A 115343-nucleotide genomic window follows, 5' to 3' on the forward strand; every position below is an offset into this window, starting at 1 on the left:
GCCACTCGGTCACCGTCACGGTGAACACCACGTAGCAAACCAGCGCCGCGCCGGTGATCCAGGCAAAGCCGGCGTCGAACTTCACGGCCAGGATCGACAGCACCATCGCCACCTCGATGATCGTGGGCACGATGGAATACAGCGAGAACGACACCAGAGATTCGATGCCGCGCACGCCGCGCTCGATGTCGCGCGTCATGCCGCCGGTCTGGCGCTCCAGGTGAAAGCGCAGGCTCAGGCTGTGCAGGTGCTCGAAGGTCTGCAGCGCGATCTGCCGGCTGGCGCCCTGCGTGGCCTTGGCGAACACCAGTTCGCGCAGCTCGGTGAAGGCGCTGGTCATCAGCCGCAGCGCGCCGTAGGCCAGCAGCAGGCCGACCGGCACCACCAGCAGTGCCGCCGGGTCGCCGGGCTTGAGCGTCATGCGGTCGATCAGCTCCTTCAGCAGCAGCGGCACGCTGACGTTGGCCACCTTGGCGCCGATGACGAACAGCAGCGCCGCCGCCACGCGCCACTTGTATTGCCACAGGTAGGGCAGCAGGCGCCCCAGCGTGCGCCAGTCGGAGCGCGGCCCGCTGGGCGCCTCGGCAACAGGAAGGGAACGGGACAAATCGCGGCCACCGCGCATCGTGGACAATCTCTTTCTTGTTCAAAAGCTCAGACGTGCAGCGGCCGAAAAAGCCGCTGCACGCCCAGGCGACGGGCCTGCGAGCAGGCCACGCCAGTGAACGCCCTGGAGCGGGCTTGGCCCGGCCAGTGGCGTTGTCCCCCTCCCGCAGGAGAGGGGAAGGCGCGCCAGCGCCTCAGGGGTGTTTACCGGATTTTGCCCATGTCGCACCTCTCCAACTCCGTCACCACCCACCTGCGCGCGCCGAACACGGCGCCGGTCGATGCACCCGAGGCCCAGGTGCCGGCCGATCATGAACTGGTACTCAAGGTGATTCCGCTGCCGGGCGATGCGAATGCCAACGGCGACATCTTCGGCGGCTGGGTGATGGCGCAGGTGGATCTGGCCGGCTCGGTGCTGCCGGCGCGCTATGCGCAGGGGCGCATGGCCACGGTGGCGGTGAACCAGTTCATCTTCAGGGCGCCGGTGCGCGTGGGCGACATCCTGTCGTTCTACGCCAAGATGGAGCGCATCGGCCGCACCTCGATGACGGTGAACGTGGGCGTGTACGCCGAGCGCTTCAACAACCAGGGGCGCTACATCAAGGTGACCGAGGCGCAGCTGACCTACGTCGCCATCGACGACGAGGGCAAGCCGCGGCCGGTGCCGCGCACGGACGACTGATATCTCTCAGGCAGCGTTGTGGGAGCGGGCTTGCCCGCGATGAGGCGCCTCGTCGCCACCAACGCTTGATCGCGGGCAAGCCCGCTCCCACACAGCGGATGCGATCCGCGCCTCATCGGAGACTTCTGGATGGTCAAGCTTTTCTGAAAGCAAATTCGCATGTGGGCGCTGTGGCACCTTGCCACGGAAGCTGGAAGGCCGCCGCACTGGGGGACCTTCCAGATTTTTTGATGGTCAAAAAGTCTTTGGCGCCCAATTAACGGGCGCAAGCAGCTATTTTCTTATGAGTGCCATGTGGCTCCAAATGGCTATCGCTTGTTTTCAGCCGTCAAGCCCATGGTGAAGCGCGGCTGCGCTGCTGACGCAGCGGCCGATTTCAGCACTTGCTGAAATCGGGCTTGCGCTTTATCGAAAGCTGCTGCGCGCCGCACTGCGGCTCCGTTGCTGACGCAACGGCCGATTTCAGCACTTGCTGAAATCGGGCTTGCGCTTTATCGAAAGCTGCTGCGCGCCGCACTGCGGCTCCGTTGCTGACGCAACGGCCGATTTCAGCACTTGCTGAAATCGGGCTTGCGCTTTTCCATGAAGGCGGTCATGGCTTCGCGGGCGGCGGGTTCGCCCAGCATGCGGGCAAAGTGCGCGCCTTCCTGGTCCATGCGGTGCAGGATTTCGCCCAGGTAGCCGCCCTTCATCAGCGCCTTGGTGGTGATCAGGCTGGGCAGGGGCTTGGCGGCCAGCTTGCGGGCCTGTTGCTGTGCGTAGGCGTTCGCCTCGGTGGGCGGCAGCACGCGGTTGACCAGGCCGACTTCGAGCGCCGCCTCGGCCATGAAGGGTTCGCCCAGCAGCAGCGCCTCGGCCGCACGGTGGTGGCCGAACATGCGCGGCGCCAGCAGGCTGCTGGCCGCCTCGGGCACCAGGCCGAGATTGACGAAGGGCATCGAAAACGCCGCGTTGTCGCCGGCATACACCAGGTCGCAGTGGAACAGCATGGTGGTGCCGATGCCCACCGCCGGGCCGCACACGGCGGCGATCAGCGGCTTGGGAAAGGCGGCGATGCCGCGCAGGAAGCGGAACACCGGCGAATCGTCGCCCGCCGGCTTGTTCTTGAGGAAGTCCTCGATGTCGTTGCCGGCCGAGAACACCGTCTCGTGTCCCTGGATGACGACCACGCGCGTGGCCGCGTCGTCGGTCGCCTGCGCAATGGCGGTGGCCAGCGCGTCGTACATGGCGACGTTGATGGAGTTCTTGCGCTCCACGCGGTTGAAGGTGAGCGTGAGGACGCCGGCGTCTTGGTGTTGGAGGATTTCGGACATGGTTCTTGGTGGGTGTTGGGTGAGGATGCGTTTCAAACAGCCGGACGCAGAGGACGCAGAGGTTTCGCAGAGGACGCAGAAAAGAAATACCAAACAAGGCTCTGAACGTTTCCCGAGGCGCCGGCCCGCTGCGATGCAAAACAAAGTATTTCTGTCGTCTTTTGCGTCCTCTGCGAAACCTCTGCGTCCTCTGCGTCCGGTATTCGGTTTCGGTATTCCGGGCTTCACTCCTTGTAATACACGATCTGGTGCGTGGTCGCCAGCAGGTGCCCGGCCTCGTTCCACAGCTCGGCGCTCTGGTCGAAGTAGCCGTTGAAGAACGACTGCGCACGGGCCTGGCCCAGCAGGTAGCCCTCGCCGGTGGCGGCCAGCTCGGCGGCGCTGGCGTGGAAGTAGACCGTCATCGACACGGTGCCGATGGGCGTCATGCGCGCGCGGCGGCGCCAGATGCGCGGGAAGAAGGCGTCGGCCAGCGCCGTCAGGCTCAGAAAGTCGAGCGGGCGCGGCGGGTCGTCGCGCAGCCACAGCTGGGTCAGGCTGTCGGCCTCGGTGCCGTCCCAGTGCTGCGGGATGGCGCCGGCCACGGGGCGCATGTCGTAGCGGCCGACCCAGCTCACCCGGTCGGTGAAGGGCGCGCGCGGCACGTCGGTGGCCGCGGCGACGGCGGGCATGGGTGCGTCGACCGCGTTCCAGGTGTCGCGCCGCAGCGCGGTGACGGCGCTGGCGGTGAGCATGACCGCATCGACGCCGTCGGCGCCGGTCTGCGTCATCGTCACCGTCCAGTGCTGGGTCGAGCGGTTGGTGCGCGCGGGCCGCGCCTCGACGCGGAAGGGCGCATCGGCCAGCGCGGCCGCAAAGTTGACGGTGAGCGCCACCGGCTCGCCCAGCCGCTCGGGGTGGGCCAGCACGGCAGCCAGCGCCTGCGCCGCCGTGACGCCGCCGAACGGCCCCACCATGTTGGCGTAGGCCGGGTGCGGGCGGCCTTCGAACTGGCGCGCCGATGCGCGGCCGTGCTCGTCCACGCTGGCCACCAGCGCGTCGAGGGCGACGGCTTCGTCGAACGGATGGGTGATGAGCAGCTTGGGGCGGGTCATGGGCGCGAAGTTAGCACGCGGCACGGCACGCTGTTGTCACGCGGGCGCCTGCGCCACGCGCTGCGGCAGCGCACGCAGGGCCTGCAGCGTGTGGGGCCACAGGTCGGCCTGGTGGCGGCGGTGGAACCAGCCCAGGTGGCCGATGCGCGCCAGGGCATGGTCTTGCGGCGTCACGCGCTCGATGGCGTGCGGCGCGTTGGCGTACAGCGCCAGCAGGCTTTGCGTGCCGGGCAGGGTCATCATCTCGTCGTCGCTGATCGACAGCGCCAGGATGGGAAAGCACACCGCCGCGTAGCGCTGGCGCGCGGCCGGCCCCTCGCTGCCGCTGTAGTCGGGGTGCAGGCACCAGCGGCGCCACTGGCGGATCACGCCGGCTGGCAAGTCGCCCACCGCGCCGATGCGCTTGCCGGGAAGTAGCCGAACAGCGGCGTGAGCACCGGCACCAGGCCGTGCCACATGAACAGCACCCGCCGCCGCAGTTGCGGCGCGTTCTGGCGCCAGTAGCCGCTGCCGGCGGCCACGGCCAGCAGACCGTCGATGTGGTCGGTGCGCTCGAACAGGCCGGGCAACTGCGCGCCCAGGCTGTGGCCGATCAGCCGCAGCGGCAGTTCAGGCGCCAGCGCGTGCAGGTACTGCGTGGCGGCTTCGTAATCGGCGCGCCAGTCGTGCAGCGTGGCATCGACATGGCGCACGCGCCGGTGCTGCAGCAAGGCCAGCGAATCGGCATGGCCGCGGTAGTCGAAGGTGAGCACGCGCACGCCCTGCGTGGCCAGCCAGGCGGCGAAGTCGGCGTAGTAACGCTGCGGCACGCCCATGGCCGCGCCGATGACGGCCTGCAGCGTGGTGGGCGTGCCGGCTGGTGGCTCGAACACGCGCGCCGCCACGTGGCCGCCGCGCGGGGTGTGGAGGTGCAGGGTGTTCATCGACGGTGGTGCTCAGTGGCGGGATCGGGCTGCGGGCTGTGTGGGAGCGGGCTTGCCCGCGATGGCGGCTTGTGGCACGGCGATGCGCCGATCGCGGCCAAGGCCGCTCCCACATGCAAGCATTAAGGAAAAATCAGGGGTATGCGCTCCTTGCGCCCACTGGACGAGCGCTGTCGGCATGCATGCATGGGAGTATGCGAAATGCCATCCCCAGCGCTCCGGGGATGGCAGTGCCCCTGCGCTCACACCCGCTCGAAGATGCCCGCCGCGCCCTGCCCCATGCCCACGCACATGGTGACCATGCCGTATTTCTTGTTGTGGCGGCGCAGCGCGTGAACCACGGTGGCCGAGCGGATGGCGCCGGTGGCGCCCAGCGGGTGGCCCAGCGCGATGGCGCCGCCCATCGGGTTGACCTTGGCGGGGTCGAGCCCGAGCGTGTTGACCACCGCCAGCGACTGCGCGGCGAAAGCTTCGTTCAGCTCGTACCAGTCGATCTGGTCGTGCGTCAGGCCGGCGGACTTCAGCGCGGCCGGAATCGCCTCGATGGGGCCAATGCCCATGATGTGCGGCGGCACGCCACGCGACGCGTAGCTGACGAAACGCGCCAGCGGCGTCAGGCCAAAGCGCTTGACAGCGGCCTCGCTGGCCACGATCAGCGCACCCGCGCCGTCGCTGGTCTGCGAGCTGTTGCCCGCCGTCACCGAGCCGCGCGCGGCGAACACGGTGCGCAGCCTGGCCAGGCCTTCGAGCGACGTGTCGGGGCGAGGGCCTTCGTCGATGTCCACGGTGCGTTCGCTCGTCGTGACCTCGGCGGTCTTCAGGTTGACGCTGCGTTCGGTCACGGTGACGGGCGTGATCTCGTCCTTGAACTCGCCTTGTTGAATAGCCTTCAGCGCGCGCTGGTGCGATTCGAGGGCGAAGGCGTCCTGCGCCTGGCGCGACACCTTCCACTGCTGCGCCACCTTCTCGGCCGTCAGGCCCATGCCGTAGGCGATGCCGTAGTCGTCGACGTTGCTGGTGTTCTTGAAGATCTCGGGCGAGAGCGAGGGCGCGTTGCCCATCATGGGCACCATGCTCATGCTTTCGACACCGGCGGCGACCATGACCTCGGCCTCGCCCACGCGGATGCGGTCGGCCGCCATGGCCACGGCCGACAGGCCCGAGGCGCAGAAACGGTTGACGGTGATGCCGCCCACGCTCTTGGGGTAGCCCGCCAGCACGTTGGCCACGCGCGCCACGTTCAGGCCCTGCTGGGCCTCGGGGATGGCGCAGCCGGCGATCACGTCCTCAATGGCGGCCGGGTCGAGGCCGGGGCCTGCTTGAGCACCTCGCGCAGCGCGTGTGCCAGCAGGTCGTCGGGGCGGGTGTGCTTGAAGTAGCCCCGGTGCGAGCGCCCGATGGGCGTGCGGGTGGCGGCGACGATGTAGGCGTCCTGGATTTGTTTGCTCATGGCGAAACTCCGTGGGTGTTCAAGGCCCTCGTGCGGGGTGAGGGTTGGGGTAATGGCGCGGCGGTCGAAGGGCGGGCTTGGGTAGCCCCTTCCCAGCCTTCCCCAGCGGGGAAGGAGTTCGTGGCAAGCCGCTGTGCAGTCACGGCGTGCCCTTTCGTTTCTCTCTCCCCTCTGGGGGAGGGTTGGGGTGGGGGCCGCGCCCGCCAATGATTCGAGTCGATCGAGGATGCTCACCAGCACTCCCTCCATATTCACGAACGGCGCATCGGTAGCGACGCGCAGCACCGTGAAGCCTTGCGACCGGAAAAAGGCATCCCGTCTGTCGTCATACGCTTGCTGGTTCGCATGCTGCGAGCCATCCAGTTCGACGATCAGCCGGGGCGCCAGGCAGGCGAAGTCGGCGACGTAGCCGCCCAAGGGGTGCTGGCGGCGGAACTTCACACCCAGTTGCTCGCCGCGCAGGCGCGACCACAGCGCGCGCTCGGCGTCGGTCATCGCCCGGCGCAATGCCGGCGCGTTTCGACGAGCGGAAAGCGTAGTCTGGTGTTGCATGTGGGGTGGCCCCCATCCCAGCCTTCCCCAGAGGGGAAGGAGCGGGACGGGCAGATCAGTTACGCACCGGCTTGCCCGTCGCCAGCATCCCCATGATCCGCTCATGCGTCTTGGGATGGCCCAGCAGCGAGGTGAAGGCCTGGCGCTCCAGCGTCATCAGGTATTCCTCGCTCACCAGCGTGCCGGGGTCGACGTCGCCGCCAGTCACCACGTGGGCGATCTTCAGCGCGATGTCGAAGTCGTGCTGGCTAATGAAGCCGCCGTCGCGCATGTTCACCAGCTGGCCGGTAATGGTGGCCTTGCCGTCGCGCCCGGCCACGGGGAACAGGCGCTTGAGCGGCGGGCGGTAGCCGCCTTCGTACATCGCCCTGGCCTGCTGGATGGCCACGTACAGCAGCTCGTCCTTGTGCGGCACGATGGTGTCGCTCCACAGCAGGTAGCCGAGCTTGCGCGAATCCAGCGCGCTCATGCCGACCTTGGCCATGGCGGCGGCCGTGAAGCCTTCGGTCAGAAAGGGCAGCAGGTCCTTGCCGGTGCTGGCCTGCGCGTTCTCGGCCGCGCGGCGGGCGATGTAGGCCAGGCCGCCGGCGCCCGGCACCAGGCCCACGCCGACTTCGACCAGGCCGATGTAGCTCTCCATGATGGCCACGCGCTTCGCGCAATGCACCGCCATCTCGCAGCCTCCCCCAGCGCCATGCCGCGGATGGCGGCCACGGTGGGCACGTTGGCGTAGCGCAGGCGCAGCATCAGCTCCTGCAGTTCCTTTTCCATCGAATCGACCAGGCCCGCGCCGCCGGCCACGTAGCCGGGCAGCATGGCCTGCAGGTCGGCACCGACGCTGAACGGGTCGTCGCCCGGCCAGACAACTAAGCCCTTGTAGTCGGCCTCGGCCAGGTTGATGGCTTCCATCAGGCCCTCGCCCGCGTCAGGGCTGATGGCGCGCATCTTGGTCTTGAGCGTGGCGATCACCACCTCGTCGTCCAGCGTCCAGACGCGGATGGCGTCGGTCTCCAGCAGCGTCTTGCCGGCCGTGTCGGGGCGCGGACCGGCCTCGCCCCGCAGCAGTTCGGGAAACAGCTGGCGCTCATACACCGGCAGCTGGCGGCGCGGCTCGAACTGGCCCGTGGTCGGGTTCCACGAACCCTGCTCGGTGTGCACGCCGCCGGCCTCGGCCACCGGGCCCTTGAACACCCACTCGGGCAGCGGCTGCTTGCTCAGCGCCTTGCCGGCGTCGATGTCTTCCTGAACCATCTTCGCCACGTCGAGCCAACCGGCCTCCTGCCACAGCTCGAACGGACCCTGCTTCATGCCGAAGCCCCAGCGCATGGCCTGGTCGACGTCGCGTGCGGTCTCGGCGATGTCCTTCAGGTGCACGGCGGCGTAGTGGAAGCCGTTGCGCAGGATGGCCCACAGGAACTGGCCCTGCGGGCCTTCGCTGTCACGCAGCAGCCTCAGGCGCTCGCCCGCGGGCTTGCGCAGCATGCGGCCGTAGACCTCGTTGGCCTTCTCCCCGCTGGGCACGTACTCGCCCTGTTCCAGGTCGAAGCGCAGGATGTCGCGGCCCTGCTTCTTGTAGAAGCCGGCCTTCGCCTTCTGGCCCAGGTGGCCGGATTCGATCAGCTTCTGCAGCACCGGCGGCGTGCCGAAGCTGCCGTAGAACGAATCCATTTTCTCGTCCAGGTTGTCCTGCAGCGTCCTGATGACGTGGCCCACGGTGTCCAGGCCCACCACGTCGATGGTGCGGAAGGTGCCGCTTGAGGCGCGGCCCAGGCGCTTGCCGGTCAGGTCGTCGACGACGTCGAAGGTCAGGCCGTATTTCTCGACCTCCTTCATCGTCGTCAGCATGCCGGCGATGCCGATGCGGTTGGCGATGAAGTTGGGCGTGTCCTTGGCGCGCACCACGCCCTTGCCGAGCGCGGTGGTGACGAAGGCCTCGAGCTGGTCCAGCACTTCCGGCCGCGTCGTCGGCGTGGCGATCAGCTCCACCAGCACCATGTAGCGCGGCGGGTTGAAGAAGTGGATGCCGCAGAAGCGCGGACGCAGCGCCTCGGGCAGGGCTTCGCTCAAGCGGGTGATCGACAAGCCCGAGGTGTTGCTGGCCACGATGGCGTGCTTGGCCACGTGCGGGGCAATCCTGGCGTACAGATCGCTCTTCCAGTCCATGCGCTCGGCGATGGCCTCGATGATCAGGTCGCAACCCTTCAGCTTCTTCAGGTCGTCGTCGTAGTTGGCGACCTCGATCAGCTCGGCGTCTTCGGCCACGCCCAGCGGCGCGGGCTTGAGCTTCTTCAGGTTGTCGATGGCCTTGAGCGCGATGGCGTTCTTGGGGCCTTCCTTGGCGGCCAGGTCGAACAGGATGACCGGCACCTTGCAGTTGACGAGATGGGCGGCGATCTGCGCGCCCATCACGCCGGCGCCGAGCACGGCGACTTTCTTGACGTTGAATCGGGACATGGTGGATTCCTTCACTGGACGCGCGTCCAGGTTTGCGTGCGGCCAAAGGGGCCGATGCTGCCGCGCACTTCGAGTCGTTGGCCGCCGTCGATGGGCGTCAGGCGCAGGCGGTAGTCGCTGCCCTTCTCGGGGTCGAGCACGCGGCCGCCTTCCCACACGTCCTTGCCTTCGGCCTTCTTCGCGCCACGGATGATTTCGAGGCCCTCCATGGGCTTGTCCTTGCGGTCGCCTTCGCACTTGTCGCACACGGCGCCGGGCTGGGCATCCTTCTTCAGCACCTTCTCGATGCGGCCGGTAAGCACGCCGTTGGCCTCGGTGATGACCACCTGCGCCTTCGGCTCCTTGGTGGCGTCGTCGATGCTGCGCCAGGTGCCCACCGGGGTCATCTGGGCGTGCGCCGCACCGCCGAAAACTATCAATACAATAGCTGCCAGCGCTTTATGGTCGGGCGCTGAAGCCCGATTTGGCTTGAAATCCATCATGTCAGCGCCGCGTCGGTGTCGAGCAGGTTGGCCACGCCCGAGCGCGCGGTGCGCATCAGGCTCGCGGTCTCGGGGAACAGGCGCGCGAAGTAGAAGCGCGCGGTCTGCAGCTTGGCGGTGTAGAACGGGTCGGTGCTGCCTTCGCCGATCTTCTTCAGCGCCACGCTGGCCATGCGCGCGAAGAAGTAGCCGAACACCAGGTGGCCCGCCACGCGCAGGTAGTCGACACTGGCGCCGCCCACCTCGTCGGCGTTGACGAAGCCCTTGAAGCCGATCTCGGTGGTGAACTTCGTCATCTGGTCGGCCAGGGTGGCCAGCGGGTTGATGAACTCGGCCATCTTCTCGTTCACGCCTTCCTCGGCGATCAGGGCCTCGATCTGCTTGCCGAACTTCTTCAGCGTGGCGCCCTGGTTCTGCAGGATCTTGCGGCCCAGCAGGTCGAGCGACTGCACGGTGTTGGTGCCTTCGTAGATCATGTTGATGCGCGCGTCGCGCACGAACTGCTCGGCGCCCGTCTCGTGGATGTAGCCGTGGCCGCCGAACACCTGCATGCAGTGGTTGGTGGCGGCAAAGCCGTTGTCGGTCAGGAAGGCCTTCACGATGGGCGTGAGCAGGCCCAGGATTTCCTCGCTGTCCTTGCGCACCTTGTCGTCGGGGTGGTGGTGCGCCTTCTCGGCGATCATGGCGCCGTACATGGCCATGGCGCGGCCGCCCTCGGCGTAGGCCTTGGCCGTCAGCAGCATCTTGCGCACGTCGGGGTGCACGATGATCGGGTCGGCCGGTTTGTCCTTGGCCTTGGTGCCCGACAGGCTGCGCATCTGCAGGCGCTCCTTGGCGTAGGCCAGCGCGTTCTGGTAGGCCACTTCGGTCAGGCCGAGCGACTGGTTGCCGACCCCCAGGCGCGCGGTGTTCATCATCACGAACATGGCCTGCAGGCCCTTGTTGGGCTCGCCCACCAGGGTGCCGATGGCGCCGTCCAGGCTGAGCTGCGCGGTGGCGTTGGCGTGGATGCCCATCTTGTGCTCCAGGCCGGTGCAGAAGATGGGGTTGCGCTCGCCCAGGCTGCCGTCCGGCTTGACGTGGTACTTGGGCACCAGGAACAGGCTGATGCCCTTGCTGCCCTTGGGCGCATCGGGCAGGCGGGCCAGCACCAGGTGGATGATGTTGGGCGCCAGGTCGTGCTCGCCGGCGCTGATGAAGATCTTGTTGCCGGTGACACGATAGGTGCCGTCGCCCTGCGGCTCGGCGCGGGTGGTGAGCAGGCCGAGGTCGGTGCCGCAGTGCGGCTCGGTCAGGCACATGGTGCCGGTCCATTCGCCGCTGACGAGCTTGGGCAGGAAGGTCTTCTTCTGCTCGTCGGTGCCGTGCGCGTGCAGCGCCTCGTAGGCGCCGTGCGACAGGCCTGGGTACATGGTCCAGGCCTGGCTGGCGCTGTTCAGCATCTCGTAGAAGCACTGGTTGATCAGCAGCGGCAGGCCCTGGCCGCCGTACTCGGGGTCGCACGACAGCGCGGCCCAGCCGCCTTCGACGAACTGGGCGTAGGCGTCCTTGAAGCCGGTGGGGGTGGTCACTTCGTGCGTGGCCTTGTCGAGCGTGCAGCCCTCGGCATCGCCGCGCAGGTTGAGCGGCTGCACCACCTCGGCGGCGAACTTGCCGCCTTCTTCCAGCACGGCATTCAGCGTGTCGGCGTCGAGGTCGGCGTGCTTGGGCAGGGCCTTGAATTCGTCAACGACGTTGAGCACCTCGTGCATCACGAATTGCATGTCGCGCAGCGGGGGTGTAGATGGGCATGGCGAAATCGCTCCAGAAGAAAGGCGAGAGGTTGAAGGGGCATCAGGCACGGTAGCGCGCCAGGATGTTGTGAAAGCCCTGGACGGCGCGCTCGAGCGCGCCCGGGCGTTGCAGGAAACGGGCTTCGTAATGCAGCACCAGGATCAGGCCGTGGATCTCGAAGGCGACCTGGTGTTCGTCGACATCGGCCGCCAGGTGGCCCTGCTCGCGCGCCTGGGCAATGGCGCGGGTGAAGGCGGCCATCCAGGTTTCGACCGCCTCGATCAGCGCATCGCGCACCGGCCCGGGCCGGTCGTCGAACTCGATCGCGCCGCTGATGAAGATGCAGCCCGAATCCAGCTCGGCGCTGGTGAAGCGCATCCAGTGCTTGAACAGCGCCTGCAGGCGCGGCAGGCCGCGCGGCTGCTCCATCGCGGGCTGGAAAACCTCGCGCTCGAAGCGGGCGTAGTATTCGCGCACCACCGAGATCTGCAGTTCGTCGCGCGAGCCGAAGTGCGCGAACACGCCCGACTTGCTCATCTCCATGGCCTCGGCCAGCGCGCCGATGGACAGGCCCTCCAGCCCCACCTGCGCGGCCATGCGCAGCGCCGTGTCGACGATGGCGGCCTTGGTCTGCTGGCCCTTCGGCAAGGCACGGGCCCTGGCCTGCGGCGCAGGCGCGATGGTGAGCGGCGGGGTACGGGACACGGCTTGAAATAAAACGAACGGTCGTTCTATTCTGCCCTATCCCCTGGAGGGCGCCAAGCGCTTCATTCCCCGCGAACATGGGTGTTTACCCTGAATTAATACCTGCACCCGTATAGGCGCGCAGTTCTGACTTGCCTATGCCTTGAACGCCACCACGCGCTGGCGCTGCTGGCCCAGGCCGTCGATGCCGAGCGTCATCACATCGCCCTTCTTCAGGTAGCGCGGTGCCGGCTGGCCCTGCGCATCGCGCAGCCCCATGCCCACACCCGGCGGCGTGCCGGTGGTCAGCACGTCGCCCGCCTCCAGCGTGATGAAGCGGCTGACGTAGCTGATCAGCCGCGCCACGCCGAACACCATGGTGCACGTGTCGCCGGTCTGCATGCGCTGGCCGTTCAGGTCGAGCCACAGGCCCAGGCGCTGCGGGTTGGGCACCTCGTCGCGCGTCACCAGCCAGGGGCCGATGGGGCCGAAAGTGTCGCAGCCCTTGCCCTTGTCCCAGGTGCCCCCGCGCTCGATCTGGAATGCGCGCTCGCTCACGTCGTTGACCACGCAGTAGCCGGCCACGTGCGCCAGCGCGTCCTTCAGCGCCACGTGGCGCGCGGTGCGGCCGATGACGACGCCCAGTTCCACCTCCCAGTCGCTCTTCTTCGAGCCCTTGGGCAGCATCACGTCGTCATCCGGCCCCTGGATACAGGAGATGGCCTTGGTGAAGACCACCGGCTCCTTGGGCACGGGCAGGCCCGACTCGGCGGCGTGGTCGGCGTAGTTCAGGCCGATGGCGATGAACTTGCCGATGCCGGCCACCGGGCAGCCGAGGCGCGGCGTGCCCTTGACCAGCGGCAGCTTGTCGACGTTCAGGCGCTGCAATCTGGCCAGCGCCGCATCGCCCAGCTGCGCCGGGCCGATGTCGGGCACCACGGCGGAGAGGTCGCGCAGGCGGCCATCGGCGTCCAGCAGTCCGGGCTTTTCCTTGCCCGGCGGGCCGTAGCGAAGCAGTTTCATGCGCAGACCCTTTCAGGCATCGAATCAGCCTTCAGGGCCCGTCCATCGGGCGCTGGCAGCTTCCCGGCTTATAGCATCCGGGCGATGCAGGCGTCCAGCTGTTCGGACGGCAGGCGCCGGAAGCCCGAGCGCGCAAAGCGCTGCAGGCGCCCGGCCACGAAGGCGGTGAGCACCGAGGCCGTCAGCTGCGCATCGGCGTCGGGCGTCAGCGTGCCGGCATCGGCCGCGGGCGCGCCGTCACGCAGGCACTGGCGCAGCGCCGCCTCGAGCTTGTCGAACAGCTGGTTCATGCGCTGCTGCAGGCGCTCGTGCTCGAACACCAGCGCGTCGCCCACCATCACGCGGGTCATGCCGGGGTTCTTCTCGCCGAACTGCAGCACCATGGCCACGATGCGGGCGGCGCGGGCGCGGCCATCGGCCTCGCGCTCGCTGATCTGGTTGATCAGGCCGAACACCGTGCTTTCGATGAAGTCGATCAGCCCCTCGAACATCTGCGCCTTGCTGGCGAAGTGGCGGTACAGCGCGGCCTCGCTCACCTCCAGCCGGGCGGCCAGCGCGGCGGTGGTCACGCGCTCGGCGCCGGGCTGCTCCAGCATCTGCGCCAGCACCTGCAGGATCTGCACGCGCCGCTCGCCCGGCTTGGGGCGCTTGCGCGTTGCCGCGCCCGGCGCGGCTTCGTCCAGGGCAGGTGCGGCGGAAGGGTCGGTGGCAGGCTGCATGGCGGGCTCAAATGTTTCCAAATGATTCTGCCACAGGATGGACCAATGACAAGTGCGGCCCTGTCGCGCCCGCGCCGCATGCAAGTGAGCGCTTGCCCGACGGCCACGCGCCAGCGCGGGACGCGCTGCATCGGTATATTTTTATAGTGGCTTGCGCTTGCCCTGCAACGTTTTCAAGAGAAATCGACATGAAAACCTTTATCAGCGGGCGTCAGCAGCTATCTTTTTGATTCATCATCAAGATATCTCATTCCATTCCCAGATCGAAACGACATGAATCTCATCATTCCAGCGAAAGCCGGAATCCAGACGACGCGCGTGAGCAGCGCATGGATCCCGGCTTTCGCCGGGATGACGATGGTTGACGTCTCGAGGCGGAAACGGAAATCAGATGATGCGCCGACCGCATCCCGCTGTGTGGGAGCGGGCGTGCCCGCGATCAAGCGGTGGTTGCGACGAGGCGCCTCATCGCGGGCAAGCCCGCTCCTACAACGCTGTGTGAGACTTGTTGCTGATCAAGCTTTTTCCGCCCGTCGAGCGGCTGCCCTCGTCAGTGCGAGCGGATCATGGTGCCGAACGGCTCGTTGCCCAGCACTTCCAGCAGCAGCGCGTGCGGCACCCGGCCGTCGATGATGTGCACCGCGTTCACGCCGCTCTTGGCGGCGTCCAGCGCGCCGGCGATCTTGGGCAGCATGCCGCCGGAGATGGTGCCGTCGGCCACCAGCTCGTCGATGCGGCGCGGCGTCAGCTCGGGCAGCAGCTGGCTTTGTTTGTCGAGCACGCCGGGGATGTTGGTCAGCATCAGCAGCTTCTCGGCCTGCAGCACGGTGGCCAGCTTGGCGGCCACCACGTCGGCGTTGATGTTGTAGCTCTCGTTCTGTGCACCGTAGCCGATGGGGCTGACCACGGGGATGAACTGGTCGTCCTGCAGCGCCTTCACCACCGACGGGTCGATCTGCTCGATGTCGCCCACCTGGCCGACGTCGTGCTCGACGCTCGGGTCCTTCTGGTCCAGCATCTTGAGCTTGCGGGCATGGATCAGCCCGCCGTCGCGCCCCGTCAGGCCCACCGCCTTGCCGCCGGCCTGGTTGATCAGGCCGACGATGTCCTGCTGCACCTCGCCGCCCAGCACCCACTCGACCACTTCCATGGTCTCGGCGTCGGTCACGCGCATGCCCTGGATGAACTTGCCCTCCTTGCCCAGGCGCTTGAGCGCGGTCTCGATCTGCGGCCCGCCGCCGTGCACCACCACCGGGTTGATGCCCACCAGCTTGAGCAGCACCACGTCCTCGGCAAAGGCGGCCTGCAGCGCCGGGTCGGTCATGGCGTTGCCGCCATATTTGATGACCATGGTCTTGCCGTGGAACTTGCGGATGTACGGCAGCGCCTGGGCCAGGATCTGGGCCTTGTCGCGCGGGGCCAGGGCGGAGAGATCAGTGCTCATGTCGGATGGGCCGGTTGGAGGTTGAGACGATGGCAATGATAGTGAAGCGGCCGCGTCACTCGCACGGGCGCTGCAGTCACTCGCGCGGGCGCTGCAGGATGCGCGGCACCTTGAAGCGCACCAGCATCACGTAGGCCGCCACGTAGCTGATGGCGAACAGCACGCAAAAGCCCAGCAGCACGCCGCTGTAGCGCCAGAACAGCACCGCCGGCACCACCGTCAGCACGATGAAGCTCCACAGATAGGGCGCCGTGCGGTTGTTGCGCGCCAGCATGTTCCTGGCCTCGTCCTCGTGCAGCACGCTGCGCACCAGGCGCCGGTACACCAGCTGGTGCAGGTGCAGCGCGTCGGCCATGCCGGGCGAATCGCCGCGCCACAGCTTGCGGTAGATCGAGAACACCGTCTCCCACACCGGGTAGATGAGCAGCAGCAGCGGGAACCACGGCGATACCACCGGGTGGCGCTGCACCAGCAGCAGGCTGATGACGGCGATCAGCAGGCCCCACAAGTAGGCACCCGCATCGCCGGCAAAGATCAGCCCGCGCGGGTAGTTCCACACCAGAAAGCCGGCCGTGGCCGCCGCCAGGGCGATCGCCACCGCCGCCAGTTCGCGGTCGCCCACCTGCAGCGCCACGTGCGCCAGCGCCAGGCACACCACCAGCGCCACCGCGCCCGCCAGCCCGTTGTAGCCGTCGATGATGTTGAAGGCGTGCGGCAGCCCCGTCACCGCCAGCACCGCCACGCCCACGCCCAGCCAGGGCCAGGCACCCCAGTACGGGTCGATCCAGCCGAAGCCCAGGTGCGGCACCGACACGCCCAGCACGCCCCAGGCCAGCAGGCCCGAGGTCAGCGTCAGCAGCAGGCGCCAGCTCACCCGCAGGCGCTGGGTCATGTCCTCCAGCACGCCGCCCACGAAGGCTGGCAGCAGCATCAGCAGCCAGGTGCCCAGGTGCAGCTTCACGCTGTCGATGTTGCCCGCCATGTGGGCGCGCTGCAGCAGCGGCAGCGCGGCCAGGGCGATGGCCCAGCCCGCCAGCAGGCCCAGCCCGCCCAGGCGCGGCGTCTCGCCCCAGTGAAAGCGCTGCGGCGCGTCGTCGGCATAGCGCGCCGCGCGGCGGAACAGCCGGCGCACCCACAGTGTCGCCACCAGGGACACCACAAAGGCAAGCAGCGCCAGCGAGATCATTCGTGCAAGAAAAGGCGGTCCGCCCAGGCTCCCGGAACGGATGCCCCGAAAGCGTGCGAAAAGCCCCGCATGGTAGCATCCGCTCACCTGCCAGGCCCGCTGGGCGCTTGGCTACCGGCCTCCACGCTCTGTCCGATTTCATGGTCGATTCTTCCTCCGCGCTGCACATCTACGACCGCGAGATCGACAGCAGCGAACGCACCTCCCTTTCCGTGCTCACCAGCCACATCGCGCCCGGCGCACGGGTGCTCGACCTGGGCTGCGGCAGCGGTGCCATCGGGCGCTACCTGGCCCAGCGCGACGGCGCCGGCACCACCGTCATCGACGGCCTCACCATCAGCGCCGACGAGGCCCGCCTGGCCTCCCCGCATTACCGCCGCGTCGAGGTGGCCGACCTCGACAACGCCCGCCTGAGCGACCTGTTCCCCGCCCAGAGCTACGACGCCATCGTCTGCGCCGACGTGCTGGAGCACATCCGCCAGTCGCCCCGCGTGCTGGCCGAATGCCGCCAGCTGCTGGCGCCCGAAGGCCGCCTGCTGCTGTCCATCCCGAACGCCGGCTATGCCGGCCTGGTGGCCGAGCTGATGGCCGGCGAGTTCCGCTACCGCCAGGAAGGCCTGCTGGACGAAACGCATGTGCGCTTCTTCACCCGGCGCACGCTGATGCGCTTTCTGCGCGAGCACGGCTGGATCGATGTGCAGGCCGATGTCATCACGCGGCAGCTGCCGGATTCCGAGTTCAACGTCGCGTTCGACGCCCTGCCCCCGGCCGTGGCGCGCCATCTGCTGGCCCTGCCGGACGCGCTGACCTACCAGTTCATCGTCGTCGCGCGCCCCGCTTCGGCCAAAGAGGCTGTCACAGCGGCACCGGCCGCAGAAGCTGCCGCCAGTGCCCTGCCGGCGCAGGCGCTGTTCACCGCCGAGTTATATCTGGGCTTCAACGGGCAGTTCGACGAAGCGCGCAAGTTCACTGCCGCCGGCACCATCGGTCAGGTACGCCAGACATTGGCCTTCACGCTGCCGGAGCCGGCGCCCGACGCGCTCAAGCTTGACCCGGCCGACCGCCCCGGCTTCCTCCACCTCCACGGCATCGCATTGCTTGGCGCAGACGGCAAGACCGTTTGGCAATGGTCACCCGCCGATGCGGCGCTGCTGCTGGGCGCACCGAACAGCGGCATCGTCGCCCATCCGCCGGCCTGGCCGGGTGCGCCGTTTTCGCTGCTGCTCCACGGCAGCGATCCGTGGATCGAACTGCCGATTCCCCTGCGGCTCTGGCGCAGGCTGGGGGCGGGCAACTGGAAATCGATCTCGGCTGGCCCATGTCGGCGGATTACCTGGCGCTGGCCGGTCTGGCGCAGCAGCGCATCGCCCAGGCGGAGATGGCCTTGCACGCCGAACGCGCAAAGCAACAGGATTTCAATCGCTCACGCGAGGAAATGCTGCGAACCATCGACACGCTCACCCAGCAGTCACACGGCCTCAGTGAGCAGAACGATCACCTGCGCCAGCAGAACGATCACCTGCGCCAGCAGAAGCAGGCGCTGCTGAGCACCACCCGCAGCCTGGCCCAGGAGCGCGACGAGGCCCGCCAGCTGGTGCACGACATCGAGAACTCCACCGTGTTCCGCGCCACCCGCCCCATCGTGCACGCCAAGATGCGCCTCGACCGCCTGCTCGGCACCGGCTCCGCCCGCCCCGCCGCGGCCGAACGGCCCGCGCCGCAGCCGCTGACCCCGCCGCCGCAGCCGGTGGACATCATCGTGCCCGTCTACAAGGGCCTGGCCGACACGCGCCGCTGCCTCGAATCGGTGCTGGCCGCCCGCTGCGCCACGCCCTGGCGCCTGATCGTCATCAACGACGCCAGCCCCGAGCCCGAAGTCACCGACTGGCTGCGCGCCTTCGCCCCCGGCGACGAGCGCATCACCCTGCTCGAAAACCCCGAGAACCTGGGCTTCGTCGGCACCGTCAACCGCGGCATGGCGCTGTCGGGCGAGCACGACGTGCTGCTGCTCAACAGCGACACCGAGGTGGCCAACGACTGGCTCGACCGCATCCGCGCCGCCGCCTACGGCGACCAGAAGGTGGCCAGCGTCACCCCGTTTTCCAACAACGCCACCATCTGCAGCTACCCGCGCTTCTGCCACGACAACGACCTGCCCGACGGCTGGGACACCGCCCGGCTCGACGCCCTGTTCGCCCGCACCAACCCCGGCCAGGTGGTCGACGTGCCCACCGGCGTCGGTTTCTGCATGTACATCCGCCGCGCCGCGCTGGCCGACGTCGGCCTGTTCGACGTCGAGAACTTCGGCAAGGGCTACGGCGAGGAGAACGACTTCTGCATCCGCGCCGCCAAGGCCGGCTGGCGCAACCTGCACCTGCTCGACGCCTTCGTGCGCCACTTCGGCGGCGTCAGCTTTGGCGACAGCAAAAGCCCGCGCGAGCGCGCCGCCATGGAAACCCTGCGCCGCCTGCACCCCGCTACGAAAGCGAGGTGCTCGCCTTCGTGCAGGCCGACCCGGCACGGCTCGCCCGCACCATGGTCGACATCGCCCGCGTGCAAGCCGGCAGCGGCCCCTCATCCTGGCCGTGCTGCACGACCGCCAGGGCGGCACCGAACGCCACGTGCAGGAACTCGCCGCCACCCTGCGCCAGCGCGCCCGGTTCCTGGTGCTGCGCCCCTGCCCGGCCAGCGTGTCAGCCTGCGCCTGCCCGATGCCGGCGACAGCTTCGAGCTGGTCTTCTCTCTGGCCGACGAATACGAGCAGCTCATCACCCTGCTGCGCCAGCTGGGCGTCGTCCACATCCACTACCACCACCTGCTCGGCCACGGCGAGCACATCGCCCGCCTGCCCGCGCGCCTGGGCGTCGGCTACGACTTCACCGCGCACGACTACTTCACCATCTGCCCGCAGATCTCGCTCACCCAGCGCGACAGCCGCTACTGCGGCGAGCTCGGCGTGCAGCAATGCACCGACTGCCTGGCCAAATCGCCGGCGCCCGAAGGGCTCGACATCCTCACCTGGCGCACCCGCCACGCCGAGTTCCTGAACGGCGCCCGCTTCGTCATGGGCCCGGCGCGCGACGTGCTGCTGCGCCTGGCCAGCCACGTGCCCGGCGCCGCGCTGCGGCTGGTGCCCCACACCGACATCGACCCGGCCGCGCCCCTGCCCGCGCCCAACCCGCCGCCGCTGGCCGGTGATCGCCCGCTCAAGATCGTCGTCATCGGCGCGCTCAGCACCATCAAGGGCGCCGACCTGCTGGAAGACGTCGCCATCGCCGCCCGCAGGCAGGGCGCGCCGGTCGAATTCCACCTCATCGGCTACGGCTACCGCGCGCTCAAGACCCAGCCGCACGCGCACCTCACCGTGCACGGCCGCTACGACGAAAAAGACCTGCCCGACCTGCTGCACTGGCTGCAGCCCGACGTGGTGTGGTTCCCCGCCCTGTGGCCCGAAACCTACAGCTACACCCTCAGCGCCTGCCTGCTGGGCGGCTGGCCGGTGGTGGCGCCCGACATCGGCGCCTTCGCCGAACGCCTGCAGGGCCGCCGCTGGACCTGGGTCCAGCCCTGGGACACCCCCGCCGCCGACTGGCTGGCCTTCTTCACCGACATCCGCCAGCGCCATTTCGCCGCTGGGCAGTCGCCCGCCCCGGTCTTCACCATCGTGCCCACCGACGGCCACGTGCCGCCGGCGGTGGTTTCACACGACTGGTACCGCAGCGACTACCTGCGGCAACTGCCGTCAGCGGGCGCCAGCGCCACCCTGCCCGACCGCGCCACGCTGGCCGCGCATCTGCCCGGCCCGGGCGAAGGCACCCTTGCCGCAGCAGGGGGTGGGCCGCTGGTGGCAGCGCTGGCGCGCCTGCGTTCGCTGCCCGTCCTCTCTGGCGTGGCCAGGGCCATCCCGGCGCATTGGCAGCGGCGCGTCAAGAACTGGCTGCAACGCTGACGCTGCCGATTCGCTATTACACTAATAGCTGTCAGCGCTTGCCAGACAAGCGCCGCGGCCGTTTTTCATTGATAATCAGCGACGCCGCACCACCCAAGCATCCTGATGGTGCCAGAACCACATGGGCGCCCAGCGCAGCACCTCGACCGGCCCAGCCAGCTCGGCCATGCGCGCCTGCACGAAACGCTCGTCGGTGAACGCCGTGCCGTACTCCTGCGCGTCGATCGCCGTCGATTCGCTCGATGGCGCGAAGAAGTAGCCCTCGGCATCCAGCGTCACCCGGGCGCGCCGCGCCGCCTCGGTGCCGTGCGTGGTGAACACCAGCAGCCCGCCAGGCTCCACCGCATCGACCAGGCGCGCCAGCCAGCGGCCCCAGCTGGAGCGCGGCAGGTGGCTGAACAGCGACAGCACGAACACCACGCCATAGCGCCGGGGCCAAGCCACGTCCTCGGGCCGGGCGGCCGACAGGAAGCCCGGCACGCCCAGCGTGTCGCGGGCGAAGGCCACCGCGTCCGGCACCACATCCGACACCGTGACCCGCTCGGCGCCCAGCGCCTTCACCAAGTGCCGCGTGAAGCGCCCGTGGCCGCTGGCAAACTCCAGAAAGCTCCCGGCGCCCAGCAACGGCCGCTGCACCGATTCCAGCAACAGCATCAGTTCCGACAGCGTGCGCCAGCCATCGGCGAAGTAGTCGCGCAGCGGGTTCACAGACGTCGGATGCCCCGCAAAGAAGCGAAAGATGTCATCCTGCGGCGACACCTCGCAGTTCACCCCTACCCACTCGCTGAACGCTCCCGGCAGCTGGTGGCGCTCCATCAGGTTGTGCGCTTCCAACCGGGTGACGGGGTGACCGCGCGCCGCCGTCAGCGCCGCGGTCGCCGCCGGCGCATCGCCGGCCTGCAATGCCGCCTGCCCCTGCGCCAGATAAAGCGCTGCCTGCCGGTCATCGAAATCCGCTGTCAGACCGCCCATGCCCCCGCTCCTTCGGCGTCCGGCCGTTGCAGCACGAAGGCATCCTGGTGCGCCCAGAACCATGCCGGCTCCACCGACCAGCGCGCAGGCACCGGCACCAGCGCCTCGATCTGCGCCTGCACGAACCCCGGCGACGTGAACGCCGTGCCGTACTCCTGCACATCGATCGCCGTCGACTCGCTCGCCGCCACGAATTGAAAGCCCTGCTCGTCCAGCGTCACCCCGGCCCGCTGTGCGGCAAAGTCGCCGTGCGTGGTGAACACCAGCACACCGCCCGGCGCCACCGCGTCCCACAGCCTGCGCAGCCATGCGGCCCAGGTGGCGCGTGGCAGGTGGCTGAACAGCGACAGCACGAACACAAGGTCGTAACGCCCCGGCCACGCCAACGCTGCAGGCTCCGATGTCGACACAAAGCCCCGCACCCCGAACTGCGCCGTCGAAAACGCCACCGCCCCCGGCACCACGTCCGACACCGTCACCCGCTCGTGCCCCAGCGCCTTCACCAGATGGCGGGTGAAGCGGCCGTGCCCGCTGGCGAACTCCAGCACCTGCCTGCACCCCGACAGGCGGTGGCCGGCCCCCTCCAGCAGCAGCAGCAGTTCGGACAGCGTGCGCCAGCCGTCGGCCAGGTAGTCGCGCAGCGGGCTCGACCAGGTGCCATGCCCGGTGAAGAAGCCGAACACGTCATCGGCCGGGTCGATGTGGGCATCCAGCCCCATCCAGGGCGCAAACGCACCCGGCAGGCCATGCGTTTCGATCAGGTTGTGCGCCGCCAGCTGGGTGCCCGGCACCATCGCCGCCACGCGCAGCGCCACGGCCGCGCCGTCGCGGTCGCCCGCCGCCAGCAGCGCCTGGCCGCGGGCCAGCGCCTCCCGCGCATCGGCCTCGGGCACCGGCCCCGCCGCCGTCGCCGCCAGCAATTGCTGCAACACCATGCTCACGATTCAACTCCAGGTATGGGGCAGGCGCACCAGCCCCGGCATCAAGGTCGGCGACACGAAGCGGAAGGTCATGAACTTGAACCACAGGTCGTAGGTCACCAGGCCGCTCTCGTCGAACAGGAACACGCTGATCACGTAGTCGCCCGTGTGCAACGGCAGGTCCGGAAACGTCAGCACCGAGCGCCACGTCCTATCGCCCAGCGGCGTGGGCGCCGCGCCCTCCTCGTGCGTCGCCAGCGACGTGATGCCCACCCCGCGATCCTGCTCGATCATGAAGCCGATGTTGGGCCGCTCCTCGCCCTGGCCACGCACCACGATGGTCGCCACCAGGTCACGCGCCTGCAGCACGCGCGGCGCGCCGGGCGCATCGTCCGCATCCGGCTCGGTCAGCCCGGCCAGTTCACACGACAGGATCATGGCCGACTCGGGGCCGCGCTCGTACGGCAGCGGCGGCACGGCTGGTGAGGGCGTGGCAGACGCTGCCGCCGGCGCCGCGCTGCCGGCCGTGTCCAGCAGGCGCGAATGCTTCTCGTACGCCCCCAGCACCGACTCGGTCGGCCCGAACTCCATCACCCGCCCCGCGTCCAGCCACAGCGCCACGTCGCACAGATGGCGAATGTGGTACGGGCTGTGCGAGCAGAACAGGATCGTGCAGCCATTGCGCCGGAACTGCTCGATCCGCTCCACGCACTTCTTCTGGAAATGCTGGTCGCCCACGGCCAGCGCCTCGTCGATGATCAGCAGGTCGGGCTCCACCGCCGTCACCAGCGCGAACGCCAGCCGCACCGTCATGCCCGACGAATAGGTCTTCACCGGCCGGTCGATCGCCTCGCCGATCTCGGCGAAGGCCAGCACCTCGGGCTCCAGCGCGCGCATCTGCTCGGCCGGGATGCCGATCAGGCTGCCGCCGAAGTACAGGTTCTGCCGCCCCGTGAACTCGGGGTGAAAGCCCGCCCCCAGCTCCAGAATCGCCGTCACCCGCCCGCTGCGCGCCAGTTGCCCGCAGCTCGGCTGCAGCGTGCCGGTGATCAGCTTCAGCAGCGTGCTCTTGCCGGCGCCGTTGCTGCCCACCACGCCCAGGCACTGGCCGCGCGCCAGCTCCAGCGACACGCCTTGCAGCGCCCAGTGGCTGCGGTGCAGCGCGCGGCCCGTCAGCAGCGACTTCAGGCGCGCGCGCGGCGAGTCGTACAGCTTGTACTCCTTGCCCACGCCGGCCAGGCGCAGCGGCAGCGGGTGGGTGTGATGGGGGCGGCTTCGGTCACCGCGCCGACCGTCCTGGTGCGCTTTGCGCCACGCAATCAAGACCGCTTGTGCCGCGCAACGTATTCATCGAGCAGTTGCCGGATCATCTTCTGATACTGCATGTGGTGCTTGCGCGCGGCTTCCTTGAAAAAATCGACGCTCTCCGAACTCAGGGCGATCGTCACCTTCGTCTGCTCGTTCTTGAGCGCCAGTTCCTCGGGCGACGGCAGGAAGTCCGGCACCAGCCGGATCGGGCCCAGCGGCTCGTCACGGTATTGAATTCGCTTGTTCATAGACAGCTTTTCCCTTGCGCCAGTAGCCCGCACCGATGATCCGGATGCGGCCCGAGCGATAAGTGAACCGGACGGTGAGGACACCTGTTCCATCGCTATTGACGCCAAAACAGTAGTAGCGCTGCTCCAGCTGGCTGTGCGCCAAGTCTTCGGCAATGACGCGCCGCGGGTCCAGAAACGCATGCTGCGCTTCGTGGAACGACACGCCATGCGTTCGCTGGTTCGCAGTATTCTTGGCCTCGTCCCACTCAAAGCTCGGTTCACGCACGCTCAGCATATCACGGGTATGGCTATAAAGCCATACACAGCCATCGCGATGCCCCGGTGCATCATCGTCGAAACCGGGCCGCGCCCTCACAACCAGTCCGCCAGCTGGTCGCGGCTGCGCGCCAGCGCCAGCGACAACAGGCCGGCCAGCAAGACCAGCCACACGGCCAGGGCCAGCCACACTTCGCGGCCCGGCCAGGCGCCCTGCAGCAGCGCCGACTGGTAGCCCAGGATCGGCCCCGTCATCGGGTTCAGCCACAGCAGCCAGCGCCAGCCGGCCGGAAACAGCTCGACCGGAAACAGCACCGGCGACAAGAACACCCCAGCGACAGCAGCACCGCCACCAGCTGCAGCACGTCGCGCAGCGCCGCCGCCAGAATCGCCAGCAGGTAGCCGGCCAACAGCGCCAGCACGCCCTGCAGCGCCAGCAGCGGCAGCAGCGCCCACACGCCGGGCCTGAAGTGGTGCACGCCGGCGTACAGCGGGATCAGCGCCAGCATCAGCGGCGCAAACACCGCACCGCTGGCCAGCACCGCGCGCGCCGGGAACAGCCCGGCCGGCAGCGGGTTCTTCTGCAGCATGCCGCCGGCCTCCAGCAGGCTGCCCATGCCGCGCTGCACGGCGTCGGCAAAGGCCATCCAGGCCAGCATGCCGACGATCAGGTAGGTGCCCACGCGCGCCGTCGGCGCCGCCGCGCCCAGGCGCATGCCGAACACCAGGTCGAACACCAGGTAATACGCCGCCACCGTCAGCAGCGGCGGCAGCCACACCCACAGCAGGCCGCCGGCCGAGCCGGCCACGCGCGCGGCGATCTCGCGCCGCGTCAGCACCGCCAGCAGGCCGCGCAGGCGCCACAGCTGGCGGCATTCGGCGCGCAGGGGCGACAGCAGCATCTATGTCCGGGGGCGGGTGGCACGCCGGCCGCAGGCGGCGACGGTTCAAGGCCTGGGCAGGGTCGGCGTGATCGGGGTGAAGTGATCGGCCATCAGGTTCTTCAGCGCCGCCTCGTCCAGCTGCGCGTCGGCCTCGGCCTGCTCCCACAGGCCGCGGCGCACGCGCTGGTTGATCTGCGCCGCGATCTCCTGGCGCAGCTCGGGCAGCGCCTGCTCGAAGGACTTCTGCTCGGCCGGCTTGCGCCCCAGCAGCTCGATGACGTGGTAGCCGTAGGGCGTCTTCACGGGCGCGCTCACGTCGCCCGGCTGCTTCAGCTCGAAAGCCGCGGCCTCGAAGGGCGGCACCATGCGGCCGCGGGCGAACCAGTCCAGCTCGCCGCCGCGCTGGGCGCTGCCCGGGTCGGCCGAATGCGCGCGCGCCAGGGCGGCAAAATCGGCGCCGCCGCGCAGCTGCCCGACCAGGCGCTCGGCCTCGGCCTTCACCGCCGCGTCGTCGCTGCCGCCACTCTCCACCGTCAGCAGAATGTGGCGCACCCGCACCTCCTCGGGCACGACAAAACGCTGCGGCTGCGCGCGGTAGGCCGAGCGGGCATAGGCCTCCTGCGCCTGCGCGTCGGGCATCTCGGCGGCCACGCGCTGCTGCATGTAGTGCTCGACCAACGCGCGCTCGCGCGCCAGTGCGGGCTCGGCCGCCGCCGACGCGTCCAGCGCCAGGCCGGCCTGGCGGGCCTGCGCGGCCAGGGCGCGCTGCACGTACTGGCCGCGCGCAAAGCGGCGCACCTCGTCGGGCGAGACCCAGAACATGGCGCGGTTCTCGGCCGGCACCAGCTGCTCCACCAGCTGCTCCATCTCGGCGCGCGTCACGGCGCCGGCCGGGCCGGAGGCCAGCACGTCGGCGGGCGCGCCGAAGCGCGGCGCCGGCTGGGCAGCGGCCGCGGGGGCGGGGGCGGCCGACTGCGCGGCGGCGGCCAGCGGGCCGCTCAGCAGGGCCGCGCCGAGCGCCAGCGCCGCCAGGCGCGAAAAGCGGGGGCCAGACATCGAATCATTCATGGGGTGTGCGGGGCCGCGCGTCGGCGGCCGGAAAAAGCGCCCATCATACCGGCATGAAACACAGCGCGCCGACCCCTGGTGGGAGCGGGCTTGCCCGCGATCGGCCTGGTCGGCGAGCGAGGCGCCCCATCGCGGCCAAGGCCGCTCCCACGGGTTGGGCCATCGCGGCCAAGGCCGCTCCCACGGGTTGGCGTGGCCCGGGGCGCCAACCCCTGGTGGGAGCGGGCTTGCCCGCGATCGGCCTGACCGGCGAGCGAGGCGCCCCATCGCGGCCAAGGCCGCTCCCACGGGTTGGGCCATCGCGGCCAAGGCCGCTCCCACGGGTTTTATTCAGGAGCAAATGTCGGATGGGCATGCAGCGCAAGCGAGAGCGAACGCGAGGGCCAAAAAACGGCGACGGAAGCAAGGACGAAAAACGCGGGCGAAAAAAAGGGCGGGTTCGAAAACCCGCCCTTGGCGAAGGACCTGGTGCATCGGGCCAGCGCCTGTACCAGCGCGCCGGCCCGGCCCGCAGGCCGGCTTCGATCAGTCGACCCAGCGGTGCGGCAGGGTCAGACCGTAGTTGCCGTTGGTCGCCGTGTTGACGATCGAGGTGGCGGCGAAGCCGACCATCGGCAGACGGCCAGCGCCCAGGGCCAGGCGCGCCCAGCCTTCGGTGGACACCGGGTTGACGCGGGTGTTGGTGACCGCGCCCTGCAGCACCGAGGTGGCGCCGAAGCTGACGGTGAACACTTCGCCGCAGTTCGGCAGGCTCACGCCGGGCGAGAAGCCACCACCGGCGACCTGGAACTGCTCTTCACGGCCAGCGGACGAGAAGTTGAGCATGATGCAGGCCTGCGGGCCCATGGCCAGCGTCTTGTTCAGCGACAGCGGCGCGTACATGTTCTGCGCCAGGGTAGGCGCCGTGGTCGTCGTCGGCGTGGCGTTGTTGGCCATGTCGGCGTTCCACACCAGGGCCGAGGCGGAGGCGGAGGCACCGTAGTTGACGGCGGCGTGGTAGCGGCGGGTCGGCTGCGACACCACCCAGTCGGTCGACATCGGCACCGCAGCGCCGGCGGCCGTGGCCACGTAGTCGTTGTACACGGCGGAGCGCCACAGGGCGGTCGACAGGTTCCGGGCCTGGTCGATCGCGCCGGCGACGGCCTGGTCCAGCGGGGTCGACATGTCGGGCAGGTCGAACCACAGCGGCTGGATGAGCGGCGCGGCGCCGCGCAGCAGCGGGTCGGCCGTCACGCCGTCCACCACGACACCGACCGGCGAGCCGACCTGAGGCGCGAAGATAATGCGGCCACGGGCGCTCAGCGGGGTCTGGGCGTTATCCTGGCCCCAGCCAGCGTGGGCCACGACAGCGGTCTGGTTGCCGCTGTAGACGGCCAGCTCGGACTGGTTGAACACGGCCCAGCTGCCCATCAGGCCACCGGTGGGTTCGAACAGGCCAGCGGCTTCGGCGCCAGCGGCGTCGACGATGTCGGTGCTCAGCACGGTCTGGAAGGCCAGGTTGTCGCAGGGGGCGACGCCGGCCTTGTGCTTGATGTTGGTGAACAGCGGGTTGGCCTTGGTGCCGCCCTCGCCGGCCACCATGTCGAGGAACGGCGGGATGTCGGCCATGTTCAGGACTTCGATGTAGCCCTCGTTGACGTTGGCGTTCTTGACGTCGGCAGCCAGGTAGGAAGCCAGGCGGTCGGTCTTGAACACGCCGGGGAAGGCGGTGGCGTCAGGGATGGTGCAGGACTTGTCGCTGGTGCTGATGGCGGCGCGGCCGGTGGCGGCGTCCTTGGCCACGGAGCCGGTCCACACGTCGCCGGGCGACAGGAAGACGGTGAAGTCCAGCACGTCGTCGGAGTTGGCGGCGCCGCGGAAACGCACCTTCACGGCCTTGCCGCGCACCAGGTCGGTGTTGGTGATGTTGAACAGCGTGCCCATGTTGCCCTGCGCCGTGAAGTAGGGCGTGAACAGCATGTGGCCGGTGGCGCCGGGGTTCAGGCTCAGGGCGGTGCTGGCCGCCAGCGTGGTGTGGCCGACGGTGTTACCGGCACCGAAGTAGGCCACGGCGTGCGCCGAGCCGGCAACGCCAAGACCGCCCAGGGCGACTGCTGCACCCAGCGCCAGAATGCTCTTTTTCATAGCTATGACTCCATTGATAGAAAAGATTGCAAGACCCAAGCGAATCTTGGAAATGCGTGTAGATGCTACCACGGCGCCCCGCGGAAACTCAATGCGCCACGGGGGCACCGATTTTTGCGCAGTCGTTTGTTGTATTTTTAAACAGGGCGCCCGGCTGGCCTGGCGCACCGGGGTTTACAGGGCCTGGTAGAACCACCACTGGCCGTCTTCGCGCACCCACTGCTCGTCGATGGCGCCCACGATGTCCTGCCCGGCAAAGGGCGGGACGATCACCCGGGTGGTGAGGCGGATGCGCACGGTGCAGCGCTCGGCCTCGCAAGTGGCCTGGTGGATTTGCGCGCCGCGCCACTGGCCGGCGCTGTTGAAGCGCTTGCGGTAGTCCTTTGCTGGACGATGGCGCGGTAGCCGGGCTGGGTGTAGGTCCAGGCCTTGTCGAAGTCGCCGGCGACCAGCGCGGCCCAGCGCGCTTCGGCGCGCTGCTGCACTTGCTGCTCGGGTGTCTTGGGCTGCAGCGCGGCGCAGCCGGCCAGCGCCAGCGCGGCGGCGCCCAGCAGGGCGGCCAGCGCGGCGCGGCGGGGGTGGGCGACGGAAGGGGTGGGTCATGGGGAAGGCTTCCTTTCAGGTTGATTCAAAAACGGAGTCGGCAAGCTGGCTCGGGCTGTTGCCCCCTGCCCCTCTGGTGAGAGGGCTGGGGTGAGGGGCTGGCGGCGCTGGCCAAGGCCGGCGGATGGTGATGCGCTGCCGGCCCCCACCCCAACCCTCCCCCAGCGGGGAGGGAGCGAGTCACCCTCAGCCCTGCCCTCTCCCGCAGGCGGGAGAGAGGGCCTCTGCGCAGCGCAGGCGGCTGTTGCTCCCTCGCCCCTCTGGGGAGAGGGCTGGGGTGAGGGGCTGGCGGCGCTTGACCAGGCGGCGGATGGTGATGCGCCGCCGGCCCCACCCCAACCCTCCCCAGCGGGGAGGGAGCGAGTCACCACCCCTGCCCTCTCCCGCAGGCGGGAGAGGGGGCTCTGCGCAGCGCAGGCGGCTGTTGCTCCCTCGCCCCTCTGGGGAGAGGGCTGGGGTGAGGGGCTGGCGGCGCTGGACAAGGCCGGCGAGCGGGATGCGCTGCAGGCCCCCACCCCGGCCCTCCCCAGCGGGGAGGGAGTGAGAGCGGTGTGCTGAGGCAGGCGGTTGATCATGCAAAAACAATAGCGCCTGCCGCAGGCTGGGCGGGCGCTGGAGGCTGATTACGGCACCAAACGCTGACCCGGCACGGTGGCGGGCTCGACCAGGCCCTTCATGCGGTCGCGCAGTTCGCGGCTGATGGCGCGCACGTCGTCGTCGGCGCGCAGCACGCGCGGGGTGAGGATGACCAGCAGCTCGGTGCGGCTGGCGCTGCTTCTGTGGGTGCCGAACAGGGCGCCGACCACCGGGATGGCCGAAAGAACGGGCACGCCCGACTTGCTGTTGTTGACGTTGTCCTGGATCAGGCCGCCGAGCACCAGGGTTTCGCCCGAGCGCACGGCGACCTTGAGTTGATCTGGCGCTGCATGAAGGTGGGGTAGCCGCGGGTCTGGGCGGAAGTGGAGTCGTTGCCCAGCGTGGTGACGATCTGGTCGACGTCGAGCGTGACCAGGTCGCCGGCGCTGACCGAGGGCGTGACGCCGAGCATGACGCCGGTGTCCTTGTACTGGATGGAGGTGCTGCTGGTGTTGCTGTTGGTGTAGAGGATGGTGCCGGTGTTGACGGGCTCCTGGTTGCCGACCTGGATGGCGGCAGTGTGGTTGTCCATGACCATCAGCGAGGGGCTGGAGATGACCTTGAGCAGCGACTTGTTGGCCAGCGCGCTGAGCACGGCGGAGATGCCGGCGCCGTTGCGGAAGGTGTAGGTGAAGCCGCCGTCGGAGGCGCCGGTGGCGGCCAGCGCGCCGTCGGCATCGCTGGCGCCGATGACGCCGCGGCCCGAGCCGCCGCCGATGCCGCCGCGGAAGGCCCATTGCAGGCCGTACTGCAGGCCGTCGCCCAGGGTGACTTCGACGATGGAGGCCTCGATGAGCACCTGGGCGCGCTGGACGTCGAGGCGCTTGAGGGTGGCTTCGATGCGCTCGTATTCGGCCGCCGTGGCGTGGATGAGCAAGGTGTTGTTGATGCGGTCGGCCATGACGCGCACGTTCTGGCCGAGCACGGTGGTGACGACGTTGGGGCCTTGCTGGGCCTGCTGCCCTTGTGCGCCGCCGAGGCCGCCCAGGCCGCCCGACATGCCGCCGATGCCGCCCCCAGGCCGCCGCCGATGCCGCCACCGAGGCCACCGCCCAGGCCGCCCCCAGGCCGCTGCCGCTGCCGAAGCTGTTGCCGCCCAGGCCGCCGAAGCTGCTGCCGCCGCCGAACGGGCTGTTGCGGTTGCCGGCGTACTGGCCGGCGAAGCTGCTGTTGACGTTGCCGCCGCTGCCGCTGGTGCCGCTGGCCCCGCTGAGGCCGGGGGCGATGCCGGCGGCGCCGCCGGCCTGCTGGGTGGTGGTGCCGCCGTAGATGCCGTTGAGCAGCTCGGCCAAGTGGGTGGAGGAGCCGTTCTGCACCTTGTAGACGAAGAGCTGCGGCTCGGCGCTGTTGAGGTTGGGGCGGTCGAACTGCTCGATCCAGTAGCGCACTTCGTCCAGATAGGCGGCGCGCGGGGTGACGACCATGACGGCGTTGATGCGCTCGATGGGCAGGATGCGCAGGGCGCCGAACAGGGGCTGCCTTCGCCCAGGCCGGCCGGCGCGGCGGCGGCGCCGGCCGCGCCCGGGTGGGCGCGGCGCCGGGCCGCGGGACGGCGGCCGGGGCCGCCGGGCGCCCGCCGGGGGCGGCAGGGGCGGCGGCGCTGCCGCCGGCGGTGCCGCTGGAGAGCAGGCGCAGCGCGGCATCGACCTCGGCGGCCGAGGTGTGCTTGAGCGGGAACACGCCGACCGACATGCCGCGCAGCAGGTTGACGTCGAAGGTGGCGACGAGGTCGAGCCAGCCCTCGGCCTCGGCGCGGGTGCCGCGCATGACGAGGATGTTGCGCAGGCTGTCGACGCGCAGGATGGCGTCGGCCGAGACCATGGGGCGCAGGATGTTGGCCATTTCGCCGGCGCCCAGGTACTGCAGCGGAATGATGACGGCGCCGTAGCCGGGCGGCAGCGGCTGGCCGCCGGCGGCCAGCGCGGGGCGCTGACGACGCCGCGCAGGGCTTCGGGCGTGCCGACGTGGTAGGTGCCGCGGCTGTCGCGCGCCATGACGATGCCGTTGACCTGCAGCGCGGTTTCGAGCAGCAGCAGGGCGCGGTCGGCGCTGACGGCGTCGCGCGTGGTGAGGGTGATGCTGCCGGCAAGCGGCGGGTGGATGACGTAGTCGACCTTGAGCAGGTCGCTGAGCATGACCTTGACCACCTCGGCGGCGGGCGCGCCCTCGAACTTGAGGCTGGTGCTGCCGCGCGCGGGGCGTTGGCGGCGATGCGCGGCGGCGCCACCAGGCGGTCGTTGCCGCGGATGATGATGGGGTCGGTGTGGCGCGCGTCGTCGGCCGCCACGGGGGCCGAGGCGGCGGGCGCGGGCGCCGGGGCCAGGATGCCGGCCGTCGGCAGGGCCTCGGCCGGGAGCTGCGCCGGCGCCGTGTCGGCCAGCGGGGCGGCCGGCTGGGCGCAGGCCGCCAGCGAGGCGAGCAGAAGCAGGACGACGAGGGACAGGGGGTGCGGGACATGGGCATGCGGAAAGTCGGTGGACCTGGGAACGTGGCGCCGCTCAGCGCGGGGCCTTGGCGGGTGCAGGCGGCGGGGCGGACACGGAACCGCCGAAGGACCCGGTGGACAGGGCCGGGCGGGCCGCGCCGGCGGGCGGGGCGGCGGCAGCGGGTGCGGGCGCGGGTGCGGGCGCGGGTGCCGCAGCGGCAGGCGCGGCCGGCGCCGGACGGGGCGCGGCCGCCGGGGGCGCCGCCGGGGTGCGCGCGGCGGGCGCGGCAGACCGCGCCGCGGGGCGGCCGGGGCTGGGCGGGGTGGCCGCCGCATCGGCATCGGCGTAAGTCACCGGCAGCTCGATGCTGCGGCGTTCGGCGCCGCGCACGAAGGCAGCGGCACGGTCCTGCAGGCTGTCGAGCGTCCAGTCGCCGACGCGCTCGCCGCGCCGCACGAAGCGGGACTGGCCGTCTTCGTCGATCAGCACGCCGCTCAGGGCGGGGCCGGCCACGATGCCGAGCAGCTTGATTTTTCGATCGCGGCGGGCGGCGGGGGCGCGGCGGCGGCGGCGGCCGGCGCACTGGCAGCGGCCTGCGGGCGCCGGGCGGGGTCCATCAGGGGCGCTGCAGCACGCCGGGATAGGCGGCGCCGGCGGCAGGGTTGGGCGTGAGCTGGGCGGCGTCGATGTCGTCGAGCGAGGGCGGCTGCGGCTGTGGCGCCTGCCAGGTGCGCCATTGCGCCGGCGCGCCGGGCGCCAGCCACAGCACGGCCAGCACGGCGGCCAGGCCGAGGTCGAGGGCGAGCAGCCCGGCGGTGGGGCCGGTCATGGGACGAGCTTGCGCGCTCATGGCTGGCGCTCCTGCAGCACGAACAGTTCGAGCTGCGCCTGGATCATCGCTGAGGCGCGGCCGGCCTGGGTGCCTTGCGACAGGAGTTGCATGGTGTCGCTGTAGATGGCGGGACGCTCGGCCGGCAGGGCACGCAACAGGCTTTGCAGCTGCGGCCAGTCGCCTTCAACCCGCAGGCTGACGCCGATGCGGCCGAAGCCGGGCTGGTCCTTGTCCTCGCGCGGCGCGGCGGTCTGGCTGCTGGTGACGCGCAGGCCCTGCGTGGTGGCGAGTTCGCGCACGCGCTGCAGCACCGTGTTGCCGAGCTGGGCGGCATCCGCTTCTGGCGGGTGAACGAATTGAGCCAAATTGGCCTGCAGCGCTTGCTGGGATTGCGTAAGGCGCTCTCCGCTTTGTAGCAAACCGGCGAGGCGTGCATGCCGCGGCTCCAGTTCGGCCAGGCGCGCGGCGGCGCGCTGGTGCACACCGGCGACCCACAGCGCGGCGGCGGCCAGGGCCAGCAGCAGGACGGCCAGCGCGCCGAGCGCGAGCCAGCGTGGTTCGGGGCGGGTGGTCACTGATGACCTCCGCTCGCCGGACGCGCCAGTCCGTAGCGGTGGGCGTCGAGTTGCAGTTCGATGATGAAGGTCTCCTTGGTGGCGCCGAAGCCGCGGGTGGCGGGCGAGGCCAGGCGCACGTCGTGCACGCCGGGTTGCGCGGCCAGGCGCTGCACCAGGGCGGCGGCGTCGTCGGCGTTGCCGTTGAGCACCAGCTTGCCGCCTTCGGTGCGCAGGGCGGTGAGCCAGGCGCCGTCGGGCAGCGCGCGCGTCAGCATGTCGAGCACGGGCGGCAGGGCGAGCTGGCGGGCCAGCAGCTTGTCGAGCGCCTGCAGGCGTTCGAGGCGCTGCATCAGGGCCTCGCGCTGCGCGATCTGGGGCGCGGCCTGGCGCTGCAGGGCCTCGAAGGATTGCTGCGCCTGGATCGCGCGCTGGCGCAGCATGAGGGTGGGCGTGAGCGCCAGCGCCGCCAACAGCACCAGCGCCAGCGCCAGCAGCGCCCCGCGCAGCAGCAACCCTTGCCGGGCCAGGCGCTGGCGCAGGTCTTGGCCGTAGCCGCGCAGCACCAGGGGCGCAGGACGGCGCCGGACGGCGCGGCGGGCAGCACCCAGACTTCGGGCGGCGCGGCGGGGTCGGCGCCGGCCTGGCGCAGCGCGGCTTCGACCTCCTGGCGCGAGGTGACGGCGACGTCGACGCGCTGCAGGCCGTCGGCCGTGGGCGCGGCGGAGAAGCCATAGACGGTGTGGGCGGCGCCGAAAGGGCTGGCGGCGGCGACGTCGAGCTGGACCGCCTGCGCCAGCTCGGCCGGCGCCAGTGGCGGCAGCGTGAGGCGGCGTTCGAGCACCCGGTCGGCGGGCAGTTGCAGCGCAGCCACCGGGGCTTCACCGCCCGCCGGCGCGGGCGTGGCGACGCCGTGCGCCAGGTTCCAGTGGCTGGTCTGGCCGTCGGCCTGGCGCAGCTGCACGCGCACGGCGGGCTGCACCCAGCGCAGCGCCGGCAGCGCGAGCAGGCGCTGCGCGCTGGTGCGCCAGGCGCCGGTGTCGAGACCGAAGAAGCTGCGGGAGTCGGTGCTGAGAAGGGCCATGCAGAAAACGAAGGGCGACCTTTGGGTTCAGGCCGCCGGGGACAGGATTTGCCGGTCGGCGCGCAGGATGCGCCAGGGTGCCGTGTGCGCCAGCGCCGCGCCCAGGGCGACGTCTTGCGTCAGGAGCAGTATTTTGCCAGCTTCGAGCGGCACCCTGGCCTGCAGCCGGTAAACATCTGTGCCGCCGCCGGCGGGCGGGCTTTGCAGGCCGGCGGCGGCCAGCAGGGCCTGCACGGCCGGCGGCGCGGCCAGCGGGTTGACCTGGCCGGTGTTGAGGTCGGCGTTGACCAGGGGCGCGATGCGGGCGTAGAGCGCGTAGTCGACGCCGGGCACCAGCAGCAGGTCTTCGGTGGCCTCGAAGCGGCGTGCCTGCACGCTGGCGGCGCCGGGGGCGGTGGGGTCGACGTCGGGGCGGCCGTCGCGCCAGGCCACGAGCTCGCCCGCCAGCGCCTGGGCGCGGCCGGCGTCGAGGCCGCCGGCGCCCTGCAGCAGCGCCGCCAGCAGCGGCACGCCGGCGCCGTTGAGCGAAATCGTGCCGTTGAGCGGCGCGAGCTCGACGGCGATGTCGAGGCCGCCGTAGGACAGCGCGAGCGTGCTGCTGCCGGCCGGGCGCTGGGGCGCCACCTGCAACGCCTGCAGGGCGAGCGCGATGGCGGCCTCGCCGGCGGCCAGGCCGCTGACCTGGTCGCGCTGGTTGCCGATGATCTGGATCTGCTGGCGCACGGTGCCGGCCAGGCCGATCACCATGAGGCTGAGGGCGGCGACGATCCACAGCACGGCGATCAGCGCCATGCCGGCGGCGCGCCGCGCGGGCGGGGTGGGTGGGCGCTGCTCGGCTTGCTCCCTCTCAGTCGCTCCACCGCGCTGCGCGTCCCCACGTCGCTTGAAACAAAAAGAGCCCGATGGCCGCGGAGCAGGCCGCACGGGGAGCGCCGTGGCCGGACCTGCGCCGGCCACTGGCGTTGTCCCCCTCCCGCAGGAGAGGGGGAAGGCGCGAAGCGACTCAGGGGGTGTTTCATCTCGCACCACCCCCAAAGCTGCCACCCTGGGCCGAAGGGTCGCTGGTGCGCGTGGCGCGCAGCGGCACCACCAGCGGCGGCCAGGCGGGCTGGGCGCCGTCGATCTGCAGGGCGACGGCGCCGGGCAGCAGGGTTGACGGCAAGGTGTTGAGGGGCACGCCGGGCGGCGGCCAGACCGGGCTCCAGCCACCGCTGGCCGGCTCCTGGTAGCGCAGCGCGAGCGACTGCACGGGCGCCGCCAGCACCGGGCCTGGGCCTGGGGCCAGGCGTCGAACGTGGGCGCGCCGCTCCAGGGCGCGTAGCGCAGCACCAGCTGGCCGTCGCCGTCCGGCCCCGGCTCGACCGCCAGGCGCAGGTAGTGGCGCCCGCCCAGGCCGTAGCGCGCGGGCATGACGCCGATCCAGGCCAGGGTGTCGGGCGCGGCCTGGAAGAAGGGCTGCTGCTGCGGCGTGCCGGCCTGCAGCGATGCGTAGCGGCGCGCCGAGACGCGGCCGAGCACGTCGTTCAGCAGCTGGACGGCGGCGCGGTAGTCGTCGGCCGCGGCGACGCGCTGCTCGACGCGCTCTTCGGTCTGGCCCATGGCCCGCAGCGCGCCGCTGAGCACCAGCATGAGCAGCGACAGGAGGGCCAGAGCGATCAGGACTTCGACCAGCGTGAAGCCGTGGCAGTGAAACACCCCCTGAGTCGCTTCGCGCCTTCCCCCTCTCCTGCGGGAGGGGGACAACGCCAGTGGCCGGCGCAGGTCCGGCCACGGCGCTCCCCGTGCGGCCTGCTCCGCGGCCTCTCGGCTCTTTCGGCTCTGGCATCGCGGGGGCGGTGCGCCATGAGACTTGTGGGAGCGGGCTTGCCCGCGATCGGCCTGGCCGGCGAGCGGTGCCCCCATCGCGGCCAAGGCCGCTCCCACAAAAGAAGAAAGCGGGCGCCGACGGATTGTCGGGGCGAGGGTCATGGTGGCGCCCTCCCCGGCACGGCGAGGCGCTCGGGGCGCAGGCTGGCGAGCTCGAAGCTGCGCGGTGCGTTGCCGTCGAGCCAGTGCACGCTGACCTGGACTTCGTGCAGGCGCGCCGCCTGCGGAGCACTGTTGGCGGGCGTCGGGTAGGGCTGGCTGCGCAGCTGCCAGGCGTAGCCGGCGGCCTGGTCGGACTCGTTCAGGCCCTGCGGCGGCACGGTCTCGTGCGCAGCCAGCAGCGATTCGGCCAGCAGCATGGCGCGTTCGTGCTGCGCCAGACCGCCGGCCTGGCGTGCGTTGTTGCCGGTGACGCGGTACAGCATGCCCAGCGCCATGGCGGCAATGGCGAAGGCGACCAGGATTTCGAGCAGCGAGAAGCCGCGCGCCCGGCGCGCCGTGTGTGCCCTCATGGCGCAATCGCCTCCTGCTCGACGCGGCCGGAGAACCAGTCGACGCGCAGGCGCACGCCGCTGCCGGAGGGCCGGATCAAATCGACGCTGCCGCCGGAGGCGCGCCGCGCGGCAGGAAGCGAATGGCCAGGCTGCCGTCGGCGCCGGACTCCTCGGCCGCCATCACGGCGCGCAGCACCAGCGGCTCGGGCACGTGCTGCGGCTCGGCGCCCTCGACGCCGAAGGTGCGGGCCTGCGGGTGGACGGCGAAGCGCACCTCGGTGCCGCTGCTTTGCGCCAGCGCCCGGGCGGTGCGCAGGTCGGTAAGCACCGCGCGCACGGTGTCGCGGTACTGGGCGGATTCGTGCAGGCGGTTGAAGGCGATGGGCACCAGGCCGGCGATCAAGGCGACGAGGGCGAACACCACCAGCAGCTCGATGAGCGTGAAGCCGGCGGCGTGCCTGGGCCAGCGGTTTGCTGCGGTATTCATAGCTGCTGGCGCTTGCTACATAAGCGCTGGAGGCCAATTTGACATCAAATCTGCCCGCGCGCGTTGCTCACTGCTTGTTGCGCACGTCGGCGTTCTCGCCTTCGCCGCCAGGGGCGTTGTCGGCGCCGAGCGAGAGGATCTCGATGCCGCCGTTGGGACCGGGGTTGGCATAGCGGTAGGGGTTGCCCCAGGGGTCGCTGGGCAGGCCGCCCTTGAGGTAGGGGCCGTTCCAGCCGTTGGCGGAGGCGGGCTTGGTGACCAGCGCCTGCAGGCCCTCGGCATTGGTGGGGTAGCGGCCGACGTCGAGCTTGAACAGCTCCATGGACTTGTCGAGGTCGGCGATCTGGATGCCGGCGGTCTTGCTCTTGGCGCCGCCCAGGCGGTCCATCACGGCGGGGCCGACCAGGCCGGCCAGCAGGGCGATGATGGCGATGACCACCAGCATCTCGATGAGCGTGAAGCCACGCGCCGCGCGCGCCATCAAGGGGCGGAGGTTGCGGTTCATGAAGCGATTCCTTTCAATTGATACACAGGGCCTTAGCCCGCCAGATCGTTGATCGACAGGATACCCAGAAGGATGGAGACGATGATGGCGGCGATCAGCACGCCGAGCAGCAGGATCAGCACCGGCTCCAGCAGGGTCAGCGCGCGCTTGATGCCGGTTTCGACCTCGCGGTCGAGCACGTCGGACAGCTCCAGCATCATGGGGCCGATGCGGCCGGTTTCCTCGCCCACTCTGACCAGGTTGATGGCCAAAGGTTCAAACACCTGGGTGCTGTCCATGGCGCGGGTGATGCGCACGCCTTCCTTGACCTGCGGCGCCATTTTGGCCAGCGGCGCGCGCAGGTTGAGGTTGCCCACGGTCTCGGTGGCGATGTGCAGGGCGGTGAGCAGGGGCACGCCGTTGCCCAGCAGGGTGCCGAGCGAGCGGGTGAACAGCGTCAGCTCATATTTGTAGAGCAGGCTGCCGATGATGGGCAAGCGCAGGGCCAGGTTTTGCCACCATATCTGCCCCGCCGGCGAGCGCAGCCAGCGCCAGCCCAGCCAGCCCAGCAGCAGCGCGGCGATGGCGATGGCCAGCCCGTAGTGCTTGAAGCCCTGCCCCAGCATCATGACGATGCGCGTGGGCAGCGGCAGCGCATCGCCCATGTCCTTGAACAGCTTCTCGAACTGCGGCACCACGAAGCCCAGCATGCCCACCAGCGACAGCAGCGCCACGCCCAGCAGAATGGCCGGGTAGATGGTGGCCGAGACCACGCTTTCGCGCAGTGCGCGCAAGCGGTTCATGTGCGCCACCAGGCGTTCGAGCACCTGCGACATCTGGCCGCTGGCCTCGCCCGAGCGCACCATGTTGATGTAGAAGTCGCCGAACAATTCCTTGCGGGTGCTCAAGGCGCGGCTGAACGGCGCGCCGCCCTTGACGTCCTCCAGGATGCCTTCGAGCAGCGTGCGCACGCTGGGCTTGGCGCTCATCTCGATCAGCACGCGCAGCGCGTTGTCGAGTGCCAGGCCGGCGCGCAGCATGATGGACAGCTCGGTCGTCAGCGCCAGCAGGTCGGCCTGGGTGACCGGGCCGCGCAGCGCGCGACGGCTGGTGCGGCCGCGCAGGCCCCTGGCACTGGCGGCGGCGACGGGCGCCTCGGCCGCGTCCTGTACGCGCAACGGCGTCAGGCCGCGCTCGCGCAACTGGCGCAGCACGGCATCGGCGGCGCCGGCTTCGGTGCGGCCCTCGACCAGTTGCCCATCGGGTTGCGCGGCGCGCCAGGCGAATTCAGGCATCGCCCTGGTCCTGCGTGGCGCGCAACACTTCGTCCAGGCTGGTCACGCCCGCGGCCACCTTGCGCAGGCCGTCGTCGTACAGCGTGTACATGCCGGCCTTGACGGCGATGGATTGCAGCGCCGATGCGTCCAACCCCTGCAGGATGGCGCTGCGCATGGCCTCGTCGACCACCAGCAGCTCGTGAATGCCGGTGCGGCCCTGGTAACCGGTGCCGCGGCAATGGTCGCAGCCCCTGGCTCCGTAGATCGGCGCGCCGGGCGGCAGAAAGCGGCCGAGGCCGGAGCTTTGCAGCAGCGCCGGATCGGGCTGCACCGGCGTCTTGCAGTGCACGCACAGCCGTCGCACCAGGCGCTGCGCCAGCACGCCATTGACGGTGGAGGTGATGAGGTAGCGCTCGACCCCCATGTCCTGCATGCGCACCACGGCGCTGGCGGCGGTGTTGGTGTGCAGGGTGGACAGCACCAGATGGCCGGTGAGCGAGGACTGCACGGCAATCTGCGCCGTTTCGCCGTCGCGCATCTCGCCGATCATGATGATGTCCGGGTCCTGGCGCAGGATGGAGCGCAGGGCGTTGGCGAAGGTCAGGTTGATCTGGCTGTGGACCTGGATCTGGTTGATGCCTTCGAGCTGGTATTCGACCGGGTCCTCGACGGTGATGATCTTCTGCGACACCGAATCGAGCTTGGCCAGCGCGGCGTACAGCGTGGTGGTCTTGCCCGAGCCGGTGGGGCCCGTGACCAGCAGGATGCCATGCGGACGATGGATCAGTTGATTGAAGCTGGCCAGGGTCTCGCGCTCGAAGCCCATGTCCTCCAGGCTCAGGCGCACGCTGGCGCGGTCGAGCACGCGCATGACCACGCTTTCGCCGTGCACGGTGGGCACGGTGGAGACGCGCAGGTCCAGCTCGCGCCCTTTCACGCGGGTCTTGATACGGCCGTCCTGCGGCAGGCGGCGCTCGGCGATGTCGAGGTGCGCCAGCAGCTTGACGCGCGAGCTGACCGCCGCACCCTGCTGCGACGGCACCACCTCGCCGGGATGCAGCACGCCGTCGACGCGGTAGCGCACGTGCAGGCCGTCGTCGAACGGCTCGAGATGGATGTCGGAGGCGCGCAGCTCGATCACGCGGCCGATGATGGTGTTGACCAGGCGGATGACCGGCGCCTCGCTGGCCAGGTCGCGCAGATGCTCTACGAAGTCGCCGGCGTCGCCCTCTTCGGCCAGCCCACCCTCGCTGCCCTCGGCATCCGGTTCGTCCAGTACGCGCTGCAGCGCCTTGTCGATATCCGAAGCCAGGCCGACGGCCGGATGCACCTCCAGCCCGGTGGTCAGGTGCAGCGCCTTGACGACGAAAGCATCGTGCGGCGCGCGCATCACCACGTGCAAATGCCCGTCTTCGGCACGCAAGGGCAGCACGCGGTGGGTGCGCAGGAACTCGGGCAGAAGGCCCTCCAGTTCGGGCACCACGTCCGCAAATGCCTCGCCCTGAACAAAAGGCAACTGCAGATGCTCCGCCAGCGCATGCGCGGCGTCAGACTCCGATACCAGCCCCAGGCTCACGAGGACCCCGTCGAGGGCGCCGCCCATCTCACGCTGGGCCGCCAAGGCACGCTCCAAGTCGCGCGGGGTGAGCTTGCCGGCACGGACCAGCAGGTCACCGTACTCGGGCCAACGCACGGCGCGAATGGAGGATGAAGGGAAAGCGGCTTCGTTCAGGAGGGGCTCGGGCATCGGGGATCCGTCACACACGGGCAGATCAGGCGATCTTCTGGCGCGTGCAGCGCATGGATTCTACGTAGACAGCTGGCGCCTGCTGCCAGAACCTTTTCCTCAGACCTCACCTCGGCTGAACGGACCGGCCTGCACGCGCTTGGTGAAGCGCTCGCGCAAATCGGAGACGGGTTTCTCGAAACTGTGAAACACCAGCGCCGACACCGCGAATACCGCCATGAGCCAGACCAGCACCACCCAACCGATGATGGCGCCGATATCCCAGCCCATGACCTTGAAGACATACACCATGATCAGCAGCAGGGGAAATGACTCAGATACACCGAGTAAGAGTAGTCACCGACCCTGGCCGCCAGCAGGCGCAGGGCACGTGACCGCACCTGGAGACTGGAGAGCCACGGCAGCGTCAGCACGACCCCCACGGAGGGGGCGGCAATGAGCGCCAGATCGTTGAAGCGCCCGCCGGCAAAGCCGCGCCAATCGACGCGCATGAAGTAGAACATGGCGGCCACTGCCCCAAGCAGCAACGCTGCACCGATCAGCGCCTTGAAGCCCTGGCGACTCCCCACCAGGCGCCATGCCAGCGGTTGAGGATGGCCGCCGCCACGCCCAGCCGGTGGCATCCAGGTGCATGATGGTAACGCGGCGCACATGGTCGTCCCACTCGAAAAAGTGTGCGGGCGGAGTGATGATGCTGCGCAGGACGGAGGGAATCAGGATCAGCACCAGCGCAACAGCCCAGAACAGATGACGCCGCTCCAGATGCCGCATCCAGGCCACCACACCGATCAGAATGGGCATCAGGAAATAGAACCACTCGTCAAGCGCCAGCGACCACGCTTCGGCGAAGAACAGGGGCTTTTCCTGCGCCCAGGCCAGGTTCTGCGAGAACACCGCGAACGACCAATCGAAGCGCCCTTCCTCTATCCCCCACCAGGCCAGTGCTGCGTTCAACGCCAGGAACAGGTAGTAGTTGGGAATGGTGCGAAACCAGCGCCGGAGCCAGAAGTCTCGTGCACTCGCCCACCAGCCATCGCGCGCCTCGAAGCTGCGGATCATCATCGAACCGATCAGGAATCCGCTCAGCACGAACAACCACTCGATGGCGAACACCGCACACGCGCTGACCGCCGCGCGCCAGCCCTCCCACTTGGACAGACCGGTGCTGACGAAAAACCCAGAAAACCGTGGTTCATGAGCACCACGCAGATCGACAGGGAGCGCAGCACGTCCAAGCCGAAATTACGCTGGTAAAGGGGAACGGTGTGCTTGCTCATCGGAGATCGGTGGAGTCCACAAAGACACTGTCTCGGGCCAGCCCCGCACGCCAGGCGCGCCAGGCGCGCGAGCGCCAAAGCCGCAGGAGGCTGCGAACGTGCCAGCCGAGGTGCTGCGGATGACGGCGACTGGCCCGCTGCGCGTCATGCACGACAACCGCCTCGTCCACACGCGCCAGTTGCCAGCCGGCGAGTTGCAGTCGCAAACAAAGATCCACGTCCTCGCAGTACATATGGTAGGCGTCGTCAAAGCCGCCGACGCTGGCATAAGCCTCGCGCCGCAGCAGCAGAAAGGCTGCGTTGACCCAGTCTGGGCGGTCGCCGGTATGCACCTCGCGCCGCGGCGCCCCAGGCAGATAGCGGCGCGCCAGCCGCAGGGGCGTGGGCAACAGCCGCTCGTGATCCTGCCTGCGGCCATCCTCGGCCATCTGCACAGGGTAGCTGACGCCCAGACGGGCATCGCCACTGGCGAGCCGGCGCGTCAGCGCGCCAAACGGATTGCCGCGCAGCCGAATGTCCGGGTTGACGACCGCGAAGTATTCGCTCGCACCGCGCCGGGCGTCGAGAGCGAACGCCTGGTTGTGGTTGGCCCCGAACCCCTTGGGCGCGGCGTTTTCCACGGTCTCCAGCTCAAACGGCCACGCCCTTTGACGCAGCTTGGCCGCCAGTTCGTCCTCGGGCAGGTTCAGGGTCAGGATGACGCGCCGAAGTTCTGGCTCATCCAGCGACGCCAGTTCGTCCAGCAATCGCACCACGTCGCCGCCATGCCGGTGGCTGATGATGGACACGCAGATGCCGTTCACGCCAGGCGCTCACCAAACATCATGCAAAGACTTCAGACTGGGCCAGGAGTTGGCCCACACGATCCTTTCAGAGAGCTGTGGCGCGTCAATGCCGTGCGCCGCGAGCGGCCACTCGATGCCAATGCTCGGATCGTTCCATGCAATGCTGCGCTCATGCTCCGGTGCGTAGTAGTCGGTCGTCTTGTACATGAAATCAGCCGTCTCGCTGAGCACCACGAAGCCATGCGCCATGCCTGCGGGCACCCAGAGTTGGCGGTGATTCTCGGCCGTCAGTTCAACCCCACCCAGCGACCAAAAGTGGGCGACGTGCGGCGGATATCGACCGCCACATCGAACACCGCTCCGCTGGTCACGCGGACCAACTTGCCCTGCGGCTGCCGGATCTGATAGTGCAGCCCGCGCAACACACCTTTGCGACTGCGGCTGTGGTTATCCTGCACGAAGTCGACGTCCAGCCCAGTGACTTCGGTAAAGGCGCGGCGGTTGTAGCTTTCCATGAAGAATCCGCGCGCATCGCCGAACACCTTGGGTTCGAGGATAAGTACGCCCTCGATCGCCGTGGACAACGCTCTCATACCCGCACCTCTGGTCGTGTTTCGCGCAGCATGCGGATCAGATACTGCCCATACCCGCTCTTGGCCAGCGGCTGCGCCAGTTGCTCCAGCCTGGCGCTGTCGATGAAACCCTTGCGCCAGGCGATTTCTTCCGGGCAGGCGATCTTCAGGCCCTGGCGGCGCTCCAGCGTGGCGATGAACTGGCCGGCATCGAGCAGGCTGTCGTGCGTGCCGGTGTCCAGCCAGGCATAGCCGCGCTGCATGATCTGCACATTGAGCTGGCCTTGCTGCAGGTAGGCGTCGTTGACGCTGGTGATTTCCAGCTCGCCGCGCGCGCTCGGCTGGGTGGCCTTAGCGATGTCCACGACCTGGCTGTCGTAGAAATACAGGCCAGTGACGGCGTAGCTGCTCTTGGGCTGGGGCGGCTTCTCCTCGATGCTGACGGCCTTGCCTGAAGGGTCGAACTCCACCACGCCGTAGCGCTCGGGATCGTGCACGTGGTAGGCGAACACGGTGGCGCCTTCGCTGCGGGCGTCGGCATCGCTGAGCAGGGTTTCGAAGTCGTGGCCGTAGAAGATGTTGTCGCCCAGCACCAGGGCGCTGGGGGCATTGCCGATGAACTGCTCGCCGATGATGAAGGCCTGTGCCAGACCATCGGGGCTGGGCTGCACGGCGTAGCTCAGACTGATGCCCCACTGGCTGCCGTCGCCCAGCAGTTGCTGAAAGCGCGGGGTGTCCTGCGGGGTGCTGATGACCAGGATGTCGCGGATGCCGGCCAGCATGAGGGTGGCCAGCGGGTAGTAGATCATAGGCTTGTCGTACACCGGCAGCAGCTGTTTGCTGAGGGCCAGCGTGGCCGGGTGCAGGCGGGTGCCCGAGCCTCCGGCGAGGATGATGCCTTTGCGTGGGGTCATGTGCTTCAAGAGGGGCGCGTCAAAGGATTTCGGCCAGCATGCGGTCGACGCCCTGCTGCCAGGGGGCAGCTTCAGGCCGAAGACGGCTTGCAGGCGACTGCAGTCCAGACGCGAATTGTGCGGCCGGCGTGCGGGGGTCGGGTACTGGCTGGCGGGGATGGGCAGGACTTCTTTTACTTTGATATTGATAGCTGCCTGCGCTTGCTGCGCCTGCGCAAACACGTGTTTTGCATAAGAATGCCAGGTGGTCTGGCCACTGGCGGCCAGGTGGTAGATGCCACCCTTGGCGGGTTGCAGGCTCGTGTGCACGATGGTGTGCGCCGTCACGTCGGCGATCAGTTCGGCACCGGTGGGGGCGCCCCACTGGTCGTCGATCACGGTGAGGCGCTCGCGCTCCTGCGCCAGGCGCAGCATGGTCTTGGCGAAGTTGCCACCGCGGGCGGCATAAACCCAGCTGGTGCGCAGGATGAGATGGGGCGCACCTGCCTGCACGATGGCGCGCTCGCCTTCGAGCTTGGTGCGGCCGTACACGCTCAAAGGGCCGGTGGCATCGCCCTCCTGCCAAGGTCGCTGGCCGCTGCCGTCGAACACGTAGTCGGTGCTGTAGTGCACCAGCAGGGCGCCACAGGCCTGGGCTTCGCGTGCCAGCACGGCGGGGGCTTCGGCGTTGATGCGGTGGGCCAGTTCGGGCTCGCTCTCGGCCTTGTCCACGTCCGTATATGCAGCGGCATTGACGATGACTTGAGGCCGCACGGCACGCACAGTGGCGACCAGGCCATCCAGATCGGCCAGATCGCCGCACAGGCCCGTATCACCTCGCCGGTCGAGCGCGATGAGCTCGCCCAGCGGCGCCAAGCTGCGCTGCACTTCCCAGCCGACCTGCCCGTTCTTGCCCAGCAGCAGGATCTTCATGCACCCTGCCCTACGCCGTACTGCGTAGCCACCCAGTCGCGGTAGGCGCCACTTTGCACGTTCTGCACCCAGCCGGCGTTGGCCAGGTACCAGCCCACGGTCTTGCGGATGCCGGTGTCGAAGGTTTCGGCCGGCCGCCAGCCCAGTTCGCGTTCGATCTTGCGCGCGTCGATGGCGTAGCGCCGGTCGTGGCCGGGGCGGTCTTGCACATGGGTGATCTGCGTGCGGTAGCTCTGGCCGTCGGCGCGCGGCTGCAGCTCGTCCAGCAGGTCGCAGATGGTGTGGACGATGGCCAGGTTGGTCTTCTCGTTCCAGCCGCCGATGTTGTAGGTTTCGCCCAGCCTGCCGGCTTCGAGCACGCGGCGGATGGCGCTGCAGTGGTCGGTGACGTAGAGCCAGTCGCGCACCTGCTGGCCGTCGCCGTAGATGGGCAGGGGCTTGCCGGCCAGGGCGTTGACGATCATCAGCGGGATGAGTTTCTCGGGGAAATGATACGGGCCGTAATTGTTGGAGCAGTTGGTGGTGAGCACCGGCAGGCCGTGGGTGTGGCGCCAGGCGCGCACCAGGTGGTCGCTGGCGGCCTTGCTGGCGCTGTAGGGGCTGTTGGGCTCGTAGACGTGCTCTTCGGTGAAGGCGGGGGCGTCGGGGGCCAGGGTGCCGTAGACCTCGTCGGTGGACACGTGCAGGAAGCGGAAGGCGGCTTTGTCGTCGGCGGGCAGCTGGCTCCAGTGGCCGCGCGCGGCTTCGAGCAGGCGGAAGGTGCCGACGATGTTGGTGGCGATGAAGTCTTCGGCGCCGTGGATGGAGCGGTCGACGTGGCTTTCGGCGGCGAAGTTGACGATGGCGCGCGGGCGGTGTTCGGCCAGCAGGCGGTCGATGAGGGCACTGTCGCCAATGTCGCCTTGCACGAAGGTGTGGCGCACATCGCCCTGCACCGAGGCCAGGTTGGCCAGGTTGCCAGCGTAGGTGAGTTTGTCGAGGTTGACGACGGGTTCATCGCCCCCAGCCAGCCAGTCCAGTACGAAGTTGCTGCCGATGAAGCCGGCGCCGCCGGTGACGAGGATCATGCTGATCGCTTTGCAGGTTCGACGCTCAGGCGCCGGAAAAAAACGGATGACAAGCCTTGCGGACGCAGCAGGGCAACTTGGGTGCGGACGTACCCAGGCGGATTATTTCACGCAGCCTTGGAGCGACGGCACCGAGCGGTGACAATAGCGCCTTTCCCGCTGATCGGGGCACACGCCCCTTGTGTCCATGGCTTCATCGTCGAGCAAATCGTCCAGCAAGCGCGCCCCGGCGCAGCCCCACCCGGCCGGCCCGGAGCAGGCGCAGAACATCTGGCTGGCCGGCATGGGCGCGCTGGCCAAGGCGCAAACCGAGGGCAGCAAGGCCTTCGACAGCCTGGTCAAGCAAGGGCTGGCGCTGCAGAACCAGACCCAGGCCCTGGCCAAGGCCCAGTTCGCCGAGGCCGCCCAGCGCATCGAAGCCATGGCCACCACCAGTCCGCTCGGACCTGAGCGCTGGAATGCGCTGGAGGGCATCTTCGAGAAACGCGTCGCCAGCGCACTCGCCCGACTCGGGTTGCCCGATGCAGAAGCGCTGGAACGCCTGGAGGCACGTGTGGCGGCGCTCGAGCAGGCACTGGCCCGGCAGCCCAAAGGCGCCGAGGCTGAACCCGCTGCTGCTGCCGCGAAGAAGCCAGCGACCCGCACCAAACGCACGCCCTGACGCGGGCACGGTGCCGGCGCGACGCGGCACCGAAAGGAACACCCAGACCGTCCCCGTGTCGAACACGCCATGACGCCACCTCTCTCGCAGCCCCTCGTCCCGGCACGGTTGCCGCCGCAGCATCGGCGCGCGCTGGTGGTGGCAGCGGCACTTGCGCTCGCCCTGCACGCCATGTTGCTGTTGCGCTGGCCGCCACTGACGCAGCAGGTGCGGGCCGGCTCCGCCGTGGGCACCGTCAGCACGCGGATCATTGCGCCGCCGGCTGCGCCGCCCGAACCGATGGCGACGCCACAAGTGCCGGAAGAAGTCGCGGCGCCGCCGCCAGTGCCTGCGGCGGTGCCGCAAGCCCGGCCCAGGCCCCGGCCAGCCGCGCGACCGCGCCGTGCCGCGCCGCCCGAGCCCGCGCCCGCCGAGGCGCCATCGCGCGGCGCAGCCGGTGGCGTCATGGATCCCACCGCCTCGCTGCTGGCGCCGCCGCCGCTGGGCGATTTCGGTGGCTCCCGGTCGACAGTCCCCCTGAAGCCCAGCCTGGAGGGTGAGGCGGCCGAGCAGGCGCGCCAGTTCGCCCAGGCCGGCGAGCCGCTGCCGGCGCGCGTCCCACGCGCTGCCACGCTGCAGTACAGGCTGCAGGGTCAGCTGAACGGCGCGCCGGTGACCGGCCCCGTCACCCTGGCCTGGCGCCGCACGGACGAGATCTACGAGGCCGACTGGGAGTCTTCCGTGCCCGCTCTCAGTGCACTGCGCATGAGCTCCGTCGGCCTGGTGGTGCCGCAGGGCCTGGTGCCGGTGCAGGCCGGTCCACGCACCGCAGGGGTGCCGCCGACGCGCTTCGACTACGCCCAGCCTGCCGTGCACTTCGCCTCGTCCGGGCAAAGCGCGGCCTTGCCGCCGGGCACACAGGACGAATTGAGCGTCGTCCTTCAACTGGGCGCCTGGCTGGCAGGCGACGCCCGACGCTTCGAACCCGGCCAGACCTTCGAGCTGCCCATCGCCGGCAGCGATGCGGTTCAGCCCTCGCGCTGGCTGGTCGAGGGCGCCGAAACCATCACGGCCCTGGGCAGCCAATCGGTTCAGGCGTTCAAGCTCACCCGCCTGCCGCTGAGCGGCCAGGGGCCACAGCGTCCGCCAGGCTCGAGGTCTGGCTGGCCGAAGCCATGGACTACTTGCCCGCGCGCCTGCGCTGGAGCTGGCCCGACGGCACGGCGGTGGATGCCGTGGTCGACACCGCCCGACTCAACCGCACCGATCCCGCCGCCACCACGGCGCCGGCCTCCGCGGGCGCCCGCTGAAGCGGACGCCAGATCCGGACCAGACAGCCCATGGCCAAGAAAGCGCCCCGCCGCACCGCCGAGCGCATTCTGGCCAGCACGCTGGAGCTGTTCAACCGCTTTGGCGAGCCCAACGCCTCCACCACCATGATTTCGGCCGAGCTGAACATCAGCCCGGGCAATCTGTACTACCACTTTCCGTCCAAGGACGAGCTGGTCAACACCTTGTTCGACCAGTACGAGAGCCAGCTGTACGAGCTGCTGGCCGCCAGCACCGACGTGCTGGACGTGGAGGATGCGTGGTTCTTCCTGCATTCGCTGTTCGAGCTGATCTGGCAGTACCGCTTCCTGTACCGCGACGTCGGCCACCTGCTGTCGCGCAACCGGCGGCTGGAGACGCACTTTCCCGCCATCCTGCTGCGCAAGCGCGCCGCGCTGCGCCAGTTGCTCGACACCCTGCAGGCCAAGCGCGCCGCCTCCGCCGCCGAAGACCGCCAGCGCGACGCCGTGGCCGCCAGCATGGTGGTGCTGCTGACCTACTGGCTGAGCTACGAATACGTGCTGCAGCCGCGCAGCGCCATGGAGCCGGAGAACGCCCAGGACGCCCTGCTGCGCGGCGCCTACCACGTGATGGGCCTGCTGGCGCCGCACCTGGACGAGGCGTCGCGCGCGCACCTCACGGCGCTGATCGAGGCCTATGATCCGGCCACCCCTGACCGATCGCCATGAGCACCTGGCTGCCCTGCCCCTACGCTGCCGACTACCGCTTCGACATCGGCCACGTGCGCGCGCTGTGGCCGGCGCTGCACGCGGTCGACGCCGAGCCGACGCCGCACAGCGACGCGCTGTGGCACGCCTGGGCGCTGTTCCACTCCGGCCAGTTCGAGCAGGCCACCGATGCGGGGCTGGCCGTGGGCGTCGAGGGCCTGGCCGTCGCCAACCGGGCAACTGCCGCGCACGCGGCGCTGGTCGAGCCGCAGGAGACGGTGCGCATCGAGCTGTTCAAGCGCATCCACGCGCGCGCCCTGCAGCACGCCGCGCAGCGGCCCGACCAGGCCAACGCCTGGTACTGGCAGGGCTACGCGCTGGCGCAGTACGCGCAGGGCATCCACGTGGCGCGGGCGCTGGCGCAGGGGCTGGGCACGCAGGTGCGCGCCGCGCTGGAGGCCACGCTGGCGCTGGCCCCCGGCCACGCCTATGCCCACGTGGCGCTGGGCGCCTTTCACGCCGCGGTGATCGACAAGGTGGGCCCGCTGGTGGGCGCCATGACCTACGGCGCGCGCGCCGAGGCTGCGCTGTCGCACCTGTGCGAGGCGCAGCGGCTGGCGCCCGCCTCGCCCGCCGTGCTGTACGAATGCGCCCATGCGCTGCTGATGCTGGACGGCGAAGCGCGCCTGGCCGAGGCCACCCGACTGCAGGAGCAGGCGGCGCAGCTGCCCGCGCGCGATGCGGTGGAGCGCCTGTGGGTGGAACTAGCCCGCGCCAGCCTGGCGCTGTAGCCGCCGATACCGCGTTCGCGGGGTGGCCGGCGGGGCAACGCACTAAGATGCGCGCCATCTGCCATCACCTGCCAAGGAGACCCCATGTCCGACCTGAAAGCCCGCTTCGAAGAAGCCGTCGCCAACTCAAGACGCTGAGCGAGCGCCCCGACAACATGACGCTGCTGAAGATCTACTCGCTCTACAAGCAGGCCACCGAGGGCGACAACGAAGAGGCCAAGCCGGGCTTTGCCGACATCGTGGCGCGCGCCAAGTGGGACGCGTGGAAGAAGCTCGAGGGCACCAGCAACGACGAGGCGATGCAGCAGTACATCGACCTGATCGAAGAGCTGCGCCAGGGTTGATCGGCAGGGCTGGCCACATCAAAAAGTGAGCTGTTTGCGCCCGCCACACAAGGATTTCAGAATCAAATGATTCTGAAATCCTTTAAACCGGGCGCTGGCCGCTATCAAATCAGCTTGATTCGCAACAAGTCTCAAACCGTGTTGTGGGAGCGGGCTTGCCCGCGATGAGCCGCCTCATCGCCACCAACGCTCGATCGCGGGCAAGCCCGCTCCCACACGGCGGATGTGGCCCGGGCGTCATCCCGGACTTCTTGATAGTCAAGCAATCCAAACGCAAACCGGTCGCCGGCACCGCCCGGATTCACCCCGCCGGGCGTGGCGCCACGGCGTCATCGCGGGCCGTGGCGGTGTCGGCCAGGGTGCGCAGTTGCGCCTGCCGCTCCGCCTTGGGCTGGCGCGCCAGATCGCGCACCGCGGCATGAAAGCGCGGCCAGTCGCCGCCCACCTGCGCGAACAGCGCCTCGAAGCCCGGCACCAGCTCGTCGTAGGCGGCCTGGATGCCGAAGAACGCATTGTTGGCCTGCGCCACCCAGGGATCGAAGCCGTCGAACGGCGTGCCGGCCGCCGCCCACTCGGCCTTCAGTGCCGCGTAGCGCTGACGAAAATGCGCCATTGCTTCTGACTTGAGAGCAGGCAGCGCTTGCGGGTCGTGCGCCAGCGCCGTTTTTGTGCATAAACGCGGTTCAGTTCGTCGCGCGTGTCGCGGCTCAGCTGCCGGAACGCGCGGCGCCGGCCGTCGAACGCCGCGTAGTCGCGCCGCGCCTGCTCGCTGGCCTGCGTGGCCAGCCAGTGCCGCACGCCCAGGCGCTCCACCGCGGTGGCATACGACTCGTTGAACATGGTGTCGTCGCGCACGTACACCACCTGGTGCGCCAGCTCGTGGAACACCATGCGCGCCAGCTCGCCCTCGGGGTAGCGGATGAAGGTGGACAGCAGCGGATCGCCACCCGCCCAGTTCAGCCAGCCCAGCGTGGAATAGGCCGGCACGCCGTACACGCGCACTTCCAGCCCCTCGTCTTTTTCAAGCTGCGCGGCCAGCGCTTTGGCGTCGGCCTCGTCGTAATAGCCGCGGTAGCCCACGCAGCCCACCACCGGAAAGCACCAGCGCCGCAGCGTCAGCGAATCGGGCGGCGCCGCGGCCACGTTCCACACCGCGGCGCGGCGCTTCAGGTCGCTGTAACGGTGGTAGCTGGCGTTGTCGGGCAGGGCCAGGTCGCTGACGGCGAAGGCGCGGATGCGGCGCGCCAGCTCCAGCCGCGGCTTCAGATCGGCCGGCGTGGCCGGATCGGCCAGCCAGTCGTCGATGGGGCGCGCCGCCGTCATCAGCGCGATGTGGCCCTGCACCGACTGGGCGTAATAGGCGACGGGCGTGCAGCCGCCGAGCACGCCCAGCGCGGCCAGCGCCGCCAGAAACAGTGCCAGCCGGCGAGAGGTGCGGTGTGTGAGCGCCATGGTCGTCGGAGCCGCTGCGCGCGGGTCGGTTCCGCGCCGCGTCACGGCGCGGCCAGCGCCACCTGCACCGCGCAGTCGTAGAACGTCGGCCCGCGCCCCATGTCCGTCAGCGCCTGGCTGGTGAGTTCGTTCACGTTGGTGCCGCGCGGCCCCAGCTTGCGCCACCAGATGCCCAGGCCGTTGACGACGCCGGGTCGGGCGCGTTCGCTCACCTCGGCCTTGCAGTGGTAGCGGCCGCGGTTGTTGAACACCTCGACCAGCATGCCGCTGGCGATGCCGCGCGGCGCCGCGTCTTGCGGATGAATTTCGAGCAGCGGTTCGCCCTCGATGCTGCGCAGGCTCTGCACATTGACGAAGCTGCTGTTGAGAAAGTGCCGCGCCGGCGGCGAGATCATGGCCAGCGGGTAGGCTGCACTGGCGCCGGCCACTTCACGGTTAGGCACATGGTTCGGCAGTGAGTCGCCGCCCTTTCTGGACAGCTCACTATCGAATTCGCAGCGACCGGACGCGGTGGGAAAACCGCCCTCGGCGAACGGCGCGTCCGGCAGCTTCAGGCGCGCGAAGCCGTTCGCCAGCAACTCGTCGAAGTTCACCTGCTTGCCATACGCCTGCCGGCACAGCGCCTCGTCGCTGTCGGCAAAGCACGGCGCATCGAAGCCCATGCGCGCCGCCAGGTCGCGGAAGATCTGCGCGTTGCTGCGCGCCTCGCCCTGCTGCGCCATCGCCGGGCGGTTCAGCAGCACGTCGGTGTGGCCGTAGGCGAGGTGGATGTCCCAGTGCTCCAGCTGCGTGGTGGCGGGCAGCACGATGTCGGCGTGATCGGCCGTGTCGGTGCGGAAATGCTCCAGCACCACGGTGAACAGGTCTTCGCGCGCGAAGCCGCGCACCACCTTGGGCGATTCGGGCGCCACGGCCACCGGGTTGCTGTTGTAAACCACCAGCGCCTCGATGGGCGGGCCGCCCGACAGCGCGTCGGCATCGCCGTTCAGCGCATCGCCGATCCGCACCATGTTCACGGTGCGCGGCGTGCGCCCGGCCAGCAAGTCGGGCCGCTGCAACGCCGCGCGGTCGACCGGGAACGCGCCCGAGGACGACAGCAGCACGCCGCCCGCGCGGTGCCGCCACGCGCCGGTGAGCGCCGGCAGGCAGGCGATGGCGCGCACCGCATTGCCGCCGCCGGCGCAGCGCTGCACGCCGTAGTTCAGGCGGATCGCCGCCGGCCGCGTGGTGCCCCAGGCGCGCGCCAGCCCGCGTACCTGATCGGCGGTGATGCCGCACACCGCTGCCACGCGCTCCGGATTCCAGAGCAGCGCGCGCTCGCGCAATGCGGGCCAGCCGCGCGTATGGCGCTGGATGTAGTCGTGGTCCAGCCAGTCGTGCACGATCAGCTCGTGCATCAGCCCCAGCGCCAGCGCGGCGTCGGTGCCGGGCAGCAGGGCGATGTGCTCGTCGCACTTGTCGGCCGTCTCCGTCTTGCGCGGGTCGATGCAGACCAGGCGCGCGCCCTGTCGCCGGGCCTGCTGCGCCAGGCGCCAGAAGTGCAGGTTGCTGGCGATCGAGTTGCTGCCCCAGATCAGGATCAGCCTGGCCTCGGCAAAGAACTCCACCCGCATGCCCACCTTGCCGCCGAGGGTGCGCGTCAGCGCCTCGCCGCCGGCGGTGGCGCAGATGGTGCGGTCGAGCAGGCTGGCGCCCAGCTGGTGGAAAAAGCGCCGGTCCATCGACTCGCCCTGCACCAGCCCCATGGTGCCGGCGTAGCTGTAGGGCAGGATGGCCTGCGGGTTGCGCGCGGCGATGACCTTCAGGCGCGTGGCAATCTCATCCAGCGCCGCATCCCAGCCGATCGGCTCGAAGCGCCCCTCGCCCTTGGCGCCGGCGCGGCGCAGCGGCGTCAGGATGCGCTCGGGGTGGTGCGTGCGCTCGGCGTAGCGCGAGACCTTGGTGCACAGCACGCCGTCGGTGGGCGGGTGCGCCGGGTTGCCGCGCACGCGCACGGCACGGCCGTCCTGCACCGTCGTCACCAGGCTGCAGGTGTCGGGGCAATCGTGCGGGCAGGCGCCCACCACTTCGTTGGACTGGGTCATGGGGCGATGTGCGAAATTTCACACCCGCCACACCCCCGCGAACAGGTGTAGAAGTTAGACTTCATTTCCAAATAATCCACACTTTTCTGGACGTTTTCCATGGACAGGTCATTCTCCATCAGCCGCCGCCAACTCGCCAGGATGGCTGCTGCCAGCGCCGTGGCGGGCGTGGGCCTGGCCCGTGCGCAGGACAGCCGCATCGTGCTGGGCCAGTCGGCCGCCTTCAGCGGCCCGGCCATGCAGCTGGGCACGCAGTTTCACGCCGGCGCCAGGCTGTGGTTCGACCAGCTCAATACCAAGGGCGGCGTGGGCGGGCGGCAGGTCGAGATCCGCCATCTGGACGACGGCTACGAGCCCGACCGCTGCGTCGCCAACACCGAAAAGCTGATCAAGGACGAGGTGTTCGCCCTGTTTGGCTACATCGGCACGCCCACCAGCCTGGCGGCGCTGCCGCTGGCCACCTCGGCGCGCGTGCCTTTCATCGCGCCCTTCACCGGCGCCATGGGTCTGCGCGAGCCGTTCAAGCGCGAGGCCTTTCACCTGCGCGCCTCGTACGACGACGAGACGGCGCTGATCGTCAAGCAGCTGATCGAGCTGAGCCAGAACCGCATCGGCGTGTTCTACCAGAACGACGCCTACGGCAAGGCCGGCCTGTCGGGCGTGACCAAGGCGCTGGCGGCGCGCCAGCTCGCCGGTGGCCGAGGGCACCGTGGAGCGCAACAGCGAGGACGTGGCCGCCGCCGTGGCCAAGCTGGCCAAGTCGGGCGCGCAGGCCATCGTGCAGATCGGCGCCTACAAGGCCTGCGCCGCCTTCATCCGCCAGGCCAAGCAGGCCGGCTACGGCGGCAAGTTCTACAACGTGTCGTTCGTCGGCACGCAGGCGCTGGCCGACGAACTGGGCAAGGACGGCGCCGGCGTGGTGGTGTCGCAGGTGGTGCCCTCGCCCTACAACCCGGCGCGGCCGGTGTCGCGCGAGTTCGTCGCCGCCGCCAAACAGCAGGGCCGGGTGCAGGCCAACTTTTCCAGCATGGAGGGCTACCTGGCCGCCAAGCTGTTCACCGAGGGCCTGACGCGCGCCGGCGGCAAGCCCACGCGCGAGGCGCTGATCGCCGCACTGGAGTCGATCAACGAGGACTTCGGCGGCTACCGCGTGAGCTTCGGCCCGGGCAACCATGTGGCGTCGAAGTTCGTCGAGCTGTCGATGCTGACGGGCGACGGCCGGGTGCGGACCTGACGCCACGGCGGCGCCACGGCAGGGCCGGCCCCGCGGCCCTGCCAAGGGCGGTGCAACGCCATCATTTTGATAGCGCCCCGCGCACACCCCTGCGGCGACAGGGGCGTTTTCGGCACTGCTCTCGCCAGCGCGCGCACGCCCCGGTAGACTGCGGGCCATGAACCTGATCGAACCCATCCTGGCACAGGCCGCGGCCATCACCCAACTGCGGCGCGACATCCACGCGCACCCTGAGCTCTGCTTCGAGGAAGTGCGCACCGCCGACCTGGTGGCGGCCAAGCTGACCGAATGGGGCATCCCCATTCACCGCGGGCTGGGCACCACCGGCGTGGTGGGCATCGTGCACGGGCGCGACGGCGGCGCGGCCGCGAAAAACGGACGAGCGATTGGCCTGCGCGCCGACATGGACGCGCTGCCCATGACCGAGTTCAACACCTTCGCCCATGCCAGCCAGCACCACGGCAAGATGCACGCCTGCGGCCACGACGGCCACACCGCCATGCTGCTGGCGGCGGCGCAGCATTTTTCGAAGAACCGCAATTTCGACGGCACCGTGTACCTGATCTTCCAGCCGGCCGAGGAAGGCGGCGGCGGCGCGCGCGAGATGATCCAGGACGGGCTGTTTGAGCAGTTCCCGATGGAGGCCGTGTTCGGCATGCACAACTGGCCGGGCATGGACGTGGGCAAGTTCGCCGTCTCGCCCGGCCCGGTGATGGCATCAAGCAACGAGTTCAAGATCACCATCACCGGCAAGGGCGGCCACGCCGCGCTGCCGCACATGGGGTGCGACCCGGTGCCCATCGCCTGCCAGGTGGTGCAGGGCTTCCAAACCATCGTCACGCGCAACAAGAAGCCGGTGGACGCGGCGGTGATCTCGGTCACCATGATCCACGCCGGCGAAGCCACCAACGTGATCCCGGACAGCTGCGAAATCCAGGGCACGGTGCGCTGCTTCAGCTTCGAGGTGCTGGACCTGGTGGAGCGCCGCATGCAGGAGATTGCCGAGGGCGTGAGCGCCGCCTTCGGCGCCACCTGCGACTTCCACTTCCACCGCAACTACCCGCCCACCATCAACACGCCTTACGAGGCCGACTTCGCCCGCCGCGTGATGGCCGGCATCGTCGGCGCCGACAACGCGCTGGCGCAGGAGCCGGTGATGGGCGCGGAGGACTTCTCGTACATGCTGCTGGAAAAGCCCGGCGCCTACTGCTTCATCGCCAACGGCGACGGCGCGCACCGCGCCACCTACGAAGGCGGCGGCCACGACGCCGGCCCCTGCACGCTGCACAACCCGCACTACGACTTCAACGACGAGCTGATTCCGCTGGGCGGCACCTACTGGGTGCGCCTGGCCGAGGAATGGCTGGCGCATGAACCACCGGCCGACCGGCCGATGCCGGTGAAGGGCTGAGGCGCGGTTGGCCTCTGGTGGACGCGGGCTGGCCGGCGATGGCAACGCACCATCGCGGGCCAGCGCGCCCCACGGAAACCCCAAAACTATAGCTGCTTGCGCTTGATAGACAATGGTTTCAGGCATTTTTCGCTTGAAATCCATACAGGACGGGCGCAAGCCACTATCAATTTATAAGCGGCCGCCACGCATGATCCCCATCCCCGAGGCCTTCTCCGCCCGCTACGCGCAGGCCCGCGTCAAGTTCCTGGAGGCCGCCGCCACCGCCGGCACGCGCATCGCATCGCAAAACCACCCGCTGCCCGGCCGCGACGGCGAGGTGCTGGCAATGGACACAGCGCTCGACGGCGACGAGCAGAGTGACCGCCTGCTCATCGTGAGCAGCGCCTGCCACGGCGTCGAGGGCTACTGCGGCAGTGGTGTGCAGGTGTTCGCGTTGCACGACGCCGAATGGCGTGCCAGGGCGCGCGAGGCCGGCGTGGCCGTGCTCTACATCCACGCGCTGAACCCCTACGGCTTCTCGCACCTGCGCCGCGTGACGCACGAGAACGTCGACCTGAACCGCAACTTCCCCGACTTCAGCCAGCCGCTGCCCGTCAACGAAGGCTACCGCCGCGTGCACGAGCTGCTGCTGCCCGCCGCCTGGCCGCCCGACGCCGCCAACCAGGCCGCCGTGCAAACCCTCATCGAACGCGAGGGGCTGCCGCTGTGGCAGGCCGCCGTCTCGGGCGGGCAGTACGAGTTTGCCGACGGTCTGTTCTTCGGCGGCCAGGCACCCACCTGGAGCCACCGCACGCTGCGCGCCGTGCTGGCGCAGCACGGCGGCCGGGCGCAGCAGGTGGCCTGGATCGACCTGCACACCGGCCTGGGCCCCAGCGGCGTGGGCGAGCGCATTTACGCCGGCCGCGACGATGCCGCCGCCGTGGCCCGCGCGCGCCGCTGGTGGGGCGACGAGGTCACCTCGATCTACGACGGCTCATCGACCAGCGCGCTGCTCACGGGCCTGATGTGGAACGCCATCTACGACGCCGCGCCGCAGGCCCAGTTCACCGGCATCGCGCTGGAATACGGCACCGAGCCCATCCCCGAAATCATCGACGCCCTGCGCGGCGACCACTGGCTGGCCCTGCACCCCGAGGCGCCGGCCGAACTGGCGGCGCAGATCAAGGCGCGGCTGCTGCGCGCCTTCTACACCGACACCGATGCCTGGAAGGGGCAGATCGTCAGCCAGGCGCGGCAGGCGCTGTTCCAGGCCGTGGATGGGCTGGCGCAAGGCGCCGGCTCGCCGGCCTGAGCCGGGCAGCGCACACATCCTGTCACCAGGCCGCTGGCGCGGGCGGGAATAAGGCGGCACCCTGGGGCGTTGTCGGTGCAGGCAAGCCCGCCGCACCACACCGAAAGGACCGCCCATGACCCGCACCCTGACCGCCCTGGCCCTCGCCGCCGCCAGCCTGACGCTGGGCACCGCCGCACAGGCCCACACACCGCACCCGCTGACGCCGGCGGTGGCCGATGGCCTGGCGCCCGGCGCGCTGGCCCCTACCTGCTGACCGTGATGGGCGAGCGGCGCATCGTCCGCGGCGACGACCGCGGTGAGGATGACCGCCGCGGCCGCCGTGGCGGTCGCGCCGACCGGGACGATGACGACGACGACGACCGCCGCAGCCGGCGCGGCCATCGTGCCGACCGGGACGACGATGATGATGACGATGACGACGACCGCCGGGGGCGCAGGTCACGTGATGACGACGACGATGATGATGACGACTGACAGCGCGTCGGCACCATATACTCCCCGCATACCCCGCCGCTAGCGCCCGCCAATTGGGCGCTGGCGAGCGATACCCCTGCAAGCTGGTATCAGAACGCGCCGTTCAGCGCCTCGCGCCCTTGCGCGATGACCAGCAGGCCGTCGAAGATCAGGCTTTCCACCAGCTCGTAGGGCCGCGTCATCGACGGCAGCATCTTCCAGCCGGCGCCGCCCGTCATCAGGCACAGCGGCTGCATGTCGCAGTGGCGGAACAGGTTCTGGTACATGCGCTCGCAGGCGCCGGCGATGGCGAAGGTGCCGCCGCTGGTCAGCGCGTCGCTGGTGTTGGTGGGAAATTCCACCACGTCACCGGTGGGCACGTGCAGCCCGGCGGTGCCCGATTCGAGCGCACGCAGCATGATGCCGTGGCCGGGCAGGATCAGCCCGCCCAGAAAGCGCCCGTGCTGGTCGATGGCCTCCACCGTCACCGCCGTGCCCACCATCACCAGGATGATGGGCCGCGCCGGCCCGCGCCGCAGCATGTGGTGGCGCGCGCCGATCATGGCCACCCAGCGGTCGGCGCCCAGGCGGGGCGGAAAGTCGTAGCCGTTGGTCAGGCCCGCCTCGGCCTCGGCGGCCACCACCCAGCGCGGCTCCACGTTCCACAGCTCCATCTGCTCCTGCACGCGGTGCTTCACGGCCTGGCCGGCCACGATGCAGCCGAGCATGCGCGTGGGCTCGGGTATCTGCGACCACACGCCATCGCCCAGGCGGTCGATCTGCTCCAGGAACTCGGCGCCCTGCGCCAGCATGCGCGCGCCAGCGGCGGGTTGGTCGTACAACGTCCACTTCAGGCGCGTGTTGCCGACGTCGAGGGCCAGAAACGTCATGGGGCGCAATATAAGCGGTTTTGTCCTACACCCGATTCGGGGGCGTCGTCCTGGCGACGTCATGCGTTGCGGGTACAGTCCGTGATTCCCTGACCACCAACCAAGGAGAAAGCAATGGGATTGTTCAGTTTCATCAAGGAAGCCGGTGAAAAGCTGTTCGGCGGCAAGGAAGTCGAGCAGGCAGCGGCTGCCAGCGCACCCAACATCGCCGAGCTGAACCAGAAGGCCGGCGACGCCATCAAGACCTACATCGAGAAACAGAACCTGGGCCTGTCGGGCCTGGGCGTCACCTTCGACGGCGCCACTGGCAAGGTCACGCTGAGCGGCAACGCCCCCAGCGAGGAAGCCGCCGAGAAGGCCGGCCTGGCCGCCGGCAACGTGGCCAGCGTGTCCGACGTGGACAACAACCTGCAGTACCCCGCGGGTACGGCATCGCAGTTCCACGACGTGGTGAGCGGCGACACGCTGAGCGCCATCTCCAAGAAGTACTACGGCGATGCCAACAAGTACAACGTGATCTTCGAGGCCAACAAGCCGATGCTGTCGGACCCGAACAAGATCTACCCCGGTCAGAAGCTGCGCATTCCGGCCCTCTGATTTCGATAGCTGCCCGCGCTTGCCCCGCAAGCGCTGCAGCCCGATTTCATGAGCAAACAAGGCACTTTCCGGTGCCTTTGTCGTTTGCGGCGCCAGCGTGGGGCGGCGTAGAGTGCGGCGCATGACCGCCCTCGCCCCCGACGACATCACCGCGCTCGACGCCTGCGCGCTTTCCGACGCCATCCATGCGCGGCGCATCTCGTGCCGCGAGGTGATGCAGGCCAACTTGGCGCGCATCCACCGGCTCAACCCCACGTACAACGCCCTCGTCAGCCTGCGGCCCGACGATGAACTGCTGGCCGAGGCCGAGGCCTGCGATGCCGAGCTGGCGCGCGGCAAATCGGGCCAAGGATCGCGCGGCTGGATGCACGGCCTGCCGCAGGCCATCAAGGACCTGGCGCACGCCGAAGGCCTGCCCACCACGCTGGGCTCGCCGCTGATGACCGACTTCATTGCCAAGGAGGACGGGCTGATGACGGCGCGCATGAAGGCCGCCGGCGCCATCGTCATCGGCAAGACCAACGTGCCCGAGTTCGGCCTCGGCTCGCACACCTTCAACGAGGTGTTCGGCGCCACACGCAACGCCTACGACCCGGCCAAATCGGCCGGTGGCTCCAGCGGCGGCGCGGCGGTGGCGCTGGCGCTGCGCCTGCTGCCGGTGGCCGATGGCTCCGACTTCATGGGAAGCCTGCGCAACCCGGCGGCTTGGAACAACGGCTTCGGCTTCCGGCCTTCGCAGGGCCGCGTGCCGCTGTGGCCGGCGGTGGACGTGTGGATCAACCAGCTGGTCACCGAAGGCCCCATGGCCCGCAGCGTGCGCGACGTGGCGCGGCTGCTGCAGACACAGGCCGGCTGGTCGCCGGATACTCCTCTTTCGATAGCTGACAGCGCTGATTGGGCGGGCGCTGAAGGCCAATTTGACCTGAAATCGCAACGCATCGGCTGGCTGGGCGATCTGGACGGTTACCTGGCCATGGAGCCCGGCATTCTGGACGCCTGCACGCAAGGCCTGCAGCGGCTGGAAGGCCTGGGCTGCGCCGTCGCGCCCGCGCGGCTGGGCATGCCGCCCGCCCGCGTGTGGGACGCCTGGCTGGTCTGGCGCCGCGTGCTGGTGGCCTCGCGCATCGCGCCCTTCTTTCTGCAGGCGGCCAACCGCCCGCGCATCAAGCCCGAGGCGGTGTGGGAGTTCGACCAGGCGCAGGGCTGCACGGCCAACCAGTTCCTGGCCGCCAGCGTGGCGCGCACGCAGTTCCACCAGAGCATGCTGAAGCTGTTCGAGCAGCACGACTTCCTGGCCCTGCCCGCGGCCCAAGTGTGGCCGTTCGACATCGGCGAACGCTGGCCACGGCAGATCGCGGGGCGCGCCATGGACACCTACCACCGCTGGATGGAGGTGGTGATCTACGCCACCTTCGCCGGCCTGCCCTGCATCAGCGTGCCGACGGGCTTCAACGCCGCGGGCCTGCCGATGGGCCTGCAGCTGATCGGCAAGCCGCAGGACGACGCGGGCGTGCTGCGGCTAGCGACGGCGTACGAGCAGGCGATCGGCGACTGGCTGGCGGTGCAGCCGCCGCTTCAGGGGTAGCGCGCCATCACCGCGCCGATCCAGGCGCCAAAGGCGCGGCCCAGCTTACGGTAGCCGCTGGCGTTCAGGTGGATCTCGTTGATCCAGTCGCCCGACGGCCCCGCGTCGTCGGGCGAGGCCGGCAGCAGCGCCACCTGGCCGGCCGAGTCGAACACGTGCACGCCGGGCGTGGCGTCGGGCCCGCCGCTGGCTTGGTCAAAGCCCATCAGCAGGCGGCGCAGGCGCTCGAACAGCAGCTCGGTCAACGCCTGTTGCCAGGCCGCCGGCACACCGTAGCGCAGCAGCACCGGGTACAGCCAGCCCTGCAGCGCCAGCCCGGCGCCGGACGGGCGCGCCACCGCCGTGGCGTAGGTGTGCAGCAGCAGTGGGCGCCCGGCGCTCGGCCCCTGGTCGCGCCAGGCGACGAAGGCGGCCAGGTTGGCGCGCAGGTGGTCGGCCAGCCGCGCCCAGCCGGGCTCGCTGATCCAGTCGGCAGCAGCGCTGGCGTGGCCCACTTCCTCGAACGTGCGCAGCAGGCGCTGCGCCTCGGGCGTCGGCACGCCGGCGTCATCGGCCAATGGCGTGGCGGCGGCGGCGATCAGGTCGTTGCCGTCGGCCGACAACAGCACGGCGTCCCAGTAGCGGGCCAGGCGGCGGTGGTGCAGCAGGCGCTCGCAGTGGCCGTCGGCGCGGCGGTCCACCATACGCTGCAGCGTGTGGCCCGGCGCGGCGCAGTTGACGATGGCGGCCGAGCGCGGCAGGCGCAACTCGGCCAGCAGGTTGGGGCTGTAGCGGCCGGTGGCGGTGATGCTGAACCACGAGTCGCCCTCGGCCAGCAGGCGCCAGCCGTAGTCGGACAGCGGCGGCGCGCTGTCGCGCAGCAACGCCTCGGGCGGAAACAGGTCGGGTGGCATGGCGGCGCCTCCTGGGCAGAAGCCCACAGCCTAGCGGCGACGCGCGCGCAGCGCCATCCCCGTTGGGCAGAGGCCGTCTGAACTACGTTTTTGATAGCTGCCTGCGCCCGTCCAGCAAGCGCTGAGGGCCAAAAGGCTTGAAAACCGCGCCGTCAGTTCTGCCGCCACGGCAGGCCGGCGTGGCGCCAGCCGTTCTTGTGGCCGCGCTGGGCGTGCTCGTCCGGCACGCCCTCGAAGCCGCCGGTGATGCTGTAGGCCGTCAGCCCCAGCTCGGTGGCGCGCTGCGCGGCGGCGATGGAGCGCACTCCGCTGCGGCACAGCATCATCAGGCGGCGCCCATCCTCGGCCGCTTGGCGGATCGCGCGGTCGAACCCGGGGTTGAGGGCCATGCCGGGCCACTGCTTCCAGGGCACGGCCAGCGCACCGGGCACGAAGCCGACCCATTCGCGCTCGGCGTCGGTGCGCACGTCCACCAGCACGGCGTCGCCGGCCTCCATCCATTCGTGGGCCTGCTGCGGCGTGATCTCACCCGCATAGCCCTCCGCGGCGGCATCGGCCACCCCGTCGCCGCTGCCGGCGTCCTGCCGCAGGCCGGAGCGCTGGTTGGCCGGCACCGCCTCGTCGATGCGGCGCGGCTTGGGCAGGTCGAGCGCGTTCATCAGCGTGATGAACTCGTCGCGCGACTTGCCTGCCAAGCGCGGGTTGGTGGCCTTTTCGGCGCCGATGGTGGACTGTGTGCGGCCGTGGTAGTCGTGGCACGGCCAGACGATGGTGGTGTCGGGCAGGGTGAACAGCTGCTGGGTGATGCTGTCGTACAGCGCGCCGGCATCGCCCGACTGGAAGTCGGTGCGGCCGCAGCCCTGGATCAGCAGCGTGTCGCCGGTGAACACATGGCGGTCGTCGTGCCGCTGGTCGGGGCGCATCTGGTGGCCCAGCGGCGCCTGGGTGGCCTCGCTGGGCGGCTCGTCGTGCGGGTGCGGGGCGCGCTGCCAGTAGAAGCACACGCCGCCCGCCGTGTGGCCAGGCGTGTGCAGCACCTGCAACTGCTCGCGGCCGAAGCGCACGGTGTCGCCACCGCTCAGCTGCACGGCGGCGGTGCCGATGTCGCAACCCGCCGGCGCAGCGGTGCGCGCGCCGGTCAGCTCGGCCAGCCGGGCGGCGCTGGTGATGTGGTCGGCATGGGCGTGGGTTTCCAGCGCCCAGATCAGGCGCACGTTCAGGCGCTCGAGCGTGGCCAGGTCGCGCTCGAGCTGCACATCCACCGGGTCGATGATGACCGCCTCGCGCGAGTCCTCGTCGAACAGGATGTAGGTGTAGGTGCTGGAAGCCGGGTCGAAAAGCTGGGTGGGGTTCATGCCCCCAGTTTATGCGCGCAGCCCCGGCGGGCGCTATGCGAAGCGAACCAGCAACTCGGCCACTTCGTCGGCACCCAGCTGCTCTTCGGCGATCAGGGTGGCCACCATGGCGAAGAACGCCTTGTCGAGCGCCTTGCGGGCGGCGGCCATCTGCTGGGCCACCTTCTCGGGCTCGGTGTCGGCCTGGATCAGCTTCTGCAGGCCGCGCAACTGGCCCTCCACGCGCGCCAGTCGGGCGCACAGTGCCTTCTTGCGGGCTTCGTCATTGGTCACGGTCATGTCAGCGCGCTCCCAGATTTGGAGTTGTGTCGATATACGGGTACGGGTGGCAGAATGGCCCCATGAAGTTCGGATGGTAGGGCTTCGGACGCCACTTGAACACCACCTGATCGCGCTAACCTGATCTGGGGAGCGGCAAACTGCACAGTACGCGGCCGCGCGAGGCCGCACCCGCACTGCCGCGGACTGGTAAAAACCCTCTGACGCGCAGGGGCTCGCCTCCCACAAGATGACAGCGTTTTGCCGCATACAACAGAGGAGACAGACAGATGGCCCAACGCCCCGCTTCACCCCGCCGCCGCAACCTGCTGAAAGGCGCCGCCGTTGCCGCTGGCGCGCTGACCGCGCCCATGGTGTCTACGGCGCAGACCACGTCGCTGCGCTTTCAGAGCACCTGGCCGGCCAAGGACATCTTCCATGAATACGCTCAGGACTTCGCCAAGAAGGTGAACGACATGGCGGGCAACCGCCTGAAGATCGAGGTGCTGCCGGCCGGCGCCGTGGTGCCGGCCTTCCAGTTGCTGGAGGCGGTGAGCAAAGGCACGCTGGACGGCGGCCATGGCGTGATCGCCTACCACTACGGCAAGAACTCGGCGCTGGCGCTGTGGGGCTCGGGCCCGGCCTACGGCATGGACCCGAACATGGTGCTGGCCTGGCACCACTACGGCGGCGGCAAGGCGCTGGTGGAGGAAATCTACAAGAGCCTGAACATGGACGTGGTGACCTACCTGTACGGCCCCATGCCGACGCAGCCGCTGGGCTGGTTCAAGAAGCCGGTGGCCAAGGCCGAGGACATGAAAGGCCTGAAGTTCCGCACCGTTGGCTTGGCAGTAGACGTGTTCACCGACATGGGCGTGGCCGTCAACCCGCTGCCCGGCGGCGAGATCGTGCCGGCGCTGGACCGCGGCCTGATCGACGCTGCCGAGTTCAACAACGCCTCGTCCGACCGCGTGCTGGGCTTTGCCGACGTGGCCAAGAACTGCATGCTGCAGAGCTTCCACCAAAGCGGCGAGCAGTTCGAGATCCTGTTCAACGGGCCCAAATACCGCGCCCTGCCGCAAGAGCTGCGCAACATCATCGACTACGGCGTGCAGGCCGCCAGCGCCGACATGAGCTGGAAGGCGATCGACCGCAACTCGAAGGACTACGAGGAGCTGAAGAAGGAAGGCGTGAAGTTCTACAAGACGCCTGACGCCATCCTGCGCCAGCAACTGGCCTCGTGGGACAAGACCATCGCCAAGAAGGCGGCCGAGAACCCGTTGTTCAAGAAGGTGCTCGACTCGCAGCGCGCCTTCGCCCAGCGCGCCGGCCAGTGGCAGAACGACTACACGGTCGACTACAAGATGGCCTTCAACCACTACTTCGGCGCCAAGAAGAGCTGACATGCGATGCCGCAACCGGCAGTCGCGCCGCTTGGCTCGTGCATGGTCCGGGCGCCCACCAGGGCGCCCTTGTCTTGTGGGCGGCGGCAGCGTGCCTGACGTTCCATTCGATTCTATTTTCATAGCTACCCGCGCAATCAGGGCGGGCGCTGAGGCCGAAAACACCCTTAAACACAACACAACGGTGCGGCGCCGCTGTGCCCGTCACCGGGAGTCGAGTGAATGCAGAATTTCTTGCTCGCCGTCGATCGGCTGTCCACCTGGATCGGCAAGGCCTTTGCCTGGTCCATCGTCGGGCTGACCTTGCTCATCAGCTGGGAGGTGTTCTCGCGCTATGTGCTGAACAAGCCGCACGCCTGGATGCTGGACGCGCAGATCATGCTGTACGGCACGCTGTTCATGACCGCCGGCGCCTACACCCTGGCCGCCAGGGGCCACGTGCGCGGCGACGTGCTGTACGGCTTCTTCAGGCCGCGCACGCAGGCCGCCATCGACCTGGTGCTGTACATCGTGTTCTTCCTGCCGGGCATCATCGCCCTCACCTGGGCCGGCTGGCACTACGCGCAGGAGTCGCTGGCGATCCGCGAGCAGACCTTCAACGCCGATCCGCTGCCGGTGTACCCGTTCAAGTTCGTCATCCCGCTGTCGGGCGCGATCCTGCTGCTGCAGGGCATCGTCGAGATCATCCGCTGCGTGATCTGCCTGCAGACGGGTGAATGGCCGTCGCGCGAGAAGGACGTCGAAGAGGTCGATGTCGACAAGCTGAAGGAAATGGTGCACGTCAAGGACGAGGACATCCAGGCGCTGGACCAGTACGTCGTCGCCCAGGAGCGCCAGTCATGAAGATCCGCAAGGAACTGTGGTTCGGCTTCGTGCTGATGGCGCTGATCGTGGCCGCCGCCATCGGCATGCTGCTGAGCGTCGACAAGGTCACCAACGGCCACATCGGCCTGCTGATGCTGTCGCTGGTGGTGGTGGCGATCATGCTGGGTTTTCCCACCGCGTTCACGCTGATGGGCATGGGCATGCTGTTCACCTGGTTGGCCTACGAGCGCGACACCACGCGCACGCTCGACCTGATGGTGCAGTCGGCCTTCAAGGTGATGGGCAACGACGTGCTCATCGCCATCCCGCTGTTCGTCTTCATGGGCTACCTGGTGGAGCGGGCCAACCTGATCGAGAAGCTGTTCAGGAGCCTGCACCTGTCGATGGCGCGCGTGCCGGGCTCGCTGGCCGTGGCCACGCTGGTCACCTGCGCGGTGTTCGCCACCGCCACCGGCATCGTCGGCGCGGTGGTTACGCTGATGGGGCTGCTGGCGCTGCCGGCCATGCTGCGCGCGGGCTACAGCGTGCCGGTGTCGGCCGGCGCCATCACGGCAGGCGGCTGCCTCGGCATCCTGATTCCGCCCTCGGTGCTGCTGATCGTCTACGGCGCCACGGCCGGGGTGTCGGTGGTTCAGCTGTACGCCGGCGCCTTCTTCCCCGGCCTCATGCTGGCCGGCCTGTACGTGTTGTACGTCATCATCCTGGCCAAGCTCAAACCGGCCTGGGCGCCGCCGCTCAGCGCCGACGAGCGCACCGTGGCCCTGCCCAGGCCGCTGGTCAGCCTGGGCGCGACGCACGAAGACCGTGCGCTGCCCTTTCTGATGCGTGCCGTCAGGACTGGCGGCAATGCTGAGGCCAGTCCACGCTACCTGCGCCGGCAACTGCTGGTGCTGCTGCTGCCGGCCATCTTCTTCTTGCTGGGCGGCATCTGGGCCTACAGCCAGAGCACGGCCACGCCCACGGTGTACGAGGTGCCGGTCGAGCTGGAACGCCTGGGCGCAGGCCATTCATCGGGCGGCAGCAGCGGCCTCGCGGAACCACCCGGCAGCGGGTTGGCGGAACCACCCGGCAGCGGGCTGGCCGAACCACCCGGCAGTGACGACGTAACCGCACCCGCTTCCGGCCTGGCCGAACCACCGGGCGCCGGCGATGCCGTTGCCAATGGCGTTTCGGAGCCGCCCGGCGCCCCTGCCGCCGCCGGTGGACTGAGCGAGCCGCCGGGCGAGGCCGTACCTGAAGCGGACGCGGAACGCCGCGCCCCTCCTCCACGTTCTGGATCGTGCTGGGCATCGGTGCGCTGGCATTGCTGGCCTATTACGCGCTGCTCAACATGGCGCGGCTGGAAATCTTCAAGATGCTGCTGGCCAGCTTCTTCCCGCTGGTCGTGCTGATCCTGGCGGTGCTGGGCTCCATCGTGTTCGGCCTGGCCACGCCGACCGAGGCGGCGGCCGTGGGCGCCTTCGGCGGCTACGGGCTCGCCTGCCTCTATGCCCTGAACAAGCGGCGCCGCGAAGCCGGTGCGCTGCGCACCTTCCTGCTGTGGACCCTGCTGTGGCTGCCGGCGCTCGCCACCATCGGCTGGTTCCTGGCCGGACGCAGCGGCGTGGTCGCGGCGCCCGTGCCCATGTCGCTGGGCTGGCTGGCCGTGGCCACGGTCGCCGTCTGGTGCGTGCTGGCCTACCGGCAGGCCGGGCTGAAAGGCGAAGTCAGCGAAAGCGTGTACCTCACCGCCAAGACCTCCGCCATGGTGTGCTGGCTGTTCGTCGGCTCGGCCATCTTCTCGGCCGCCTTCGCGCTGCTGGGCGGGCAGGAACTCGTGGAGCAGTGGGTGCTGAGCATGAACCTGACCAAGACCCAGTTCCTGATCCTGACGCAGGTGATCATCTTCATCCTGGGCTGGCCGCTGGAGTGGACGGAGATCATCGTCATCTTCATGCCGATCTTCGTGCCGCTGCTCGACAACTTCGGCGTCGACCCGCTGTTCTTCGGCCTGCTGGTGGCGCTGAACCTGCAGACGGCCTTTCTCAGCCCGCCGGTGGCCATGTCGGCCTTCTACCTGAAGGGGTGGCGCCGCCGCACGTGACGCTGAACCAGATCTTCCTGGGCATGCTGCCGTTCATGGGCATCCAGATCCTGGCCATCGTGCTGCTGTACATCTTTCCGCAGATCGGCCTCTGGCTGCCGCAAATCCTGTACAAATAAGCCGCGTGGCGGCTTTCACACCAGGGCCAGCCAAGCAAGTGGCTGGCCTTTTACTGCGCAGCCCACATAATTTGACGTTTACGTAAACGTCAACCGAACGGAGACCCGTGCATGGCGAAGAAGAACAACGGCAAGCCCTCCCTGGACCGCTGGCAGGTGCCCGTCGGCGGCAAGGGCTTCGCGCTGAAGGACTGCGACCCCGGCGCCAAGCCCTACGGCAACGGCGACAAGAACGGCGACAAGGCCCGCGTGGCCGAACTGGCCCGCGAGATCGACGCGCTGCAGGACGTGTTCTACGCCGATGGCCGCTTCAAGCTGCTGGTGCTGCTGCAGGGCACCGACACCGCCGGCAAGGACGGCACCATCCGCGCCGTGTTCAAGGAGACCAGCCCGCTGGGCGTGCGCACCCACGGCTGGAAGGCGCCCAGCACGCTGGAGCGCAGCCACGACTACCTGTGGCGCATCCACCAGCAGGTGCCGGCGGCGGGCGAGTTCATGATCCACAACCGCAGCCACTATGAGGACGTGCTGGTGCCGGTGGTCAACGGCTGGATCGACAGGAAGCAGACCGCGCAGCGCTACGCCCACATCAACGACTTCGAGCGCCTGCTCTGCGAGACCGGCACCGTGGTGATGAAGTTCATGCTGCACATCAGCTTCGAGGAGCAGCGCGGGCGCCTGCAAGAGCGCATCGACGACACCGCCAAGCACTGGAAGTTCAGCCTTGGCGACCTGGAAGTGCGCAAGCAGTGGAAGGAGTACCAGCAGGCCTACGAGAACCTGCTGCGCGCCACCAGCACGGACTGGGCCCCCTGGACCGTGGTGCCCGCCGACAGCAAGACGCACCGCAACCTGATGATCGCCACCCTGGTGCGCGACAAGCTGAAAGCGCTCAAGCTGCGCTACCCACCCGACGACCCACAGCTGAAAGGGCTGGTGGTGCAATAGCCGCCAGCGCCAGCAGCTATCAAAATCGCAGGAGACAAACCATGACCGACCTGTCCGCAGAATTCAAGGCCCTGGCCGAATACCGGCCCACGCACAAGGTGCGCTTCGTCACCGCCGCATCGCTGTTCGACGGCCACGACGCCGCCATCAACATCATGCGCCGCATCCTGCAGAGCATGGGCGCCGAAGTGATCCACCTGGGCCACAACCGCAGCGTGGACGACGTGGTGACCGCCGCCCTGCAGGAAGACACGCAGGGCATCGCCATCAGCAGCTACCAGGGCGGCCACGTCGAATACTTCAAGTACATGGTCGACCTGTTGAAGCAGCGCGGCGGCGCGCATATTCAGGTGTTCGGGGGCGGCGGCGGCGTGATCGTGCCGGCCGAGATCCGCGAACTGCACGACTACGGCGTCGGCCGCATCTACAGCCCCGAGGACGGCCAGCGCATGGGGTTGCAGGGCATGATCGGCGAGATGGTGATGCGCTGCGACCAGGACATCTCCGGCTACGCACCCAAGAAGCTGGAGGCCATCCAGGGTCAGACCGAAGCCGCGTGGCGCGCGCTGGCGCAGCTCATCACCGCGCTGGAGAACGGCCAGGCCGATGCCAAGCTGGTAAAGGCCGTGCAGGCCGACGCAGCCAGGAAGAAGATTCCCGTGCTCGGCATCACCGGCACCGGCGGCGCCGGCAAGTCGAGCCTGACGGACGAGCTGATCCGCCGCCTGCGGCTCGACCAGGACGACGCCCTGCGCGTGGCCGTCATCAGCATCGACCCCAGCCGCCGCAAGTCCGGCGGTGCGCTGCTGGGCGACCGCATCCGCATGAACGCCATCGGGCCGTGGGCGGGGCAGCAGCGCATCTTCATGCGCAGCCTGGCCACGCGCGACACCGGCAGCGAGATCAGCGCCGCGCTGCCCGACGTCATCGCCGCCTGCAAGGCGGCCGGGTTCGACCTGGTGATCGTCGAGACCTCCGGCATCGGCCAGGGCGACGCCGCCATCGTGCCCTTCGTCGACGTGCCGATGTACGTGATGACGCCCGAGTACGGCGCCGCCAGCCAGCTCGAGAAGATCGACATGCTGGACTTCGCCGAGTTCGTGGCCATCAACAAGTTCGACCGCAAGGGTGCGGCCGATGCGCTGCGCGACGTGGCCAAGCAGGTGCAGCGCAACCGCGAAGCCTTTGGCAAGAAGCCGGACGAGATGCCGGTGTTCGGCACCCAGGCCGCGCGCTTCAACGACGACGGCGTGACGGCGCTGTACCAGGCGTTGAAAGTCCGCCTCGGTGAACTCGGCCTGCCGCTGAAGGAGGGCCGCCTGCCCGCCGTGAACGTGCGCCACAGCACCAACCAGACCCCCATCGTGCCGCCAGCACGCACGCGTTATCTCGCCGAGATCAGCGACACCGTGCGCGGCTACAAGACCCGTGTGCGTCAGCAGGCGCGCCTGGTGCGCGAAGTGCAGCAGTTGCGCGAGACCGCGCGCATGCTGGAGCAGGACGACCCGAAGAAATCCGGCGAGCATGGCGCCCGCGCCACGGTGCTGAAGCTGGCCGACCAGCGCGCCGAGAAGGTGGACCGCGACGCCGCCAAGCTGATCGAGCAATGGCCCGACATGCAGAAGGCCTACGCTGGCGACGAGTACGTGGTGAAGATCCGCGACAAGGAAATCCGCACAGCGCTCACCACCAGAAGCCTGAGCGGCACCACCATCCGCAAGGTCGTGCTGCCCCAGTTCGAGGACCACGGCGAGATCGTCAAGTGGCTGATGCTGGACAACGTGCCCGGCAGCTACCCCTACACCGCCGGCACCTTCGCCTTCAAGCGCGAGGGGAGGACCCGACCCGCATGTTCGCCGGCGAGGGCGATGCCTTCCGCACCAACCGCCGCTTCAAGCTGCTCTCCGAAGGCATGCCGGCCAAGCGCCTGTCCACCGCCTTCGACTCGGTCACGCTGTACGGCAACGACCCCGACTTGCGGCCCGACATCTACGGCAAGGTGGGCAACTCAGGGGTGAGCATCGCCACGCTGGACGACCTGAAGGTGCTGTATTCAGGGTTCGACCTGTGCCACCCCGCCACCAGCGTGAGCATGACGATCAACGGCCCGGCCCCGTCGATCCTGGCCATGTTCATGAACGCGGCCATCGACCAGCAGCTGGAGAAATTCAAGACCGACAACGGCCGTGAAGCGACGGATACCGAGGCCGAGAAGATCAAAGAGTGGACGCTGGCCAACGTGCGCGGCACGGTGCAGGCCGACATCCTGAAGGAAGACCAGGGCCAGAACACCTGCATCTTCTCGACCGAGTTCAGCCTGAAGGTGATGGGCGACATCGCCGAATACTTCGTGCACCACAACGTGCGCAACTTCTACTCGGTGTCGATCAGCGGCTACCACATCGCCGAGGCCGGCGCCAACCCGATCAGCCAGCTGGCCTTCACGCTCAGCAACGGCTTCACGCTGGTCGAGGCGTACCTGGCGCGCGGCATGCACATCGACGACTTCGCGCCCAACCTGAGCTTCTTCTTCTCGAACGGCATGGACCCGGAATACACCGTGATGGGCCGTGTGGCGCGCCGCATCTGGGCCGTGGCGATGAAGGAGAAGTACGGTGCCAACGAACGCAGCCAGAAGCTGAAGTACCACATCCAGACAAGCGGCCGCAGCCTGCACGCTCAGGAAATCCAGTTCAACGACATCCGCACCACGCTGCAGGCGCTGATCGCCATCTACGATAACTGCAACAGCCTGCACACCAACGCCTTCGACGAGGCCATCACCACGCCGACCGAGGACAGCGTGCGCCGCGCGATGGCGATCCAGCTCATCATCAACCGCGAGTGGGGCCTGGCCAAGAACGAGAACCCCAACCAGGGCGCCTTCATCATCGAGGAGCTTACCGAACTGGTGGAAGAGGCCGTGCTGGCCGAGTTCGAGAAGATCGCCGACCGCGGCGGCGTACTGGGCGCCATGGAAACCGGCTACCAGCGCAGCAAAATCCAGGAAGAGAGCATGCACTACGAAATGCTCAAGCACACCGGCGAGTACCCCATCATCGGCGTCAACACCTTCCGCAACCCGCATGGCGACGAGGTGCTGGAAAGCCTGGAGCTGGCGCGCTCGACCGAGGACGAGAAGCAGAGCCAGCTCAAGCGCCTGGAAGAGTTCCACCAGCGCCACGCGGCCGAATCACCCAAGCAACTCGCCCGCCTGCAACAGGCCGTGATCGACAACCAGAACGTATTCGCCGTGTTGATGGATGCCGTGCGCGTGTGCTCGCTGGGACAGATCACCAACGCGCTGTTCGAGGTGGGCGGCCAGTACCGCCGGAGCATGTAGTCAGAAACACTCCTGGGCCGAGCGCAGCGACGGCCCGAGTGGATTCCACCTCCCCTCTGGCCGTGCCGAGAAGCGCAGGGCGTGGGGCGGGCGCGGCAGCGCAGCATGCCGCGCTTCGTGCTCTGACTCGCTGCGGCTGTCTGAGCGAAGAGAACGCATTGAACGAAGCGAGTTCCGCAGCGCCGCCCCGCGCCCGAGCATCGCAGGTTGCCCCGAAGCGAAGCGCAGGGGACACGGCCAGTGGGGTCGCCTTTTTCTTTGGTTACTTTCTTTTGGCGAGACAAAAGAAAGTGACTGCGCCGCCGGGCGCACATCCCGGCCGACAGCGCCTCCACCACCTCAAAAGCAGCTATCCGGCAACAGCGCCGACCCGCGCGTTTTCAAGGTCAAACTGCATCGCCGCCAACCGCGCATACAACCCACCCCGCGCCACCAGCTCGCCATGCGTGCCCACATCCACCACGCGCCCATGGTCCATCACCACGATGCGATCGGCCCGCAGCACCGTCGCCAGCCGGTGCGCGATCACCAGCGTCGTGCGGCCCTGCATGGCCGACTCCAGCGCCGCCTGCACCATGCGCTCGCTCTCCGCATCCAGCGCGCTCGTGGCTTCGTCCAGCAACAGGATCGGCGGGTTTTTCAGCAGCGCGCGGGCAATGCTGATGCGCTGCCGCTGCCCGCCCGACAGCCGTACCCCGCGCTCGCCCAGGTGGGTCGCATAGCCCTCGGGCAACGCGCTGATGAAGTCGTGCGCGAACGCGGCGTGCGCGGCGGCCTGCACCTCGGTCTCTCTCGCATCGGGCCGGCCGTAGCGGATGTTGTCCAGCGCGCTGGCCGAAAAGATGGTGCTGTCCTGCGGTACCAGGCCGATGCGCCCGCGCAGGGCATCGAGTGACAGCTCGGTCACCGGCACACCGTCCACCAAGATGCGGCCCGCCTGCACGTCGTAGAAGCGCAGCAGCAGCTGCAGCACCGTGCTCTTGCCCGCGCCGCTCGGCCCCACCAGCGCCACCGTTTCGCCCGGCCGCACGTCGAGCGAAAAATCCTGCAATGCCGGCTGCGTCGGCCGCGACGGGTAGTGAAAACCCACGCCCTCGAACCGCACCGATGACCCACCCCGCACCGCCGGCAGCGCACGCGGCCGCACCGGCTCGGCCACCGGCGAGCGCGCGTGCAACAACTCCATCAGCCGCTCGGTCGCGCCGGCGGCGCAGCAGCTCGCCATAAACCTCCGACAGCACCGCCACCGAGCCGGCCAGCACGATCACGTACACCACCGTCTGCCCCAGGTGGCCGGGTGTGATGTCGCCGCGCAGCACCGCCTGCGTGCCCTGGTACAGGCCCCACAGCAGCGCGCCGAAGGTGGCGATGATGATGAAGGCCACCAGCACCGACCGCACCTGCGTGCGGCGGCGCGCGGTCTCGAACGCGCGCTCGGTGGCGCCGTCGAAACGCGCCGCCTCGCGCTGCTGCTGCGCGTAGCTCTGCACCACCGGGATGGCGTTCAGCACCTCGGCGGCGATGGCGCTGGAGTCGGCCACGCGGTCCTGGCTGGCGCGGCTCAGGCGGCGCACGCGCCGACCGATGACCAGCGTGGGCAGCACCACCAGCGCCAGGATGCCCAGCACCGGCAGCATCACGCGCGGGTTGGTGGCCACCAGCATGCCCAGCGCGCCGATGCCCATCACCGTGTTGCGCAGCCCCAGGCTGAACGATGAGCCCACCACCGTCTGCACCAGCGTGGTGTCGGTGGTCAGGCGGCTCAGCACCTCGCCGGTCTGCGTGGTCTCGAAGAATTCCGGGCTTTGCCGCACCACGTGCGCGTACACCGCGTTGCGCAGATCGGCCGTGATGCGCTCGCCCAGCCAGCTGACCATGTAGAAGCGCGCCGCCGACAGCACGCCCATGGCCACGCCCACGCCGAACAGCGCGAGGAAGTGCCCGCGCAGCGCCAGCACGCGCTCGCCCGTGTTGCCGCCCACCAGGCCGCCGTCGATCAGCGACTTCAACGCCACCGGCAGCGCCAGCGTGGTGGCTGCCGCCCCCAGCAGAAACAGCAGCGCCAGCGCGATGCGGCCGCGGTACGGCCGCAGAAACGGCAGCAGCCCGCGCAGCGCGCGCGGGGACCGGGCGGCCGAACGCACCAAATCAGGCTTCATGGTTCATGGCATCCGTCATGTCGTCCGTCATGTCGTCCAGTGGCCGCGGCGCAGGCCATGCGCGAACGCCGTCGCCGGACCTGCGCCGGCGAGTGGCGTTGTCCCCACTGGGGAAGGCGCCGCAGGCGACTGAAGGAGTCATTCTTCCGGCCGCAGCCACAGCCAGATCGCCACCGCCAGCATCACCGCCGGCACGCCGATGCGCAGCCACAGCGGGATGGCGGCAAAGAACTGCATGCCGATGGCGCTGCCGCCCATCATCAGCGTGCTGTACCACTTGGCGCTGCGCGGCACGGCGCCGCGTTCGCGCCATCGCACGATCGGCGGGCCGAACAGGCGGTGGTTCAGCAGCCAGATCTCGAACGCCGGCCAGCCCTTGCTGGCGGCCCAGGCCGAGACGATAAGAAACGGCACCGTGGGCACCACCGGCAGCGCCAGCCCGACCAGGCCCAGGCCCAGCGCCACCACGGTGATGGCGCGCCACAGCAGCGTCATCAGGCGGCGGCGCAGCAGCACGCGCTGTTCGGTGGTCAGGGGCGGATCGCGGTCGATGGACATCAAATGAGGCTTCAGCGCCCGCACGACGGGCGCTTGCAGCTATCAATAAAGTAGTAACCTCGGCCCGCAGATCATAGCCGCCGCCGCGCTGCCGCCGCGTAGGACGGCGCTGCGAGCGGAGCGCGGCGCGGGCGCCTTGCCGGATGGCGACAATCGGCGCGATGACCGCTTCCACCCTGCCCCCTTCCGGCTGGCGCCAGCAGGCGCTGCTGCACTGGCGCATGACGCGGCCGGCTTTCCTGCTCGTCACCGTGTCCGCCGCGCTGGTGGGCATCGCGTCGGCCGCCTCGTGCGGCTGCGGCTTCGATCTGCCGGCCGCGCTGGCCACCGTGCTGCTGGCGTGCGTGGCGCACGCCGGCGCCAACGTGCTGAACGATTACCACGACGCCCGCAACGGCGCCGACGCCGCCAACACCGAAGGCCTGTACCCGTTCACCGGCGGCTCGCGCCTGATCCAGCAAGGCCAGGTGAGCGAGGCCGACACACGGCGCTGGGCCGCCATGCTGCTGCTGTTGCTGATTCCGGCCGGCCTGCTGCTGGCGGCGCGCAACGGCGGCGGCGGGCTGCTGCTGGTGGGCGCGGCGGGGCTGCTGATCGCCTGGACCTATTCGGCGCCGCCGCTCAGCTGATGTCGCGCGGGCTGGGCGAGCTGGCGATCGCCGCCGCGTGGTGGCTGGTGGTGATCGGCGCGGACTACGTGCAGCGCGGCCAGTTCTTCCTGATCCCCGCGTCGCTGGGCTTCAGCGTGGCCACGCTGGTGGCCTGCGTGCTGCTGATCAACGGCGTGCCCGACGCGGCCGCCGATGCGCGCGTGGGCAAGCGCACGCTGGCCGTGCGCCTGGGCGCGCGCGGGGCGGCGGCGCTGTACCTGTGGCTGGTGCTGCTGGCGCACGGCTGGCTGGCGCTCAGCGTGTGGCTGCTGATTCCGCCGCTGACTGCCCTGTGGGGCTGCTGTCGCTGCCGCTGTCGCTGGCGGCGGCGGTGCTGTTCTGGCGCCACGCGCGCCAGCCGCAGCGCCTGCGGCCCGCCATTGCGCTGACGATTGCGGCGGCCAATGTGCATGCGCTGGCCATCGCGGTGGCCCTGGCGCTGGCGGCTGCGGCGCGCTGACCGCCTCTCCTTTTTGTGGGAGCGGGCTTGCCCGCTCCTACAAACTCATCAAAAACAATAGCTGCTTGCGCCCGCCATATAACGATTTCATATGCTTTTCTCTTGAAACCATTGATGGACGAGCGCAACCCACTATCAAAATCATACCCACCAGCGTGCCCCGCCCGTGACCACCGCTGTCACGCCGCTCACGCACAATAGGTCATGATCTCGCTGCCGCCCTTCGTCCCGCCCACGCCCTTCACCGATCCCGCCGCCGCGCTGGCGCAGGCGCAGCGCATCTACGACGCCGCGCTCGCCCACCTGCGCGGCGCCCTGCAGGCCTACGTGGCGCAGGCCGACGGCCCCGGCGAGCGGCCCACCCGCGTGCGCGCCTGCTACCCCTTCGTGCGCCTGGCCACCACGCACAGCCGCCACCCCGACACGCGCCTGGCCTACGGCTTCGTCTCGCACGCCGGCCATTACGAGACCACGCTGACGCGGCCCGACCTGTTCGCCGATTACTACCTCGAGCAGTTCCGGCTGCTGCTGGTAACCACGGCGTCACGCTGGAGATCGGCACCAGCAACGAACCCATCCCGCTGCCCTTCAGCCTGGGCGACGACGACCACTTCGAAGGCAGCATGACCGCGCTACAGCGCCAGCGCCTGGCCGACGTGTTCGACCTGCCCGACCTGACCGCCATGGACGACAGCATCGCCAACGGCACGCACCGCGTGCTGTCCGGCGATGCGTACCCGCTGGCGCTCTTCACCGCGCCGCGGGTGGACTATTCGCTGCACCGCCTGCGCCACTACACCGGCACCTCGCCCGAGCACTTCCAGAACTTCATCCTGTTCACCAACTACCAGTTCTACATCGACGAGTTCATCGCGCTCGGCCAGCTGGAGATGCAGAACTCAGGCAGCCCCTACAGCGCCTTCGTGCAGCCGGGCAACGTGATCACGCGGCGCGCCGGCTCCGACGCGCGCGACGAGGGCGGCACCCCACCGCCGCGCCTGCCGCAGATGCCGGCCTACCACCTCAAGCGCGACGACCGCAGCGGCATCAGCTTCGTCAACATCGGCGTCGGCCCGGCCAACGCCAAGACCATCACCGACCACATCGCCGTGCTGCGCCCGCATGCGTGGATCATGGTCGGCCACTGCGCCGGCCTGCGCGGCAGCCAGCAACTGGGCGACTACGTGCTGGCCCACGGCTACGTGCGCGAGGACCACGTGCTCGACGAAGACCTGCCGCTGTGGATCCCCGTGCCCGCGCTGGCCGAGGTGCAGATCGCCCTGCAGCAGGCCGTGGCCGACGTCACCGGCCTGCCCGGCGACGAACTGAAGCGCGTGCTGCGCACCGGCACCGTGGCGACGACGGACAACCGCAACTGGGAACTGCTGGGCGCTGGCGCGCCGCAGCGCCGCTTCTCGCAATCGCGCGCGGTGGCGCTCGACATGGAAAGCGCGACCATCGCCGCCAACGGCTTCCGCTTCCGCGTGCCCTACGGCACCCTGCTGTGCGTCAGCGACAAGCCGCTGCACGGCGAAATCAAGCTGCCCGGCATGGCCAACCACTTCTACCGCGAGCGCGTCAACCAGCACCTGAAGATCGGCATCCGCGCCATCGAGCGCCTGCGCGAAAACGGGCTCGATCGGCTGCACAGCCGCAAGCTGCGGAGCTTTGCGGAGGTGGCGTTTCAGTGACGCTTCTGATTCGATAGCTGCTGGCGCAGACTGGGTATCGCCTGCAGGCCAATTTCTTGATGATCATCAAAACTCACAGCAGCTCGATGACGGGATTTACCACGGCTTTACACGCGCTTAGCGCGCCGACCACCGGGCCCGCCGATACTCCTCGCCATGAAAGGCCCGCCACCCCCGACCACCGCGCCGCGCCGACGGCCGCGCGCCCTGCCTACGCTGCTACTGGGCCTGAGCGTGGCGCTGGCCGGCTGCGCCAGCCGCCTGCCCGCCACCAACGCCGCCGCCGAGGTGGCCGTGCCCACCCGCTGGAGCGAAGGCGGGGCCGACCAGGCGCAGTCGCCCACGTCGCTGGTCAGCTGGTGGCAGCGCTTTGGCGATGCGCAGCTCAGCGCGCTGATCGAAGACGGCCTGCGCCACAGCCCCACCGTGCACGCGGCCGTCGCCGCGCTGCGCCAGTCGCGCGCGCTGGCCGATGTGGCCCGCGCCGGCTACAGCCCGAACGTCACCGGCTCCAGCTCGGCGCAGCGCAGCCGCACCGCATCGGCTGGCACCACCAACACCTTCGCCGTCGGCCTGAACGCCAGCTGGGAGCCCGACCTGTTCGGCGCGACCCGCGCCGGCGTGAGCGCCGCCGAAGCCGACGCACGCGCCGCGCAGATGAGCTGGGCAACGTGCAAATCTCGCTGGCGGCCGAAATCGCGCTGGCCTACATCGACCTGCGCGACCAGCAGGCGCGCCTGACGATTGCCGAGCGCAACCTTGCCAGCCAGGACGACACGCTGCAAATCACCCGCTGGCGCCAGCAGGCCGGCCTGGTGTCGGCGCTGGACGTGGAGCAGGCGGCCACCTCGGCCGAGCAGACGCGCGCCCAGGTGCCGGTGCGGCAGGCCGCGCGCGATCAGGCGCGCCACCGGCTGGCGCTGCTCACCGGGCGCGCCCCGGCACGCTGGCCGCGCTGGGCAACGCCCCGTGCCGCTGCCGCCGGACGATCTGGTGATGGCCTTCCCGGCCGACACCCTGCGCCAGCGCCCCGACGTGCAGCAGACCGAAGCGCAGGTGCGCGCCGCCTGGGCGCGCCTGGTGCAGGCCGACGCGGCGCGCTACCCCACATTCAGCCTGAGCGGCTCGCTGGGGCTGCAGGCGCTCACGCTGGGCGGCCTCACGGCCGGCGGGGCACTGGTGCGCACGCTGGCGGCCGGGCTGTCGCTGCCGATCTTCGACGGCGGCGCCATCAACGCCACCGTGCGCGCGCAGCAGGCCGCGTATGAGCAGGCGCGCGCCAACCATCAGTCCAGCGTGCTCACCGCGCTGCAGGACGTGGAAGACGCACTGGTCGCGCTGCAAGGCGACCGCGCCCGCATCGGCAGCCTGCAGGCGGCCGCCAGCGCGGCCGAGCGGGCCGACGCGCTGGCGCGCCAGCAATACCAGGCCGGGCTGATCGACTTCGCCACGGTGCTCACGTCGCAGCGCACGCTGCTGTCGGCGCAAGACAGCGCCGCCAGCGTGCGCGCCAGCCTGGCCAACGACCACGTGGCGCTGTACAAGGCGCTGGGCGGCGGTTGGGCCCCACATCGGCCGACTCCGATCCGGCCACCGATGCCAGCGCCAACGCCAACGCCGGCACAGTGCCCGGCGCCGATGCCGCACCTGAGCCGACGGCGGCCATCGTCGCCACCCCCATTTCCAACGCCGCTGCGCGCTGACCCCCGATGACCGAACCCACCCTGACCCCCGCCCCGATGCCCGAGCCGGCGCCGCCCGCCCCGCCACGGCGCCCGCCGCCACCAGCGTCGATCAGTTGCTGGGCGAAGACCGCCCCCGGTGTGGTGGCGCCGACCCACGCCGTGGGTGGCGCTGGCCGTGCTGATCGCGCTGGGTGCCGGGCTGTGGTGGTGGCAGGGCCGCCAGGCCGCGCGCGCCGCGCCGGTGTACGTGACCACGCCGGTCGAACGCGGCGACATCACGCTCACCGTCACTGCCAACGGCACGCTCAACCCCACGCGCTCGGTGGCGGTGGGCAGCGAGCTGTCGGGCACGGTGGCGCGCGTGCTGGTCGACGTGAACGACCAGGTCAAGAAGGGCCAGGTGCTGGTGGAACTGGACCGCTCCAAGTTTCAGGACACGGTGGATCGCACGCGCGCCGCGCTGGTGGCCGCGCAGGCCAGCCTGGCGCAAAACGAGGCCACGGTGCGCGAGGCGCGCGCCACCTTGCGCCGCTACGAGGAAGTCTCGCGCCTGTCGGGCGGGCGCGTGCCCTCGGCCACCGAGCTGGACACCGCCCGCGCCGCGCTGGCGCGCGCCGTGGCCAACGTCGACAACGCGCAGGCCGTGGTCAAGCAGTCGCGCGCCACGCTCTCCACCGAGGAGACAAACCTGGCCAAGTCGGCCATCCGCTCGCCCATCGACGGCGTGGTGCTGGCGCGCAGCGTGGAGCCGGGCAACGCGGTGGCGGCGTCGCTGCAGGCCGTCACGCTGTTCACGCTGGGCGAGGATCTGACGAAGCTCACCTTGCAGGCCAGCGTGGACGAGGCCGACGTGGGCTCGGTGCAAAGGGCCAGGACGCGAGCTTCACCGTCAGCGCCTACCCGGCCCGCAAGTACCCGGCGCTGGTCGATCGCGTGTCCTACGGCTCGACCACCACCAACAACGTGGTCACCTACACCACCAACTTGACCGTCAACAACACCGACCTGAGCCTGCGCCCGGGCATGACGGCCACCGCCACCATCACCGCCACCGAGCGCAAAGGCGTCCTGCTGGTGCCCAACACGGCCCTGCGTTTTTCGCCCGCCACGGCCGAAGCGGCCCAGCCGGCGGCATCGGGCAGCGGCGGTCTGGTGTCGCAGATGATGCCGCGCCCGCCGCAAAACAGCGCGCGCCGCTCGACCACCGAGGCCAATGGCGCCTCGGCACCCAACCAACAGCGCCAGCTGTGGGTGCTGAAAAACCAGCAGCCCGTGGCCGTGAAGGTGCAGACCGGCATCACCGACGGGCGGCGCACCGAAGTCAGCAGCCCGGAACTGCAAGAAGGCATGGCCGTCATCACCGACCAGCGCAGCGGATCGGGCAGCTGAGCATGGCGCAAGACGAAACGCCGCTGATCCGCCTGCGCGGCGTGACCAAGCGCTACGGCGAAGGCGCCACCGCGTTCCTGGCGCTCAAGGGCGTCGACCTGGACATCGGGCGCGGCGAATTCGTCGCCATCATGGGGCCCAGCGGCTCGGGCAAGTCGACCGCCATGAACACGCTGGGCTGCCTGGATCGGCCCACCGGCGGGCAATACCTGTTTCTGGGCGCGCACGTCGAGTCGCTCTCGCGCGACGAGCGCGCGCGGCTGCGCCGGCGCTACTTCGGCTTCGTGTTCCAGGGCTTCAACCTGCTGGCGCGCACCAGCGCGCAGGAAAACGTCGAGCTGCCGCTGCTGTACCGCGGCGAAGCCGCCGCGCGCCGCCACGTGGCCGCTGCCAGCGCGCTGGAAAAAGTGGGCCTCAAGGGCTGGGAGCACCACACGCCGGCCGAACTCGGGCGGGCAGCAGCAGCGAGTGGCCATCGCGCGCGCCATCGTCACGTCGCCCGCCGTGCTGCTGGCCGACGAGCCCACCGGCAACCTGGACACCAAGCGCAGCCACGAGATCATGGACCTGCTGGCGCGCCTGAACAGCGAACAGGGCATCACCGTGCTCATGGTCACCCACGAGCCCGACATGGCCGCCTACGCGCACCGCATCGTGCGCTTCGTCGACGGCCTGGTGGCCAGCGACGAACGCAACCCTCAGCCCGTGCCGCCGGGCAGCTACGTGGCCCCGGCCGAAGGAGAGCGCTGATGTTGTGGAGCACGCTGATCCTGGCGCTGCGCTCGATCCGGCGCAACCTGCTGCGCTCGTTCCTCACGGTGCTGGGCATCGTGATCGGCGTGTCGGCCGTCATCACCATGGTCACGCTGGGCAGCGGCGCCACGCAGGCGGTGCAAAACCAGATCTCCAGCCTGGGCACCAACCTGCTGATGATCCGCCCCGGCCAGCGCATGGGCCCGGGCAGCACGGGCAACACGGCGCCATCGTTCAAGGACAGCGACGCCGAGCTGATCGCCGCGCAGATTTCCGGCATCACCGCGGTGGCGCCCGAGGCGCGCTCCTCCGTCACGCTGGTGGCGGGCGGCCAGAACTGGACCAGCAGCGTGGTCGGCTCGACCAACGAATGGCTGACCACCAGCAGCTGGGAGCTGGCCAGCGGCCGCAGCTTCACCGAAGCCGAGCTGCGCGCTGGCGCGGCCGTGTGCATCATCGGCGGCACCATCCAGCGCCAGCTCTACGGCGGCGGCGACCCGCTGGGCCAGCAGCTGCGCGTGGGCACGGTGCCGTGCCAGGTCATCGGCCTGTTCAAGACCAAGGGCCAGGGCTCCTTCGGCAACGACCAGGACGAGGTGGTGCTGATGCCCATCAAGACGCTGCAGCGGCGCCTGACCGGCAACACCAACGTCAACACGCTGCTGGTCTCGCTCGACCCGGCCAGCGACGCCGCGCGCGTGAAGAACGGGCTGACGCAGTTGCTGCGCGAGGCGCGCAAGCTGGCCGACACCGACGACGACAACTTCAACGTGCTCGACACCAAGCAGTTGGCCGACACGCTGTCGGGCACCACGCGCGTGATGACCACCCTGCTCGGCGCGGTGGCCGCCGTCAGCCTGCTGGTGGGCGGCATCGGGGTGATGAACATCATGCTGGTCAGCGTCACCGAGCGCACGCGCGAGATCGGCCTGCGCCTGGCCATCGGCGCGCTCGAGCGCGAGGTGCTGATGCAGTTTCTGATCGAGGCCGTGGTGCTGTCGGCCCTAGGCGGGCTGGTGGGCATCGTGCTGGCCACCGGCGCGTCGGTGGTGCTGGCGCAGGTGATGCAAGTGCCCTACGTGTTCCAGCCCGGCATCAACCTGCTGTCCTTCGTGTTCTCGGCCGGCATCGGCGTGCTGTTCGGCTACTTCCCGGCGCGCCGCGCGGCGCGCATGGACCCGATCGAGGCGCTGCGGCACGAGTGAACGTGCCGCAACGGATCAGTAGTTCGGCTGGAACTTCCGAATTGCCGCCTTCGCTTCCGCATTCAGCTCGAACCCCTTGCCGAACTTGGCCGCCAGTTCGGCGCAGCGCTGCTCGAACGCGTCGATGCCCTGCCCGTAGATGAACTGCATCGCCCCGCCGGTCCAGCCTGGAAAGCCGATGCCGAAGATGCTGCCGATGTTGGCGTCGTGCACGCTGGTGAGCACGCCCTCGGCCAGGCAGCGCGCGGTTTCGACCGACTGGCGGTAGAGCAGGCGGTCCTGGATGTCCTTCACGTTCCACTCGACGCCGGGCTTCTCGAACAGCGTTTTCAGCTCGGGCCACAGTTGCTTCTTCCCGCCCTGCGGGTAGTCGTAGAAGCCGCCGCCCGCGGCACGGCCGCTGCGTTTCAGCTCCTTCACCATGCGCTCGACCAGCAACTCGCCGGACGTCGCCTCGTAGGTCTTGCCCTCGGCGGCGAAGTCGGCGCGGGTCTGATCCAGCACATGCACCGACAGCGACAGCGCGGTTTCGTCCAGCACGGCCAGCGGGCCGACAGGCAGGCCGGCCTGCACGGCGGCGTTCTCGATGACGGCGGCGGGGATGCCCTCGCCCAGCATGGCCGCGCCTTCCATCACATAGGTGCCGAAGGTGCGGCTGGTGTAGAAGCCGCGCGAATCGTTGACCACGATGGGCAGCTTGCCCAGGGCCAGCACGTAGTCGAAGGCGCGCGCCACGGTTTCGTCGTCGGTCGTTTCCCCACGGATGATCTCGACCAGCTTCATCTTGTCGACCGGGCTGAAGAAGTGGATGCCGACGAACTTCTCCGGCCGCTTCGATGCCTGTGCGAGCCCGCTGATGGGCAGCGTGCTGGTGTTGCTGGCGAAGAAGCCACCCTCGGCCAGCAGCGGCTCGGCCTCCTGCGTCACCTTGGCCTTCAGCTCGCGGTTCTCGAACACGGCCTCGATGATCAGCTCGCACCCCTTCAGGTCGGCCACGTCGGCCGTCGGCGTGATGCGGCCCAGCAGCGCGGTCTGGTCGTGCGGGTTCATGCGGCCCTTGTCGACGCGCGATTGCGTGAGCTTCTGACTGTAGGCCTTGCCGTGCTCTGCTTTTTCAAGCGAGACGTCCTTCAGCACCGTGGCGATGCCGCGGCTGGCCTGTGCGTAGGCGATGCCGGCGCCCATCATCCCCGCCCCCAGGATGCCCACCTTCTGCGGCTTGTACTTGGGCACGTCCTTCGGCCGCGACTGCCCGCTCTTGATCGCGTTCAGGTTGAAGAAGAACGTGTTGATCATGTTCTTCGCCACCGGGCTCACCATCAGGCTGGCGAGGTAGCGGCTTTCGATGCGCATCGCCGTATCGAAGTCGACCTGCGCGCCTTCCACCATGGCTGCCAGCGTGGCGTGCGGCGCGGGGTACAGGCCGCGCGTCTTGGTCTTGAGCATCGCGGGCGCGACCACCAGGCCACCGGCGATCTTGGGGTTGCTCGGCGTGCCGCCGGGCATCTTGTAATCCTTGCGGTCCCACGGGTGCGTGGCGGCATCGGCGCTGCCCTGCACCGACGCGATCCAGGCTTTGGCACGCGGCAGCAGCTCGTCGGCGCTGGCCACCAGCTCATGCACCAGGCCCAGCTGATGCGCCTCGGCGGGGTTGAACATCTTGCTCTCCAGCACGTAGGGCTGCGCGCCCATCAGGCCGAGCAGTCGCACCATCTTGGTGATGCCGCCGCCGCCCGGCAGCAGGCCGATGGTGACCTCGGGCAGGCCGAACTGGATCTTCGGGTCGTCGACGGCGATGCGGTGATGGCCGATGAGCGCCACCTCCCAGCCACCGCCCAGCGCCGCGCCGTTCAGGCAGCTCACCACCGGCTTGCCCAGCGTCTCCAGCGTGCGGAAGTTCTTCTTGATGCGCTCGATCTCGGCGAAGACCTTGGGCGCGTCGGCGGCTGTCATTCGCATCACGCCCTTCAGGTCGGCGCCGGCGAAGAAGGTCTTCTTGGCCGAGGCGAGCACGATGCCCTGGATGGCGTCCTGGTCCTTCACCACCTGCTCGGTGACGGCCTGAAGGTCGTCCTGCCACTGCAGGCACATGGTGTTGACGGGCGAGCCTTCCTCGTCAAACGTGATGGTGGCGATGCCGTCGGCCAGCGCGTAATGCAAGGTCTTGAGTTTCATGATTCTATGGATTTGATAGCTGCTTGCGCTTGTACAGCAAGGGATGCAGGCATATTTGACTTAAAAACCCAACAACCGGGCGCAGAGAGCGCAGAAATTTCGCAGAGGACGCAAAAGGAAAAACAAAGTTTTTGGCTGTTCTTTCTGCGTCCTCTGCGAAACCTTTGCGTCCTCTGCGTCCGGATGTCCGGATGTCCGGATGCCCGGATGCCCGGCTGTCCGGCTGTTGCGGCCCGCACGAGACTCACAGCCGCTCGACGATGGTGGCGATGCCCATGCCGCCGCCCACGCACAGCGTGGCCAGGCCGTAGCGCAGCTGCCGGCGGTGCAATTCGTCGATCAGCGTGCCGAGGATCATGGCGCCCGTGGCGCCCAGCGGGTGGCCCATGGCGATGGCGCCACCGTTCACGTTCACCTTCTCGTGCGGCACGTCGAATGCCTTCATGAACTTCATCGGCACGGCGGCGAAGGCCTCGTTGACCTCGAACAGGTCGATGTCCTCGATCTTCAACCCCGCCTTGGCCAGCGCCTTGCGCGTGGCGGGCATGGGGCCGGTGAGCATGATGGTCGGGTCGGCACCGCTCAGCGCCGTGGCGACGATGCGCGCGCGCGGCTTGAAGCCGTGCGTCTTGATAGCGGCCTCGTTGCCGACCAGCACCGCCGCCGCGCCATCGACGATGCCCGACGAGTTGCCGGCGTGGTGCACGTGCACGATGCGCTCCACCTGCGGGTAGCGGCCGATGGCGACCGCGTCGAAGCCCATCGCGCCCAACTGCTCGAACGAGGGCTTGAGGCCCGCCAGCGCCTCCACCGTGGTGCGAGGCTTGATGAACTCGTCTTCATCCAGGATGGTCTGGCCCAGCATGTCCGTCACCGGCACGATGGAGTTCCTGAAATAACCCTCGGCCCGCGCCTGCGCGGCGCGCTGCTGCGAGGTGACGGCGAAGCGGTCCACGTCCTCGCGCGAGAAGCCTTCCAGCGTGGCGATCAGGTCGGCGCCCACGCCCTGCGGCACGAAGTCGGTGGCGCTGTTGGTGGCCGGGTCCTGCGCCCAGGCGCCACCGTCGGCGCCGATGGGCACGCGGCTCATGCTCTCCACGCCGCCCGCCACCACCAGGTCTTCCCAGCCTGAGCGGACTTTCTGCGCCGCCATGTTCACCGCCTCCAGCCCCGAGGCGCAGAAACGGTTGAGCTGCACGCCGGCGCACTGCCAGTCCCAGCCGGCCTTCAGCGCCGCCACCTTGGCGATGACCGAGCCCTGCTCGCCGATGGGCGACACGACGCCCATCACCACGTCGTCGACGGCGGCCGTGTCCAGGTCGTGGCGGCGGCGCAGCGCATCCAGCGTGCCGGCCAGCAGGTCGACGGGCTTGACCTCGTGCAGGCTGCCGTCCTTCTTGCCCTTGCCGCGCGGCGTGCGCACGGCGTCGAAAACATAGGCTTCGGTCATCGAGTGGTCTCCTTGCAGGTGCTTCGTTTCAGTATAGGGATTCGATCGGGTGAACGCGCGGCCCAGGCCGCCGCCCGGCGCGCACGCCTGTCCGCCGGGCGACAGCGGGGAGCAGCGGCCAGTGACGCGCCGAGCGGGCACTACAGGGTTTGCGCTATCCAACCCCGGGCCGTTGGGCCACTAAAGTGACGCGCAACTTTCACATTGGACGGGCAGGGGACACATTGCAGTTTCTGCAGTTGGTGATCAGTGGCATTGCGCAAGGCTGCATCTACGGCCTGATCGCGCTGGGCTTCGTGCTGATCTACAAGGCCACGGAGACCGTCAGCTTTGCACAGGGCGACCTGATGATGCTGGGCGCCTTCGGCGGCCTGGCCGGCATGACCATGCTGGGCTTTCCGTTCTGGCTGGCGGTGCCGGCGGCCATCGCGGCGATGGCGCTGTTCGGCGTGCTGACCGAGCGCGTGGTGATCCGCCCCATCCTGGGCCAGCCGGCGTTTTCCATCGTCATGCTGACCATCGGCATCGGCTACGTCGCACGCGGGCTGATCACCATGCTGCCCGGCATCGGCACCGACACCCACACCCTGCCCGTGCCCTACCGCAACGTGACCTGGAACGCGGGCGGCCTGATCCTCAGCGCCGAGCACATGGTGGTGATCGTGGTCACCGCGCTGCTGTGCCTGGGCCTGTTCGCCATGTTCCGCTACAGCAAGCTGGGCATCGCCATGCAGGCTTCGTCGCAGAACCAGCTGGCGGCGTACTACATGGGCATCCCGGTGAAGCGGCTGAACGGGCTGGTATGGGGCCTGGCGGCGGCGGTGGCGGCTATTGCGGGCCTGCTGCTGGCGCCCATCACCTTCGTGCACGCCAACATGGGCTTCATCGGGCTGAAGGCGTTTCCGGCCGCCGTGGTGGGCGGCTTCGGCAGCCTGCCCGGCGCCATCGTGGGCGGGCTGATCATCGGCATCGTCGAGTCGCTGTCGGGCTTCTACCTGCCCGAGGGCTTCAAGGACATCGCCGCCTATGTGGTCGTCTTGATCATGCTGATGGTCAAGCCCAACGGCCTGTTCGGCGACAAGCTGACGAAGAAGGTATGACCCCCTGAGCCGCTCCGCGTCTTCCACCCTTTGCTATGCGGGGGGACACCGCCAGTGGCCGGCACAGGTCCGGCCACGGCGGTCGCTGGTATCGCCGGCTCCGCGGCGGTCGGTCTGCTGGTGTTGACGATGCTGGCGATGCAAACCGCCGGGGGCGGCTGACACATGCGCTTCATCTTCAAGACCAGCTACGAGCAGGACATCCGCCTGGCCAAGCACGGCGGGCATGTGTTCTGGTATTCGGCGCTGTTGCTGTTCATGTTCGCCGCGCCCTGGCTGCTGCCGGAGTACTGGCTGGCGCAGCTCACCTTCGTGCTGATCTACAGCGTGGTCGGCCTGGGGCTGATGCTGCTGGCAGGCTTCACCGGGCAGTTCTCGCTGGGGCATGCGGCCTTTCTGGGCGTGGGCGCCTACACGCAGGGCGTGCTGACCAACCTGGGGCTGCCGTTTCCCATCGCCATGGCGTGCTCGGCGCTGGTGGCCGCCGCCGTGGGCGTGGTGGTCGGCCTGCCGGCGCTGCGGCTCAAGGGCATCTACCTGGGCATCGCCACCTTGGCCTTCGGCTTCATCGTCGAAGAAGTGTTCGCGCGCTGGGACCGCCTGACCGGCGGCAACGCCGGCATGCACGTCAAGTCGCCCGCCATCTTCGGCTGGTCGATCGAGACCGGCACGGGCTTCTATCTGCTGTGCCTGCTCACCGTGGTGCTGGTCACCCTGGGTGTGCTGAACCTGCTGCGCTCGTCCACCGGGCGCGCCTTCGTGGCGATCCGCGACTCGGAAATCTCGGCGCAGAGCATGGGCATTCACCTGGCGCGCTACAAGACGCTGTCGTTCGCGCTGTCGGCGGCGCTGGCGGGCCTCGGCGGCGCGCTGTATGCGCACCAGATCCAGTTCCTCTCGCCCGACCAGTTCAGCATCCTGCAGTCGATCGACCTGCTGCTGATGGTGGTGATCGGCGGGCTGGGCTCGGTGCACGGGGCGTTTCTGGGTGCGGCGTTCCTGATCGCCATGCCCCAGCTCATCGCCATGGTCAAGGACTACCTGCCCGCTGCCATCGGCTACGCGCCGGGGCTGCAGGGCTTCGTGTACGGCGCGGTGCTGATCGCCTTTGTGCTGTTCGAGCCGCTCGGCCTGTACGGGCGCTGGCTCAAGGTGCGCACCTGGCTGCAGCTGTTCCCGTTCTACCGCAAGGGCATGTTCAAGCGGCAGAAGTCGTTCCAGAAGTCGGACAGGTTGAAATGATCCCCCTGAGTCGCTGCACGCCCTCCCCCTAAGGGGACGCACCCCATGGCCGGGGACGCCCCGTCCATGGGTGCATTGGCGTGGCGTGCTCCGCGGCCGGTCGAGGTGGGCGCCTGTGGACGAGCGGCGTTTCCGGGTCGAACGAAGCGTTGGCCCTCACCCCAACCCTTCCCGCCTGCGGGAGAGGGAGCAAGACAGCTCGCCGCGCGAAGCAGCGGCGCAGGCCAACCGAAGGCCGAGCGCAGCGATGGCCCGTGTGGACTTCACTTCCCCTCTGGCCGTGCCGAGAAGCGCAGGGCGTGGGGCGGGCGCGGCAGCGCAGCATGCCGCGCTTCGTGCTCTGACTTGCTGCGGATGTTTGAGCGGCGTGAGCGAAGCGAACAAAGCGAGTTCCGCAGCGCCGCCCCGCGCCCGAGCATCGCAGGTTGCCCGCAGCGAAGCGGAGGGACACGGCCAGCGGGGTCGCCTTTCTTTGGTTACTTTCTTTTGGCGAGACAAAGAAAGTGACTGCGCCGCCGGGCGCACATCCCGGCCAGCAGCGCCTCCAATCCATGCCCGACTCGCCGCGCCGCACCCAGCCCCTCACCCCAGCCCTCTCCCCAACGGGGAGAGGGAGAAAGCCCTGAAGTGACCCAGGAAGTGTTGCTTTCCGCCCGCAACCTCAGCGTCCGCTTCGGCGGCGTGCTGGCCGTGAACGACGTCAGCTTCGACGTGCGCCGGGGCGAGGTGTTCACCCTGATCGGCCCCAACGGCGCCGGCAAGACCACGGTGTTCAACCTCATCAGCCGCATCTACACGCCCACCACGGGCGAAATCGACTACGCTGGCCCCGACGGCATGCTGAAGCTGACCGCCCAGCCGGCGCACCGCGTGGCCGGCCTGGGCATTGCCCGCACCTTCCAGAACATCGAGCTGTTCGAGCACGCCACCGTGCTGCACAACCTGCTGATCGGCCGCCACACGCACCGCCAGACAGGGTTCTGGAGCGAGCTGTTCTTCACCCCCGCCACGCGCGCCGCCGAGCTGCAGGCGCGCGAGCGGGTCGAGCGCGTGATCGAGCTTCTGGACTTGCAGCACCACCGCGACGCGATGGTGGCCGGCCTGCCCTACGGCGTGCGCAAGGTGGTCGAGCTGGCGCGCGCGCTGTGCGCCGAACCGCGCCTGCTGCTGCTGGACGAGCCCTCGTCCGGCCTGAACGTGGAAGAGACCGAGGACATGGCGTTCTGGATCCAGGACATCGTGCAGGAGCTGGGCGTGACGGTGCTGATGGTGGAGCACGACATGAGCCTGGTGTCGCGCGTGTCCGACCGCGTGCTGGCCATGAACCAGGGCCAGGTGCTGGCCATGGGCACGCCGCGCGAGGTGCAGACCGACCCGGCCGTGGTCGAGGCCTACCTGGGTTCGGTCGACGATGTGGCGTCGCTGCGCAGGAGAACGCATGAGCGACATCATGTTGAAGCTCCTCAACGTCGAGAGCAGCTACGGCCCCATCAAGGCCATCCGCGGCGTCAGCCTGCAGGTGGAACGCGGCCAGATCGCCACCGTGCTGGGCAGCAACGGCGCCGGCAAGAGCACCATCCTGAAGACCATCTCGGGCATCATCGACCCGCGCAAGGGCTCGGTCGAGTTCAAGGGCCAGGACATCACCGCGCGCGATCCGGCCCACATCGTGCAGCGCGGCCTGTCGCACGTGCCCGAGGGGCGCGAGGTGTTTCCGCTGCTGTCGGTGCGCGACAACCTGCTGATGGGCGCCTACACCCGCCGCGACCGCGACGGCGTGGCGCGCGACATGGAACAGGTGTATGCCTGCTTCCCGATCCTGAAGGAGCGCGCCGCGCAGAACGCCGGCCTGCTGTCGGGCGGCCAGCAGCAGATGCTGGCCATCAGCCGCGCGCTGATGGCCGCGCCCGAGCTGATCCTGCTGGACGAGCCCAGCCTGGGCCTGTCGCCCAAGCTGACCAAGGAAATCTTCGAGATCGTGGTGCGCATCAACCGCGAGCGCGGCACCACCATCCTGCTGGTGGAGCAGAACGCCAACATGGCCCTGAACGCCGCCGACTACGGCTACGTGCTCGAGAACGGCCGCATCGTGATGGAAGACAGCTGTGCCGCCCTGCGCGAGAAGGACGACATCAAGGAGTTCTATCTGGGCATGAAGGACGAAGGCGTGCGCGGCGAGCGGCGCTGGAAGAAGAAGAAGACCTGGAGATAGGCATGTCGAATCTTTGGGACCTCACCCACATCCAGCCCAGGTCGGGCAGCGTGCTCGACGGCGACACCATCGCCGCGATGTTCTGGAACGCCGTGGCGCAGCGCGGCGACAAGGTGTGGCTGCGCGAGAAGCACCTCGGCATCTGGCGCAGCTGGAGTTGGACGCAGGTGGGCGAGGCCGTGCGCGAGATCGCCGGCGGGCTGATGAGCTGGGGCTGGCGCCCGGCGACACCGCGTCGATCCTCTCCAACACCGTGCTCGAATGGGTGCTGGCCGACCTGGCCGTGCTGTCGGCCGGCGGCGTGTCCAACGGCGTCTACCCCACCGACGCCGCCAGCCAGGTGCACTACCTGTGCGAAGACTCGCGCACCAGTGTGCTGTTCGTCGAAAACGACGAACAGCTCGACAAGGCCCTGGAAGTGCGCGAGCGCCTGCCGCTGCTGAGGAAGATCGTCGTCTTCGACATGGACGGCCTGCGCGGCCTGGACGAACCGGACGTGATCGGCCTGGACGCCCTGCGCGCGCTGGGCCGCGACTACAACGCCCAGCACCCCGATGCCGTGGCACAGCGCGTGGCCGCCTGCCGGCCCGAGGACCTGGCCATCCTGGTCTACACCTCGGGCACCACCGGCAAGCCCAAGGGCGCCATGCACACGCACGCCGGGCTGACCTACACGGTGCGCGGCTTCAACACCCTGATCGCCCGCAACGAGGACGACGAGGGCATGTGCTTTCTGCCCCTGTGCCACATCGCCGAGCGCATGGGCGGCGAATACTTCTCGCTCTACACCGGCGCGCGGCTCAACTTCGTCGAGAACCCCGACACCGTGCCCGAGAACGTGCGCGAGATCGCCCCCACGGTGTTCACCGCCGTGCCGCGCGTGTGGGAGAAGTTCTATTCGGGCGTGATGATCGCGCTGAAGGAAGGCACGCGCTTGCAGCAGGCGGTGTACGGCTGGGGCATCGGCGTGGGCCACCGCATTGCCGAGCTGGTGATGGCCGGCCAGCCGGTGCCGGCCCTGCTGAAGGCGCAGTTCAGGCTGGCGCGCTGGCTGGCGCTGGACAACGTGCGCAAGCTGATCGGCATTCACCGCGCGCGCTTTCTGGTCACCGGCGCGGCGCCGATCTCGCCCGAGCTGGTGAAGTGGTACCTGGCGCTGGGCGTGCCGATGCTGGAGGTGTGGGGCATGACCGAGACCTGCGGCGCCTCCACCGGCGTGCCCATCGACCGCATCAAGCCCGGCTCCATCGGCCCGGCGGCCAGCTTCAACCAGCTGCGGCTCGACCCCGAGACGGGCGAGTTGCAGGTCAAGGGCGCCAACGTGTTCGCCGGCTACCTGAACCTGCCCGAGAAGACCGCCGAGACCTTCACCGCCGACGGCTGGCTGCGCACCGGCGACGTGGGCACGGTGGACGCGGACGGCTTCTACCGCATCACCGACCGCATGAAGGACATCATCATCACCGCCGGCGGCAAGAACGTGACGCCGAGCGAGCTGGAGAACGAGCTCAAGTTCAGCCCCTACGTCACCGACGCGGTGGTCATCGGCGACCAGCGGCCCTACCTGGTGGTGATCATCATGATCGACCAGGAGAACGTCGAGAAGTACGCGCAGGACCACGACGTGCCCTTCTCCAACTACGCCAGCCTGACGCGCGCGCCGGAAGTGCAGGCGCTGATCCAGGGCGTGATCGACGAGGTGAACACCAAGTTCGCCCGCGTCGAGCAGATCAAGAAGTTCTTTTGCTCGACACCCAGCTCAGCGCCGAGGACGAGGAGCTGACGCCCACCATGAAGCTCAAGCGCCAGCTGGTGCAGACCAAGTACGCGCCGCAGATCGAGGCCATGTACCGGACATGAGTCACGGGTTGTCAGGGTAATCACTGCGGCCGGCGGCTGAACCCGGTGGCCACAATTCCGGTCGCATTCCATCATTCACAAGGAGACACCCATGCAACTGAAGCACGCACTCGTGGCCCTGGCCTGCACCCTGGCCGCCAGCGGACCGGCTCTTGCGCAAAGCCAGGGCGTGAGCAAGGACACCATCACGCTCGGATCGATCCAGGACCTGTCCGGCCCGCTGGCCGGCTTCGGCAAGCAGATCCGCATGGGCATGCAACTGCGCGTGGACGAGATCAACGAGCAAGGCGGCATCAACGGCCGCAAGCTGGCGCTCAAGGTCGAAGACTCGGGCTACGACCCCAAGCGCGCCGTGCTGGCCGCGCAGAAGCTGGTCAACCAGGACAAGATCTTCGCCATGGTGGGCACCATCGGCACAGCACCCAACGTGGCGGCTTTTCCCGTCATGTTCGATAAGAATGTGCTGAGCTTCTTTCCGGTCACGGCGGCACGCGAGATGTACGAGCCACACCACCGCCTGAAGTATTCGTTCGCCTCCACCTACTACGACCAGGTTCGGCTGGCGGCGCCCAAGCTGGTGAAGGAGAAAGGCGCCAAGAAAGTGTGCACGATCTACCAGGACGACGAGTTCGGCCTGGAGGTGCTACGCGGCGCCGAGGCGGGCCTAAAGACCATCGGCGTCGAACTGGCCGAAAAGACCTCCTTCAAGCGCGGCGCCACCGACTTCTCCTCGCAGGTCGCACGCATGAAGGCGGCCGGTTGCGACTTCGTGGTGCTGGGCACCCTGATCCGTGAGACCATCGGCACCATCGGCGAGTCGCGCAAGATCGGCTTCAACCCCACCTTCCTGGGTTCAGCCGGCGCCTATACCGAACTGATCCACAAGCTCGGCGGCAAGGCAATGGACGGCCTGTATGCCGCCATGACGGTGCAGCAACCGTACCTCGACGAAGCCTCGCAGCCGATCCGCTTCTGGGCCAACAAGTACAAGACCAAGTTCAACGAAGACCCGGCCGTGTTCTCGGTCTACGGCTACAGCCTGATCGACACGTTCAGCAAGGCCGCACAGAAGGCCGGCGCCAACCTGACGACGGACAGCTTCATCAAGGCCATGGACAGCATGACGCTGGAGCCCGACATGTTCGGATCACCGACCATGACCTTCTCGGCGACCAAGCGTCTGGGCAATGAATCTTCACGCCTGTCCCAGATCCAGGATGGTCGATGGAAGGTGGTTTCCGACTACATGAAGTAAGGGTCAGCCAGCGCCCACATCAGGCCGCCCGCGAGGCGGCCTTTTCTTGTGTGCATAGCTTCAGCCCAGCGCCTTGCCCATCATCTGCCCCACGCGCACCGCGCCGCCGGGCGCCCAGTCGGGGTTGAACTTCAGCGTGGCCCGGGGCCACAGCAGCACCACGGTGGAGCCGAGCAGAAAGCGCCCCATCTCGTCGCCCTGCTTCAGCTCGATGCTCTGATCTTGATAGTTCCAGCGCTTGATTTCGCCAAGGCGGGGCGGGTTGACGACGCCGTGCCACACGGTCGCCATGCTGCCGACGATGGTGGCGCCCACCAGCACCAGCACGAAGGGGCCGCGCGCGGTGTCGAACACGCAGACCACGCGCTCGTTGCGCGCGAACAGCCCCGGCACGCCGCGCGCGGTGGTGGGGTTGACGCTGAACAGCTCGCCCGGCACGTACACCATCTGCTGCAGCCGGCCGGCGCAGGGCATGTGGATGCGGTGGTAGTCCTTGGGCGACAGGTACAGCGTGGCGAACTGACCGTGCGCGAACTCGGCCGCCAGCCTGGCATCGCCCGCCAGCAGCGCGGTGGTGCTGTAGGCGTGGCCCTTGGCCTGGAAGATCCGGCCCTGCTCAATGGCGCCGAACTGGCTGATGGCACCATCCACCGGGCACACGTAATCCGCCGCTGCCAGCGGCCGCGCGCGTCGCGCAGCGGGCGGGTGAAGAAGTCGTTGAAGCTGGCGTAGCTGGCGATGTCGGGGTTGGCGGCCTCGCGCATGTCGACGCCGTAGCGCGCCACGAAGCGGCGGATGGCGGCGTGCGTGGCATCGCCCAGCCGCGCATCGGCGGCGCGGCCGGCCAGTTGGGTGAGCAGCTTCTTGGGCAGCAGGTATTGCGGCAGGACAGCGAGGCGATCGGACATGGGGGATTCTAGGGAGCGCGCTGCCGCGTGGCCCCACCTCACCCCAACCCTCTCCGGCACGGCGGGAGAGGAGCCAACACCTTCAATCCAGGCTGATGTTCTTGCGCGCGATCAGCTTGCCGTACATCTGGCCCTTGGTGTGGGCCTGCTTGACGATCTCGTCGAGCGACCAGTTCACGTATTCGAAGGCGAAGGTGTCCATGCGCGCCTTGATGTCCGGGTCCTGCATGACCTTGGCGACGTCGGCCGCGATCCTGTCGCGCACCGTGGGGGCGATGCCCTTGGGCGCGGCCAGCACCACGAAGCTGCTCTGCGCGAAGTCCTTCGGGCCGCCGGCCTCGGCCACGGTGGGCAGCTCGGGCATCTGCGGGATGCGCCTGGGCGTGGCCACGCCCAGATAGCGCACCTTGTTCGCCTTGTACACGCCCTGGCTCGACGGAATGGTGCCGAGCGCCCAGGCGATCTCGCCGCCGGCCAGCGCGGTGAACATCTGGCCCGAATCCTTGAACGGGATGTGCTGCATGGCGATGCCGGTGCCCAGCTCCAGCTGCTCGCCGCCCAGGTGCGCCGGGCTGCCGATGCCCCACGAGCCATACGTCACCTTGTCCGGCTGCGCCCTGGCGGCCGCCACCAGATCGCCCACGTTCTTCCACGGCGAATTCACCGGCACGGTGATGAGAAAAGGCGTGTTGTAGAGCGAGGCCACCATGTCGTAGACCTGCAGCGTCTGGAAGTTGCGCGCCTTGTACAGCAGCGGCAGCGCGGCGAGCTGTTCGCTGTCGAGCTGCACCAGCGTGTAGCCGTCGGCCGGCAGGCGGCGCGTGGCCTCGAACACCACGAAGCCGCCGGCGCCGGGGCGGTTCTGCACCAGCACGGGCTGCTTCCACAGCGCGCCGAGCTTGTCGGTGATGGCGCGCAGCAGCGCATCGGGCCCGCTGCCGGGCGGGAAGGGGGTGAAGATGTTGACCGGCTTGCCAGGAAGTCGCTTTGCGCCAACGCGGGCGCGGCGGCGCAGAAGGCGGTGGCGGCCAGCAGGGCCAGGGTGGTGCGGCGCTGAAGGGGCATGTTGTCTCCGTGGTTGCTTTTAATTTGATAGCTTATTGCGCTTTTTGGACGGGCGCTGGAGGCCGATTTGGCTTGAAACGCTTGAGGTCGCCTATTCAGGCTGGCCGATGGTCAGCGCGATCTCGCCCACGCCGTCGATGCGGCCGGTGATCACGTCGCCCGGCTGCACCGGGCCCACGCCCTCGGGCGTGCCGGTGTAGATCAGGTCGCCCGGCTGCAGGTGGTAGTACTGCGACAGGTTGGCCACGATCTCGGGCACGCTCCAGATCAGGTCCTTCAGGTCGGCGTTCTGCTTCACGGTGCCGTTGACGCTCAGGCTGATGGCGCCGGACTTGGGGTGGCCGATGGCGCTGGCGGGCACCAGCGCGCTCATCACGGCCGAGTTCTCGAAGTCCTTGCCGAAGTCCCACGGCCGGCCCATCTCGCGCGACTTGATCTGCAGGTCGCGCCGCGTCATGTCCAGCCCGCAGGCGTAACCCCACACGCAGTCCAGCGCGTTCTCCACGCTCACGCGGAAGGCCGGCTGACCGAGGGCGATGACCAGTTCCATCTCGTAGTGGTAGTTCTGGCTGCCCAGCGGGTAGGGCACGGTGGCGCCGCTCATCACCAGGTCGGCGGGCGTCTTGTTGAAGTAGAACGGCGGCTCGCGGTCGGGGTCGAACCCCATTTCGCGCGCGTGCGCGGCGTAATTGCGGCCGACGCAGAAAATGCGCGTGACGGCGTATTGCTGTTGGCTGCCACGCACGGGCACGGCGGCTTGGGGGCGGGCGGGAAGACGTAGCTGGTCATGGAACAGGTCCTTGGTTCAGGAAGAGACACGCATTGTGGGAGCGGCCTTGGCCGCGATGGCAGCCTCACGTGTGGCGATGCGCCCCATCGCGGCCAAGGCCGCTCCCACAGGAGAAAGAAATCAGAAATCCTCGTAGAAGCCGAGCGCGCGCTGCATCGGCGCGTCGTCCACGTGGAACAGGTAGGCGTCCTTGGCGCGCGCGCGGTGCGTCACCTCGGCATGCGTCGGAATCGCCAGCGTATCGCCCTCGCCCCACTGCAGCGTCACGCCGTCGATCACCGACTCGCCCTGCCCTTCGATGACGTGGATCACGCTGCTGGCCGAGCGCTTGCGCGGTGAAAAATCCTGCCCCGCGCGCAGCTGTTGCGCCGAAAACCCCAGCGTCGGCAGGCAGGGTTTTCCCGTTTCGGGATTCACATACGCCAGTTGCACCGCCTCGTCCTTGGGCGTGACGGTGGCGATGGCGCCCAGCGCCTCGCGCACTTCCTTCCACGGGTAGCGGATCTGCGGGTAGTCGGCGCGCTGCGCCTGCCCGAGCGAGGCGTAGGGCAGCAGGCCGGCGCGGCGGTAGGTGTTCTGCGAGGCGTCCAGCGCATCGTTCAGCGTCTGCGACGGCCCTTCGATGGCGTAGCTGGCCTCCATGGCGTAGATCATCGGCAGGTCCAGCGCATCCAGCCATACCACCGGGCCGCTGCCTCCGTGGCCGTGCTCGTGCCAGTTGAGTGCGGGCGTCAGGATCAGGTCGCCCTTTTCCATCGGGCATTTCTCGCTGTTCACGGTGGTGTAGCCGCCGCTGCCCTCGATGACGAAGCGCACCGCCGTCGGCGTGTGGCGGTGGTTGGGCGCCACCTCGCCCGGCAGGATGAGTTGCAGGCCGACGTAGATGGTGGGCGTGGCCACCAGCTTGTCGAGCCCGTGGCCGGGGTTGCACAGCACCAGCACGCGGCGCTCGGCCTTCTCGATCGGCGTCAGCTCGCCCGCGCGCAGCAGGTGCGGGCGGATGTCCTGGTAGCGCCACATGAAGGGCTGCGTGGCGCGCGCCGGCTTGCCGCGCGGCAGCAGGCCGCGCAGCTGCGGCCACAGCGGCGCGACGGAGAGGTCGTTGATCGCCTTGACGTAGTCGGCCGGCAGGTCTTCCAGCCGGCCCAGGCTGTCGGCGTGGCCGAGCGAATTCACGGCGTCGAGCGCGTTCATGCGGGTTGTCTCCTGTGATTGGACGTGGCGCATGGACGAGCCGCCAGACCATTTGATATGCGTGCTTATCAACAGTTTAGCGTCTGGATTCCGGTCATGTAAACGCCGCCATCGGCGCGGCGCGCGGGCACAATGGCCGCCTCATGACCGCTGCCCCGCCGCTGCTCGATGTGCGTGATCTCGCCAAGACCTATGGCGATGCGCGCGTGGTGGATGGCGTGTCGTTCAGCATCGTGCCGGGCGAATGCCTGGGTGTGATCGGCCCCAACGGCGCGGGCAAGACCACCACCATCCGCATGTGCCTGGGGCTGACGGCGCCGGATGCGGGCAGCATCCGCTACTTCGCGCGTGACGATGGCACGACGCTGGAGATGCCGCGCGATGGCCTGGCCATCAAGGCACGCCTCGGCGTGGTAGCGCAGTTCGATTCGCTCGACCCGGACTTCAGCTGCGCCGAGAACCTGTACGTGTTCGGCCGCTACTTCGGCCTGCGCCGCACGCAGATGGCCGAGCGGGTGCCGCAGTTGCTGGACTTCGCCGCGCTCGGCCACAAGGCGAGCGCCAAGCCGGCCGAGCTGTCGGGCGGCATGAAGCGCCGCCTGTCGCTGGCGCGTGCGCTGGTGAACAACCCCGATTTGCTGCTGCTTGACGAGCCGACCACCGGCCTCGATCCGCAGGCGCGCCACCTGATGTGGGAGCGCCTGCAGCGCCTGCTGGCCGAGGGCAAGTCGATCCTGTTGACCACGCACTTCATGGACGAGGCCGAGCGCCTGTGCCAGCGCCTGCTGGTGCTGGACCACGGCCGCAAGATCGCCGAGGGCCGCCCGCGCGAATTGATTGCCGAGCATCTGGAACCCGAGGTGGTCGAGGTCTACGGCCAGGGCGCGCTGGCGCTGGCCGATTCGCAGCTGGCCGCGCACACCGAGCGCGTGGAGAAGAGCGGCGAGACGGTGTTCTTCTACACCCGCCACGCGCGCCCCTTGCTGCAGGCGCTGGAAGCGCACCCGCAACTGCGCACGCTGCACCGGCCGGCGAACCTGGAGGACCTGTTCCTCAAGCTGACGGGCCGGCAGATCCGTGAAGATGGTTGACATGAACGACACGAGGCGCCCGCCAGCCCTGAATGTGGGAGCGGCCTTGGCCGCGATGGAGCATTTCGCCCCACGCCACGCTGCATCGCGGCCAAGGCCGCTCCCACACAGACCGCGACGCGCCGCGCCGTGAACCGCCTGCCATGAACGAACCCTCCGTCTGGTCCCCACCGCGCCTGTCGATGCGCTGGTGGCCGGTGTTCCAGCGCAACCTGCTGGTGTGGCGCAAGCTGGCCATCCCGAGCCTGCTGGCCAATATCGGTGAACCGCTGCTGTGGCTGGTGGCCTTCGGCTACGGCCTGGGCGCCATGGTGGGGCGCGTGCCGACGCATGGGCAGGAGGTGCCCTACATCCTGTTCCTGGCCAGCGGCAGCATCTGCATGAGCGCGATGAACGCCGCCAGCTTCGAGGCGCTGTATTCGGCCTTCTCGCGCATGCACGTGCAGAAGACCTGGGACGGCATCCTGAACACGCCCGTGCAGCTCGACGACGTGGTGCTGGCCGAGATGCTGTGGGCCGGCTTCAAGGCGCTGTTCTCGGTCGTCGCCATCCTGGGCGTGATGCTGGCGCTGAAGATCAGCCTGTCTCCGAAACTCATCCTGGTGCCGCCCATCCTGCTGTTCGCCGGCGTCACCTTTGCCAGCATGGCGCTGGTGTTCAACGCCAAGGCCAGGAGCTACGACTTCTTCACCTACTACTTCGCGGTGCTGCTGTCGCCGATGATGTTCCTCTCCGGCGTATTCTTTCCACGCACGCAGCTGCCGGCGTTCGCACAGGCCATCACCGACTGGCTGCCGCTGACGGCGGCGGTGGAGCTGGTGCGGCCGCTGTTCCTGAACCAGTGGCCGGCCGAAGCCTGGCGGCATCTGGGCATCCTGGCGGTGTGGGCGGGCGTCAGCTTCTGGGTGGCGCTGGCGTTCACGCGGCAGCGGTTCAGGCGTTGAGACGCACGCGGGGCAAATGCGCTTGAAGCCGCGGCTTCGACCGCCCGCCCACCCGCTCATGCATGGCGAGTGATTGCGGCCCCAACACACGCCTGAACTTCGCCTGGCCACCCACCCAGCCGCCCGACAGATTGACATGACAGATTGACAGGCCGGCGCCCGGCGCGGCCTGTCAATCTGGCAGCCTGCTCGCCGCCGTCAGGCGCAAACCCAGGCGCGACAAGCACTTGCATCAGCCCATCGGGCTGGCAAGCAGCTTGCTTCATTCCATGCGAGCAACAAGCACTTATGGATGGAGCATGAAGCCGACCCTCGCATTGACCGCTTTATGGCTGGGCAGCGTTGTGGCCGCGCAGGCACAGGAGCCCGCGGCATCGGCGCCCGCATCGGCCACCGCCGCAGCGCAGCCGGCCGGCGTGCCGGTGGCGGGCCTGCGCCCTTACGAGCGGCCCGAAGGCGCGCCGCGCCAGACAGAGCCGCCGGCCACGCCCGAGCAGATGGGTCGCTGGCTGCGTGGCGTGTCGCAGCCGCACCCCGGCAACGTCGAATCCATAGCGGGCACAGGCCACTGGTGGGTGCCATTGCGGGGGCCGGGCATGACCCCGCCGTACGACCCGCGCGGCTGGCATGGCGAAGCGCCATCCTCCGCACCCGCGACCCAGGCGCCCGCCAGCACCGCGTCCCGTTGAGTCAAGACGAGTTTCCGCCGTCCATGACCCGCACCCAGAACATGTCTGCCCCGCGCGCCTCGGCGCATGCGGCGTGCGGACTCCCGAATCGCCGCAGCCGTGCAAGGCGGCGCGTCGATGCTGCCGACAGGCAGGGGCCGCAAGGCCCGATTGTTTTCCTTGTTTTTGCATCGAAGGAGATCTCCATGAAACTGGTTCGTCAAGCACTTGGCCTGTCGGTGATGGCGGCTGCACTGGCCGCATTGCCCGCCATGGCACAGCAATCCGGCATGAGCGGCATGTCGGGCATGAGCGGTCAGAAAGGCATGAGCGGCATGTCTGGCCAGCAAGGCATGTCGGGTATGTCTGGCATGAGCGGCAACAAGCCCGCCGCTGGCGAGCAGAACCCCGGCATGGGTGGCATGTCGGGCATGAGCGGCATGAGCGGTATGTCCGGCATGTCGGGCCAGCAGGGCATGTCGGGAATGTCGGGCATGAGCGGCCAGCAAGGCATGTCGGGCATGAGCGGCATGTCCGGCCAGCAGGGCATGAGCGGCATGTCGGGAATGTCCGGCAACAAGGCCAAGGCCCCCGCCAAGAAGAAAAAGAAAGCCACCACCAAGAAGCGCCGCACCCAGCGTCAGCAGGGCATGAGCGGCATGTCGGGTATGAGTGGGATGTCCGGCATGAGCGGCATGTCCGGTATGTCGGGCCAACAAGGCATGAGCGGCATGTCGGGGATGTCCGGCATGAGCGGCCAGCAAGGCATGTCGGGCATGTCCGGCCAGCAGGGCATGGGCGGCATGTCCGGCAACAAGTAATCCGATAGGACGGTCCTGCCAGCCGGGCTTTGGCCTGGCTGGCCTTGCCGGGGCTTTCCGCGTGGACTGCCCCCGGCCTTTTCCGACAAGACGCTGTATCCCTTTTTCGTGGAGCACGCGATGAACGCGCCCCGATTCAGACTCCTCCTCTGGTTGTCGGCCTGCCTGACCACCGCCGCGTTGCTCGGCGCCTGCAAGGACGCAAGCCCGCCCACCGCCGCCCCAGCGACCCCCGCCGCCAGCGCAGCGGCCCCGCGCCTGTTGCCGCAGCCGCCACGGCCAAGCCGGCGAGCTACCACGCGGCCAGGTACGACCCCATCCATTTCAAGCCCGCCATCGACAAGGCCACCAACGAGCAGTGCCTGGCCTGTCACGCCGAAGTGCTCAAGCCGAGCGTGCGCAAGACGTCGCCGGCCGGTTTGTCCAGCGGCACCGCCAAGGCCTGGTATCAGCAGACGTCCACCTACCAGGGCGAGCAGGACACCTTCCACCGCCGCCACATCAGCACCGACTTCGCCAGGCAGGTGATGACGATGCGCTGCACCACCTGCCATGAAGGCAACGACCCGCGCGAGGAAGCGCCGGGAAGTTCGGCCACCGACTTCGGCCAGCAGACCCTGCGCAAGATGGTCAACCCCGAGACCGTGTGCCTGAAGTGTCACGGCAAGATGAACCATGCGGTCATGGGCCTGCCGGGGCCGTGGGAACAGTCGAAGGCCATGTTCCAGAACAACTGCCTGCTGTGCCATTCCAACATCCGCACCAGCCGGCACAACGTCAACTACCTGAACGCCAAGGCCATCGAGGAACTGGCCGCCAAGCCGGACGGCGGCGACACCTGCTACGGCTGCCACGGCGGCCGCGCCTGGTACCGCACGCACTACCCCTATCCGCGTCACGCCTGGCCGGGCATGGACCCGACGGTGCCGGACTGGGCCAAGGGCCGCCCCACCGAAAGCGAAGTGCGCTTCATCGCCGCCGCCGTGACGTCTGGAGAGAAGAAATGAAGAACAACGACCTGCCGCGTGACGCCGTGCGCTTTCCCAGCGTGAACGATTCCATCGACCGCCACGGCAATGGCTACCGGCGGCGCGACTTCCTGAAGATCATCGGCACCGCGGCCGGTGCCGCCGGGCTGGTCAGCGTCGGTGTGTCGGTGGCGCCCGAGAAGGCGCAGGCCTTCGCCTACGAGCCCTACTACACCGACGATCAGCTCACCACCGTGGTCACCTCGTGCGCCCACAACTGCGGCTCGCGACACGTGCTGGTGGCGCACAAGAAAGGCGACGTGATCGTGCGCCTGTCGACCGACAACGGCGAATACCAGGCCGGCGGCGCCTACGGCAAGGACACCTTCGAGGAGCCGCAGCTGCGCGCCTGCCTGCGCGGGCGCAGCTACCGCGCGCGCCTGTACTCGCCCGAGCGCCTGCTCTACCCCATGAAGCGCGTCGGCGCGCGCGGCGAGCACAAGTTCAAGCGCATCACCTGGGACGAGGCCCTCAACGAGATCGCCCAGAAGATGGTGCAGCTGAAAAAGGACTTCGGCCCCACCGCCATCCTCGACCAGAGCTACGCCGGCGCCAGCTACGGCGTGCTGCACAAGAGTGATCAGATCGAAGGGCTGCTGGGCCGCTTCCTGGGCATGTTCGGCTGCCGCACCAACTCGTGGAGCGTGCCGAGCTACCAGGGCACCACGTTCTCCAGCCGCATGACCTTCGGCACCATCCAGGACGGCAACGAGGACGACGCGTTCGCGCACAGCAAGCTGATCATCATGTGGGGCTGGAACCCGGCCTACACCTTCCACGGCGGCAACACCTTCTACTACATGCGCATGGCCAAGCAGCGCGGCTGCAAGTTCGTGCTGGTCGATCCGCAGTACACCGACTCGGCCGCCGTGTACGACGCCTGGTGGATCCCCATCAAGCCCAACACCGACGCGGCCATGATGGCCGCCATGGCCTACCACATCTTCACCAACAACTGGCAGGACCAGAAGTTCATCAACAAGTTCGTGCTGGGCATGGACGCCGGCACGCTGCCCAAGGAGTTCGCGGGCAAGGAGAACTTCAAGGACTACATCCTCGGCACCTACGACAAGCAGCCCAAGACGCCCGAATGGGCCGAGCCGATCTGCGGCGTGAAGGCCGACGACATCAAGAAGCTGGCCGAGATGTACGCCAGGACCAAGCCCGCCGCGCTGAAGGCGTCCTGGTCGCCTGGCCGCGCCAGCTACGGCGAGCAGTACAACCGCATGGCCGCTGCACTGCAGGCCATGACCGGCAACATCGGCATCCTGGGCGGCTGTGCCGAGGGCGTGGGCAAGGCCTGGCACAGCGAGAGCGTGGCCTACCCCTACGACGAGAACGCCAACCTGTGGTGGGCATCGATCAAGAGCGACCGCTGGGCCCACTGCGTGCTGAACTACCCGAACGTGAAGAGGGAAGAAGTGGGCCTCTGGCCGCGCGAGGACAACCTGGATGGCCAGATTCCCAACATCAAGGCGATCTTCTGGCAGGGCAGCGACTGGTTCAACCAGCTCACCAACATAAACAAGGAAATCAAGGCCATCGACAAGCTGGAACTGGTGGTGTGCATGGACTCGACCATCACGCCCTCGGGCATCTGGGCCGACTACCTGCTGCCGATCGCCACGCACTTCGAGCGGCACGACGTGGCGCTGCCCTGGTACAAGGGCCACTATTACATCCACCGTCCGAAGGTGATCGAGCCACTGGGCGAGAGCAAGACCGACTTCCAGGTGTTCACCGAGATGTGCTACCGGCTGGAGCAGATCGACCCGAGCCTGAAGAACCTGGGCCAGCGCTACAACCCGCGCGCCCAACGCGACTACTTCCAGAACCCCGATGCGGTGGACGAGGCCTACCTGAAGGCCTGGTGGGACGGCAGCGTGCAGCACCACCAGCATGTCACCATGAGCTGGGACGAGTTCAAGCAGCACGGCACCTACAAGTTCAAGCTCAGCGAACCGCATGTCGCCTTCCGCGACCAGGTGACCAAGGGCGTGCCGTTCGAGACGGCCTCGGGCAAGATCGAGATTTTCTCGACCTATCTGGCCGGCATCGAGGACTGGACGAAGACGCAGTTCGGTTACGAGATCCCCTACATCCCGAAGTGGATCGAACCCTTCGAGTCGCTGAACCACCCGATCACCAAGGACTACCCGTTCCACCTGATCAGCCCGCACCCGCGCTGGCGCACGCACTCGATCTTCAACAACATCCCCTGGCTGCGCGAGACCTACGAGCAGGAGGTGACGATCAACGCCAGCGATGCGAAGAAGCTCGGCATCCTGACCGGCGACACCGTCGAGGTGTGGAACGAGCGCGGCAAGTGCGTGGTGCCCGCCTACGTCACCGAGCGCCTGCTGCCCGGCGTGCTGGTGCTGTTCGAAGGCGCCTGGATGGACCCGGACAAGGACGGCGTGGACCGCGCCGGCAACCCCGACTTCCTGACGCTCGACAACCCGAGCCCCGCAGGCGCCTTCGCCTACAACAACGCCATGGTGCAGATCAGGAAGACCGACCTGGTGCACCGGCCGGGCTGGGACGACCTGGCGGTGGCCCGCTCGTCGGTGTTCCGCCGCGACATGTAAGGAGCCGATGCCATGGCCGAGAAACAAGTCATCAACAAGCTGGGCGTCGACGCCAAGGCGCGCGTGAAATACGCGCAGGAACGGCGTGACGCGACAACCTACGAACCGGTCAAGCCCGAACAGCAGTGGGGCTTCATCCACAACAACATGGACTGCATCGGCTGCCGCGCCTGCGAGATCGCGTGCAAGGACAAGAACGGCCTGCCGCCCGGCCCGCGCTTCCGCCGCGTGATGTACATCGAGGGCGGCAGCTTCCCGACGTGTTCGCCTACAAAGTCAACATGTCGTGCAACCACTGTGCCGAACCGGCCTGCCTGCCGGCCTGCCCCACCGGCGCGATCTGGAAGCGTGCCGACAACGGCGTGGTCGACATCGACAGCAGCCTGTGCATCGGTTGCCGCCGCTGCGAGGCCACCTGCCCGTTCGGCGCGCCGCAGTATGACCCGACCGACAACACCGTCAAGAAGTGCAACCTGTGCATCGACGAGCTGGAAGCCGGCCGCAAGCCTTACTGCGTGTCGGCCTGCATGATGCGCGTGCTCGACATCGGCCCCATCGACCAGCTGCGTGCCGGCACCTGGGACACCAAGGCCATGGTCAAGGGTGTCGACCAGCCGGTGCGCCAGGTGCAGCACATGGCCAACCCGGAGCTGACCAACCCGTCGATCGTGTTCATCGCCCACCCCAAGGGCAAGGTCGAGCCGCAGGCCGAGGCCCCCGCGGCGCCAGCCAGCAAGGCATCGTCCTGACGCCATGAGCACCACCGCGACATCGCCATCCGACTGGCACGTTCTGGCCGCCGAGGACCTGCGCGCGCTGGCGTGGCTGCACGCCGGCGAACGCAGTCCCGAGGTGCTGGCCGCGCTGCACGCCAGCGGCTTCCCGACACGCTGACGCTGGTGGCCGCCGAGGCGCCAGCGGCGCAAGCCATGTCGGCTGCGCTGAGCGCCCTGGCCGAGCAGCGCCGCGCCAGACAGGACGACATGGCGCTACCCGCCTCCAGCGTGGACGAGCTGGCCGCCGACTACGCGGCCATCTACCTAACGCATGCACTGCGCGCCTCGCCGCACGAATCGGTGTGGCGCGACGACGATCACCTGATGCTGCAGGGCCCGACCTTCGCCGTGCGCGCCTTCTACCGCCGCCACGGCGTGCAGGTGCCGGACTGGCGAGCGCGTGCCGACGACCACATCAGCCACGAACTGGACTTCGTCGCCTTGCTGCTGGAGCGCGGCAACGAGCGCGAGGCGGCGCGCTTTCTCAAGACCCACCTGCTGGCCTGGCTGCCCGACTTCGCCCGCCGCGTGGCGCAACGCGCCGCCACGCCGTTCTATGCCGCGCTGGCCGCCCTGACGCTGGCCGCCTGCGAAGGCTGCCAGCAGCGCCTGCCGACGGTAGCGGTGCTGCCGCAACCGGTGGTGGAAGGGCCGCGGCCGGGCGGCTGCGGCGGCTGACCGGCGAGGGCATGCACCGGTGACCGGCGCGCTGGAGGCCCGGACCGAGTTGGCCATCCATGCCGAGCGCTGCGTGCACCAGCGCGTGCGCGGCGCGGCCTGCCGCGCCTGCGTGGACGCCTGCCCCACTGCGGCCTGGCAGATGTCGGACGACGGTCTGGCCTTCGACCCGGAGGCCTGCGATGCCTGCGGCCTGTGCGTGGCTGCCTGCCCAACCGAGGCGCTGGAGCTGCCTGCGCCACAACCCCTGCTGCAACGCTGCGAGCAGATGCCACCCGCCGCCTGGTGGCGTTGCGAGCGCGCCGGCCTGCCCGGCCGCCCCAGCACCGCGTGCCTGCTGGCCCTGAGCCCGGCGTGGCTGCACTTGGCGAGCCGCCGGCTGGGCGTGCACGACCATGTCTTCGTGCCGGGCGCCTGCAGCCGCTGCGAACGCGGTGCCGGTCTGGCTGAATGGCAGCGCCAGTGGCGCGGCCAGGCGGCGCTGGCCGCCAGCCAGGGCTTCGCATTGCGGCTGCGCCTGGCGCCGGCGGCGGACTGGCCCGCCGCGCACGACACTGGCGCACCTGCCGACGCCAGCCGCCGCCGCTTCTTTGCCCGCGCCGCCACGCCCGCCGCGCCGCGCGTGGCCGGCGCGCTGAACAGCGCGCGCGAGGACGTGTGGACCGACGCACCCGCCACGTCGCCCGCCCAGCCCGCGCCACCGCTGTGGCGAGTGGACTTCGAGCGCGCGCGCTGCACGCTGTGCCTGGCCTGTACCCGCGTGTGCCCCGTGAATGCTATCTTTTTCGAAGCTGAAGGCGCAGATTCGACGGCGACTGGGTTCGGATTCGACCTGCAACGCTGCACCGGCTGCGGCCTGTGCAGCGCGGTGTGCGAGGACGGCGCCCTGTCGCAGCCCGCCGCCGGCCAGCAGCCCGACGCACCGCCCCTGGACGTTCCGGCGCACTGGCCGGTCGTCACCCGCCGCTGTCCGCACTGCCGGATTGACTTCCGTCAATTCGTGGAGTCCGGCGACGCCTCAAACTCGGTCACAACCTGCCCGACCTGCAGCCAGGGACGTCCGTTTCACGCCGACCGCATCGTGCAGGCCGATTCCAGCACATGACCGATCACACCACGCCGCTGCGCGGCGAAGCTGCGCGCACTGCGTCATCGCCGCCGGCCGAAGCGCCCCGCTTCGTGGCCGCCGTGCCGCACTGGCTGCGCGTGTCGCTGGCACGCCGGCTCATGCTGGGGCTGGCGGTGGCGCTGCTGGCGTCTGCCGCACTGCTGGTGGTGCTGGCGCTGGCCATCGGCCGCGACAGCCTGCGCCGCCAGCATGAAGCCGCTGCCCAGCGCGTGGCGCACCTGTTCGAGGCCAGCCTGCAGAACGCCATGCTCAAGCGCGACCTGGACGGCATGGCGGGCATCCTGGCCAGCCTGGGCCAGTCGTCCGGCGTCACGCAGGCGCGGCTGCTGGCGCCGAACGGCGCGGTGCGCTTCGCCTCGCAACCGCAGGCGGTGGGCACCAATGCCTGGTCGCAGATCGACGGGCTGTGCCTGCACGCCGGCTGCGCCGCCCCGCCGCCACGCCTGCAATGGCGGCCGCTGCCGCAGGGCGAGCAGTTGCAGATCGCGTACCCGATCCACAACCAGCCGCGCTGCGCGCAGTGCCACGGCGTGGCCAGCGCGCACCCGGTGAACGGCGTGCTGCTGGTGGACTTCGAGCCGCTGCCGGCGCTCAACCCGGTGAGCGCACCGGGCCTGATGCTGGTCGGCGCGGGGCTGGCCACGCTGGCGCTGTTCGCCACCATCATGGGGCTGACGCTGCGCCGCCAGGTCACTGAACCGCTGGCCCGCCTGGCCACCACCACCGACCGCCTGGCCGCGGGTGCGCTGGATGCGCGCCTGGGCCAAGGCGCGCACGGCCCCGACGAACTGGGCCGCGTGGCTGACGGCTTCGACCACATGGCCGACCGCGTGCAGACCATGGTGGGCGACCTGGCCGAGCAGCACCGCTTCCTGCAGACCCTGATCGACGCCATTCCCGACCCCGTGCTGGTGATCGGCCCCGACTTCCGCATCCGCCTGGCCAACAGCGCCTACACCGCACTTGTGGGGCAGCAGCCGCAGGCCGTCATCGGGCAGTGCTGCCACCGCGCCAGCCGGGGACTGGACGAACCCTGCCCCAGCACGCTGCTGCACTGCCCCGTGGCCGAGATGCGTGCCCGACCGCAGCGCCTGCGCAGCATGATGAGCGTGCGCCGCGCCGATGGCAGCGCGGTGGAAGTCGACATCGAGGCCGCACCGCTCATCACTCGCGATGGCGAGACGCTGGTGGTCGAGGTGATGCGCCCGCTCGACCGTGCGGTGCGCTTCTCGCAGGAGCAGCGCCTGTCCACCATCGGCCTGCTGGCCAACGGCGTGGCGCACGAGATCCACAACCCGCTGGCCTCCATCCGCCTGGCGCTGCAGGCCAGCCTGCGCGGCCTGCGTGCCGGCGACATGGGGCGCGAGGAACTGACCGACTACCTGCAACTGGTGGACCGCGAGATCGACCGCTGCGTGGCCACCACACAGCGCCTGCTGCAGATGAGCCAGGCGCCCGGCCAGACGCTGCAGCCGGTGGCCGTGGCGACCGCCGTCGACGACGTGCTGGCGCTGCTGGGCGAGGAGTGCCGCAGCCGCGGCGTGCAGGTGCAGGTGGTCATCGACCCACCCGGCGCGCGCGTGCTGGCCGACGAGGCCGAATTGCGCCAGGTGCTGGTCAACCTGATCCACAACGCGCTGCACGCCATGGCCGGGGGCGGTGGCATCGACATCACGGGCCGTCCCACGCCAGCCCCGGATGGCGATGCACCCCGGATGGGCTACGAACTGAGCGTGCGCGACACCGGGCGCGGCATCGCGGCGGACGAGCAGTCGCTGATCTTCCTGCCCTTCTTCAGCCGCCGCGCCGATGGCCAGCGCGGCACCGGCCTGGGCCTGGCCATCTGCAAGGCGGCCGTCGAGCGCTTCGGCGGCCGCATCACGGTGCGCAGCGAGCCAGGCGCAGGCGCCTGCTTCACGCTGCACCTGCAGACGCCGCCGGAACCCGGCGACACGGCCCATGGGGAGGACCGCGCATGAACCCGTCGGTGCTGGTGGTCGAGGACGATCCGACGCTCAATCGCCTGCTGGTCAAGGAACTGCGCAAGGCGGGCTACGAGCTGGACAGCGCCAGCTCGTGGCAGGAGGCGCGCGAGCGCATCGCCGCCTTCGCACCCAACCTGGTGCTGCTGGACGTGAACCTGCCGGACGCCACCGGCTTCGGCCCGCTGAGCGAGATCGCCGGCACGCGCCCGGTGGTCATGCTGACGGCCTACGGCAGCGTGCACCAGGCGGTGGAGGCCATGCGCCTGGGCGCCGCCGACTACCTGGTCAAGCCGGTCAATCTGGACGAGCTGGAGCTGGTCATCCGCGGCGCGCTGGAACGCTCTCGCCTGCAGGCGCAGAGCGCGCTGGCGCGCGGCGACGCCGGCCTGGCCATGATCGGTGAAAGCGCCGCCATGCAGATGCTGCGCCAGACCATCCGCGAGGTGGGCGCCAGCGACGTCACGGTGCTGATCCAGGGCGAAAGCGGCTCGGGCAAGGAGTTGGTGGCGCAGGCGCTGCACAGCGCCAGCCGGCGCCGGGGCGAAAGCTTCGTGGCCGTCGACTGCTGCACGCTGCAGGAGGCGCTGTTCGAGTCCGAACTGTTCGGTCACGAGCGCGGCGCCTTCACCGGCGCCGATCGCCGCAAGGCCGGGCTGATCGAGGCTGCCGCGCACGGCACGCTGTTCCTCGACGAGATCGGCGAAGCCGGCCCCGCCATCCAGGCCAAGCTGCTGCGCGTGCTGGAGACCGGGCGCTTTCGCCACGTGGGCGCCACCACCGACCTGCGCAGCGACGCGCGCATCGTCGCCGCCACCAACCGCAACCTGCAACAGCGGTCGCGCGATGGCCAGTTCCGCGAGGACCTGTACTACCGCCTGTCGGCCTTCGTCATTCAGGTGCCGCCACTGCGCGACCGGCGCGACGACATCGACCTGCTGGCGGCGCACTTCATCGCCAGCCGTCGTCAGGCGCAGGGGCTTTCGCCGGCCTGGCTGATGCCCGATGCCCTGGCGCGCCTCGTGGCCTACGACTGGCCAGGCAACGTGCGCGAGCTGCGCAACGTCATCGAGCGCGCGCTGATCCTGTTGGGGCCTGGCGAGGCCATCGGCCCGGCGCACATCGGCACGCTCGACAGCGGCAGCGCACCCGCCGTCCCCGTCGCCCCACCGGCCACGCAAGGCGCGACCGACGCGTTGATGCTGCAGGGCGAGCCCACGCTGGAGAGCATCGAGCGCGAATACCTGGGCAGCCTTCTCAAGAAATACGGCGGCAACCGCCGCAAGGTGGCCGAGGTGATGGGCGTGTCGGAGCGCACCGCCTACCGCATGATGGATCGGCATGGCTACAAGTAGAGAACTTCAATAACGATAGCTGCTAGCTCCCGCCCTGCAAAGCTTTCAGCCACTTTTCTCCAATAAAACTGATCTGGCGCCGTTGAAGACGGTTCGTCATCCCTGGCGCAACCAGCGCGCCGCCTGCTCGGCAATCATGATCGTCGGCGCGTTGGTGTTGCCCGCCACCACGCTGGGCATGATGGAGGCATCGACCACGCGCAGCCGCTCGATGCCACGCACGCGCAGGCGCTCGTCCACCACGTCCATCGGCCCCTGGCCCATGCGGCAGCTGCCGACGGGGTGATAGATGGTGTCGGCATGCTGGCGAATGAAGGCTTCGATCTCGGCATCGCTTTTGGCCGCCGCCGAGCGCTCCACCCCGCCGTGGCGCGCCAGCGCGGGCTGGCTGAGCAGCTCGCGCATGCGCCTGAAGCCGGCCACCAGGCGGCGCGTGTCGTCGCCGTGCTGCAGAAAGGCCGGGTCGATCAGCGGCGGCGCCAGCGGGTCGCCGCTGGCCAGGCGCAGGCTGCCGCGGCTGCGCGGGCGCAGCACGCACACGTGGCACGAAAAGCCATGGCCCCACACCGTGGCGCGCCCGTGGTTCACCAGCTTGCCGACGACGAAGTGCAGTTGCAGATCGGGCAGGGGTTCGGCCGGCTCGCTCTTGATGAAGCCGCCGGCCTCGGCGAAGTTGGTGGTGAGCATGCCGCGCCGCGCCCTGCGCCATTGACGGATGGCGCGCGCGGTGCGCCAGCTGCCCTGCAGCGACAGGCCGAACAGGTCGTACGCCTTGTCGACATCCCACACCTGCACCACGTCGGGGTGGTCGTGCAGGTGCGCGCCCACGCCGGGCAGATCGTGCCGCACGTCGATGCCGTGCGCGCGCAGGTGGTCGGCCGGGCCGATGCCCGAGAGCATCAGCAACTGCGGCGATTGCAGCGCGCCGGCGCTCAGCACCACCTCGCGTTCGGCGCGCACGGTGTGTTCGCACCCATCCTTCACATAGGCCACGCCCACGGCGCGGCCGTGCTCCAGCAGCACGCGCGTGGCGTGCGCGCCGGTGACCACGTGCAGGTTGGGCCGCGCGCGGTTCGGCGCCAGATACGCCTTGGCGGCCGAAAAGCGCTCGCCGCCCTTGTGCGTGACCTGGTACAGGCCCACGCCCTCCTGCGTGGCGCCGTTGAAGTCGCGGTTGTGCACGTGCCCGGCCTGCACGCCGGCCTCGACGAAGGCGTGCGAGAACGGGTTGGGGTCGCACAGGTCCATCACGTTCAGCGGCCCGCCGGTGCCGTGAAAGGCGTCGGAGCCGCGCTCGTTGTGCTCTGCCGCCTTGAACACGGGCAGCACGTCGGCCCAGCCCCAGCCGGGGTTGCCCTCGGCCGCCCAGGCGTCGTAGTCCTCGGGCACGCCGCGCGTATAGATCATGGCGTTGATCGAGCTGGAGCCGCCCAGCACCTTGCCGCGCGGCTGGTAGCCACGGCGGCCGTTCAGGCCCGGCTGCGGCACGGTCTGAAAGGCCCAGTTGAAGGCATGGCGCGCGGTGGGCGAACGCGCCATCACGCCCAGCCCGGCCGGGCAGTGAATCAGCACGCTGGTGTCGGGCGGGCCGGCCTCCAGCAGCGTCACCTGCACGGCGGGGTCTTCGCTCAGCCGTGCGGCCAGCACGCAGCCGGCCGAGCCGGCGCCCACGATCACGACATCCATGCACTCGCTCCTCGTTTTGTGCCGCCATTGTGATCCGTGACAAGGGCTTGACACAGGCAGCGGCTAACATGGTTGGTTGTGCGCGGCCGAGCCCGGCTGGACCGCCTTCGTCTACCCCCATCCACAGGAGAAAACACATGAGCATCACCACCGTTGGCATCGTCGGCGCCGGCACCATGGGCAATGGCATCGCGCAGGCCTGCGCCGTCAAGGGCATCGACGTCGTCATGGTCGACATCGCCCAGGCCGCGGTCGACAAAGGCATCGCCACCGTCGGCAAGAGCCTGGACCGCCTGCTGCAGAAGGAAAAGATCACCGAGGCCGACCGCGATGCCGCGCTGGGTCGCATCAAGGGCTCGACCAGCTACGACGACCTGAAGAAAGCCCAGCTGGTGATCGAGGCCGCCACCGAGAACCACGAGCTGAAGAACAAGATCCTCAAGCAACTGGATGAGCTGCTGGACCCCGAGGTGATCATCGCAACCAACACCTCGTCGATCTCGATCACGCAGCTGGCCGCCGTCACCAAGCGCCCGGACAAGTTCGTCGGCATGCACTTCTTCAACCCGGTGCCGATGATGGCGCTGGTGGAGATCATCCGCGGCCTGCAGACTTCCGACGCCACGCACGACGCGGTGAAGGCGCTGGCCGAGGCACTGGGCAAGTCGCCCATCACGGTGAAGAACGCGCCCGGCTTCGTGGTCAACCGCATCCTGGTGCCGATGATCAACGAGGCCTTCTTCGTGCTGGCCGAGGGCCTGGCCACGCCGGAAGACATCGACGCCGGCATGAAGCTGGGCTGCAACCACCCCATCGGCCCGCTGGCGCTGGCCGACATGGTGGGCCTGGACGTGTGCCTGGCGGTGATGGAGGTGTACCTGGAGCAGTTCGGCGACAGCAAGTACCGCCCCTGCCAGCTGCTGCGCGAATACGTGGCCGCCGGCCGCCTGGGCCGCAAGACGGGCATGGGCGTGTACAGCTACGCCAAATAAGCCTCTAGCGCCCACCAGCCAAGCGCTGGCAGCTACTGATTTGGAAGCAAACAAGAGCCGCCTCCGGGCGGCTTTTGCGTGGGCCGTCGGCGCGCCGCCATGACGCGCGTCCTGCACCGTGTCGCCGGTGCTTGTTAGGATGGGCCGATGCCCCTGAGCCTGCCCCCATCGTTTACTGCGGCGAGATCGCCGATCCGGCGCGCTGGTGGCTGGTGTGGAACGACGCCGCGCCGATCTGGGCCGCCCTGCTGGCCTGGGCCGCGCTGACGGCGCGCCACGCACCGCGCAGCCGCCCGGCGTGGGCCGCCTGGGCGCTGGCGCTGCTGCTGTATCTGTCGCCGCTGTGCGCGCTCAGCGCCACGCTGTTTTCGGTGCGCGTGCTGCACCACCTGCTGCTGGTGGGCGCGGTGGCGCCCTGCTGGCGCTGGCGGCCGGGCCGGCGCGCGCGGGCCAGCGGCGCGCCCGTTCGCCGGCCGGGGCGGCGCTGGTGTTCGGGCTGGTGCTGTGGCTGTGGCACGCGCCGCAGGCCTATGCCTGGGGCCTGACCTCGGTGGCCGGCTACTGGCTGATGCAGGCGTCGCTGCTGCGCACGGCCTGGTGGTTCTGGCGCGCCGTGCTGCGGTCCGACCAGCCCTGGGGCGGCGCGGTGCTGGCGCTGTTCGCCACCGTGGCGCACATGGGCCTGCTGGGCGCGCTGATCGTGTTCGCCGGCCAGCTGCTGTACCCGGTGCACGTGGCCGGCACGCTGGCCTGGGGCGCGGCGCCGCTGGCCGACCAGCAGCTGGGCGGGCTGCTGATGTGGGTGCCGGCCATCGTGCCCTTCATGGCGGCGGCGCTGTGGCGGCTGGCGCAGGGCCTGCGCCGCGCGGAGGCCGCCGCGTGACGTGGTGGATGGCGCTGCTGAAGTTCGTGCACGTGGGCGCCATCGCGTTGTGGGCCGGCGGCCTGCTGGTGCTGCCGCTGCTGCTGGCGCGGCGCGCGCGGCTGGCCTCGCACGACGCGGTGCAGGGCCTGCACGCGCTGACGCGGCGGCTGGTGCTGTGGTTCATGTCGCCGGGCGCGTTCGTGGCGGTGGGCACGGGCACGGCGCTGATCTTTCTGCGACCCACGCAGGCGCCCTGGTTCAGCGCCAAGCTGGCGGCGGTGGGCCTGATGGCCGCGCTGCACGTAGCGCAGAGCACGCTGGTGCTGCGGCTGTTCCACCCAGGCGAGCGGGTGGCGGCGTGGCGCCTGGGGGCGGCCGGGCTGGCCAACGCGGCGGTGGTGCTGCTGATCCTGCTGCTGGTGCTGGCCAAGCCGGGCTGGTCGCTGTCCGGCTGGGGCGGCGACTGGTTCAGCCCAGGTGCGTTGGGTGAGCTGCTGGGTCGCTGGCTGGACCCGCTTCTGGCTCGGGTGAGAGGTTAGTGCCGATGCCGTGCTCGAACACCAGCTTGCCGCCATGGAAGCCCGCGAACCCGGCGAACACGGCGCCCAGCAGCGACAGGGCCAGCGCATGAGGCAGCACGTCGTCGGGCACCAGCACGCGCAGCCGCCAGTTGGCGGCGGTGACGGCCAGCATGGTCATGGCCGCCACGGCGTGCGACCAGCTGGCCACGCGGCCACGGATGCCCGCCGCGCCCAGCAGTTCGATGGTGCCGATGGCGGCGGCCAGCAGGCCCGACCAGAAGGT

Annotated in this window: 92 protein-coding genes and 21 pseudogenes (2 of these 113 cut by a window edge); 52 read left to right on the forward strand and 61 right to left on the reverse strand. The window is 69.1% G+C overall.

Features of this window, described 5'->3' with window-relative positions; all coding sequences use genetic code 11:
- Nucleotides 1-625: pseudogene (locus H0I39_RS23970) on the reverse strand (ABCB family ABC transporter ATP-binding protein/permease) (its annotated part extends 1267 nt beyond the left edge of the window); the annotation flags it as partial.
- A 201-nt stretch (nt 626-826) separates the two neighbouring features.
- On the opposite strand from H0I39_RS23970, the gene H0I39_RS06320 reads away from it, so the two are divergent.
- Nucleotides 827-1288, forward strand: coding sequence for an acyl-CoA thioesterase (locus H0I39_RS06320; RefSeq protein ID WP_180549946.1), 462 nt, complete (start codon nt 827-829; stop codon nt 1286-1288).
- Between the two features lie 548 nt (nt 1289-1836).
- Here the strand turns inward: H0I39_RS06320 and H0I39_RS06325 are convergent.
- The 14 genes and pseudogenes from H0I39_RS06325 to H0I39_RS06385 all read right to left on the reverse strand — a co-directional run bounded on the left by H0I39_RS06325 (nt 1837) and on the right by H0I39_RS06385 (nt 16385).
- Entirely contained in the window at nt 1837-2601 is a 765-nt protein-coding gene (locus H0I39_RS06325; protein ID WP_180549947.1) for an enoyl-CoA hydratase, read from the reverse strand.
- Between the two features lie 224 nt (nt 2602-2825).
- Entirely contained in the window at nt 2826-3695 is an 870-nt protein-coding gene (locus H0I39_RS06330) for an acyl-CoA thioesterase (RefSeq protein WP_180549948.1), read from the reverse strand.
- Nucleotides 3696-3731: 36 nt separating this feature from the next.
- Nucleotides 3732-4085 (reverse strand): hypothetical protein, encoded by a 354-nt coding sequence (locus tag H0I39_RS21755; protein WP_257645653.1) that lies wholly within the window; start codon nt 4083-4085, stop codon nt 3732-3734.
- Nucleotides 4061-4618 carry an alpha/beta hydrolase family protein gene (locus H0I39_RS21760; RefSeq protein WP_257645654.1) on the reverse strand — a complete coding sequence of 186 codons (558 nt, stop codon included), beginning with the start codon at nt 4616-4618 and terminating at the stop codon, nt 4061-4063. Before H0I39_RS21760 ends, H0I39_RS21755 begins: the two co-directional genes overlap by 25 nt.
- 242 nt (nt 4619-4860) lie before the next feature.
- Nucleotides 4861-6068, reverse strand: a pseudogene (locus H0I39_RS06340) (acetyl-CoA C-acyltransferase).
- 225 nt (nt 6069-6293) lie between these two features.
- Nucleotides 6294-6725, reverse strand: a pseudogene (locus H0I39_RS06345) (endonuclease domain-containing protein); the annotation flags it as partial.
- Nucleotides 6676-9074: pseudogene (locus tag H0I39_RS06350) on the reverse strand (3-hydroxyacyl-CoA dehydrogenase/enoyl-CoA hydratase family protein). The pseudogenes H0I39_RS06345 and H0I39_RS06350, both read right to left, overlap by 50 nt.
- An 11-nt stretch (nt 9075-9085) precedes the next feature.
- On the reverse strand, nt 9086-9556 hold the full coding sequence (locus H0I39_RS06355) for a DUF2147 domain-containing protein (protein ID WP_257645655.1): 471 nt from the start codon (nt 9554-9556) through the stop codon (nt 9086-9088).
- The gene (locus H0I39_RS06360; protein ID WP_180549949.1) at nt 9553-11319 is read right to left on the reverse strand and encodes an acyl-CoA dehydrogenase C-terminal domain-containing protein; all 1767 of its coding nucleotides are present in this window, start codon (nt 11317-11319) and stop codon (nt 9553-9555) included. Before H0I39_RS06360 ends, H0I39_RS06355 begins: the two co-directional genes overlap by 4 nt.
- Nucleotides 11320-11389: 70 nt before the next feature.
- A complete protein-coding gene (locus H0I39_RS06365) occupies nt 11390-12034 on the reverse strand; it encodes a TetR/AcrR family transcriptional regulator (RefSeq protein WP_308645786.1) in 645 nt (214 codons plus the stop codon).
- Nucleotides 12035-12169: 135 nt separating this feature from the next.
- Nucleotides 12170-13036 carry a fumarylacetoacetate hydrolase family protein gene (locus H0I39_RS06370; protein WP_180549950.1) on the reverse strand — a complete coding sequence of 289 codons (867 nt, stop codon included), beginning with the start codon at nt 13034-13036 and terminating at the stop codon, nt 12170-12172.
- A gap of 68 nt (nt 13037-13104) precedes the next feature.
- Nucleotides 13105-13755 carry a nucleoid occlusion factor SlmA gene (slmA, locus tag H0I39_RS06375; protein ID WP_180549951.1) on the reverse strand — a complete coding sequence of 217 codons (651 nt, stop codon included), beginning with the start codon at nt 13753-13755 and terminating at the stop codon, nt 13105-13107.
- Nucleotides 13756-14305: 550 nt separating this feature from the next.
- Nucleotides 14306-15199 (reverse strand): acetylglutamate kinase, encoded by an 894-nt coding sequence (gene argB / locus H0I39_RS06380; protein WP_180549952.1) that lies wholly within the window; start codon nt 15197-15199, stop codon nt 14306-14308.
- A gap of 76 nt (nt 15200-15275) precedes the next feature.
- Nucleotides 15276-16385, reverse strand: coding sequence for a glycosyltransferase family 4 protein (locus H0I39_RS06385; protein WP_180549953.1), 1110 nt, complete (start codon nt 16383-16385; stop codon nt 15276-15278).
- A gap of 140 nt (nt 16386-16525) precedes the next feature.
- Between H0I39_RS06385 and H0I39_RS23165 the strand changes: the two genes are divergently transcribed.
- Nucleotides 16526-17932 (forward strand): class I SAM-dependent methyltransferase, encoded by a 1407-nt coding sequence (locus H0I39_RS23165; protein ID WP_307776782.1) that lies wholly within the window; start codon nt 16526-16528, stop codon nt 17930-17932.
- Nucleotides 17821-20334, forward strand: coding sequence for a glycosyltransferase (locus H0I39_RS06390; RefSeq protein ID WP_307776783.1), 2514 nt, complete (start codon nt 17821-17823; stop codon nt 20332-20334). The genes H0I39_RS23165 and H0I39_RS06390 overlap by 112 nt, the downstream gene beginning before the upstream one ends.
- A 75-nt stretch (nt 20335-20409) precedes the next feature.
- Here the strand turns inward: H0I39_RS06390 and H0I39_RS06395 are convergent, their stop codons facing one another.
- The 11 genes and pseudogenes from H0I39_RS06395 to H0I39_RS06445 form a co-directional block, all read right to left on the reverse strand.
- Nucleotides 20410-21306 (reverse strand): class I SAM-dependent methyltransferase, encoded by an 897-nt coding sequence (locus H0I39_RS06395; RefSeq protein WP_180549954.1) that lies wholly within the window; start codon nt 21304-21306, stop codon nt 20410-20412.
- Nucleotides 21294-22241 carry a class I SAM-dependent methyltransferase gene (locus H0I39_RS06400; protein WP_257646021.1) on the reverse strand — a complete coding sequence of 316 codons (948 nt, stop codon included), beginning with the start codon at nt 22239-22241 and terminating at the stop codon, nt 21294-21296. Before H0I39_RS06400 ends, H0I39_RS06395 begins: the two co-directional genes overlap by 13 nt.
- A gap of 9 nt (nt 22242-22250) precedes the next feature.
- Nucleotides 22251-23477 carry an ABC transporter ATP-binding protein gene (locus H0I39_RS06405; protein WP_180551711.1) on the reverse strand — a complete coding sequence of 409 codons (1227 nt, stop codon included), beginning with the start codon at nt 23475-23477 and terminating at the stop codon, nt 22251-22253.
- Between the two features lie 68 nt (nt 23478-23545).
- Entirely contained in the window at nt 23546-23782 is a 237-nt protein-coding gene (locus tag H0I39_RS06410; RefSeq protein WP_180549955.1) for a CopG family transcriptional regulator, read from the reverse strand.
- Entirely contained in the window at nt 23757-24050 is a 294-nt protein-coding gene (locus tag H0I39_RS06415) for a BrnT family toxin (RefSeq protein ID WP_308645787.1), read from the reverse strand. The genes H0I39_RS06410 and H0I39_RS06415 overlap by 26 nt, the downstream gene beginning before the upstream one ends.
- 86 nt (nt 24051-24136) lie before the next feature.
- Entirely contained in the window at nt 24137-24370 is a 234-nt protein-coding gene (locus H0I39_RS23170) for a hypothetical protein (RefSeq protein WP_307776932.1), read from the reverse strand.
- A complete protein-coding gene (locus H0I39_RS06420; protein ID WP_307776784.1) occupies nt 24301-24942 on the reverse strand; it encodes an ABC transporter permease in 642 nt (213 codons plus the stop codon). The genes H0I39_RS23170 and H0I39_RS06420 overlap by 70 nt, the downstream gene beginning before the upstream one ends.
- 45 nt (nt 24943-24987) lie before the next feature.
- Complete coding sequence (locus H0I39_RS06425) at nt 24988-25980, reverse strand: peptidylprolyl isomerase (protein WP_180549956.1); 993 nt, start codon at nt 25978-25980, stop codon at nt 24988-24990.
- A 537-nt stretch (nt 25981-26517) separates the two neighbouring features.
- Nucleotides 26518-28116 carry a hypothetical protein gene (locus H0I39_RS06430; RefSeq protein ID WP_180549957.1) on the reverse strand — a complete coding sequence of 533 codons (1599 nt, stop codon included), beginning with the start codon at nt 28114-28116 and terminating at the stop codon, nt 26518-26520.
- Between the two features lie 174 nt (nt 28117-28290).
- Complete coding sequence (locus tag H0I39_RS06435) at nt 28291-28719, reverse strand: hypothetical protein (RefSeq protein WP_180549958.1); 429 nt, start codon at nt 28717-28719, stop codon at nt 28291-28293.
- Between the two features lie 623 nt (nt 28720-29342).
- A pseudogene (locus tag H0I39_RS06445) lies at nt 29343-30355 on the reverse strand (type II secretion system protein GspD).
- Between H0I39_RS06445 and H0I39_RS06450 the strand changes: the two are divergent.
- Together H0I39_RS06450 and H0I39_RS06455 are read left to right on the forward strand one after the other, a co-directional pair.
- Entirely contained in the window at nt 30322-30624 is a 303-nt protein-coding gene (locus tag H0I39_RS06450) for a hypothetical protein (protein WP_180549961.1), read from the forward strand. The pseudogene H0I39_RS06445 and the gene H0I39_RS06450 overlap by 34 nt on opposite strands.
- Before the next feature lie 393 nt (nt 30625-31017).
- Entirely contained in the window at nt 31018-31326 is a 309-nt protein-coding gene (locus tag H0I39_RS06455; RefSeq protein ID WP_180549962.1) for a hypothetical protein, read from the forward strand.
- 527 nt (nt 31327-31853) lie between these two features.
- Here the strand turns inward: H0I39_RS06455 and H0I39_RS06460 are convergent.
- The 18 genes and pseudogenes from H0I39_RS06460 to rfbB form a co-directional block, all read right to left on the reverse strand.
- Nucleotides 31854-32294: a hypothetical protein gene (locus H0I39_RS06460; protein WP_180549128.1), complete on the reverse strand. Its 441-nt coding sequence runs from the start codon at nt 32292-32294 to the stop codon at nt 31854-31856.
- 103 nt (nt 32295-32397) lie between these two features.
- Complete coding sequence (locus H0I39_RS06465; RefSeq protein ID WP_180549963.1) at nt 32398-32631, reverse strand: hypothetical protein; 234 nt, start codon at nt 32629-32631, stop codon at nt 32398-32400.
- Nucleotides 32628-33188 (reverse strand): type II secretion system protein GspM, encoded by a 561-nt coding sequence (gene gspM, locus H0I39_RS06470; RefSeq protein ID WP_180549964.1) that lies wholly within the window; start codon nt 33186-33188, stop codon nt 32628-32630. The genes H0I39_RS06465 and gspM overlap by 4 nt, the downstream gene beginning before the upstream one ends.
- Nucleotides 33185-33520, reverse strand: a complete 336-nt coding sequence (locus H0I39_RS06475; protein WP_180549965.1) for a PilN domain-containing protein — start codon at nt 33518-33520, stop codon at nt 33185-33187. The genes gspM and H0I39_RS06475 overlap by 4 nt, the downstream gene beginning before the upstream one ends.
- Nucleotides 33520-34251 (reverse strand): type IV pilus biogenesis protein PilM, encoded by a 732-nt coding sequence (locus H0I39_RS06480; RefSeq protein ID WP_180549966.1) that lies wholly within the window; start codon nt 34249-34251, stop codon nt 33520-33522. Before H0I39_RS06480 ends, H0I39_RS06475 begins: the two co-directional genes overlap by 1 nt.
- Nucleotides 34252-34278: 27 nt before the next feature.
- The gene (locus tag H0I39_RS06485; RefSeq protein ID WP_180549967.1) at nt 34279-35946 is read right to left on the reverse strand and encodes a prepilin-type N-terminal cleavage/methylation domain-containing protein; all 1668 of its coding nucleotides are present in this window, start codon (nt 35944-35946) and stop codon (nt 34279-34281) included.
- A 269-nt stretch (nt 35947-36215) separates the two neighbouring features.
- On the reverse strand, nt 36216-36629 hold the full coding sequence (locus tag H0I39_RS06490; protein WP_180549968.1) for a type II secretion system protein: 414 nt from the start codon (nt 36627-36629) through the stop codon (nt 36216-36218).
- 76 nt (nt 36630-36705) lie between these two features.
- Nucleotides 36706-37098, reverse strand: coding sequence for a prepilin-type N-terminal cleavage/methylation domain-containing protein (locus H0I39_RS06495; protein ID WP_257645657.1), 393 nt, complete (start codon nt 37096-37098; stop codon nt 36706-36708).
- 67 nt (nt 37099-37165) lie between these two features.
- Nucleotides 37166-37603 (reverse strand): type II secretion system major pseudopilin GspG, encoded by a 438-nt coding sequence (gene gspG / locus H0I39_RS06500; protein ID WP_257645658.1) that lies wholly within the window; start codon nt 37601-37603, stop codon nt 37166-37168.
- A gap of 32 nt (nt 37604-37635) precedes the next feature.
- Complete coding sequence (locus H0I39_RS06505) at nt 37636-38877, reverse strand: type II secretion system F family protein (RefSeq protein ID WP_180549969.1); 1242 nt, start codon at nt 38875-38877, stop codon at nt 37636-37638.
- Nucleotides 38870-40606 carry a type II secretion system ATPase GspE gene (gene gspE, locus H0I39_RS06510; protein WP_180549970.1) on the reverse strand — a complete coding sequence of 579 codons (1737 nt, stop codon included), beginning with the start codon at nt 40604-40606 and terminating at the stop codon, nt 38870-38872. Before gspE ends, H0I39_RS06505 begins: the two co-directional genes overlap by 8 nt.
- Nucleotides 40607-40705: 99 nt before the next feature.
- Complete coding sequence (locus tag H0I39_RS06515) at nt 40706-40897, reverse strand: hypothetical protein (RefSeq protein ID WP_180549971.1); 192 nt, start codon at nt 40895-40897, stop codon at nt 40706-40708.
- Between the two features lie 45 nt (nt 40898-40942).
- Nucleotides 40943-41719, reverse strand: a complete 777-nt coding sequence (locus H0I39_RS06520; RefSeq protein ID WP_180549972.1) for an acyltransferase family protein — start codon at nt 41717-41719, stop codon at nt 40943-40945.
- Nucleotides 41720-41879: 160 nt separating this feature from the next.
- On the reverse strand, nt 41880-42686 hold the full coding sequence (locus tag H0I39_RS06525) for a glycosyltransferase family protein (protein ID WP_308645788.1): 807 nt from the start codon (nt 42684-42686) through the stop codon (nt 41880-41882).
- Between the two features lie 19 nt (nt 42687-42705).
- Nucleotides 42706-43261, reverse strand: a pseudogene (gene rfbC, locus H0I39_RS06530) (dTDP-4-dehydrorhamnose 3,5-epimerase).
- Nucleotides 43258-44154 carry a glucose-1-phosphate thymidylyltransferase RfbA gene (gene rfbA / locus H0I39_RS21765; protein ID WP_257646023.1) on the reverse strand — a complete coding sequence of 299 codons (897 nt, stop codon included), beginning with the start codon at nt 44152-44154 and terminating at the stop codon, nt 43258-43260. The pseudogene rfbC and the gene rfbA overlap by 4 nt, the downstream one beginning before the upstream one ends.
- Before the next feature lie 72 nt (nt 44155-44226).
- Nucleotides 44227-45066: pseudogene (gene rfbD / locus H0I39_RS21770) on the reverse strand (dTDP-4-dehydrorhamnose reductase); the annotation flags it as partial.
- Complete coding sequence (gene rfbB / locus H0I39_RS06540; protein WP_180549974.1) at nt 45063-46133, reverse strand: dTDP-glucose 4,6-dehydratase; 1071 nt, start codon at nt 46131-46133, stop codon at nt 45063-45065. The gene rfbB and the pseudogene rfbD, both read right to left, overlap by 4 nt.
- 187 nt (nt 46134-46320) lie before the next feature.
- On the opposite strand from rfbB, the gene H0I39_RS06545 reads away from it, so the two are divergent.
- The 5 genes and pseudogenes from H0I39_RS06545 (at nt 46321) to H0I39_RS06565 (ending at nt 49905) form a co-directional block, all read left to right on the forward strand.
- Nucleotides 46321-46794 carry a phasin family protein gene (locus H0I39_RS06545; protein WP_180549975.1) on the forward strand — a complete coding sequence of 158 codons (474 nt, stop codon included), beginning with the start codon at nt 46321-46323 and terminating at the stop codon, nt 46792-46794.
- 69 nt (nt 46795-46863) lie between these two features.
- Entirely contained in the window at nt 46864-48213 is a 1350-nt protein-coding gene (locus tag H0I39_RS06550; protein ID WP_180549976.1) for a DUF3108 domain-containing protein, read from the forward strand.
- Nucleotides 48114-48791: a TetR/AcrR family transcriptional regulator gene (locus tag H0I39_RS06555; RefSeq protein WP_180549977.1), complete on the forward strand. Its 678-nt coding sequence runs from the start codon at nt 48114-48116 to the stop codon at nt 48789-48791. Before H0I39_RS06550 ends, H0I39_RS06555 begins: the two co-directional genes overlap by 100 nt.
- Nucleotides 48788-49561 (forward strand): hypothetical protein, encoded by a 774-nt coding sequence (locus H0I39_RS06560; RefSeq protein WP_180549978.1) that lies wholly within the window; start codon nt 48788-48790, stop codon nt 49559-49561. Before H0I39_RS06555 ends, H0I39_RS06560 begins: the two co-directional genes overlap by 4 nt.
- An 84-nt stretch (nt 49562-49645) precedes the next feature.
- Nucleotides 49646-49905: pseudogene (locus H0I39_RS06565) on the forward strand (acyl-CoA-binding protein).
- 301 nt (nt 49906-50206) lie between these two features.
- On the opposite strand, the pseudogene H0I39_RS06570 reads toward H0I39_RS06565, so the two are convergent.
- Both H0I39_RS06570 and H0I39_RS06575 read right to left on the reverse strand, forming a co-directional pair.
- Nucleotides 50207-51357, reverse strand: a pseudogene (locus H0I39_RS06570) (aminopeptidase).
- A 41-nt stretch (nt 51358-51398) separates the two neighbouring features.
- Complete coding sequence (locus H0I39_RS06575) at nt 51399-53441, reverse strand: molybdopterin-containing oxidoreductase family protein (protein ID WP_180549979.1); 2043 nt, start codon at nt 53439-53441, stop codon at nt 51399-51401.
- Nucleotides 53442-53540: 99 nt separating this feature from the next.
- Here H0I39_RS06575 and H0I39_RS06580 point away from each other — a divergent pair.
- The 5 genes and pseudogenes from H0I39_RS06580 (at nt 53541) to H0I39_RS06600 (ending at nt 57857) form a co-directional block, all read left to right on the forward strand.
- Nucleotides 53541-54675, forward strand: a pseudogene (locus tag H0I39_RS06580) (ABC transporter substrate-binding protein).
- A gap of 157 nt (nt 54676-54832) precedes the next feature.
- Nucleotides 54833-56086: a M20 aminoacylase family protein gene (locus H0I39_RS06585; RefSeq protein WP_180549980.1), complete on the forward strand. Its 1254-nt coding sequence runs from the start codon at nt 54833-54835 to the stop codon at nt 56084-56086.
- 190 nt (nt 56087-56276) lie between these two features.
- Nucleotides 56277-57380, forward strand: coding sequence for a M14 family metallopeptidase (locus tag H0I39_RS06590; RefSeq protein ID WP_180549981.1), 1104 nt, complete (start codon nt 56277-56279; stop codon nt 57378-57380).
- 115 nt (nt 57381-57495) lie between these two features.
- Nucleotides 57496-57636: a hypothetical protein gene (locus tag H0I39_RS06595; RefSeq protein ID WP_180549982.1), complete on the forward strand. Its 141-nt coding sequence runs from the start codon at nt 57496-57498 to the stop codon at nt 57634-57636.
- A gap of 2 nt (nt 57637-57638) precedes the next feature.
- Entirely contained in the window at nt 57639-57857 is a 219-nt protein-coding gene (locus H0I39_RS06600) for a hypothetical protein (protein ID WP_180549983.1), read from the forward strand.
- 89 nt (nt 57858-57946) lie between these two features.
- Here H0I39_RS06600 and H0I39_RS06605 read toward each other — a convergent pair whose 3' ends face one another.
- Complete coding sequence (locus H0I39_RS06605; protein ID WP_180549984.1) at nt 57947-58726, reverse strand: type III pantothenate kinase; 780 nt, start codon at nt 58724-58726, stop codon at nt 57947-57949.
- A gap of 114 nt (nt 58727-58840) precedes the next feature.
- On the opposite strand from H0I39_RS06605, the gene lysM reads away from it, so the two are divergent.
- Nucleotides 58841-59323 carry a peptidoglycan-binding protein LysM gene (gene lysM, locus H0I39_RS06610; protein ID WP_180549985.1) on the forward strand — a complete coding sequence of 161 codons (483 nt, stop codon included), beginning with the start codon at nt 58841-58843 and terminating at the stop codon, nt 59321-59323.
- 121 nt (nt 59324-59444) lie between these two features.
- Nucleotides 59445-60908, forward strand: a complete 1464-nt coding sequence (locus H0I39_RS06615; protein WP_180549986.1) for an amidase — start codon at nt 59445-59447, stop codon at nt 60906-60908.
- Here H0I39_RS06615 and H0I39_RS06620 read toward each other — a convergent pair.
- From H0I39_RS06620 to H0I39_RS06630, 4 genes and pseudogenes are all read right to left on the reverse strand, one after another.
- Complete coding sequence (locus H0I39_RS06620; protein ID WP_180549987.1) at nt 60899-61801, reverse strand: hypothetical protein; 903 nt, start codon at nt 61799-61801, stop codon at nt 60899-60901. The genes H0I39_RS06615 and H0I39_RS06620 overlap by 10 nt on opposite strands.
- 152 nt (nt 61802-61953) lie before the next feature.
- The gene (locus H0I39_RS21775; protein ID WP_308645914.1) at nt 61954-62361 is read right to left on the reverse strand and encodes a rhodanese-like domain-containing protein; all 408 of its coding nucleotides are present in this window, start codon (nt 62359-62361) and stop codon (nt 61954-61956) included.
- 24 nt (nt 62362-62385) lie between these two features.
- Nucleotides 62386-63156 (reverse strand): annotated as a pseudogene (locus tag H0I39_RS23975) (MBL fold metallo-hydrolase); the annotation flags it as partial.
- A 33-nt stretch (nt 63157-63189) separates the two neighbouring features.
- Nucleotides 63190-63435, reverse strand: coding sequence for a metal-sensitive transcriptional regulator (locus H0I39_RS06630; protein WP_180549989.1), 246 nt, complete (start codon nt 63433-63435; stop codon nt 63190-63192).
- A 269-nt stretch (nt 63436-63704) separates the two neighbouring features.
- Here H0I39_RS06630 and H0I39_RS06635 point away from each other — a divergent pair, with 269 nt between their 5' ends.
- The 5 genes and pseudogenes from H0I39_RS06635 to icmF all read left to right on the forward strand — a co-directional run bounded on the left by H0I39_RS06635 (nt 63705) and on the right by icmF (nt 72135).
- On the forward strand, nt 63705-64817 hold the full coding sequence (locus H0I39_RS06635; RefSeq protein ID WP_180549990.1) for a TRAP transporter substrate-binding protein: 1113 nt from the start codon (nt 63705-63707) through the stop codon (nt 64815-64817).
- Nucleotides 64818-65039: 222 nt separating this feature from the next.
- On the forward strand, nt 65040-65660 hold the full coding sequence (locus H0I39_RS06640) for a TRAP transporter small permease subunit (RefSeq protein WP_180549991.1): 621 nt from the start codon (nt 65040-65042) through the stop codon (nt 65658-65660).
- A pseudogene (locus H0I39_RS06645) lies at nt 65657-67844 on the forward strand (TRAP transporter large permease subunit); the annotation flags it as partial. The gene H0I39_RS06640 and the pseudogene H0I39_RS06645, both read left to right, overlap by 4 nt.
- A 111-nt stretch (nt 67845-67955) precedes the next feature.
- Nucleotides 67956-68792 carry a PPK2 family polyphosphate kinase gene (locus H0I39_RS06655; RefSeq protein ID WP_180549992.1) on the forward strand — a complete coding sequence of 279 codons (837 nt, stop codon included), beginning with the start codon at nt 67956-67958 and terminating at the stop codon, nt 68790-68792.
- A gap of 41 nt (nt 68793-68833) precedes the next feature.
- Nucleotides 68834-72135 (forward strand): annotated as a pseudogene (gene icmF / locus H0I39_RS06660) (fused isobutyryl-CoA mutase/GTPase IcmF).
- Between the two features lie 349 nt (nt 72136-72484).
- On the opposite strand, the pseudogene H0I39_RS06665 reads toward icmF, so the two are convergent.
- Together H0I39_RS06665 and H0I39_RS06670 are read right to left on the reverse strand one after the other, a co-directional pair.
- Nucleotides 72485-74294: pseudogene (locus H0I39_RS06665) on the reverse strand (ABC transporter transmembrane domain-containing protein).
- A 138-nt stretch (nt 74295-74432) separates the two neighbouring features.
- Nucleotides 74433-74852, reverse strand: a complete 420-nt coding sequence (locus H0I39_RS06670) for a YbaN family protein (protein WP_257645659.1) — start codon at nt 74850-74852, stop codon at nt 74433-74435.
- Between the two features lie 161 nt (nt 74853-75013).
- On the opposite strand from H0I39_RS06670, the gene H0I39_RS21785 reads away from it, so the two are divergent.
- The 9 genes and pseudogenes from H0I39_RS21785 (at nt 75014) to H0I39_RS06700 (ending at nt 82685) form a co-directional block, all read left to right on the forward strand.
- Nucleotides 75014-75481 carry a prenyltransferase gene (locus tag H0I39_RS21785; protein ID WP_257645660.1) on the forward strand — a complete coding sequence of 156 codons (468 nt, stop codon included), beginning with the start codon at nt 75014-75016 and terminating at the stop codon, nt 75479-75481.
- Nucleotides 75481-75891 carry a prenyltransferase gene (locus tag H0I39_RS21790; RefSeq protein WP_257645661.1) on the forward strand — a complete coding sequence of 137 codons (411 nt, stop codon included), beginning with the start codon at nt 75481-75483 and terminating at the stop codon, nt 75889-75891. The genes H0I39_RS21785 and H0I39_RS21790 overlap by 1 nt, the downstream gene beginning before the upstream one ends.
- Nucleotides 75892-76166: 275 nt before the next feature.
- Nucleotides 76167-77653: pseudogene (locus H0I39_RS06680) on the forward strand (AMP nucleosidase).
- A 156-nt stretch (nt 77654-77809) separates the two neighbouring features.
- Nucleotides 77810-78528: pseudogene (locus tag H0I39_RS21795) on the forward strand (TolC family protein); the annotation flags it as partial.
- 94 nt (nt 78529-78622) lie between these two features.
- A complete protein-coding gene (locus H0I39_RS21800) occupies nt 78623-79366 on the forward strand; it encodes a TolC family protein (protein WP_308645789.1) in 744 nt (247 codons plus the stop codon).
- A 108-nt stretch (nt 79367-79474) separates the two neighbouring features.
- Nucleotides 79475-80326, forward strand: a complete 852-nt coding sequence (locus tag H0I39_RS23980) for an efflux RND transporter periplasmic adaptor subunit (protein WP_373368264.1) — start codon at nt 79475-79477, stop codon at nt 80324-80326.
- Entirely contained in the window at nt 80272-80727 is a 456-nt protein-coding gene (locus H0I39_RS23985; protein WP_373368265.1) for an efflux RND transporter periplasmic adaptor subunit, read from the forward strand. Before H0I39_RS23980 ends, H0I39_RS23985 begins: the two co-directional genes overlap by 55 nt.
- A 2-nt stretch (nt 80728-80729) precedes the next feature.
- A pseudogene (locus tag H0I39_RS06695) lies at nt 80730-81477 on the forward strand (ABC transporter ATP-binding protein).
- The gene (locus tag H0I39_RS06700; protein WP_180549993.1) at nt 81477-82685 is read left to right on the forward strand and encodes an ABC transporter permease; all 1209 of its coding nucleotides are present in this window, start codon (nt 81477-81479) and stop codon (nt 82683-82685) included. Before H0I39_RS06695 ends, H0I39_RS06700 begins: the two are co-directional and overlap by 1 nt.
- Nucleotides 82686-82700: 15 nt before the next feature.
- On the opposite strand, the gene H0I39_RS06705 is transcribed toward H0I39_RS06700, so the two are convergent.
- The gene (locus tag H0I39_RS06705; RefSeq protein WP_180549994.1) at nt 82701-84860 is read right to left on the reverse strand and encodes a 3-hydroxyacyl-CoA dehydrogenase NAD-binding domain-containing protein; all 2160 of its coding nucleotides are present in this window, start codon (nt 84858-84860) and stop codon (nt 82701-82703) included.
- A 244-nt stretch (nt 84861-85104) separates the two neighbouring features.
- Nucleotides 85105-86310, reverse strand: a complete 1206-nt coding sequence (locus H0I39_RS06710) for an acetyl-CoA C-acetyltransferase (RefSeq protein WP_180549995.1) — start codon at nt 86308-86310, stop codon at nt 85105-85107.
- A 224-nt stretch (nt 86311-86534) separates the two neighbouring features.
- Here H0I39_RS06710 and H0I39_RS06715 point away from each other — a divergent pair, with 224 nt between their 5' ends.
- From H0I39_RS06715 to H0I39_RS06740, 6 genes and pseudogenes are all read left to right on the forward strand, one after another.
- The gene (locus tag H0I39_RS06715) at nt 86535-87410 is read left to right on the forward strand and encodes a branched-chain amino acid ABC transporter permease (RefSeq protein ID WP_180549996.1); all 876 of its coding nucleotides are present in this window, start codon (nt 86535-86537) and stop codon (nt 87408-87410) included.
- 165 nt (nt 87411-87575) lie between these two features.
- Nucleotides 87576-88652 (forward strand): branched-chain amino acid ABC transporter permease, encoded by a 1077-nt coding sequence (locus tag H0I39_RS06720; RefSeq protein WP_180549997.1) that lies wholly within the window; start codon nt 87576-87578, stop codon nt 88650-88652.
- Between the two features lie 627 nt (nt 88653-89279).
- Nucleotides 89280-90083 (forward strand): annotated as a pseudogene (locus H0I39_RS06725) (ABC transporter ATP-binding protein); the annotation flags it as partial.
- A gap of 7 nt (nt 90084-90090) precedes the next feature.
- Complete coding sequence (locus tag H0I39_RS06730; protein ID WP_180551716.1) at nt 90091-90864, forward strand: ABC transporter ATP-binding protein; 774 nt, start codon at nt 90091-90093, stop codon at nt 90862-90864.
- A 2-nt stretch (nt 90865-90866) separates the two neighbouring features.
- A pseudogene (locus H0I39_RS06735) lies at nt 90867-92724 on the forward strand (AMP-dependent synthetase/ligase).
- Between the two features lie 91 nt (nt 92725-92815).
- A complete protein-coding gene (locus H0I39_RS06740; RefSeq protein WP_180549998.1) occupies nt 92816-93979 on the forward strand; it encodes an ABC transporter substrate-binding protein in 1164 nt (387 codons plus the stop codon).
- A gap of 60 nt (nt 93980-94039) precedes the next feature.
- On the opposite strand, the pseudogene asd reads toward H0I39_RS06740, so the two are convergent.
- The 4 genes and pseudogenes from asd to H0I39_RS06760 all read right to left on the reverse strand — a co-directional run bounded on the left by asd (nt 94040) and on the right by H0I39_RS06760 (nt 97936).
- Nucleotides 94040-94887: pseudogene (gene asd / locus H0I39_RS06745) on the reverse strand (archaetidylserine decarboxylase).
- A gap of 82 nt (nt 94888-94969) precedes the next feature.
- Nucleotides 94970-95761 (reverse strand): tripartite tricarboxylate transporter substrate binding protein, encoded by a 792-nt coding sequence (locus H0I39_RS06750; protein ID WP_308645790.1) that lies wholly within the window; start codon nt 95759-95761, stop codon nt 94970-94972.
- A gap of 282 nt (nt 95762-96043) precedes the next feature.
- Nucleotides 96044-96741: pseudogene (locus H0I39_RS06755) on the reverse strand (fumarylacetoacetate hydrolase family protein).
- Between the two features lie 121 nt (nt 96742-96862).
- Nucleotides 96863-97936 (reverse strand): cupin domain-containing protein, encoded by a 1074-nt coding sequence (locus H0I39_RS06760; protein WP_180549999.1) that lies wholly within the window; start codon nt 97934-97936, stop codon nt 96863-96865.
- A gap of 143 nt (nt 97937-98079) precedes the next feature.
- Here H0I39_RS06760 and H0I39_RS06765 point away from each other — a divergent pair, with 143 nt between their 5' ends.
- From H0I39_RS06765 to H0I39_RS06820, 12 genes are all read left to right on the forward strand, one after another.
- On the forward strand, nt 98080-99027 hold the full coding sequence (locus H0I39_RS06765; protein WP_180550000.1) for an ATP-binding cassette domain-containing protein: 948 nt from the start codon (nt 98080-98082) through the stop codon (nt 99025-99027).
- Between the two features lie 143 nt (nt 99028-99170).
- Entirely contained in the window at nt 99171-99971 is an 801-nt protein-coding gene (locus H0I39_RS06770; RefSeq protein WP_180550001.1) for an ABC transporter permease, read from the forward strand.
- Between the two features lie 299 nt (nt 99972-100270).
- Nucleotides 100271-100660 (forward strand): hypothetical protein, encoded by a 390-nt coding sequence (locus H0I39_RS06775; protein WP_180550002.1) that lies wholly within the window; start codon nt 100271-100273, stop codon nt 100658-100660.
- A 23-nt stretch (nt 100661-100683) separates the two neighbouring features.
- Nucleotides 100684-101460, forward strand: coding sequence for a hypothetical protein (locus H0I39_RS06780; RefSeq protein WP_180550003.1), 777 nt, complete (start codon nt 100684-100686; stop codon nt 101458-101460).
- Between the two features lie 380 nt (nt 101461-101840).
- Nucleotides 101841-102467 carry a hypothetical protein gene (locus tag H0I39_RS06785; protein WP_180550004.1) on the forward strand — a complete coding sequence of 209 codons (627 nt, stop codon included), beginning with the start codon at nt 101841-101843 and terminating at the stop codon, nt 102465-102467.
- Nucleotides 102464-105076 (forward strand): molybdopterin-dependent oxidoreductase, encoded by a 2613-nt coding sequence (locus H0I39_RS06790; protein ID WP_180550005.1) that lies wholly within the window; start codon nt 102464-102466, stop codon nt 105074-105076. Before H0I39_RS06785 ends, H0I39_RS06790 begins: the two co-directional genes overlap by 4 nt.
- Before the next feature lie 260 nt (nt 105077-105336).
- Nucleotides 105337-105825, forward strand: a complete 489-nt coding sequence (locus H0I39_RS21805) for a 4Fe-4S dicluster domain-containing protein (RefSeq protein ID WP_308645792.1) — start codon at nt 105337-105339, stop codon at nt 105823-105825.
- A 4-nt stretch (nt 105826-105829) separates the two neighbouring features.
- On the forward strand, nt 105830-105970 hold the full coding sequence (locus H0I39_RS06800; protein WP_180550006.1) for a hypothetical protein: 141 nt from the start codon (nt 105830-105832) through the stop codon (nt 105968-105970).
- 5 nt (nt 105971-105975) lie between these two features.
- Nucleotides 105976-106530 carry a TorD/DmsD family molecular chaperone gene (locus H0I39_RS06805; protein WP_180550007.1) on the forward strand — a complete coding sequence of 185 codons (555 nt, stop codon included), beginning with the start codon at nt 105976-105978 and terminating at the stop codon, nt 106528-106530.
- 19 nt (nt 106531-106549) lie between these two features.
- Complete coding sequence (locus tag H0I39_RS06810; RefSeq protein ID WP_180550008.1) at nt 106550-107635, forward strand: 4Fe-4S binding protein; 1086 nt, start codon at nt 106550-106552, stop codon at nt 107633-107635.
- Nucleotides 107632-109638 (forward strand): sensor histidine kinase, encoded by a 2007-nt coding sequence (locus H0I39_RS06815; RefSeq protein WP_180550009.1) that lies wholly within the window; start codon nt 107632-107634, stop codon nt 109636-109638. The genes H0I39_RS06810 and H0I39_RS06815 overlap by 4 nt, the downstream gene beginning before the upstream one ends.
- Nucleotides 109635-110996, forward strand: a complete 1362-nt coding sequence (locus H0I39_RS06820; RefSeq protein ID WP_180550010.1) for a sigma-54-dependent transcriptional regulator — start codon at nt 109635-109637, stop codon at nt 110994-110996. Before H0I39_RS06815 ends, H0I39_RS06820 begins: the two co-directional genes overlap by 4 nt.
- 96 nt (nt 110997-111092) lie before the next feature.
- Here H0I39_RS06820 and H0I39_RS06825 read toward each other — a convergent pair whose 3' ends face one another.
- Nucleotides 111093-112682: a GMC family oxidoreductase gene (locus H0I39_RS06825; protein WP_180550011.1), complete on the reverse strand. Its 1590-nt coding sequence runs from the start codon at nt 112680-112682 to the stop codon at nt 111093-111095.
- 137 nt (nt 112683-112819) lie between these two features.
- On the opposite strand from H0I39_RS06825, the gene H0I39_RS06830 reads away from it, so the two are divergent.
- From H0I39_RS06830 to H0I39_RS06840, 3 genes are all read left to right on the forward strand, one after another.
- Nucleotides 112820-113674: a 3-hydroxybutyryl-CoA dehydrogenase gene (locus H0I39_RS06830; RefSeq protein WP_180550012.1), complete on the forward strand. Its 855-nt coding sequence runs from the start codon at nt 112820-112822 to the stop codon at nt 113672-113674.
- 343 nt (nt 113675-114017) lie between these two features.
- Nucleotides 114018-114557, forward strand: a complete 540-nt coding sequence (locus H0I39_RS06835; protein WP_308645915.1) for a cytochrome c oxidase assembly protein — start codon at nt 114018-114020, stop codon at nt 114555-114557.
- Nucleotides 114554-115078 carry a HemJ family protein gene (locus H0I39_RS06840; protein ID WP_180550014.1) on the forward strand — a complete coding sequence of 175 codons (525 nt, stop codon included), beginning with the start codon at nt 114554-114556 and terminating at the stop codon, nt 115076-115078. The genes H0I39_RS06835 and H0I39_RS06840 overlap by 4 nt, the downstream gene beginning before the upstream one ends.
- On the opposite strand, the gene H0I39_RS06845 is transcribed toward H0I39_RS06840, so the two are convergent.
- Nucleotides 115008-115343, reverse strand: the 3' portion of a protein-coding gene (locus H0I39_RS06845; protein WP_180550015.1) for a DUF2231 domain-containing protein. Its footprint extends 234 nt past the window's final position; 336 of the gene's 570 nt are visible here — the last part of the coding sequence; its start codon lies beyond the right edge, outside the window; it ends in the stop codon at nt 115008-115010. The genes H0I39_RS06840 and H0I39_RS06845 overlap by 71 nt on opposite strands.

Source organism: Ottowia beijingensis, from assembly GCF_013423955.1.
Lineage (GTDB): Bacteria > Pseudomonadota > Gammaproteobacteria > Burkholderiales > Burkholderiaceae_C > Ottowia > Ottowia beijingensis.

Excerpts from the sequence above, each read along its gene's own strand:
- H0I39_RS06420 (WP_307776784.1), bottom strand. The coding sequence starts at position 24,942 with ATGCTGCTGTCGCCCCTGCGCGCCGAATGCCGCCAGCTGTGGCGCCTG.
- H0I39_RS21785 (WP_257645660.1), top strand. The coding sequence starts at position 75,014 with ATGACCGCTTCCACCCTGCCCCCTTCCGGCTGGCGCCAGCAGGCGCTG.
- H0I39_RS06670 (WP_257645659.1), bottom strand. The coding sequence starts at position 74,852 with ATGTCCATCGACCGCGATCCGCCCCTGACCACCGAACAGCGCGTGCTG.
- H0I39_RS06830 (WP_180550012.1), top strand. The coding sequence starts at position 112,820 with ATGAGCATCACCACCGTTGGCATCGTCGGCGCCGGCACCATGGGCAAT.
- H0I39_RS06815 (WP_180550009.1), top strand. The coding sequence starts at position 107,632 with ATGACCGATCACACCACGCCGCTGCGCGGCGAAGCTGCGCGCACTGCG.
- H0I39_RS06720 (WP_180549997.1), top strand. The coding sequence starts at position 87,576 with ATGCGCTTCATCTTCAAGACCAGCTACGAGCAGGACATCCGCCTGGCC.
- H0I39_RS06820 (WP_180550010.1), top strand. The coding sequence starts at position 109,635 with ATGAACCCGTCGGTGCTGGTGGTCGAGGACGATCCGACGCTCAATCGC.
- H0I39_RS06325 (WP_180549947.1), bottom strand. The coding sequence starts at position 2,601 with ATGTCCGAAATCCTCCAACACCAAGACGCCGGCGTCCTCACGCTCACC.
- H0I39_RS06370 (WP_180549950.1), bottom strand. The coding sequence starts at position 13,036 with ATGAAACTGCTTCGCTACGGCCCGCCGGGCAAGGAAAAGCCCGGACTG.
- H0I39_RS06465 (WP_180549963.1), bottom strand. The coding sequence starts at position 32,631 with ATGAGCGCGCAAGCTCGTCCCATGACCGGCCCCACCGCCGGGCTGCTC.
- H0I39_RS06400 (WP_257646021.1), bottom strand. The coding sequence starts at position 22,241 with ATGGTGTTGCAGCAATTGCTGGCGGCGACGGCGGCGGGGCCGGTGCCC.
- H0I39_RS06630 (WP_180549989.1), bottom strand. The coding sequence starts at position 63,435 with ATGACCGTGACCAATGACGAAGCCCGCAAGAAGGCACTGTGCGCCCGA.
- H0I39_RS06430 (WP_180549957.1), bottom strand. The coding sequence starts at position 28,116 with ATGAAAAAGAGCATTCTGGCGCTGGGTGCAGCAGTCGCCCTGGGCGGT.
- H0I39_RS06330 (WP_180549948.1), bottom strand. The coding sequence starts at position 3,695 with ATGACCCGCCCCAAGCTGCTCATCACCCATCCGTTCGACGAAGCCGTC.
- H0I39_RS06515 (WP_180549971.1), bottom strand. The coding sequence starts at position 40,897 with ATGGTGTATGTCTTCAAGGTCATGGGCTGGGATATCGGCGCCATCATC.
- H0I39_RS06585 (WP_180549980.1), top strand. The coding sequence starts at position 54,833 with ATGAACCTGATCGAACCCATCCTGGCACAGGCCGCGGCCATCACCCAA.
- gspE (WP_180549970.1), bottom strand. The coding sequence starts at position 40,606 with ATGCCCGAGCCCCTCCTGAACGAAGCCGCTTTCCCTTCATCCTCCATT.
- H0I39_RS06730 (WP_180551716.1), top strand. The coding sequence starts at position 90,091 with ATGAGCGACATCATGTTGAAGCTCCTCAACGTCGAGAGCAGCTACGGC.
- H0I39_RS06490 (WP_180549968.1), bottom strand. The coding sequence starts at position 36,629 with ATGAGGGCACACACGGCGCGCCGGGCGCGCGGCTTCTCGCTGCTCGAA.
- H0I39_RS06550 (WP_180549976.1), top strand. The coding sequence starts at position 46,864 with ATGACGCCACCTCTCTCGCAGCCCCTCGTCCCGGCACGGTTGCCGCCG.
- H0I39_RS06655 (WP_180549992.1), top strand. The coding sequence starts at position 67,956 with ATGGCGAAGAAGAACAACGGCAAGCCCTCCCTGGACCGCTGGCAGGTG.
- H0I39_RS06385 (WP_180549953.1), bottom strand. The coding sequence starts at position 16,385 with ATGATCTCGCTGGCGCTGCTTGCCTTTGTGGTGTCCCTGGTGGCGACA.
- H0I39_RS06555 (WP_180549977.1), top strand. The coding sequence starts at position 48,114 with ATGGCCAAGAAAGCGCCCCGCCGCACCGCCGAGCGCATTCTGGCCAGC.
- H0I39_RS06775 (WP_180550002.1), top strand. The coding sequence starts at position 100,271 with ATGAAGCCGACCCTCGCATTGACCGCTTTATGGCTGGGCAGCGTTGTG.
- H0I39_RS06770 (WP_180550001.1), top strand. The coding sequence starts at position 99,171 with ATGAACGAACCCTCCGTCTGGTCCCCACCGCGCCTGTCGATGCGCTGG.
- H0I39_RS06705 (WP_180549994.1), bottom strand. The coding sequence starts at position 84,860 with ATGAAACTCAAGACCTTGCATTACGCGCTGGCCGACGGCATCGCCACC.
- H0I39_RS06495 (WP_257645657.1), bottom strand. The coding sequence starts at position 37,098 with ATGAATACCGCAGCAAACCGCTGGCCCAGGCACGCCGCCGGCTTCACG.
- H0I39_RS06635 (WP_180549990.1), top strand. The coding sequence starts at position 63,705 with ATGGCCCAACGCCCCGCTTCACCCCGCCGCCGCAACCTGCTGAAAGGC.
- H0I39_RS06760 (WP_180549999.1), bottom strand. The coding sequence starts at position 97,936 with ATGAACGCGCTCGACGCCGTGAATTCGCTCGGCCACGCCGACAGCCTG.
- H0I39_RS06595 (WP_180549982.1), top strand. The coding sequence starts at position 57,496 with ATGACCCGCACCCTGACCGCCCTGGCCCTCGCCGCCGCCAGCCTGACG.
- H0I39_RS06575 (WP_180549979.1), bottom strand. The coding sequence starts at position 53,441 with ATGACCCAGTCCAACGAAGTGGTGGGCGCCTGCCCGCACGATTGCCCC.
- H0I39_RS06640 (WP_180549991.1), top strand. The coding sequence starts at position 65,040 with ATGCAGAATTTCTTGCTCGCCGTCGATCGGCTGTCCACCTGGATCGGC.
- argB (WP_180549952.1), bottom strand. The coding sequence starts at position 15,199 with ATGAGCACTGATCTCTCCGCCCTGGCCCCGCGCGACAAGGCCCAGATC.
- H0I39_RS06710 (WP_180549995.1), bottom strand. The coding sequence starts at position 86,310 with ATGACCGAAGCCTATGTTTTCGACGCCGTGCGCACGCCGCGCGGCAAG.
- gspG (WP_257645658.1), bottom strand. The coding sequence starts at position 37,603 with ATGAACCGCAACCTCCGCCCCTTGATGGCGCGCGCGGCGCGTGGCTTC.
- H0I39_RS06605 (WP_180549984.1), bottom strand. The coding sequence starts at position 58,726 with ATGACGTTTCTGGCCCTCGACGTCGGCAACACGCGCCTGAAGTGGACG.
- H0I39_RS06545 (WP_180549975.1), top strand. The coding sequence starts at position 46,321 with ATGGCTTCATCGTCGAGCAAATCGTCCAGCAAGCGCGCCCCGGCGCAG.
- H0I39_RS06825 (WP_180550011.1), bottom strand. The coding sequence starts at position 112,682 with ATGGATGTCGTGATCGTGGGCGCCGGCTCGGCCGGCTGCGTGCTGGCC.
- H0I39_RS06590 (WP_180549981.1), top strand. The coding sequence starts at position 56,277 with ATGATCCCCATCCCCGAGGCCTTCTCCGCCCGCTACGCGCAGGCCCGC.
- H0I39_RS06435 (WP_180549958.1), bottom strand. The coding sequence starts at position 28,719 with ATGACCCACCCCTTCCGTCGCCCACCCCCGCCGCGCCGCGCTGGCCGC.
- H0I39_RS06800 (WP_180550006.1), top strand. The coding sequence starts at position 105,830 with ATGAGCACCACCGCGACATCGCCATCCGACTGGCACGTTCTGGCCGCC.
- rfbA (WP_257646023.1), bottom strand. The coding sequence starts at position 44,154 with ATGACCCCACGCAAAGGCATCATCCTCGCCGGAGGCTCGGGCACCCGC.
- lysM (WP_180549985.1), top strand. The coding sequence starts at position 58,841 with ATGGGATTGTTCAGTTTCATCAAGGAAGCCGGTGAAAAGCTGTTCGGC.
- H0I39_RS06360 (WP_180549949.1), bottom strand. The coding sequence starts at position 11,319 with ATGCAATTCGTGATGCACGAGGTGCTCAACGTCGTTGACGAATTCAAG.
- H0I39_RS06790 (WP_180550005.1), top strand. The coding sequence starts at position 102,464 with ATGAAGAACAACGACCTGCCGCGTGACGCCGTGCGCTTTCCCAGCGTG.
- H0I39_RS06320 (WP_180549946.1), top strand. The coding sequence starts at position 827 with ATGTCGCACCTCTCCAACTCCGTCACCACCCACCTGCGCGCGCCGAAC.
- H0I39_RS06395 (WP_180549954.1), bottom strand. The coding sequence starts at position 21,306 with ATGGGCGGTCTGACAGCGGATTTCGATGACCGGCAGGCAGCGCTTTAT.
- H0I39_RS06700 (WP_180549993.1), top strand. The coding sequence starts at position 81,477 with ATGTTGTGGAGCACGCTGATCCTGGCGCTGCGCTCGATCCGGCGCAAC.
- H0I39_RS06765 (WP_180550000.1), top strand. The coding sequence starts at position 98,080 with ATGACCGCTGCCCCGCCGCTGCTCGATGTGCGTGATCTCGCCAAGACC.
- H0I39_RS23165 (WP_307776782.1), top strand. The coding sequence starts at position 16,526 with ATGGTCGATTCTTCCTCCGCGCTGCACATCTACGACCGCGAGATCGAC.
- H0I39_RS06390 (WP_307776783.1), top strand. The coding sequence starts at position 17,821 with ATGCTGCGAACCATCGACACGCTCACCCAGCAGTCACACGGCCTCAGT.
- H0I39_RS06560 (WP_180549978.1), top strand. The coding sequence starts at position 48,788 with ATGAGCACCTGGCTGCCCTGCCCCTACGCTGCCGACTACCGCTTCGAC.
- H0I39_RS06410 (WP_180549955.1), bottom strand. The coding sequence starts at position 23,782 with ATGAACAAGCGAATTCAATACCGTGACGAGCCGCTGGGCCCGATCCGG.
- rfbB (WP_180549974.1), bottom strand. The coding sequence starts at position 46,133 with ATGATCCTCGTCACCGGCGGCGCCGGCTTCATCGGCAGCAACTTCGTA.
- H0I39_RS06620 (WP_180549987.1), bottom strand. The coding sequence starts at position 61,801 with ATGCCACCCGACCTGTTTCCGCCCGAGGCGTTGCTGCGCGACAGCGCG.
- H0I39_RS21790 (WP_257645661.1), top strand. The coding sequence starts at position 75,481 with ATGTCGCGCGGGCTGGGCGAGCTGGCGATCGCCGCCGCGTGGTGGCTG.
- H0I39_RS06480 (WP_180549966.1), bottom strand. The coding sequence starts at position 34,251 with ATGGCCCTTCTCAGCACCGACTCCCGCAGCTTCTTCGGTCTCGACACC.
- H0I39_RS06505 (WP_180549969.1), bottom strand. The coding sequence starts at position 38,877 with ATGCCTGAATTCGCCTGGCGCGCCGCGCAACCCGATGGGCAACTGGTC.
- H0I39_RS06740 (WP_180549998.1), top strand. The coding sequence starts at position 92,816 with ATGCAACTGAAGCACGCACTCGTGGCCCTGGCCTGCACCCTGGCCGCC.
- H0I39_RS06615 (WP_180549986.1), top strand. The coding sequence starts at position 59,445 with ATGACCGCCCTCGCCCCCGACGACATCACCGCGCTCGACGCCTGCGCG.
- H0I39_RS06355 (WP_257645655.1), bottom strand. The coding sequence starts at position 9,556 with ATGATGGATTTCAAGCCAAATCGGGCTTCAGCGCCCGACCATAAAGCG.
- H0I39_RS06780 (WP_180550003.1), top strand. The coding sequence starts at position 100,684 with ATGACCCGCACCCAGAACATGTCTGCCCCGCGCGCCTCGGCGCATGCG.
- slmA (WP_180549951.1), bottom strand. The coding sequence starts at position 13,755 with ATGCAGCCTGCCACCGACCCTTCCGCCGCACCTGCCCTGGACGAAGCC.
- H0I39_RS06425 (WP_180549956.1), bottom strand. The coding sequence starts at position 25,980 with ATGTCTGGCCCCCGCTTTTCGCGCCTGGCGGCGCTGGCGCTCGGCGCG.
- H0I39_RS21760 (WP_257645654.1), bottom strand. The coding sequence starts at position 4,618 with ATGAACACCCTGCACCTCCACACCCCGCGCGGCGGCCACGTGGCGGCG.
- H0I39_RS06475 (WP_180549965.1), bottom strand. The coding sequence starts at position 33,520 with ATGCAGCGCCTCGAACGCCTGCAGGCGCTCGACAAGCTGCTGGCCCGC.